Annotated in this window: 90 protein-coding genes and 2 pseudogenes; 48 read left to right on the forward strand and 44 right to left on the reverse strand. The window is 59.2% G+C overall.

Features of this window, described 5'->3' with window-relative positions; genetic code table 11:
- Positions 1-166: 166 nt before the first annotated feature.
- From P2081_RS17925 to P2081_RS17985, 13 genes and pseudogenes are all read right to left on the reverse strand, one after another.
- A complete protein-coding gene (locus P2081_RS17925) occupies positions 167-472 on the reverse strand; it encodes a hypothetical protein (protein WP_278924240.1) in 306 nt (101 codons plus the stop codon).
- A 13-nt stretch (positions 473-485) separates the two neighbouring features.
- The gene (locus P2081_RS17930; RefSeq protein WP_278924241.1) at positions 486-4,760 is read right to left on the reverse strand and encodes a strawberry notch-like NTP hydrolase domain-containing protein; all 4,275 of its coding nucleotides are present in this window, start codon (positions 4,758-4,760) and stop codon (positions 486-488) included.
- A 103-nt stretch (positions 4,761-4,863) separates the two neighbouring features.
- Positions 4,864-5,016: an antitoxin PaaA2 family protein gene (locus tag P2081_RS17935; RefSeq protein WP_278924242.1), complete on the reverse strand. Its 153-nt coding sequence runs from the start codon at positions 5,014-5,016 to the stop codon at positions 4,864-4,866.
- The gene (locus tag P2081_RS17940; RefSeq protein ID WP_278924243.1) at positions 5,006-5,170 is read right to left on the reverse strand and encodes a hypothetical protein; all 165 of its coding nucleotides are present in this window, start codon (positions 5,168-5,170) and stop codon (positions 5,006-5,008) included. Before P2081_RS17940 ends, P2081_RS17935 begins: the two co-directional genes overlap by 11 nt.
- A gap of 95 nt (positions 5,171-5,265) precedes the next feature.
- A complete protein-coding gene (locus tag P2081_RS17945; protein ID WP_278924244.1) occupies positions 5,266-5,784 on the reverse strand; it encodes a type II toxin-antitoxin system YhaV family toxin in 519 nt (172 codons plus the stop codon).
- Positions 5,781-6,107 (reverse strand): type II toxin-antitoxin system PrlF family antitoxin, encoded by a 327-nt coding sequence (locus P2081_RS17950; RefSeq protein ID WP_278924245.1) that lies wholly within the window; start codon positions 6,105-6,107, stop codon positions 5,781-5,783. Before P2081_RS17950 ends, P2081_RS17945 begins: the two co-directional genes overlap by 4 nt.
- Positions 6,108-6,231: 124 nt before the next feature.
- Positions 6,232-6,885 (reverse strand): DUF6927 domain-containing protein, encoded by a 654-nt coding sequence (locus P2081_RS17955; protein ID WP_278924246.1) that lies wholly within the window; start codon positions 6,883-6,885, stop codon positions 6,232-6,234.
- On the reverse strand, positions 6,885-7,478 hold the full coding sequence (locus P2081_RS17960; RefSeq protein WP_278924247.1) for a regulator: 594 nt from the start codon (positions 7,476-7,478) through the stop codon (positions 6,885-6,887). Before P2081_RS17960 ends, P2081_RS17955 begins: the two co-directional genes overlap by 1 nt.
- A 76-nt stretch (positions 7,479-7,554) precedes the next feature.
- Positions 7,555-9,537, reverse strand: coding sequence for a ParB/RepB/Spo0J family partition protein (locus P2081_RS17965; RefSeq protein ID WP_278924248.1), 1,983 nt, complete (start codon positions 9,535-9,537; stop codon positions 7,555-7,557).
- A 157-nt stretch (positions 9,538-9,694) separates the two neighbouring features.
- Positions 9,695-10,084, reverse strand: coding sequence for a DUF3768 domain-containing protein (locus tag P2081_RS17970; protein WP_278924249.1), 390 nt, complete (start codon positions 10,082-10,084; stop codon positions 9,695-9,697).
- Positions 10,085-10,174: 90 nt separating this feature from the next.
- Positions 10,175-10,381: pseudogene (locus tag P2081_RS17975) on the reverse strand (DUF6330 family protein); the annotation flags it as partial.
- Positions 10,382-10,404: 23 nt separating this feature from the next.
- Positions 10,405-11,343 carry an ArdC family protein gene (locus P2081_RS17980; protein ID WP_278924251.1) on the reverse strand — a complete coding sequence of 313 codons (939 nt, stop codon included), beginning with the start codon at positions 11,341-11,343 and terminating at the stop codon, positions 10,405-10,407.
- Between the two features lie 41 nt (positions 11,344-11,384).
- Positions 11,385-11,855 carry a hypothetical protein gene (locus tag P2081_RS17985; RefSeq protein WP_278924252.1) on the reverse strand — a complete coding sequence of 157 codons (471 nt, stop codon included), beginning with the start codon at positions 11,853-11,855 and terminating at the stop codon, positions 11,385-11,387.
- Between the two features lie 290 nt (positions 11,856-12,145).
- Between P2081_RS17985 and P2081_RS17990 the strand changes: the two genes are divergently transcribed.
- Positions 12,146-13,348 (forward strand): Fic family protein, encoded by a 1,203-nt coding sequence (locus tag P2081_RS17990; protein ID WP_278924253.1) that lies wholly within the window; start codon positions 12,146-12,148, stop codon positions 13,346-13,348.
- Positions 13,349-13,560: 212 nt separating this feature from the next.
- Here P2081_RS17990 and repC read toward each other — a convergent pair whose 3' ends face one another.
- The 4 genes from repC to P2081_RS18010 all read right to left on the reverse strand — a co-directional run bounded on the left by repC (position 13,561) and on the right by P2081_RS18010 (position 18,274).
- A complete protein-coding gene (gene repC / locus P2081_RS17995) occupies positions 13,561-14,616 on the reverse strand; it encodes a plasmid replication protein RepC (protein WP_278924254.1) in 1,056 nt (351 codons plus the stop codon).
- Between the two features lie 240 nt (positions 14,617-14,856).
- Complete coding sequence (gene repB, locus P2081_RS18000) at positions 14,857-15,825, reverse strand: plasmid partitioning protein RepB (RefSeq protein ID WP_278924255.1); 969 nt, start codon at positions 15,823-15,825, stop codon at positions 14,857-14,859.
- The gene (gene repA / locus P2081_RS18005; protein ID WP_278924256.1) at positions 15,825-17,024 is read right to left on the reverse strand and encodes a plasmid partitioning protein RepA; all 1,200 of its coding nucleotides are present in this window, start codon (positions 17,022-17,024) and stop codon (positions 15,825-15,827) included. Before repA ends, repB begins: the two co-directional genes overlap by 1 nt.
- A gap of 341 nt (positions 17,025-17,365) precedes the next feature.
- Positions 17,366-18,274 carry a recombinase family protein gene (locus P2081_RS18010; protein WP_278924257.1) on the reverse strand — a complete coding sequence of 303 codons (909 nt, stop codon included), beginning with the start codon at positions 18,272-18,274 and terminating at the stop codon, positions 17,366-17,368.
- Between the two features lie 226 nt (positions 18,275-18,500).
- On the opposite strand from P2081_RS18010, the gene P2081_RS18015 reads away from it, so the two are divergent.
- Complete coding sequence (locus tag P2081_RS18015) at positions 18,501-19,568, forward strand: hypothetical protein (RefSeq protein ID WP_416046487.1); 1,068 nt, start codon at positions 18,501-18,503, stop codon at positions 19,566-19,568.
- A gap of 69 nt (positions 19,569-19,637) precedes the next feature.
- On the opposite strand, the gene petA is transcribed toward P2081_RS18015, so the two are convergent.
- Complete coding sequence (petA, locus tag P2081_RS18020; protein ID WP_102888838.1) at positions 19,638-20,195, reverse strand: ubiquinol-cytochrome c reductase iron-sulfur subunit; 558 nt, start codon at positions 20,193-20,195, stop codon at positions 19,638-19,640.
- A gap of 105 nt (positions 20,196-20,300) precedes the next feature.
- Positions 20,301-20,825, reverse strand: coding sequence for a hypothetical protein (locus P2081_RS18025; protein WP_102888827.1), 525 nt, complete (start codon positions 20,823-20,825; stop codon positions 20,301-20,303).
- A gap of 75 nt (positions 20,826-20,900) precedes the next feature.
- On the opposite strand from P2081_RS18025, the gene P2081_RS18030 reads away from it, so the two are divergent.
- Positions 20,901-21,467, forward strand: a complete 567-nt coding sequence (locus tag P2081_RS18030) for a Crp/Fnr family transcriptional regulator (protein WP_102888826.1) — start codon at positions 20,901-20,903, stop codon at positions 21,465-21,467.
- Positions 21,468-21,472: 5 nt separating this feature from the next.
- Here P2081_RS18030 and P2081_RS18035 read toward each other — a convergent pair whose 3' ends face one another.
- The 7 genes from P2081_RS18035 to P2081_RS18065 all read right to left on the reverse strand — a co-directional run bounded on the left by P2081_RS18035 (position 21,473) and on the right by P2081_RS18065 (position 26,106).
- Positions 21,473-21,925, reverse strand: a complete 453-nt coding sequence (locus P2081_RS18035; RefSeq protein ID WP_102888825.1) for a DUF411 domain-containing protein — start codon at positions 21,923-21,925, stop codon at positions 21,473-21,475.
- Entirely contained in the window at positions 21,922-22,833 is a 912-nt protein-coding gene (locus P2081_RS18040; RefSeq protein ID WP_102888824.1) for a sterol desaturase family protein, read from the reverse strand. Before P2081_RS18040 ends, P2081_RS18035 begins: the two co-directional genes overlap by 4 nt.
- A gap of 6 nt (positions 22,834-22,839) precedes the next feature.
- A complete protein-coding gene (locus P2081_RS18045; protein WP_102888823.1) occupies positions 22,840-23,826 on the reverse strand; it encodes a cation diffusion facilitator family transporter in 987 nt (328 codons plus the stop codon).
- Position 23,827: 1 nt separating this feature from the next.
- A complete protein-coding gene (locus P2081_RS18050; protein ID WP_024099408.1) occupies positions 23,828-24,490 on the reverse strand; it encodes a TVP38/TMEM64 family protein in 663 nt (220 codons plus the stop codon).
- Between the two features lie 3 nt (positions 24,491-24,493).
- Complete coding sequence (locus P2081_RS18055) at positions 24,494-24,943, reverse strand: DUF6010 family protein (protein ID WP_024099407.1); 450 nt, start codon at positions 24,941-24,943, stop codon at positions 24,494-24,496.
- Between the two features lie 161 nt (positions 24,944-25,104).
- Complete coding sequence (locus tag P2081_RS18060; protein ID WP_040104431.1) at positions 25,105-25,542, reverse strand: ion channel; 438 nt, start codon at positions 25,540-25,542, stop codon at positions 25,105-25,107.
- Positions 25,543-25,632: 90 nt separating this feature from the next.
- A complete protein-coding gene (locus P2081_RS18065; protein WP_024099405.1) occupies positions 25,633-26,106 on the reverse strand; it encodes a rhodanese-like domain-containing protein in 474 nt (157 codons plus the stop codon).
- Positions 26,107-26,294: 188 nt separating this feature from the next.
- Between P2081_RS18065 and P2081_RS18070 the strand changes: the two genes are divergently transcribed.
- From P2081_RS18070 to ccmI, 7 genes are all read left to right on the forward strand, one after another.
- On the forward strand, positions 26,295-27,017 hold the full coding sequence (locus tag P2081_RS18070) for a response regulator (RefSeq protein WP_007803380.1): 723 nt from the start codon (positions 26,295-26,297) through the stop codon (positions 27,015-27,017).
- Positions 27,017-28,483, forward strand: coding sequence for an ATP-binding protein (locus P2081_RS18075; RefSeq protein ID WP_024099404.1), 1,467 nt, complete (start codon positions 27,017-27,019; stop codon positions 28,481-28,483). The genes P2081_RS18070 and P2081_RS18075 overlap by 1 nt, the downstream gene beginning before the upstream one ends.
- Positions 28,419-28,724 (forward strand): SHOCT domain-containing protein, encoded by a 306-nt coding sequence (locus tag P2081_RS18080; RefSeq protein ID WP_233486461.1) that lies wholly within the window; start codon positions 28,419-28,421, stop codon positions 28,722-28,724. Before P2081_RS18075 ends, P2081_RS18080 begins: the two co-directional genes overlap by 65 nt.
- A 65-nt stretch (positions 28,725-28,789) precedes the next feature.
- On the forward strand, positions 28,790-30,790 hold the full coding sequence (locus tag P2081_RS18085; RefSeq protein ID WP_024099402.1) for a heme lyase CcmF/NrfE family subunit: 2,001 nt from the start codon (positions 28,790-28,792) through the stop codon (positions 30,788-30,790).
- 8 nt (positions 30,791-30,798) lie between these two features.
- Positions 30,799-31,365 (forward strand): DsbE family thiol:disulfide interchange protein, encoded by a 567-nt coding sequence (locus P2081_RS18090; RefSeq protein ID WP_024099401.1) that lies wholly within the window; start codon positions 30,799-30,801, stop codon positions 31,363-31,365.
- Positions 31,362-31,835, forward strand: coding sequence for a cytochrome c-type biogenesis protein (locus P2081_RS18095; protein WP_024099400.1), 474 nt, complete (start codon positions 31,362-31,364; stop codon positions 31,833-31,835). Before P2081_RS18090 ends, P2081_RS18095 begins: the two co-directional genes overlap by 4 nt.
- Positions 31,832-32,983, forward strand: a complete 1,152-nt coding sequence (gene ccmI / locus P2081_RS18100; protein WP_024099399.1) for a c-type cytochrome biogenesis protein CcmI — start codon at positions 31,832-31,834, stop codon at positions 32,981-32,983. Before P2081_RS18095 ends, ccmI begins: the two co-directional genes overlap by 4 nt.
- Positions 32,984-33,011: 28 nt before the next feature.
- Here the strand turns inward: ccmI and P2081_RS18105 are convergent, their stop codons facing one another.
- Together P2081_RS18105 and P2081_RS18110 are read right to left on the reverse strand one after the other, a co-directional pair.
- A complete protein-coding gene (locus P2081_RS18105; protein WP_278924258.1) occupies positions 33,012-35,141 on the reverse strand; it encodes a protein-disulfide reductase DsbD family protein in 2,130 nt (709 codons plus the stop codon).
- A 284-nt stretch (positions 35,142-35,425) separates the two neighbouring features.
- On the reverse strand, positions 35,426-35,728 hold the full coding sequence (locus tag P2081_RS18110; protein ID WP_024099397.1) for a DUF2933 domain-containing protein: 303 nt from the start codon (positions 35,726-35,728) through the stop codon (positions 35,426-35,428).
- Between the two features lie 156 nt (positions 35,729-35,884).
- On the opposite strand from P2081_RS18110, the gene P2081_RS18115 reads away from it, so the two are divergent.
- The 7 genes from P2081_RS18115 (at position 35,885) to P2081_RS18145 (ending at position 41,468) form a co-directional block, all read left to right on the forward strand.
- Positions 35,885-36,445, forward strand: a complete 561-nt coding sequence (locus P2081_RS18115) for a L,D-transpeptidase (RefSeq protein ID WP_024099396.1) — start codon at positions 35,885-35,887, stop codon at positions 36,443-36,445.
- A gap of 28 nt (positions 36,446-36,473) precedes the next feature.
- Positions 36,474-36,932, forward strand: coding sequence for a c-type cytochrome (locus tag P2081_RS18120; RefSeq protein WP_024099395.1), 459 nt, complete (start codon positions 36,474-36,476; stop codon positions 36,930-36,932).
- Positions 36,933-37,304: 372 nt separating this feature from the next.
- Complete coding sequence (locus P2081_RS18125) at positions 37,305-37,898, forward strand: c-type cytochrome (protein ID WP_024099394.1); 594 nt, start codon at positions 37,305-37,307, stop codon at positions 37,896-37,898.
- A 2-nt stretch (positions 37,899-37,900) separates the two neighbouring features.
- A complete protein-coding gene (locus P2081_RS18130; protein ID WP_024099393.1) occupies positions 37,901-38,818 on the forward strand; it encodes a c-type cytochrome in 918 nt (305 codons plus the stop codon).
- A gap of 43 nt (positions 38,819-38,861) precedes the next feature.
- Positions 38,862-40,256 carry a multicopper oxidase family protein gene (locus P2081_RS18135; protein ID WP_024099392.1) on the forward strand — a complete coding sequence of 465 codons (1,395 nt, stop codon included), beginning with the start codon at positions 38,862-38,864 and terminating at the stop codon, positions 40,254-40,256.
- On the forward strand, positions 40,253-40,735 hold the full coding sequence (locus P2081_RS18140; protein ID WP_024099391.1) for a c-type cytochrome: 483 nt from the start codon (positions 40,253-40,255) through the stop codon (positions 40,733-40,735). Before P2081_RS18135 ends, P2081_RS18140 begins: the two co-directional genes overlap by 4 nt.
- 1 nt (position 40,736) lies before the next feature.
- A complete protein-coding gene (locus P2081_RS18145; protein WP_024099390.1) occupies positions 40,737-41,468 on the forward strand; it encodes a DsbA family protein in 732 nt (243 codons plus the stop codon).
- A gap of 42 nt (positions 41,469-41,510) precedes the next feature.
- Here the strand turns inward: P2081_RS18145 and P2081_RS18150 are convergent, their stop codons facing one another.
- Positions 41,511-41,711, reverse strand: coding sequence for a heavy-metal-associated domain-containing protein (locus P2081_RS18150; protein ID WP_024099389.1), 201 nt, complete (start codon positions 41,709-41,711; stop codon positions 41,511-41,513).
- Between the two features lie 152 nt (positions 41,712-41,863).
- On the opposite strand from P2081_RS18150, the gene P2081_RS18155 reads away from it, so the two are divergent.
- Together P2081_RS18155 and cueR are read left to right on the forward strand one after the other, a co-directional pair.
- On the forward strand, positions 41,864-44,374 hold the full coding sequence (locus P2081_RS18155; protein WP_024099388.1) for a heavy metal translocating P-type ATPase: 2,511 nt from the start codon (positions 41,864-41,866) through the stop codon (positions 44,372-44,374).
- Positions 44,375-44,386: 12 nt separating this feature from the next.
- Positions 44,387-44,785 carry a Cu(I)-responsive transcriptional regulator gene (cueR, locus tag P2081_RS18160; RefSeq protein WP_024099387.1) on the forward strand — a complete coding sequence of 133 codons (399 nt, stop codon included), beginning with the start codon at positions 44,387-44,389 and terminating at the stop codon, positions 44,783-44,785.
- Positions 44,786-44,806: 21 nt separating this feature from the next.
- Here the strand turns inward: cueR and P2081_RS18165 are convergent, their stop codons facing one another.
- Entirely contained in the window at positions 44,807-45,571 is a 765-nt protein-coding gene (locus P2081_RS18165; RefSeq protein WP_024099386.1) for a MauE/DoxX family redox-associated membrane protein, read from the reverse strand.
- 12 nt (positions 45,572-45,583) lie between these two features.
- Positions 45,584-46,420, reverse strand: coding sequence for a DUF305 domain-containing protein (locus P2081_RS18170; RefSeq protein WP_024099385.1), 837 nt, complete (start codon positions 46,418-46,420; stop codon positions 45,584-45,586).
- 179 nt (positions 46,421-46,599) lie between these two features.
- On the opposite strand from P2081_RS18170, the gene P2081_RS18175 reads away from it, so the two are divergent.
- From P2081_RS18175 to P2081_RS18190, 4 genes are all read left to right on the forward strand, one after another.
- Complete coding sequence (locus tag P2081_RS18175) at positions 46,600-47,181, forward strand: L,D-transpeptidase (protein ID WP_024099384.1); 582 nt, start codon at positions 46,600-46,602, stop codon at positions 47,179-47,181.
- Between the two features lie 125 nt (positions 47,182-47,306).
- Entirely contained in the window at positions 47,307-48,569 is a 1,263-nt protein-coding gene (locus P2081_RS18180) for a multicopper oxidase family protein (protein ID WP_040104429.1), read from the forward strand.
- Between the two features lie 113 nt (positions 48,570-48,682).
- Entirely contained in the window at positions 48,683-49,195 is a 513-nt protein-coding gene (locus P2081_RS18185; protein WP_024099382.1) for a disulfide bond formation protein B, read from the forward strand.
- A 42-nt stretch (positions 49,196-49,237) separates the two neighbouring features.
- Complete coding sequence (locus P2081_RS18190; RefSeq protein WP_278924259.1) at positions 49,238-49,903, forward strand: L,D-transpeptidase; 666 nt, start codon at positions 49,238-49,240, stop codon at positions 49,901-49,903.
- Between the two features lie 87 nt (positions 49,904-49,990).
- On the opposite strand, the gene P2081_RS18195 is transcribed toward P2081_RS18190, so the two are convergent.
- Positions 49,991-50,548 (reverse strand): hypothetical protein, encoded by a 558-nt coding sequence (locus P2081_RS18195; protein ID WP_233486466.1) that lies wholly within the window; start codon positions 50,546-50,548, stop codon positions 49,991-49,993.
- A gap of 397 nt (positions 50,549-50,945) precedes the next feature.
- On the opposite strand from P2081_RS18195, the gene P2081_RS18200 reads away from it, so the two are divergent.
- The 8 genes from P2081_RS18200 to P2081_RS18235 all read left to right on the forward strand — a co-directional run bounded on the left by P2081_RS18200 (position 50,946) and on the right by P2081_RS18235 (position 58,556).
- Positions 50,946-51,407 carry an EF-hand domain-containing protein gene (locus tag P2081_RS18200; RefSeq protein WP_024099379.1) on the forward strand — a complete coding sequence of 154 codons (462 nt, stop codon included), beginning with the start codon at positions 50,946-50,948 and terminating at the stop codon, positions 51,405-51,407.
- A gap of 132 nt (positions 51,408-51,539) precedes the next feature.
- Entirely contained in the window at positions 51,540-51,926 is a 387-nt protein-coding gene (locus tag P2081_RS18205) for a DUF302 domain-containing protein (protein WP_024099378.1), read from the forward strand.
- A 105-nt stretch (positions 51,927-52,031) separates the two neighbouring features.
- Positions 52,032-52,952, forward strand: coding sequence for a prolipoprotein diacylglyceryl transferase (gene lgt, locus P2081_RS18210; protein ID WP_024099377.1), 921 nt, complete (start codon positions 52,032-52,034; stop codon positions 52,950-52,952).
- A 78-nt stretch (positions 52,953-53,030) separates the two neighbouring features.
- Positions 53,031-55,376: a copper-transporting P-type ATPase gene (locus tag P2081_RS18215; protein ID WP_278924260.1), complete on the forward strand. Its 2,346-nt coding sequence runs from the start codon at positions 53,031-53,033 to the stop codon at positions 55,374-55,376.
- Between the two features lie 162 nt (positions 55,377-55,538).
- Positions 55,539-55,661, forward strand: a complete 123-nt coding sequence (locus P2081_RS18220) for a DUF2933 domain-containing protein (RefSeq protein ID WP_230802127.1) — start codon at positions 55,539-55,541, stop codon at positions 55,659-55,661.
- A complete protein-coding gene (locus P2081_RS18225; protein WP_024099374.1) occupies positions 55,661-56,314 on the forward strand; it encodes a methyltransferase family protein in 654 nt (217 codons plus the stop codon). Before P2081_RS18220 ends, P2081_RS18225 begins: the two co-directional genes overlap by 1 nt.
- A gap of 34 nt (positions 56,315-56,348) precedes the next feature.
- Positions 56,349-57,104, forward strand: a complete 756-nt coding sequence (locus tag P2081_RS18230; RefSeq protein ID WP_244462822.1) for a ferric reductase-like transmembrane domain-containing protein — start codon at positions 56,349-56,351, stop codon at positions 57,102-57,104.
- Between the two features lie 108 nt (positions 57,105-57,212).
- Positions 57,213-58,556, forward strand: a complete 1,344-nt coding sequence (locus P2081_RS18235) for an APC family permease (protein WP_008282879.1) — start codon at positions 57,213-57,215, stop codon at positions 58,554-58,556.
- Positions 58,557-58,567: 11 nt separating this feature from the next.
- Here the strand turns inward: P2081_RS18235 and P2081_RS18240 are convergent, their stop codons facing one another.
- Complete coding sequence (locus P2081_RS18240) at positions 58,568-59,272, reverse strand: hypothetical protein (protein ID WP_024099372.1); 705 nt, start codon at positions 59,270-59,272, stop codon at positions 58,568-58,570.
- Positions 59,273-59,559: 287 nt separating this feature from the next.
- Between P2081_RS18240 and P2081_RS18245 the strand changes: the two genes are divergently transcribed.
- From P2081_RS18245 to P2081_RS18280, 8 genes and pseudogenes are all read left to right on the forward strand, one after another.
- Positions 59,560-59,703 carry a hypothetical protein gene (locus tag P2081_RS18245; RefSeq protein WP_169731163.1) on the forward strand — a complete coding sequence of 48 codons (144 nt, stop codon included), beginning with the start codon at positions 59,560-59,562 and terminating at the stop codon, positions 59,701-59,703.
- 43 nt (positions 59,704-59,746) lie between these two features.
- Complete coding sequence (locus P2081_RS18250; RefSeq protein WP_244462821.1) at positions 59,747-60,304, forward strand: hypothetical protein; 558 nt, start codon at positions 59,747-59,749, stop codon at positions 60,302-60,304.
- Between the two features lie 73 nt (positions 60,305-60,377).
- Positions 60,378-60,599: a putative periplasmic lipoprotein gene (locus P2081_RS18255; protein WP_024099370.1), complete on the forward strand. Its 222-nt coding sequence runs from the start codon at positions 60,378-60,380 to the stop codon at positions 60,597-60,599.
- Complete coding sequence (locus P2081_RS18260; RefSeq protein WP_024099369.1) at positions 60,599-62,059, forward strand: TolC family protein; 1,461 nt, start codon at positions 60,599-60,601, stop codon at positions 62,057-62,059. Before P2081_RS18255 ends, P2081_RS18260 begins: the two co-directional genes overlap by 1 nt.
- Before the next feature lie 11 nt (positions 62,060-62,070).
- Positions 62,071-63,429: a multicopper oxidase family protein gene (locus P2081_RS18265; RefSeq protein ID WP_007120886.1), complete on the forward strand. Its 1,359-nt coding sequence runs from the start codon at positions 62,071-62,073 to the stop codon at positions 63,427-63,429.
- Between the two features lie 46 nt (positions 63,430-63,475).
- On the forward strand, positions 63,476-64,192 hold the full coding sequence (locus P2081_RS18270; protein WP_024099368.1) for a copper-binding protein: 717 nt from the start codon (positions 63,476-63,478) through the stop codon (positions 64,190-64,192).
- Positions 64,193-64,301: 109 nt separating this feature from the next.
- Positions 64,302-64,835 (forward strand): cupredoxin domain-containing protein, encoded by a 534-nt coding sequence (locus tag P2081_RS18275; protein ID WP_024099367.1) that lies wholly within the window; start codon positions 64,302-64,304, stop codon positions 64,833-64,835.
- 317 nt (positions 64,836-65,152) lie between these two features.
- Positions 65,153-65,641 (forward strand): annotated as a pseudogene (locus P2081_RS18280) (ABC transporter ATP-binding protein); the annotation flags it as partial.
- A gap of 210 nt (positions 65,642-65,851) precedes the next feature.
- Here P2081_RS18280 and lnt read toward each other — a convergent pair.
- From lnt to P2081_RS18330, 10 genes are all read right to left on the reverse strand, one after another.
- On the reverse strand, positions 65,852-67,675 hold the full coding sequence (gene lnt / locus P2081_RS18285; RefSeq protein WP_438826547.1) for an apolipoprotein N-acyltransferase: 1,824 nt from the start codon (positions 67,673-67,675) through the stop codon (positions 65,852-65,854).
- Between the two features lie 6 nt (positions 67,676-67,681).
- Positions 67,682-68,158, reverse strand: coding sequence for a signal peptidase II (lspA, locus tag P2081_RS18290; RefSeq protein ID WP_024099364.1), 477 nt, complete (start codon positions 68,156-68,158; stop codon positions 67,682-67,684).
- Positions 68,159-68,161: 3 nt separating this feature from the next.
- Entirely contained in the window at positions 68,162-68,887 is a 726-nt protein-coding gene (locus P2081_RS18295; protein WP_043939879.1) for a ZIP family metal transporter, read from the reverse strand.
- Between the two features lie 67 nt (positions 68,888-68,954).
- Entirely contained in the window at positions 68,955-69,407 is a 453-nt protein-coding gene (locus P2081_RS18300) for a DUF411 domain-containing protein (RefSeq protein WP_438826548.1), read from the reverse strand.
- A gap of 20 nt (positions 69,408-69,427) precedes the next feature.
- A complete protein-coding gene (locus P2081_RS18305) occupies positions 69,428-70,777 on the reverse strand; it encodes a M23 family metallopeptidase (RefSeq protein WP_024099361.1) in 1,350 nt (449 codons plus the stop codon).
- Positions 70,774-71,397 carry an SCO family protein gene (locus P2081_RS18310; protein ID WP_007120867.1) on the reverse strand — a complete coding sequence of 208 codons (624 nt, stop codon included), beginning with the start codon at positions 71,395-71,397 and terminating at the stop codon, positions 70,774-70,776. Before P2081_RS18310 ends, P2081_RS18305 begins: the two co-directional genes overlap by 4 nt.
- Positions 71,398-71,405: 8 nt before the next feature.
- Positions 71,406-71,837 carry a copper chaperone PCu(A)C gene (locus P2081_RS18315; RefSeq protein ID WP_043939878.1) on the reverse strand — a complete coding sequence of 144 codons (432 nt, stop codon included), beginning with the start codon at positions 71,835-71,837 and terminating at the stop codon, positions 71,406-71,408.
- 70 nt (positions 71,838-71,907) lie between these two features.
- The gene (locus P2081_RS18320) at positions 71,908-72,570 is read right to left on the reverse strand and encodes a DsbA family protein (protein ID WP_024099359.1); all 663 of its coding nucleotides are present in this window, start codon (positions 72,568-72,570) and stop codon (positions 71,908-71,910) included.
- Entirely contained in the window at positions 72,567-73,010 is a 444-nt protein-coding gene (locus tag P2081_RS18325; protein ID WP_024099358.1) for a disulfide bond formation protein B, read from the reverse strand. The genes P2081_RS18320 and P2081_RS18325 overlap by 4 nt, the downstream gene beginning before the upstream one ends.
- Positions 73,007-73,615 carry an SCO family protein gene (locus P2081_RS18330; RefSeq protein WP_024099357.1) on the reverse strand — a complete coding sequence of 203 codons (609 nt, stop codon included), beginning with the start codon at positions 73,613-73,615 and terminating at the stop codon, positions 73,007-73,009. The genes P2081_RS18325 and P2081_RS18330 overlap by 4 nt, the downstream gene beginning before the upstream one ends.
- 178 nt (positions 73,616-73,793) lie before the next feature.
- Between P2081_RS18330 and P2081_RS18335 the strand changes: the two genes are divergently transcribed.
- From P2081_RS18335 to P2081_RS18370, 8 genes are all read left to right on the forward strand, one after another.
- Entirely contained in the window at positions 73,794-74,222 is a 429-nt protein-coding gene (locus P2081_RS18335; RefSeq protein ID WP_024099356.1) for a MerR family transcriptional regulator, read from the forward strand.
- Positions 74,189-74,545, forward strand: a complete 357-nt coding sequence (locus tag P2081_RS18340) for a YnfA family protein (protein WP_024099355.1) — start codon at positions 74,189-74,191, stop codon at positions 74,543-74,545. The genes P2081_RS18335 and P2081_RS18340 overlap by 34 nt, the downstream gene beginning before the upstream one ends.
- A 113-nt stretch (positions 74,546-74,658) precedes the next feature.
- A complete protein-coding gene (locus P2081_RS18345) occupies positions 74,659-75,276 on the forward strand; it encodes a cation efflux transmembrane domain-containing protein (RefSeq protein ID WP_024099354.1) in 618 nt (205 codons plus the stop codon).
- Positions 75,277-75,362: 86 nt separating this feature from the next.
- Positions 75,363-76,133: a transglutaminase-like domain-containing protein gene (locus P2081_RS18350; RefSeq protein ID WP_024099353.1), complete on the forward strand. Its 771-nt coding sequence runs from the start codon at positions 75,363-75,365 to the stop codon at positions 76,131-76,133.
- On the forward strand, positions 76,123-77,031 hold the full coding sequence (locus P2081_RS18355; RefSeq protein WP_102888820.1) for a cation diffusion facilitator family transporter: 909 nt from the start codon (positions 76,123-76,125) through the stop codon (positions 77,029-77,031). Before P2081_RS18350 ends, P2081_RS18355 begins: the two co-directional genes overlap by 11 nt.
- Positions 77,024-77,581 (forward strand): methyltransferase family protein, encoded by a 558-nt coding sequence (locus P2081_RS18360; protein ID WP_024099351.1) that lies wholly within the window; start codon positions 77,024-77,026, stop codon positions 77,579-77,581. Before P2081_RS18355 ends, P2081_RS18360 begins: the two co-directional genes overlap by 8 nt.
- A 198-nt stretch (positions 77,582-77,779) precedes the next feature.
- On the forward strand, positions 77,780-78,280 hold the full coding sequence (locus P2081_RS18365; protein WP_244462819.1) for a L,D-transpeptidase: 501 nt from the start codon (positions 77,780-77,782) through the stop codon (positions 78,278-78,280).
- 17 nt (positions 78,281-78,297) lie between these two features.
- Entirely contained in the window at positions 78,298-78,567 is a 270-nt protein-coding gene (locus tag P2081_RS18370) for a hypothetical protein (RefSeq protein WP_024099349.1), read from the forward strand.
- Positions 78,568-78,647: 80 nt separating this feature from the next.
- Here P2081_RS18370 and P2081_RS18375 read toward each other — a convergent pair whose 3' ends face one another.
- Positions 78,648-79,313, reverse strand: coding sequence for a L,D-transpeptidase (locus P2081_RS18375; RefSeq protein WP_024099348.1), 666 nt, complete (start codon positions 79,311-79,313; stop codon positions 78,648-78,650).
- A gap of 280 nt (positions 79,314-79,593) precedes the next feature.
- On the opposite strand from P2081_RS18375, the gene P2081_RS18380 reads away from it, so the two are divergent.
- Complete coding sequence (locus P2081_RS18380) at positions 79,594-80,349, forward strand: hypothetical protein (RefSeq protein ID WP_244462818.1); 756 nt, start codon at positions 79,594-79,596, stop codon at positions 80,347-80,349.
- Positions 80,350-80,800 lie beyond the last annotated feature (451 nt).

An 80,800-nucleotide genomic window follows, 5' to 3' on the forward strand; every position in this document is an offset into this window, starting at 1 on the left:
GGCTGCAAAGAAAACAGGAAAGGAGACCGCAACATTGACCACATCATAAACTACAGCGCATAACTGAAGGTGGGTCAAATCTCGGTGAAAATACCGGGTCAGTTCTCAGTGACAATCAACAATCACAAACCAGAAAGCTCGCTTTCCTTTCTTCCCAACCTTCAGTTCAGCGCTGGCGCCTGAGAGACTGTGCCACCTCCCCGCCGAATGCTGAGCCCCTCCCCTGCCCGTCTGGTCTCAAATGGCTGTCCTGGGTATTCTCGTCGCCCTCCTCCGATTCCGCGATGAAGAACTCTGCCTCATCCCCGTTCAGCCGCAGCCCGCTCCGGTCGGTCAGTCCGATGGTGCTGCCGTTCGGCTCAAACGTGATCAGGTACTGGCCGAGTCTGTCCTTGTGCACGCGGTAGCCGGTGTTGGCCCAATGTACGGTCTGACCTGCATCGATGGCGGCTTTGATCTCTTCGAGTGTCATGATCGCCCCCTCGCTATTCTGCTGCCACTGAAGTTACGTCCCGCGTGGCGTCTGGTCCGGTTCCAACAATCCGGGAGAGGATGCCCAATGTGTCGACACCGTCCCCATGCGGCAGGAAAACACGAAGCTGGAAGGCGATGATCTCCGTGAAACACCCCATTGCTTTGAGGCCATCGATCATTCCCTTGTCCGCACCGCCCAGCTCGAGGCGCATTTCGCCCGCGACACGGCGGCGGGTCAGGGTCAGGCCGCGGCCCAGATCGACCTGGGCAGTGGTGCCTAGGGCGACGGTCAGCATTTCTTCTGGGGTTTTTGGGTTGGAAACGAGGAAGCGTGCGCGCAGCGCTGCCGCCCCTTCCTCGCTCAGCGTGCGACCGATCATGCTGGTTCCGCCGTCGGGCGTGACCCGGTAGATGCGTTCATTTGTGGTCGGGATATCCTTCCAGATCGGCAAGAGCAGCCCGGTCAGCAGGTAGAGCTTCGTCATGCTGGTTTTTGGCAGGGACGCGGCTTCGTCATCCCAGAGCCGGGTGAACTCTGCCCTCCCGATCTTTTCCCAGGCTGAAGCCTCAAACCGGGTCTCCTCGAGATAGCTGGACCCATTGGGCCGCACTGCCTTGCGCATCAGGGTGACAATGTCCTCGTCATACATCTGCATGGGCCGCGCCGAGATAAGCGCCGCGCGGCCGGAAGCACGGTTGACCATCGGTCGTTTGTCGGGATTGCGCGAAATGGCCTCTTCCGCGTCCAGCACATACACTGGGTCGGTCACCTCGAGCCCGATGATCCGCGTCACCGCGCCGGATTTCGGGCAGGTCCAGAGATCCTCGGTGGAGACCTGTTCGATCTTTTCGCCACGCAGGGTTTCCACGCCGAGATCGAGCGTGCCTGCCGCGCGCGCCCGTTCAGTCTGATCGGCAATCCGCCTCATGAACTCGGCAAAGAGCGCGTTCTGCATATGGATGGGTAGCGCCAGCACCCGGTTCAGAAACCGCTGGATCGGCGGAAGCTCCTCAAGGAGCACCCCGTCCTTGTCGATCAGCCGCAAGGCCGTCCAGTCGGTGAAGCTCTCGTAGCTCATCGCCTCAGCGCGCCCGGCGGCAAGATCGGCGAAATACCCACGCAGAGCCGCCCGCGCGATCGGGCTTTCGAGATTGTCCTCCTCGCGGAACATGCCCTGCGAGCCGGTCTCGCGCTGACCCTTGGTCAGGGCCCCCAGCTGGTCGAGGCGTTTGGCTATAGTCGAGGTGAAGCGCTTTTCGCCATGCACATCCGAGGTGCAGACCCGGAAGAAGGGCGCGCTGACCTGGGCAGAGCGATGCGTGCGGCCGAGCCCCTGGATGGCCGCATCCGCGCGCCAGCCTGGCTCCAAGAGGTAGTGCCGCCGCCGTTTCTGGTTCTTCGCCGTTTGCGCTGCGTGGTAGGACCGGCCCGTCCCACCCGCATCGGAGAAGATCAGGATATTCTTCTCGCCGTCCATGAAGGCTTGGGTCTCGGATGAATTGCTGCTGGCGGCGCGCTTCTCGATGAAGAGGTGGCCATCGTCCGCCTTCAGAGGTCGAATCGACCTTCCGGTCACTTCGGCCACGGCCTCGTCGCCAAAAGCCCAGAGGATCTGATCGAGCGCCGAGGGGATCGGCGCCAGCGTCATCAACCCCATCATGGCCGCATCGCGCAGGGCGAGCGCCTCGCGCGAGACAACCAGCGCCCCGGTCTCATCCCGCAAAGGTTCCGCCACCATATTGCCGTCGATCTCCACCAGCTTTTGCGCATGGATCGGGAAGGCCTGTTCGAGGTAGCCCAGAACATAGTCTCGCGGCGTCAAGGCACCCTCGACGAGTTCATCCTCCGGGTCCATCGCCTCAAGCCGACGCTTCAGCAGGCTCTCGCCTGTCGAGACCACCTGAATGACGCAGGCGTTGCCCGCCGCGAGGTCATCCTCGATGGCGCGGATGATGGTCGGGGCTTGCATGCCCATCAGGAGATGGTTGAAGAAGCGCTGCTTGGTGCTTTCAAACCGGGACTTGGCCGAGGCGCGTGCGGCCGAGGCATTGGTCTCGCCCGAGGCATTGTTGACACCGGTCGCCGTCAGCGCCGCCTCGAGATTATGGTGGATCGTTCGAAACGCACCCGCATAGGCGTCGTAGACCTCAACCTGGGCCGGGGTGAGCGCGTGTTCGAGCACGTCATACTCTACGCCGTCGAAGCTGAGGGCGCGGGCCGTGTAGAGGCCGAGCGTCTTGAGATCGCGGGCAACCACCTCCATGGCCGCGACACCGCCTGCCTCCATCGCCGAGACGAAACCCTCGCGGCTCGGGAAGGGGTAGTCGGGGCCTTGTCCCCAAAGACCGAGACGCGCGGCATAGGCCAGGTTATGCACGCTCGTGGCGCCCGTGGCCGAGATGTAGAAGACGCGGGAGCGGGGTGCTGCCAGTTGCAGCCGCAGGCCCGCAAGGCCCTGCTGCGAGGGTTTGACCCCCCTGCCCTGCTCAGACCCTGCCGCGTTCTGCATGGCATGGGCCTCATCGAAGGAAAGAACGCCGTCAAAGTCTTCACCCATCCAGGCTAGGATCTGGCCCAGTCGCGTGGTGCCGCATTTGCCCGCGGACCGCAGCGTGGCGTAGGTGACAAAAAGGATACCGTCGCCCATCGGGACGGGCTGGTCCGGTTTCCATTTGGAGAGCGGCTGGATGTCGGCGGGCGAGCCGCCGAGATCGGTCCAATCGCGGATCGCGTCCTCGATGAGCGTGGCGGATTTCGAGACCCAGATCGCCTTTCTGCGTCCGGCCAGCCAGTTCACAAGGATGAGCCCCGCGCATTCGCGCCCCTTGCCGCAACCGGTGCCATCTCCGAGGAAATAGCCGAGGCGATAGGCCCGTGCATCGGGGTCATCATCGGCGCGCGTCAGCTTGGTCTGGTCGTCATCGATAGCGAACCGACCGGACAGATCGCGCCCATGGGCATCATGTGCCATGACGATGGTCTCGAGCTGCGCCTCGGAGAGATGTCCCTCCTCGATCAGCCTGGCGGGCAAGCGCAAGTCATCACTGCCCGTGTTTGAGGGCACCGGCGGCGCGACAGAGGCCATGGCGATGCTTTCAACGAGCGGCGTGGGATGTTCCTGCGCACCCGCAATCTCGATCCGCTGCGGCCGGTAGCGCGCATAGATGTCCGAGATGGGCGTGTTGTCGCGCGGGGCCTCAAAGCTTGTGAAGCTGAGCGGGATGGCAGCATTGGCGCGGGGTTTGGAGGCAGCGAAAGGCGCACCGGCGGTCTTGCGTGGGGCAGCTACTGGACGAACCGGCCGCCCATGATGGATCGCCGCCGCCCTTTGGGCGGGGCGCATCTCAGGCCGGGTCGCGGCCACGGCGTCAACAAAAGGAAGGGCTTCCTCCAGATCCTGAACCGCGGCGCGGATGAGTTCGCCATCGTCCTGCACCTTGTCGAAGACCATCAGCTGGGTTTCCACAGAGGTGCCGAGCTTGCGATAGACCTGTCCCGGCATCGTCAGCGCCAAGCGCGGCGTCAGGAGACCGCAGGCGCGCGACCAATGCGCGCCATCACGTTCCGGGCTGAACCCCGGCGGCATGATCGCCACCAGCCGCCCGCCGGGCGCGAGACGCTTTGCAGCGCCGATGAGATGTTTTGCAGCGATGTGCTTGTCCCGGGAGCGGTCGACCGAGGAAGCGAAGGGCGGATTCATCACCACGACGTCGGGTAGAACCGGCGTCTGCTGCAGATCGTCGATATGCTCACCGTCATGGCCCGTCACCTCGCCACCGAAGAGGGCGCGCAGGAGGCGCTGGCGAAAAGGGTCGATCTCGTTGAGCAAAAGCGTGGCACCGGCTCGGGCGGCGAAAGCAGCCAGGGCACCGGTGCCAGCCGAGGGCTCCAGCACGGTCTCACCCTTGCGGATCGCCGCGGCCCGCAAGACCAACGCCGCGAATGGCAGCGGCGTGGAAAATTGCTGCAGCCGGATTTGCTGCTCTGACCGGCGGGTTTCCGTCAGCAGCCTTGAGGCAAGCAGCTTTGCAGCGGCGATGTCACCTGCCACGCCGTTCCCACGCAGCAGCACCTGGACAGCCGCGGCCTGCATCAGGTCATAGGCCATGCGCCAGTCCCAGGCACCTCCGGCATCGCTGCCATGAAACGTCTCGCGCATGATGCGCGCAAGCGCTGAACTGCGCAGAGGTAGATGGTCGATCTCCGCGCCGATTTGCGCGATGGCATTGGCGAGATCACTGTCGGAGATTGGGAAAGCCGGGTTTGCCGGTTTGGGCCTGGACATGGGGATTTTCCTTTGGATCAGGGTCTGAGTTCCAAAGGACAAAAAGCCCGCTTTCGCTTTTCAGGGTGACGGGGGTCAGACCGCGCTGACCTCCAAGGCTTGGTCAGGACTTGGGTTCGACCTCCCGTTTCGCATCAATCAATGCCTGTGCGGCCTGCATCACCTGAACCTGAGATATTCCCGTGCGTGCATCCTCCAGCGCGGCCTGTACCTGCGCGCAAAACCACTCGTCATACGAATTCGCTTCAGCGGCCACGGAAATGCTCCTCTAGGCCCCAGTCCAGAAGCTTGCCGAGGTCATCGGTCATGTCTGCAGCGCGCACCGCAAATTGGGAATGCTTCCATTTAATCCGAGACGCGCCTTGCTCATCGGTGCCGAGGTGCGGCTCTTCCTTACCCGTTGGGTCCATTGCGCTTTCTCCGACTATACTATGGGTCGATGCTACATCACCCAGCCTGGCGTCGTAAACGGCAATGCCGTAAGGTTCACAGCAAACTGGGCCACTTACCGATCTGGCGCCGCTTCAAGGGAAGTTTCGAACCGCTTGCCCGCCGCTGCAGCTTCTTTCAAGAGCGCATCGAAATTGTCAGGTGGATTGCCATCTTCCAACATCCCTTTGAACGTCGCATAGGCATCCGTCTTGCTGCCGTAGGCGCGCAGGGTCTTGTCGTCGTTCACCCAGGCCACCACGATGACCTTCGCATCGCTGTTGAACCGATAGAACAGCCGATACTGCTGGAAGAATTTCGCCCGGAACCAATGCTTGCGGTGATCGCCGAGTGTGCCGCCTTGCCGGAAGGCCGCGGCTCCCGGATCTGCCGGTATGGCCTCGGCGACCAGCTTTAAGATGGCGGCCAGCCGTTTCGTGGAATTTTTCTTGCGCCAAGTCTTGGGATCGCGTGCCTTACGCGCCTCGACCTCCACGGTCAGCCCTTCGAGCTGGTCCAGAAAGAGCGGATGCGCATAAATCGACCATCCGTTCACGACAAGGGGCGCTTGGGCGGGCACGCTATCGCCGCTCATTCATCCTCGATCGATAGCGGCGCATCGAGATCGACGTCAACGTCTCCGACCAGTGCGGCAAGACGGTCATGCAAAGCCCCATCGAACGCCCGAATGCGGTCCGGATGCGCCTTGATATCGGCCTCGACAAAATCGAGAAAGGCTCCGAGCACGGGATCTTCCTCGTCGCTGCGCACGGGCTCGATATAGACCCTGCCACTCGGCTCGGTGCAGTAACGAATCTGGTCGCCCTTGCCCAGCTTGAGCTGTTTGCGCACACCCGCCGGCACGGTCGTCTGATACCGATCCGTGAGTTTCGAGACATCTTGTGCGAGGGCTGTCATGGCAGTCTCCTGAAGAAAAGGTTCTTTGCTGCCCGCGATAGGTAATGCATTTGCATTGCCTTGTCAAGACAAGCCGCAGCATCTGCTGTCGCCGGGCAGGTCGATGAACCGTCCGGCGCAGGACCTAATTTCGCCCCGCCAGGAACTCCGCCAGCACCGGGCTAGCCGCACCTTTCGCGGAGCTGAGCAGCTTCGAGCCTGCAAGCGAGGCCTTCGACAGGCGCACGAGCCCACCGGTTTCCTCGATGCGGTAGCAGCGGCGCTTTTGCCGCCCGCGCCTGTAGTGGGTCGCGGTGACAATCTGGCAGGTACTGCCATCGGTGAGCGTCACAGGTGCTGCGAGCTTGATCTTGTCGCCTTCCTCGTAGTCCGGGATCGCAGCCCAGTCCTGGCAGCGCTGGCGCCAGGCATGAGCATAGCTGTCTGGGTCTTTCAGCTCGGACAGCAGGGCCAATAGGCTCAGTGGCGCGCGGGATTCGACCGGTCCCGCGCTTTCCTCCATGTCCTTGTAGCCCCAGCAGCCGTCATCATATCGGGTAAGGAATACGGCGGCGAAAGTGATGAAGCCATCCGCATCGGTGAGATAGGTCGTGTCTTCGACAGGGGTGCCGTCGATATTTGTGACCTTTGCCGCCGCATACCAGGTTGAGCCGACCTTGCAGGCCTTGACCAGTTCAGTTTTGCGCGTGTCGCCATGAGAGGTGCATAGCCGGGCGATTTCCGCTTTCTCATCCGCGTAGGTCTGGACGCGGCGATCGGTATAGAAGAGCCAACCCATCACGCCGCCCTCCGGTCATCGATTTCCATCAGCGCATCGAGCGGCACGCGGTAGGGCTGCATGGCGTCGAAATCCTCGCAATTGCCGCAGTTCTGCACGATCGCGAAGGTGTCGCAGGCATCCTTGAGAATGACCCGGAAGGTGCCGCCGAGGCCCGAGGGCACCTCGTAGGTCCCGCCGATGAGATAGTCCGAAGCCCGGTGCACGAAGACGCGGATGCTGTGGCCATCGGTGGCGAGCCGGATGGCCCCCCGCCCCCGGTCGATGAGCACCTGCACGTCATCCAGGATGTCGGTGTAGAACTGGCCGGTCAGATCACGAAACGCCATGCGGCGCTGCGCCATCCAGTCGGTATCCCGAAACGGGTTCATGCCATTGGCGAAAGCAAAGGAAGGATCGGCCTGTTCGGTGGTGACGATACGGGTGGTCGTGCCATCGATGCCATTTGAGCGCAGATGCACACCATTGCCGACGATGAGGATCAGGGCGGGCTTGTCCACGGGCCCGTTCCAGTTGGGCAGGAAGGTTTTGCAGGCGCGCGCATGTGCGATTTGCGCCGCAACAGCGGAAGCAGAGAACTTGAGAATAGCCATAGGGATGTCTTTCCGTTGGGTGTGGGAGGGTCGACCCGCGCGGGCGGCATGGTCCACGCGCGGGTCGCGTGATGGCTCAGGCCGCTTGCGCGACCTCGCCGTCAGACTCCGGGGTTTCCGCGATGGGCTCCGCCTCATCAAAGGCGATACCGGCGGTCTGCATCATCGGCGGGCACCAGGCGGCCACGGCAGTGCGCTGCGCGTCCGTGAGCGTGGCGAAGGGCTCGGCGAAGAGCTTGTCACAAAAGGCGACGATCTCCTTCTTGCTCGACGAGGCGAGCGTCACAGCCTCCTGGGCCAGGCCCAAATCCTCGCCGAGGATCTTCAGGAGCCAGGCCTTCTTGAAGCGGTTGAAGAGCGCCGCATTCGGCGTCCAATGCGCCCGGATGTCGGGCATGATCTCGATCTCGAAGTCATGCATCAGGCTGTCGCGCTGACGGTCCCGTGCGAAGCAGGACTGCGTCGTGCTGGCGGTCGCATAGGCCACGAGCTTGGCCTTCTCCCCTGCATCGAGCGCGCGAAACGCCGCGAACTGATCGGCGGGCGCGCGGGTGTCATCGAGCCAGGACAGATCAAGCGCATCATGCGCCGCCGCCACCTGCTCGAGCGAGGTCTCGTCGATCTCGTCCATCTTGGCGTGGCTGCGGTATTCTTTGCGGGCCTCGACCTTGATCGCCTGCGTCACGGCCATGCCGCTGGCCAGAACGTCACTGACCAGCTTGAAGAGCGTCAGATCCAGCGTGGCCTCCGGATGCAGCGCCATTGCGGCGCCAAGGGCCATGGCTCGTTCGGTCTTGAGGTCCTCAGCCAGTGAGGCCGGGTAGGTGATTTCGCCGGCGTCGGGGGCCTCCTCTCCCGTGGTGTTGGTCGAGGAACTGGGCGCGCCCTTCTCTTTCACGGTGTCCTCCGGGCGGACGAGGCCCACATGGAGCGTGATCTGCCCGTTCGACCAAGACGCAATCACGCCTGCACGGGCGAGATCCTCGGCGCTGTAGGCCTCCTGCAGATCGCGGGCTTCGTCTTCCAGAGCGTCCACGCGGTCGTAAAGCGCGTTGTAGGCACCGTCCTCGATCCCCTCATCCTCCATCTTGAGCTGCAATTTCTCAAGCTCGGCGGTGATCTCATCGATGCGCTTCCGGGCAGCCTCATCCGGCTCGATCGGGCCGGGATAGACGCGGCCATAGTCGGCCATGGTCGCGTAGTCATAGCGCACCATCGCATCGGCCCAGGCGAAGCCCAGCCTCATACAGGCCTCTTCGGCAGCGGCACCGAGCTTTTCGAGCAAGATGGTCTCGACCAGCGCCGCATCCTCAAGCACGGAATGCTCTTCGAGAAGGTCAGCCGCGACGGCGCCGCCACGCGCCTCGTAGTCCGCGCGCACGAAAGCCCCGATATCGTCACTGACCTGCACGCCGCGGGATTTGAGGGCCTGACGGACGGTATAGGCCTGCAGATAGCCGCCGTCCTTCGTGAGCGCCGCGAAGACCTCGCGCTGCGCCTCCTGGCTCGGGTGCTCGGCAAAGGCCTTCATCGTGTCGAGCGTGATCACCTTGCCCCGGGCCGCGGCGCGGATGTCGGGGTGGATCAGGCCATAGCGCAACCGGCCTTTCACGGCCGCCACCGTGGCGTCGAAGGTCTTTGCGATCGTCTCGGGCGTCTGGCCGTCGACCTCCATCATCCGGGCGAAGGCCTCGAACTCGTCGATGGCATTCATCGGTGCCTGGGTGATGTTCTCGGCGAGCGACAGTGCCGTGGTGACGTCGCAGTCTTCCGGCACGAGGCGGCAGTCCACCTTGGTCTTCGCCGTGAAGCCCTTGATGGCCTTGTCGGCGATCAGCTCCTTCAGCGCGGCATGGCGTCGGCCACCGGCGAGGACAGCATATTTGTCGTCAAGCTTCTGGACGAGAAGCGGCTGGAGCAGGCCCAGAATAGCGATGCTGGCCTTCAGATGCGCGATGTTCTCGGGGTCATAGGTTTCCGGCGAGTTGCTGCGCACATTGGCAGGATGCGGGACCAGATCGCCGATGGCGACGGTGAGAGGGGCAAAGCTTGTGGTCATGGGATATCCTTCCAGGTGGGTGAGGTGTGGCCCGCGCGCGCTTGCGCGTGACCAATCCCCGGCTTCAGGGATCACCACGACAAAAGGCCCACTCTCCCTTTGAGGGGTCAGTGGGCCTTCATCGCCTGGGGTGTCAGGAGGGGAGTCCCCTGCCCTTCTACCAGTCGCGTGCCAGCATGATGGTCAGCACACGCATGGTTGTGGCAGGATTGTCCGGGGTCTCAGCGCCGTAGCGGAAATCCGAGTCTGCTTCATAGAGATCGATCTTCCAGAACACGGTCTCTCCCCGGATCTCGACCGCTCCGAAATCGTGCCAGCCTTCCGGGTCATTTTCGGGCTCGAATGTATCGAACGCACCGGTGGCCTTCACCGCCTCGGCCATGAAGCCATCGTCGGCCTCCATAAGCGAGCGGGTGACATGCATCCGGCCCTGGATGGGCTGCGAGGGCGCCACTCCGAGGCACGCGAGCTTTCGAAACGCGTCGTTTTGCGCCGCGATCACGCTCGGATCCGGACGGTCTGGCTGGGGTTGAACGGTCATGGACATGGGGATCTCCTTTGAGAAGTTGAAACACCCTTCTCACAGCCCGCTTTTTCTTTTCCGCTTGGCGGATGAATCGAGGCCGAAGGCGCCCCACCCGAACAGCCCCTTGGGTCTGTAATTCGGGTTGGGGATAGTTTCGATCCAGCCGCCTTGTTCTTTGATGCTCTCGAGCGCTGCCGAGAACGGATAAGCGCCCTCGGACTGGCTCCACCAATAGGCACCTCGTTTGAAGGTGATGATCTTGCGGCGGCCGTCTTCGAAGCAGGCCACCCGCAGCGTCTTGGGTTCCTTGCGTGACATGCGAGTCTCCGTTCTCCGTGTGGTCAGGCGGCCTCGGCACTGCGCCCTGCCCTGCCCGTCTCCGATCTGGCAATCAGATAGTCGCAGGCGCGCTGCGCGTCCGCGGCGTGCTTGAAGATCGCACCCTTGTCCGACCGAAGGACGTGCAACCAGTTGTGGAGATAGGCGGCATTCATCTCGAGCGTATGCGCCGTGAAGCCGAGCGTCTGACCCAGGAACACCGAGGTCAATTCCGCGACGATCTCCTCGCGCGCATAGGACGTGTTGCCAAACTTCGAGAACCCGAAATCGCGGTTCAGTCGATGGGGAGCTTTCGTGGCATGGGCCAGCTCATGGGCCCAGACCCCGTAGAAATTGCGCGGGTCCTGGAACCGCGTGATGGACGGCATGTAGACCTTGTCCACGGGCGGCAAATAGTACGCCTCCGTGCCCGTGAAGACGGTTGTGATGTCGATGGCATCGAAAAACGCCTGCATGTGCGGGATGGGCTCGGACTGCGGATGCTCGGGCACGGGCTCCGGGTCAGGGTAGAAGCTGTCGGGCAGGCCCTCGATCTGGCAGGCATTGAACACACGGTAGGATTTCTGGAAGCGGAAGATACGGGCTTCCTCGGAGTGATCATCCCCGTCGCTGTGATCATGCTCATCGCCGGCGTCTCTCCGGCTTTGACCGTAATAAACGACGACAGAGGACTTTTCGCCCTTGCGGACCTTTGCGTCCAACGCATTGGCCTGCGGCAGCGTCATCCAGAAGGGAGAGCTGTGGCCCGCCATCACGGTCCGCATCGTCAGCAGGAAGTTGTTCACTCCCTGGTAGGGTTCCCCGCCCACGCGCAGGGGACGAGAGCTGCCACCTGCGGTCCATGGCTTGCGCCACGGCAAGACGCCGCGCTCGATGATGCGGATGATTTCGTTTGTGATGACCTCTGAGGCATCGAATTTGGGCGTACGGGATCGGGCCATGGCTGGCCTCCTTTTCGAGTTTTGGTGAGAGGGAGTGGTGACTAGGTTGACCGACAGGGGCGCGGATCGTTGGGGATCCTGGCACCGAGGGCTTCGACCATGTCGATGTAGGTGGTCAGCGACACGGACTTGCCGGGACCCGAAGAGTCAGGGTCGACCGATCTGTCCCGCGCCACCCGCGGCAGGTTCGCGAAGGCGATGACATCGGTGACGGGTCGGATATCGATGAACGGCGTGCCACGTGCGACCGCAAGAGTGGCCAAGGGAAAGCGCTCGATCGGCGCGAAACTCGACACGGTGGTCAAGCCGAGGTGGATGAATGTCCCGCCCTCTCCGCAGATCACATGCGCGTTTGCCAATAACGCCGCCTGCTTCAGATAGCCGAAATCACGCAGGACAGTCTCCCGCTCGCGCCGCTGTGCCTGCCTCGTCTGGCCGGTTCGGCGTGGTTTCTTGTGTCGCCACCACGAGGCAGCGGTCGCGCGCAACACGCGCAAAACACCTGTTTGCATGGGAATGTCCTTCATCAGGAACGGCAGACCGGAACCCGGCCCGGACCCATCTGAGGGACCCCAAAGGCCCTCATCCGTCAGTCACAAAACCCGAAGGACACTTTCTCTTTTCCCAGGCCCTTTCTGCACACAACAGAACTGAAACCCGGCCCATCTGCCGAAGCCATTGATTTCATGCAGCAATTCCAGATCGGCAGGCAAGATCGGCAACGCATATCGGCAAAACCTTGCTTGAAAGTACGAAATGTGTATATTTTTCAATTACTTTGGAAACATGGAAGATCGGCAAAATGCTGGAAACATCCGCCAGGATCGAACCCTGCTTGTTCGAGGAGCATATTCCTACAGAACTGGCAGACCTTTCGGTCGACATCCAGAGGGAAGTCACCGGGCTGGGACAAGGGTTGCATCCTGACAGCGCAGCCGAACTTGCCGATCTCGTCCGTGTGATGAACTGCTACTACTCCAACCTGATCGAAGGACACAACACGCGCCCCCGCGACATCGAAAGGGCGCTGGCTGGTGCCGAGCTTGAGGAAGAAACCCGTCCCCTCGCCCTTGAGGCCCGGGCGCACGTCATCGTTCAACGGGCCATCGACGAGATGCATCGCAAGGGCACCCTGCCCCGCCCCACATCCGTCGAATTCCTGACTTGGGTCCATAAGAGCTTCTACGACGAGATGCCGGATGAGTTTCGGGTCATCGAACATCCCGACGGCACACAAGAGCCCATCGTTCCGGGACGCATGCGCCAGGATGACGATCGGGAAGTTGCGGTCGGGCGCCACCTACCTCCTTCATCGTCGCGCGTCGCGGCATTCATGGACCATTTCGACAAACGGTTTCAGATTGCGGCGCGGTCTTCGAGCGGACGGATCATCGCGATCGCGTCTGCACATCACCGGCTCAACTACATCCACCCTTTCCCAGATGGTAATGGCCGCGTCAGCAGATTGATGTCTCATGCCATGGCCCTCACAGCGGGGATTGGTGGCCAAGGGCTCTGGTCCGTATCACGGGGGCTGGCCCGCGGGCTAACCGATCGGGGCGAGTACAAACGGATGATGGATCTGGCCGACAGTCCACGCCGCGGAGACCGCGACGGACGGGGGAACCTGTCAGAAGCGGCACTGAAGACGTTTAGTGAATGGTTCCTAAAGGTGACGCTCGATCAGATCAGCTTCTCAGCAAGATTGTTCGATCTCGGCGGACTGGACCAACGGTATCGTCGTCTTGTTGCAGATACCATCGATGACAAGCGAGCGCCGGAACTCATCTTGGCGGTTCTTCGGCATGGGGCACTGGAACGAGGCGATGCGCAGATTGTGCTCAAGACGTCCGAGCGTACTGCTCGCAACACGCTGAGTAAACTGACCGCCGCCGGATACCTGACGTCCGCCTCGCCGAAGACGCCAGTTCGGTTGGCGTTTCCGTTGGATTATCGAGAGCGGCTCTTTCCAAACCTCTTTGGAGATGGTGACCTCCCACAATAATTTTAGGGATTTAGGGTGTAATGCCTGGCCGCCGATTTCTTCCATGGGCTGCGAGATTTTCATCAAGGCTTGCTCGTGTGTCACTTGTCCACCGCGGTGGACATTTGCTGGTCTGAGATAAACTGAAGAACCACCACGCGCCGCTAGGTGCGTTTGGACAGTTTTGGTTGCCACAAGCTCCGCTTCTCGTTCGAAGTCCACCGCGGTGGACATTAGACAGTTCGCTCATTGGTTTCGGACAGTCGCTTGATCAAAGCTAATGGATCAAATTGGTTTTGCCTTTGACCCAGGGTGATACTGTGAAAATACGCCCCAAAATCCCTGATGCGTTTTCCAAGCTGTAGCATGATGAAGATCGCGCATGACGCTTTCTGAGCTCCTACAGCATTCTTGGCTTTCTCAAAAGTTTCTGGGTGAATGCCCATCATGGGAGCAAGTGTTCGAGCATGGTTTTCAATGTCAAACCAGTTTCTAAGTCTCTCTGTGGAGAACGATGTCGCCTGATCGCAGACTGAGGTCAGCAAGTCTGGTTTCAGGACCTCATCGCCTATGTTGCTATCTAAATCTTTTTTTTCTTCTTCAGACTTAGATTGATGCCGGACAGTTTGTCCGTCATTGGCGGGCAATTCCATAGTTTCAGGCGGGTTATCCGGGGTAGCCAAACTCTGGCATTCTGCATCTGTATTGGCGAGCAGAGCGTGGTATTCGGGGAGGCTCAGCTTCCTGCGTAGAGCTTTCCGTGCGTGGTTGATGAATGCGTTGCTGGGATCGTGCTCTTCCAAATGGGCGAGCTTCGTAAGGATCTGTTTGCGGACAAATATCCGATCTCGCCGGTTATTCTCCATCTCTTGCGCGATGGCTATAAGCTCGCTCGCACGTTGGAGCAGGGGGGTGAGAGACAATCCATAACTGATGCACTCCCCGCCGGATGAGCGAACGCGGTAGCGCTTTCGGTTCGAGCTGTCATTGCGCTTGATGAATCCGAGTTCAACGAAGCGGTTGATGTGCCTCCGGAGTGTCCGTTCGTCGATTCCGCCAACGCGCTGGCAAAGTGAATTGTTAGACGCAAAAACTGTTTCGCCATGGCCAGGTTTCAGAAAACTGAGCATTGCTTGAAGTGTCTGTATGTGGCCAGGACGTAGACCAAACACGCTGCGTGCATCTCTCAGGGCTCTGAAGATGGTCCAGACGTCGGTTTCAGATCGGGGAAATGAGCCGCGGGTTGCATCAGCACCTGCGGCTTCGATCGAGAGTTTTGTAAATGCCATGGCTTGTTCACGACGACCGTTCGGCCCACAACTTCCCCGTCTCTTTCCTCGAATTTTCGCGGAAAAAGGCAAAAAATATCAGTCCACCGAATCGGTGACTCTTGACCGGTATGCTGGAGGTTGCTACATCAAAGATGCTAATCAGATGATGAGGGCTCTCCAGGGGAAACTTTGGGGGGCTCTTTTCTTTCGGGTCTTCGCTTTTCTCCTCTGCTCGTGTTGCTCTGTGTGGCGCGGGGCTTAGGACCCAGAGCCTCTCTCATTCCGCCACTGTACGAAGAGTTGCAAAAGCGTAGCTTCCGCGTGCTCTTCGAGCCATTGGCCGAATTCTGGATTGTCCTTCTTGGTGACCTTGAGAGTGATCGCCTTCTCATTGATTGTCAGCGTGCCCAATGAACTGCCGTTCTCATCATTGATGACCGAAGTCAGCCCACGATTGGGCGGCTTCTTGTCGCGACGTGCTTTGCGCGAGCAAGCCAAATAGACCGCTTGGAACTTTTCGGAACTAGGAGTGTCGTCGGGCAGGGCGGCGAGCGCCTCTTTGGCGATGTCCACCAAATCTACCTTCACTGACAAGGCAGCTAGATCACCCCACTGCCGTCGTCCGATCCCATGTGCTGGCCCGATGAGTTGAACAAGACCGTCTGGCAGTTGTTCTATGACGACCCTGTGGTTGGATACGCCTTGCCGGGTCAGACCTAGAGCATCTTGAATGACACCGGGTTTGTACCCGGCTTCTTGCATCTCTTTGATAAAAAGAGACTTTTCTATAAAAGACGGATCAAGCCTGAGGTTGTTCTCCTGGCCTTGAGCGATCAGAGATGCGTCATCGTCCAAGGTTCGAACAATTGCCTTGACCGTTCCACCGACCTTACGGATCGCCGCAAGCCTGCGGCGGCCGTAGATGATGCGGTATCTGTCCGGTTGGGCTGATGGACGGACCATGATGGGCACTTGTTGGCCATGCTTGCGAATGCTCTCGGCCAACTCATCGATACTGGAATCTTCCAGCACCAACCGATCGCGCAGCCCATCCATGTCAATCTGATCGGGTTCAATGTCGCGAATCGAGTTTGCTGTGATCTCGCGCAAAGAGTCGCGCAATCCTCCAACAGATCCCGGCAGCTTTGCCGCTTTTGGCGGGGTAGGGGAGGGGGCTCCGCTCTCCGTCTCATTCCTTGGAGGCTGGTTGAAGATGTTTCGGGCCATCAGCGACGCCCCCATGCCATTTGGATCGTCTGCTCTAGCTCATCGCCAACGCCATTCACGCTGGTCAGGGCGCGATCAATTGTCTTTCTGATGAATTGGCTTGGATCGACTTCATAGACGGTCTGCTGGGTCATCCCCGCGTCGGAGATCGCCGTAGACTTCAGCATCGGCTCTGTCATGACCTGACCTGCCAGAATTGATCTCAGGTAGCCTGCCATTTGGGTCTGCGGACCGTCCGACGGTTCATATCTGGTAATCAGGAACTTGACAAAATCCCATGTGACACGCCGACCGATGGCTTCCTCCACGGCCTTGACCGTTTCTGAAGCAAGCTTCAGGAATTGGCTCATGGATGCGATGTCAAGCATGCCAGGTACCACGGTAACCAAAAGCCCCGTCGAGGCTGCCAGCGCAGTCAGGGTTAGAAACCCAAGCTGAGGCGGGCAGTCGATCAGGACGATGTCGTAGTTTGCCTCAACCTCTTCAAGCGCCAAGGCGAGGCGCTCTGCAAAGATGGGCTGTACGCGACGGGCGAGAGCGTTTGCGGTCTCGGTTTCGTACTCCGAGAGCATCAAACCGGCGGGCACCATGTCGAGCTTATGGAAGTAGGTCTTTTGGATGACGTTCGAGAGAGGAACTTGGTCCTCATATCTCAAAGCATCATAGATTGTGCCGCCATCGGCGAACTCAAGCTCGGGCCGAAAGCCGAAAAACGTGGTCAAACTTGCTTGCGGATCGAGGTCTAGGACCAGCACGCGGTAACCGCGCAAGGCATATCTTTGCGCAAGATGAATCGTTGCAGTAGTCTTTGATGAACCGCCTTTGAAGTTGACGACGGATATCACCTGGAGACGATCGCCATCACGTCGACCTGGGCGGTAGCTTTCTGCGTTCTTTCCAGTGCGTCCAAGAACATCGCGCAACTCATCAATCTCTTGGGCTGTGTAGAACCGGTGTCCGCGGTTGTCTGTATGCACTTCCGGGAAGCTGCCGTCCTTGTGCCGGTTGCGCAGGTTAGATGTGCTTACGCGCAGGAGGCCGGCGACTTCGGTGGAACTGAAGCGGCGTAGGGACTTTCGTTCTTCGGGTTCGAAAGCGATCTTCATCTGGCGATCCAAAGACTCAGCCAGATTGTCGGCAAATGCTCCGATATCGGAAGAGCCTATGCCTCGCGTGTATCCAATGTTACGATCATCCATGTCCTGCCGCCCACTCTCGGCCTCTGTTGAGGCTCTTAGTCATTCTGACGGTGTCCAGCGTATCTGACGCGTTTTGCCGTCAGAATGGGAATGCCACGATCCTTTGAGTCCGGCAAGAAGAATCTAAATGTAGTGTGAAAGTTATCCACAACACCTATAGGTGTTGCCGCGTAAAAAACTCAGCAAGTCATTGATATAGATATATTAAATGCAGATGCCCCCGAATCGAGCCGCTACTCTGTTGAGTTGGCACATTAGCAGCTAACCCCAAGCAACTAATGGCACTTTCTGCCTCCTGCGGAGTTTTCTTCCGGTGAAATTTTTTGGATTCGGGTCAGAAGCTACATCTGATCTTGGCTCGATTCGTACGGCATGAGGCCAAGTCGTTCCGCCCGCTCCAACAGCATTTTCACCGAAGACGGCTGCCATCTTGTTCGGCCACGAGGCGTGCGTTCGCGCATAGATTCCAACCGTTCACAGATCGCTTGAAGCGTGATGTCGGGATCTGCGCCCTTGATGCCAGCAATAATGGCGGGCAGGCGATCGTCCGTTTCGCGGCGCCCGGCGCGGGCCAGCACCTCGATAGGCAGGAAGCCGTCGCCGACATAGGCCTTCACAGCGCGCAAGAGACGGCTTTGGGTCCAGCGACGCGCCTCGGGCAAGGGGCCGTTGATGATGCGCACCACGTCTTCCCAGGCCAAGTCGGGTCGCAACCGGCGCACATGGGGCACCCAATCTTGTGCCGTCTCGTTTAGACGCTCCATGTAGCCGTCTCGTCGCGCCAGCCGTACTTTGCGAAGAGCAGCAGGGTCTTTGGCCCGCAGTCCAGGGTTCCCGCCGACCCGGCCCTTGGTACGGGCGCTCGCCAGCCCTGCTTTGGTACGTTCCCGGATCAGCGCCCGCTCGAACTCGGCCGCGGCGCCCAGAACCTGCAGCGTGAACTTGCCTTGCGGGGATCCGGTGTCGATCGGGTCCTGAATGGAACGAAAGAACGCCCCCTTGGCCTCCAACCGTTCGATCACCTCGAGAAGGTGCGACAGAGACCGTGCGAGCCGGTCGATCCGTACGACAACCAGCGTGTCGCCCTTGCTAATGCGCTCCAGCAAGCGGGCAAGCAACGGCCGGGCACGATTGCCGCCTGAGGCGTGCTCTTCGAAGATCTCGACGCATCCCGCAGTTTGCAGGGCCTCAGACTGGGGCAGGGGGGTCTGATCCTCTGTGGATACGCGCGCATAGCCTATCAGGGGCATGAAAATCGGCCGTTTGCAATTTCATATACCGTTACTAAACGACCATTTGTAAACGAATGCAAGGGCGTGCACTTTGGCGCTGTTCAGCAGGGAACCCTTAGCTTCCATACGCTGAACACGATCAGAGATCTCTCGCAGACCACCGCGCGCGCGTGCCATATAAGGAGTGTGGGCGCACCCAAATAAAACCCTTGGGTAAAATGCAAAAGTGCCATATTTTGCATATATGAAGCCTCAAGTCTCTATGAAAGATGAACGTTTTGACGATCCTCTAGTGGATACGGAGGGGCTTGAAGAGACGTCTGAAGACGACCTATGGTTCCTGCCTGGTCCGATGGAAGTGGAGCCCGATTATCTGCCTCCTGGTCCAAGGAGAAAGCCGCGTGAAACCGCAGTCCTCGACGATTGGCGGAAGGCAGAGGCGGGCAATGCCGCCCGTCTCGCCCGTGTGGCTGGCCGGATCGGCGCGCTAGACGACCGGCTGAAGCGTGGCCCGAAAGGATGGCGGCACAGACTGGCCCTGATCGAGGCGGCAGACCTCAGCTGGTTTGTGGGCGACCGGATTGGTCCAGATCGGTTGGCGCTCTGGATCTCCATGCGCCTTTCCGGAGTTCAGGACGACACCGCCGCACTCGCGCGTGTCGGTTGGGCGGTGCGCCGTCTGACAGGCGGTCCCGGCCCAGAGGTGGACCTGTCCGCCTTCCTCGATCGCCGTGACCCCGAAAACTTGGCTGATGAAGCCGAACCTTTTGCGGATCGCGCGGGCGGGTGGCTTGACCTGATGGCGCAAGCCGCCGACCTGCACCCGATCACGCGCGCCAGCATGGGATTTCACCTCTGGAGCCTCGCCGGCCTCGGGCAACAGGGCGACCGGATGGAAGCTGCGGTTACCGCCGCACGCGTTGCGGCCAGTGAGGGTAAGGGAGCAGTCTTTTCTCCGCTGGCAATGGGTGGTGTAGGAGGCCTGCGTTCTGGGGGGCCGCCTGCCAATAGGCTGGCGCGCTGGCTCGACGGGATGGAGAGCGCATGCTTGATCGCAATGCGACATCTGAATAACGTTGAGGACTGGACTGCACGAGCAAAAGCCGTGATGGTTTCGCTTTCAGGGAAAACGCCGCCGATTCTGCGAGCTGCGCTTACCGAATGGCCTCTCGTATCCGCTCCCATGGCTGAGGCTACGACCGGAGCCAGCCGCGCGGCCGTCCAACGCAACCTCGCTTGGATGGAAGCCCGAGATCTAATTCGCGAAGTAACTGGACAAGGACGATTTCGGATGTGGAGAATTGCAATCTAGGAGGATCGGTAGCCACTCTAATTCTGTTTTGATTTCAAGCGGTGAACTATGATCGACCTTTCGTGTGAGTCACCCTAGCGTCAGCACCATCTCGTCCGAGAGCGACAAGTCCGGAATATGCAGATTTTCAGGTGCCGGACCTTTGCGAATGCGCCCGGCCGCATCGTAATGCGAGCCATGACAAGGGCAGAACCAACCCCCGAAATCCCCCGCCCCATCGCCCAGAGGGACACAGCCCAGATGGGTACAGACACCGATCATCACCAGATAAGCCTCGTGACCCGCAATGGCTCGATTCTCATCGCTGGCAAGCGCATCGTCGGGCAGATTGGGGTTGCGCGCCTGGCTGTCTGGCAGGTCAGAGGCCGCCTCTGCCCGAGCCTGAGCCATTTCTGCCTCCGTGCGATGACGGATAAAGACAGGTTTTCCGCGCCAGTTGACGGTCAATTGCGTTCCGGGCGCAAGATCGGAGATGTCGACGGTGATCTGTGCCAGAGCGCGGACATCGGCGGAAGGGTTCATCTGGTTCACCAGTGGCCAGAGCGCAGCCCCTGTGGCCACGACCCCCGCCCCGGCCGTTGCGTAATACAGGAAATCCCTGCGCGCGGTATCCTCTGACGCTTCCATCATCGGGCATGTGTCCGTGTCTCCAGCGCTGGAAGGTCAACACGCGAGATGTAACGTTTTGTCAGCGACCTCTCTTCGGATCAACAAACAAGCTGCATCAGCGCGTCAATGGTGTGGGGCTGCGCCTTTTGCCATCATGAGGTGGTGCTCCTGGTGATGCGCCCCGATGGTCATCAGGCCAAAAAAGCCAAGTCCCTGAATCTGAGCGGCATCGCCATCGACACTGAGCGCCACGCCATCTTCGAGTTCCTCCGTGACAACGTCCCAGCCGGTTTCAGCCGCAAGAAAGGGCGCATGGGCGGGCACCATGGCGCGGATGGCCTCGAGAACACGGGGGGAACCCCGGATCTCGAACCGGGCCCCTTCCGGCCGCAGGGTGCGGGTGACCACGGCCTCCTGGGTTAGAAGGTCCATATCGACCAGATGGCGGCGCAATCCGTCGATATCGACCCGCTCCCAATCCGTCTCGGGATCGGCCTGCAGGATCGCTACGATCTCCGCCAGGGCGGCAAAGGCCGATTGCCCGGTTTCCTGCGGTCCACCCATGTCATGGCCAGTTGCGGAATGGGCGTGCTGAGCAGCCACGGGTGCGGCCATCACTATGGCAAGGACGAAGGGAATGAGACGCATGGACGGATCCTTCAATGGGGTGCTGTCATCTTTACGCTAGCAGGGGCGGATGCATCGCAATATGATTTCAATCATATGTTGCCAGACCCCTATGATCTTATCCCGAGCTCAGCCCTGCGCCCACTCTCCGGCGCGGTTGGCGATGTGGTGTTTCACCAAGGCGACCCCACCCACGGTCTCTATGTCGTGCAAACCGGACGCGTGCATCTCGAGCGGGTCGGCCCAAATGGCGAGCGGTTCATCATTCACCGTGCCCAAGCCGGTACAAGCTTTGCCGAAGCTTCGATGTTTTCAGAGGTCTATCATTGCGATGCGGTCTGTGTTGAGGCCGGAGCGCTGATCCGGATCGACAAGTCTGCCGTCTTGGCCGCCTTTGCCGACCCGGCATTTGCCCGCGCCTATGGCCGTCAGGCCGCTCAACAGATACAAGCGCAGCGACAGATGCTCGAGATTGTCGGCATTCGGCGCGCAGAGGACCGGGTCATGGCGGGGTTGGTCGCGGGCCTGCTCGACGGCTCCGTCGTCGAGTTCGCCGCCCGGTTACAGCTGAGCCATGAGGCGACTTACAGGGCGCTGCGAAAGCTTGTGCAGGACGGGCGGGTCACAAACCCGGCCCGCGGGAGCTATCACCTGCGCCCATGACCCGATCAGCTGTGGCTCGCGAAGACCGAGGTCACCCCGTCGGAGCCAACAAGCAGGGTATCAAAAGTGTCACCGGCCCCGGGACCGCCCATGCCGGGCGAACTCATCGGCATGCCGGGGACCGTCAACCCGCGCGCCACCGGTTGTTCTGCCAGCAGCTGCGTGATGTCCGCGGCAGGCACGTGACCCTCGATGAAATAGTCGCCTATCATCGCCGTGTGACAGCCAGCAAGTTCCGGTGCGATTTGCAGCCGATTTTTGAACGCATAAAGCACATCCTGATCGACGTCCTGCGCCTCGACGGTGAACCCAGCCTGGCGAACATGTTCGACCCAAGCGGTACAGCACCCGCAGGTGGGGGTTTTCAGGACTTTTATGACCGGTTCCGTGTTGGCCAGTGCTGGCAGGGGAAGTGTGGCGACCGCTCCGGCCAGCAAAAATGTGCGTCTTTTCATCATGTGTTCCTTTTCGAATTATTCGAAATCGTAGAACTGTGTGTTCGAGAGTCCGGAGGCTGTTCCTGCTCTGTCGGCGTGAGGGCGGATGTATCCAGGGCGTGCCCGCTTGCTGGCCCGCGAACGGGCTGGATCAACATCTTGTCGACCCAGAGGTCGCGCGTCGTGCGTAACTGCTCGATGCCGATCGTCATTCCCTCGTGGCCCTTCGCGGGCTGGGCAACGTAAGTACCCATGAGGCGGTCCCACCATGGCAGGTTGAAGCCGTAGTTTGAATTCGTTTCGCGCGGATCGACCGAATGATGCACGCGGTGCATGTCGGGTGTGACGACGATCCATCTGAGCCATCGGTCGACCAGCCGCGGCAGGTTGATGTTGGCATGATTGAAGAGTGCCATAGCGTTAAGGATGATCTCGAACAACAGAACCGCGACGGCGGGCGGACCAAGCGCCGCGACCAAGGCGAGCTTGATCGCCATCGAGATGAGGATCTCAATCGGATGAAAGCGTAAACCAGTCGTTGCGTCGAATTCGAGGTCCGCATGATGCATACGGTGCAGCCGCCATAAAGCTGGAACGGCATGGAACATGACATGCTGCAGGTAAATGGCGAAATCGAGAAGCAGCATGGAGAGGATCACAACCAGCCAGAAAGGAACCTCGATAGTGTTGAACAAGCCCCAGCCCCGCTCCTCGGCCATGACCGCCAGACCAACGGCCAGGATTGGAAAGGACAACCGGAGGATCGCCGTGTCGATCACGACAAGAGCCAGGTTGTTCGACCAACGGATGACACGCGGAATGTCACGTCGCCGACGCGGGGCGGCGAGTTCCCAAAGCGCCATGGCGGCCAGCACACTCAAAAACGCCGTCAGACGAATCTCCGGCTCTGCGGCTAGAATTATGTCCATCACAGTCTACGGCTCCTCTCTGTGAGAGCTTAGGGGCGGATGCGCATCTCGCACATCAGTCTTTTCTTGCGCGGTCGCGGCACCCGCTTTCTGGACGATATCGAGATCCCGCGCGTGGCGCTCGTCGAGACACTCGGTTTCGAGCTGCAGCGTGACCATGTGAAACCCATGCTGCTCCGTCAGCCGTCGATAGGCCCTGTTCAGCAAGTGCGCGGCCTCGGCGGGTGCCCTATGGCGGATATGGGCGGAAAACGCGTGTTTGCCGCTGGTCAGCGTCCAAGCATGCACGTGGTGAACATCCACAACCCCGTCCTGGTGGTTCAGATCCGCCATCACAGCGTCGAGATCCGTTCCCTCGGGCGTGCCTTCCATGAGAATGTGGACCGCTTCTTTGATTACGCCGACGGAGGCCCAGAGGAGAACCACCCCGAACGCCATGCCGAGGATCGGGTCGATCGCGAGAAAGCCGGTGAACTCGATCACGAGAGCGGTCACGATGATCAGGAGGCTGCCGACAAAGGTCTGGATGATGTGCCAGAGCGCGCCGCGGGCATTCAGATCGTCTTTGCTCGATTGCCACATCAGCCCCAGCGAGATGACCTCTGTGATCAGGCCACCGAAGGCGACCCAAAGCATTGGGCCCGTGGCCAGGTGAATCGGGTCTCCGAGCCGCATCGCGCCCATCCAGATCACCAGAATCGCCATGCCGAGAAGAAAGCCGCCATTCACCAGTGCCCCGATGATCTCGGCGCGGTACCAGCCGAAACTCCGCACCGAATCCGCTGGACGGCGGGCAATGCGCTGCGCGATGATGGCCACCAGAACGCCGCCAACCGCCGACAGGGTGTGAAACGCATCCGACAGGACGGCAATCGAGCCAGTCCAGAGCCCGACGGCCAGTTCGATCACGAAATAGACCCCGGTGAGCCAGGCAGAAATCACAAGGGCTTTGCCCGAGGTCGGCATGTGCCCGGCGTGGGAATGACTGGCCATATCAGCTCTCCTCCCGTTGCGCGCCGGTCTTTCGCGTGGCGGCCAAGAGAACCGACAGGCCGGTAAAGCCACCGAGCGCAAGCGCGGTCCATGTGGCGGTGCGGGAATCTCCGTTCATCGCCTGGCTGCCCATGTGAGCGAGCAAAAAACTTGCGGGAATAATCCCGGCCATCGTGGCCAGCGCGAACCTCCAAAGATGCAGCTTGCTCAGACCTGCGGCGTAACTGATCATATCGAAGGACAGAAACGGCAGAAGGCGACTGCCGAAGACCAGGAAGGTCAGAGTGTTCTGGGACCCGAACAGGCCCGCGTTAATCTTCTGACCGAGATGACGCTCAACGAAGGGACGACCCAGGCCGCGGGCCAGACCAAAGGCGGCAAGCGCACCGAGTTCCGCACCTAGAACGACGAAGAGCGTCCCGTACGTGTGTCCATAAGCCGCTCCGGCGGCGAGTGCGATCGGCGCCGAGGGCAGGGGGCTTGCGACAATAGCGATTGTCATAAGGGCCACGATGACAATTGGTCCGGCAAGACCTGCCGCCTCGATCCAGCGGTCAATTTCCGCACGATCCGGCAGGCGAATGTCGACGCCAAGGACGTCGGGGAAGGCCAATGCGACGACTCCCATCAGGAACACCGCAATAAGAAGAACGCGCATCATCATGGATCAAAACACGGCATAGAGCAGAACGAAGAACGTCGCTGCCAAAAGGTCAAAGGCCACGCAGAATGGAATATACCAGTTCGGAATCCGGGCGAGACGATAAGAATTGTGGTGTGACATGTCCCAAAGGGCGTGCAGGGCCAAGCCCAAGGGGAGGAAGGCCCAATGCCATATCAGCCCCAGGAAGGCTGCCGAGCCGAACAAAAGGGCCACGGCGAGCTCTGCCCAGAACACGCGCGCTCTGCCGTCCGCGGCGCCAAAGCCGATATAGGCACCGCCAATCAAAGCAAGCGTGATCGAAGCAAGAGCTATCGAGCTCTTTTCATCCAAAAACAAGTGAGCCGGCATTGAGAGCAAGACAATCAACACGCCAACCCATACGGGAAATTTCAAGATATCCCCGTGTCGATGGTGCGATAAGTGATCGCCTGTCTTTTTGAAAATCTGTGCCATGGCTTGGTACCTAGGGATTCCAGCAACTGGAAGGTCAAGGGTTATTCATCCACGCGCGCAACGCGGCGCTCACTCAACCGTTCCACGGGGAGGTCAAAGGACCGATATCAGGACGCATTTGACGCTGACGCCCGGTTCATGTCCGACGCGCGTGGCGATTTTCAGTCATCTTTCGCCTTCTGCCAGACTTGCTGGCAGGCTGAGTAAAGAAACGTCGCTGACCAGGTCAGCAACATGAAGCCCAAAAGCGATTGCAGCATCAGCAACAGTCGAAAGGGCCCGACCACCTCTATGGACGAATAGCCAAGGGTCGAGAACGAGATGCCCGTAACATAGAGAACATCCTGAAACATCGGCGGGCTGTTGCTGAACGATTGCGGCAGAACGCTTGCCACCACCATCGTGTTGAACACGGCGAGCGTCACAAGTTCCAATACGTGCAGCAACAGCAACGCGGAAAACGTCAGGATGATCCGAAAGCCGGAGCCATCCGACCGCTGCGGGGAAAACTTCAGAATGCCCGACAACGCATAATGATGGACAATTCCCATCAGGATCGCCGCGCATATTCCGACAAACATGGCCATCAACTCGGTCATACCCCCCAAACCCGTCTTCCTATTCAAACAGGTCAATCTGACCATACATCAGGCTTTTTAGCACAACTGGACCGATTGATTCTTCACAGGTCAGGCCAACGCGGGGGGCAACCCGTTCAGGGCGACATCCACCGGAACGGTCGGCAAGTTCGATGCAATCCAGCCAGGCCCTTCGCCTGATCCCAACATCCCTTCCGAGATATCGGCGTAGCCCGAATAACCAGCTTGTCTTAACGCTCGAAGCAGCGATGCGGAGCGTCCGCCAGTGGCGCAGATCAGTCCAACGGTGCGATCACCGCTCAGTTCCTTCGCCCTGAACAATCGGTCCGGAAAACCGGACGCGTGCATGCTTATCGGCCATACACCAGCACCTACGCCGGTTTCTTGCCACTCTTCGCGCGTTCTGACATCGATGATCCGCGCCGTATCCGATAGAAGCGCGTCAAAGGCATTCTCTGCCGACCAGACAGATCGGCTCTGCGCCAGCAGCGGTGACGCCGTGACGGTCAGCACCGTCATATGAGCACCCAGAATGAAACGGCGCCGGTTCAAATCAAGAGCCATATTCGAAAACCTCATCCTTTGATCGGTTGCGATCCCAAAGGTCACATAACATGCCAGCAACGCTACCCGGGAGCACGACACGGTGCAGGCACAGATTTGTATCCATCTGTAGCAAGGGACTGACCTGATACAAATGGCTACAATTCTGCCCATGAAACACGATGCAACGATGATTTAGGAAAGACACCATGGGACCGCCACCTCATATCCTTATCGTGGATGACCACGCACAGATACGTGAAAGCGTCGCGCGCTTTCTGGAGAAGAACGGAATGCGCACGACCGTCGCCAGGGATGCCGTGGAGATGGATGCCAAGCTGGCCACCGGTCACTTCGACCTGCTCGTGCTCGATGTCATGATGCCGGGCGAGGACGGTTTGTCGGTTTGCCGCAGACTTGCGCCAGAAGGTGATCTTCCGATCATCATGCTGACGGCGCTTGGTGAGGAAACGGATCGGATCGTGGGGCTGGAAATCGGTGCGGACGATTATCTCGCCAAGCCATTCAATCCACGAGAACTGCTCGCCCGCATCAAGTCGGTTCTTCGGAGAAGCAACCGCGACGAACCCGTGGCCGGAAGCCTCGCTGGGAGGAAAGTCTCTTTTGCGCACTGGATACTGGATACCGACCGGCAGGTGCTGATTGACGAGTCCACCACCGAGACGCCATTGACGACCTCCGAGTTCAAATTGCTGGCGGTCCTGCTGGAACGCGCCCGGATGGTGCTCAGCCGTGACCAGTTGCTTGACCTGACCGCTGGTCGGACGGCAGGCCCGATGGATCGCACCATCGACAATCAGATCAGCCGCCTCCGTCGCAAAATCGAGCCGGATGTATTGCGACCGAGTGTCATCAAGACTGTGCGGAACGGCGGATACTGCCTGGCTGCCGATGTCGAGGATGCGCCGTGATGCGCCGTGCGATGAGATCTCTGAGCGGCCAGTTGATCCTGCTTGTGGTCGCGGCACTTGTCGTGGCCCAGGCGATCAGCCTGTTCCTGTTCGCTGACGAGCGCAGCCTGGCCATCCGTGCTGCTTTGGGGTTCGAGGCTGCTGGACGCGCAGCGAATGTGGCGCGGTTGATCGAAGAGGCCCCGTTGGACCTGCAGAATTCCATCCTTCGCGCAGCAAATTCACCACTTATCCGGTTTGATCTGTCAGACGCTCCGAGTGTGGAACACACCAGTCATTCGCATGGCGACCTTGTTGAAGGGCGTATCCGTGCGCTAATGGACGATAGCTACAGCCGCGATATTCGCGTTGAACTGCACGAGATCGAGGGCGAATTGAGGCCCTTGCCCAATCTTTCTGACGAAATGACGGAAATGCATCTCGCGATGATGCGCGGAGAGTTGACAGCGGTTGAAATGAACCTGTCGATCGCCATTAAGGGAGCGCGTTGGCTGAATGTCGGAACGCGGTTCGAGCGTCCACCAATCCAATGGCCTTTCTATTCGATGCTGACCTTTGGAATTTCCGCCGGACTGCTTTTGGTGGCGATTTTCTGGTTTGTCATGACGCGCCTGACGCGTCCTTTGCGGCACCTGTCGAAGGCCTCGGACCATCTTGGCCGGGGCGAGGATGTGCCTGAATTGACCGTCGCAGGGCCGACCGAGGTCAGGGATCTGACCGTCGCCTTCAACCGCATGCAACGACGGCTGACCCGGTTTGTCAGTGATCGGACACGGATGCTCGCAGCGCTTGGTCACGATTTACGCTCGCCGTTGACTGCTATGCGTGTCCGCGCGGAGCTGGTTGACGAAGAAGAGACGCGGGACAGCCTCATCGCATCGGTCGAAGAGATGCAGAGTATGGTCGAAGCGACGCTCACCTTTGCACGGGGCCTTACCGGATCAGAAGGCTCCGAAGTGGTCGATCTGCGCAATTTTCTGGACAGCTTGTGCAGCGATATGGCGGCACACTGCACCTTTGCCCCGAGTGATGATGTTGCCGTGCGGCTTCGACCCAACGCGTTCCGAAGGGCACTGAGGAACTTGCTTGAGAACGCCGTTCGCTACGGTGGTGCCGCAAAAGTCAGCTGGGCGACCCACGGTTCGAACCTCGTACTCAACATCGATGACAATGGGCCCGGCATTCCCGTCGACCAGTTGGAAAAGGTCTTCGATCCCTTCTATCGCCTCGAGCAATCGAGGTCTCTGGAAACGGGCGGTTATGGGCTTGGGCTCTCAATCGCGAGGACAATCGTCCAATCCCATGGCGGCGATATCCAGCTGGTCAACCATAACAGCGCGGGTTTGCGCGCTGTTGTCACCATCCCACTGGATGAAAGCGAACTAATCGAAGGAGAAACAGATGAAACTGAAAACGCTCATTCCAACGTTGCTGGCCAGCTTGCCCGCCAGCATGGCGCGAGCTGATGGTCCAGGCTCCTGGACAGGTCACATATGGGGCGGAGGCTATGGCTTTATGGGCGGCTTCATGATGCTCGCCTTCTGGGGCGCCGTGATCGCATTGATCGTGTTTCTGGTACTCAGGCTGCGGGACAATGGCACCCGTCCCCCGGACTCGGACGCGCAGGAAGCGCTCCGGCGCCGCTTTGCGAATGGGGAAATCGACGAAGAAGAGTTCCGTCACCGCAAAGCAACGCTCGACGAATAGACCCCGCCGCGGACGCCAAAGCCGTCCGACGCGACGCCCACCAACACTGGATAGGAAAGAACGCCATGTTCCCGGAAATTGGTCACTTCGCACTGGCCCTCGCGCTGGCGCTTGCGCTCGTTCAAAGCGTTCTGCCGATTGCAGGTGCATCGCGTGGAAACGCCGTCTGGATGAAATCCGCCCAGGCGACGGCAATAGGACAAGTGCTGTTTGTGGCCATAGCCTTCGCAGCGCTGATGCAGGCCTTCATCGCCAGCGACTTCACCGTCAGGAACGTCGTCGAGAATTCCCATTCGCTCAAGCCGATGCTCTACAAGGTGGCCGGGACCTGGGGCAGCCATGAGGGTTCGCTGCTGCTCTGGATCCTGATACTCGCGGTGTTCGGCGCGGGCGTCGCCTGGTTCGGATCGAACATCCCCGCCGAGACCAAGGCGCGCACCTTGTCGGTGCAGGCGTGGATCAGCGTCGGCTTCCTGTCCTTCCTGCTGCTGACGTCGAACCCCTTCGAGCGGGTGTTTCCGCCGCCGCTCGACGGCAATGACCTCAACCCGTTGCTTCAGGACATGGGTCTCGCCATGCACCCGCCGCTTTTGTATTTCGGGTATGTCGGCTTCTCCATCGTATTTTCCTTTGCCGTTGCGGCTCTTCTGGAAGGGCGCGTCGATCCAGCCTGGGCCAGATGGGTCCGCCCGTGGACATTGGCCGCGTGGGTCAGCCTTACGGCAGGTATCGCTCTTGGATCTTGGTGGGCCTATTATGAACTGGGCTGGGGCGGCTGGTGGTTCTGGGACCCGGTCGAGAACGTGAGCTTCATGCCCTGGCTTCTGGGCACGGCGCTGCTGCATTCCGCCATCGTCACCGAAAAGCGCGACGCGTTCAAAAGCTGGACCATCCTGCTTGCCATCCTGACTTTCTCGCTTTCACTTCTCGGCACGTTCATCGTCCGATCCGGCCTGCTTACCTCCGTGCATGCCTTCGCCGTCGATCCAGAGCGCGGGCTTTACATTCTGGGTCTGCTGGCCGTGTCCATCGGTGGGTCGCTGGCGCTCTACGCCTGGCGGGCGCCCGAAATGGAGCCGGGTGGTCTGTTTCGCCCGATCAGCCGCGAAACCGGGCTGCTCGTGAACAACCTCATTCTGGCCGCCGCTACGGGAACGGTCCTGTTCGGGACGCTTTATCCGCTGATCCTCGAAGCTGTCACCGGGGACAAGATCTCGGTGGGTCCACCTTTCTTCAACGCGGCCTTCATTCCGATGATGCTGGCGCTGGTCGTGTTCATGGGTCTTGGTCCATTCCTGCCGTGGAAGCGGGCTGATATCGCCGGTTTGCTCGATCGCATTCGGTTCGTGGCCGTGCTGGCGGTCATTGCAGCCTCGGCCGCATGGTATCTTCTGAACGGTGGGCCGATCATGGCCTATCTTGCCATCCTTGGCGCAGCGTGGCTGCTTTTTGCGACCCTACGGGAATGGGCGCTACGCATCCGTCTGTTCGAGGTTTCCCTTGCGGAGAGCGCGAGACGCGCGCGCAACCTGCCACGCGCCTCTCACGGTATGACGCTTGCCCATGCCGGCGTCGCTGTGTTGATGATGGGGATGATCGGCTCGACCGGATGGAAAAGTGAGGAGATCGTCTTTGCCGGCCCCGGGACCGAAGTCACGATCGCCGGGTTCGACATCACCTTCGAAGGGGCCGCAAAGGTTCAAGGGCCGAACTACATCGCGGATCGCGGCACCCTTGTGGTGCGTCGGGATGGCGAACTGGTCACGACACTATTCCCGGAACGGCGGTATTACCCGGTCGCGGAAAGTCAGACGACGGAGTCGGCCATCCGGTCCACATTGGCGGGTGATCTCTATACGTCGATTGCAACGCCGGCCTCCGATCAAGTGAACAACGCCGGAGCCTGGACCCTTCGGATCCTCTATGAACCGCTCGTCAACCTGATCTGGATCGGCTCGATCTTGCTGGTGATCGGTGGCTGTTTGTCCTTGTCGGATCGCCGTTTGAGGGTCGGGGCGCCGCGCCGCGCCAAACAGCCAGCCAGCGATGCTGTTCCTGCGGAGTAGGAGAGAAGATGAAACGTCTCACTGCCGGGCTGCCGTTTATTGCGGCGGTCATATTCGGGGGGTTTTTTCTCTGGGGGCTCAATCCCGACCGGGATCCCAATGAGATCCCTTCCGTCCTGATCTCGCAACCGGCCCCGGCGTTCGATCTCGATCCCGTGCCGGGGTTGGAGACACCCGGCCTGGCCCGAAGCGATCTTGTCGGCAACGAACGACCGGTCGTGGTCAATGTCTTTGCGTCCTGGTGCGTGCCCTGCCGCGCGGAACATGCCGTGTTGACACGCTTTGTCGAACGCGGGGGCATGCGGTTGTTCGGCATCAACTACAAAGACAAACCAGAGGATGCCGTGAAGTGGCTCAATGACCTCGGCAATCCCTACGAGCGGATCGGGTCCGACCTGTCGGGCCGCACCGGGATCGAATGGGGCCTGTCAGGCGTGCCGGAAACCTTCATCGTCGATGGCGGTGGTACCGTTTTGTTTCGCTATGTCGGGCCGGTCGTCGGTCCGGACGCCGTCGAACGGTTCACGCAAGCCCTGAAGCAAGCAGGCGCACTGCCAAATGGAGCAGCATTATGAGACAGTTGATTTTCGCGTTTTGCATCGGGCTCTTTCCCTTTGCCGCCAATGCGGTCGAACCGGACGAAATGCTGAGCGACCCGGTATTGGAACAGCGTGCGCGGGAGATTTCCAAGGATCTACGATGCGTCGTCTGTCAAAACCAGGACATCGACAGCTCGAACGCGGGTGTGGCGCGGGACTTGCGTCTGCTCGTACGCGAGCGACTGGTCACCGGAGACGCTGACACCGAGGTGATCGAATACATTCGGGCGCGGTACGGGGATTACGTGCTGCTGAAGCCGCCTCTGGAGCCTGCGACCTACGCGCTTTGGTTTGCGCCGATCGCTTTCGTCCTCATCGGGGTTTTCGTTGGTGGTGGGGTACTGATGAGTCGGCGAAAGCAAGAGGCATTTGAAGATTTGGGCTCGGAGGATGAAAACACCGTGTCCGAAATTCTCAGACGAAACGAAGCGGGGGATGCGTCATGATCTGGGGTATTTTCGGTCTTCTGACGCTGCTCGCAGTCGGAATTGTCCTCTACCCGCTGCTGCTGTCCAAATCGAACACTCTCACCAGAGGAGATGCGGTACCGGCGATCCTTGCCGATCAGATGCGGGAAATTCAACGAGACATGGACCGCGGTTTGATTTCTGAACAGGAAGCTCAAGCAGCCAGACTCGAGATCAAAAAACGGATCCTCGCGACGACCCGCAATTCGGGAGAAAAAACCGGATCATCCCGCAATGGCGGCAGAGTCACTCTCGTTGTCGCGGCGGTCCTCGCGCCGGTTATTGCCGCGGGCTACTATCTGACAATGGGATCGCCTGAGGTGCCTTCAATGGCCTTCGCTGCCCGTGCAGAGGAGCGCGCACAGACTGATGAAGTGACGGCGCTTGCAATACAACTTCGCGAAAGGCTTGTATCCGATCCGACCGGCGGCCCCAGCGAAGGGTGGATGCTGTTGGGCCAGACCTATCAGCGCATGGGCAGAACAGTTGATGCTGTCGAAGCATTTGAAGTTGTCGCCAAACGGGAGGATGCCACCTCCGCGACATTCTCTATGCTGGCGGAGGCTGTCGCGGTTGCCAATGATGGCGTTGTTATTCCACGGGCGAAATTGGCCATTGATCGCGCTTTGGAACTTGACCCATCCAATCCTGCGGCAACCTATTTCGAGTCTCTCTACCATCTTCAAAAAGAAGAGACGCGTAAGGCCTACGATCTGCTCGTTTCCCGGCTGAACCAGGAAAAGACGTTCGTGCCCTGGATGGAAACATACGTTTTGCAGATCAACCGGATTGCAGCGGCCGCCGACCTCCCGGTCGTCGATCTACCCAGCGGGCCGACATCACAACCCGGCCCGAGTGCGGCAGATGTTGCGGCGGCGTCAGAGATGAATGACGCGGACCGCGCGGAGTTCATCCGCTCGATGGTCTCGCGGCTGGCTGGGCGTCTTGAGGATGAACCGGAAGATCTGGATGGTTGGATGCGGCTGGCAAACGCCTATACCGTCCTTCAGGAGCAGGATCGCGCCATTGAGGCCTACCGTAAGGCTGAAGCGCTGTTGGAGCAGCAGCCCGCCAATGATCCTCGGCGTGCGGCGGTCCGCGCTGCGCTCGAGCGGCTCGGCGGCTGACTGCTGGTCGGTGTCCCGCCCGGGCAGATCACTCCTGTCCGGCAACCTTTGCGGAAACATCTCGACCGCTGGCTTGCGCCAAGGCGTCCATCACGTCTTCGGTCGTAAGCAATTCGGACAGCACAATGCCGTTTGGTGCCGACGGTCCATAGACGGCATTGAAAGGGATGCCATATCTGCCGAAACTCTCAAGGTAACGGGAAATGCGCGCGTCCGGGCGTGTCCAATCTGCCTGCATCGGCGTGACGCCTGGCCCGTCCAGCGTACTGCGGACCGGCTCCCGGTCGATAACAAGTGTCTTGTTCGCTTTGCAAGTCAGGCACCAGTCAGCTGTTACATCGACAAAGACGACCTCTCCTGCGGACACGCGTTTCGCTATGTCCGAACGTTCAAATGCGACCCAAGCCAACGCCGATTGCGACCCTGCACGGGCAGGCGCTGATTGCTGCAGGAGAGGACCCGCGGCAAGAGCCAGAACAAGACTGGCCGTGGCAATAGACCATCTGAATTGGGACTGCACATTCGGGAGGGACAAGATCAGAACGGCGAGACCGGAAGACGCCGCGACCGCGATGACGGAGGCCAGCCCGGCGACACCGTCGAGCACCCAGAACAGCCAAACGGCGGTTGCAAGCAGCAAGATCCCCATCAAGCTCTTGACGATCAGCATCCACCGGCCAGGTTTGGGCATGAACGCGACCAGACGCGGGAACGCGGCGATGACGAGATAGGGCAGGGCGAGGCCGAGCCCGAGGCTCGTAAAGACGATGAGAATGTCCACGCCACGCCCGGCCAAAGCAAAGGCCACCGCGGTGCCGAGGAACGGTGCCGAACAAGGCGTCGCCATGACGGCACCGAACATGCCGGTGAAAAAGTCGGCGGAATATCCGCTCCGCCCTCCGGTATCTGCAAGCCTTGTCTGCATGCCTTGTGGAAGGGCGAACTCGAACGCTCCGAACAGATTTGCCGAAAAGACGAGCAGGGCTGCGATCATCACCGCAAGAAATAGCGGACTTTGAAATTGCAGCCCCCACCCGACGCTGAGCCCTGCCGTCTGGAGCGCCCAAAGGATGAGCGCCAGACCCCACATGAACGTCATGATGCCAGCGGCGGCTGCGACGAAACCGAACCGGACACGGGTTGTGTCGTGATCTGTGTGTTTGAGCACAGACGACACCTTGATGGACAGCACCGGCAGCACGCAGGGCATCACGTTCAGGATCAATCCACCCAGCAGCGCGATCACGGCAATCCAGAGCAGTTCCATCATGTCCGGTGTCGTGGCGGCCAGTTCGAAGGGCGGTGCCGTACGTCGCGCCACGCGATCCGCAATCACGGTGAAGGCCCGGTTCTCGCCATCGGTGACGGTAATCGACGGCGCCACCGTCACATCCGTATTCGACGAGAGGATCGGCAAGCGCGCCCAAAGCAAATGATCCTCTTCTCCCAAACGTATATCGGGTTTGCCAAGCGCAACACCGATACCCAGTTCGGGAAACACATCCGGCGACTGGAGTGGTTCATCGACGCGCAGATTGACGATCAACTCCGTGAGGTCTTCGTCGATGAAGGCATTTGCCTCGCTGACGCCACCCGCCTCGGCTCCTTCGGGGACGCGCTCGGAAAACGTGCCAATCAGCCCAGCCGCAGTGCTGTCGATGCCGTTGCCGCGTCCGAGGCGAAGTGACAGGTCGAACTCTTCCGGGACACAGACATTGGAGCACACCAGCAGTTTGACTTGCGCGGAAAGAGTCACAGGTGCGCCGGGATCTTTGAGCGTTATGCGCAGCGGAAAGACGACTTCACCCGCATAACCAAAATTTTCGATGCCGAAGGCGGTGAAGCGTGTCGGGGAAGGCCACATGAATTCGACATCTGCGACGTTTTCGGAACCGCTCCATTCGACCGAAGGCGGTATTCCCACCTCTCCTGGCGACCGCCAATAGGTCTTCCAGTTTTCGTTCAGTTGGAGATGAAGTCCGGCGGAAAGAGTCTGCGTGTTCTTGGAAACACCGTCCTGTGCCGTGATGAGATGCGCCTTCAGCGGAGAGCTTTGATACGCGGCTGATGTCTCCGCCGAGCCACTGCCAGAGGAAAGCGCCAGGATCAGTGCGGGCAAAATCAGAACCCGGCGCAGTGTCGACAGGGTTTTCGCCAAGGATCCGCTTCCTTCCCTTAAAGCCGGCTCGGGTTGAATCTGCACCCGGAACTTTGTCTCAAAGACCGCCGACGGCAAAGCCTTGTCGACCATCAGAACAAACAACACGCGCTACGTCGGCAGAGGACGAGGATATCAACCGACACCCGTCGGGGAGGATGATCGATGCCTGCTTGGTGGAAACGATGACCTCCCGCTCGGGACAGTCTTCAAGACTTGCGGCGCATCCGCCAAGCGTTGTAATCGTCAGCAACCATGCGCTTGCTCGCATTTTCCCGCGCAAATTATCGCCTGTTGCGTGCAACCACGGGAATCGCAGAAGGCACGGACACGGGTGTTTCTTCGATACTGCCTTTCTCTTCGTTCGAATGGCACGACTTTCCCATAAATTTGTGCATCACGAGATGCGCCCCAACGCAAAGCAGCAGTGGCGCGAAAGCGGCTGCATTGCTCCACATACCCGCGAGTGTGCCGCCAGCAAGAAAAAAACCGGCGACAGGTAAGAGCATCACAATGCAACACGCCATCATTCCGTAATGCATGAGCCTGTCTGCGGTTGGCTTGTTCTTATGGTTCTGGTGGTCCATGTCGCCCTCTTGGCTGCTTATCTGCCGCCATTTGCGACCCTCCAGGGGGGCAAGGTCAAGGATACAAATGGATACACTTCTCGCGGCCTTGTCAGGTTGCCAGATGCCGGGTCTCGCGTAAAAGACGTGTGACAAAACCGAGGCTAGGAGTGTGTCATGACGTCTTTGCGGAATAACAAGATTAACCGACGACGCCTATTGGGTTTGGCGGCGGTTGCTTTGGCCGCCCCAAGCGTGGTTCGGGCCGAAGTCATTCGCCGCAATATCTCTTCTTTCCGAGTTCACGAGTGGCAAGACCATTTCGATACGCTTGGAAAGGGTATCATTATCTCGGACACGGAAACACGGGCTCTGCAGCATTGGACAGCAGATGGGTCAATGCGGATCTATCCGACATCCGTTCCTCTGACCGCTGAACTCACAAAACGCGGTTATACCGAAGTCGTGGAAAAGCGCAAAAACCCCAGCTGGGCGCCGACGCCCTCCATGCGGGAACGCAATCCAGAATGGCCGGCACGTGTCGAGGGAGGCGATCCTGCCAACCCTCTGGGTACCCGCGCATTGTATCTGTCCTGGCAATACTACCGTATCCACGGAACACAGGACACGCGAAAGATCGGTCGTCGGTCGTCAAATGGCTGCATCGGTTTGTTCAACGAACAGGTTGAAGAGCTTTACGAGCGGGTGCCCGTCGGCACTCAAGTCAAACTCATCTGACCCAAGAGACAAGGCGGAAGATACAGGCATGGACAAATTGACTGCGCTGATTGGTGCCGTTTTTGTTATCGGCGGGAGCGTTGCCGCTTGGCAGTTCATTGGTACGCAGGACACAGCAGTAGGCCACTCGATGACCCCACCTGACACGAGTGAGATCGCGCAAGGCGACCCCATCGTCCAGGTCAAGCTGCCTTCCGAGCTCTCAACGCAAGCAGCGATCGGCAAAAACATATTCGAGACCAAGTGTTCTGAGTGTCACGGCGAAAACGCTGCTGGACGCAACGATATTGCGCCGCCTTTGGTGCACAAGATTTACGAACCCGGCCACCATTCCGATATGGCCTTTGTTCTGGCCGCTCAGAACGGCGTGCGTGCGCATCATTGGAAATTCGGTAATATGCCCAAGATCGAGTGGCTGACCCAAGGAGACGTCAAGATGGTGGCTGCCTATGTCAGAGAACTACAGCGGGCCAACGGGATCAACTGATGCGTTGGTCGAAGACGAACAGATGGATCCTGTCGATCGTTTTTGGCCTGTTCCTTGTGGTTCTCGGTGTCCCTGAGGCACCAGCGTTCCATGGTGAATCGTCTTTGGCGCAAGAATCACACAGTCATGAAAATGTGGGGCCATCTACGAGCGAGGCCTCTGGTCACTGTCATCCGGGACTCGACTGTTCTGTTCCGGCAGCGTTGTTGTTCCCAGCAACGGTGGTTTACGAGCCTCATTTTATGAACGCCGTCATGCAAGACGGCGCGACCCAACGAACCGAAGTGCGCCCCGACAGCGATCCTCCACCCCCACGGAAGTGGGTCTGATTTCACACCCCTCTTAGAGCAGACCCATTAAAGGATCGAAGACATGAAAAAGACGACTATCGCAGCGGCAGTGTTGATTGCAGGAACCGCGGTTGCGGCATTTGCGCATAGCGGTGCCACGGGCATCGTAAAGGAACGCATGGATGCCATGGCCGCCATGGGAAAGGCAGTCAAAACCGTAGCCCCGATGATGCGGGGTGAAACGGCCTATGACGCAGAAACAGTGGGCGATGCAGCGCGCCTGTTCCAGCAGCACGCCGGCGAGAGCATGACAAAGCTGTTCCCGGAGGGCACGGGGGGCATGCCCTCGGAAGCCAAAGACGAGGTGTGGACCGATTGGGACCGCTTCGCAGCATTGGCAAGTCAGCTGGAGGAATACTCTGAGGGCCTGGAACGCGCAGCCGACAATGGATTGGGCGGCATGGGTGGCAATACCTCCACGGATGGCGCCTCGATGATGGGCGGCGGATCCATGATGGGAAGCGATACAACCATGATGGGCGGGAGCGCGATGATGGGCAGAGGCGGCATGATGGATGCCGCCGCCATTTCCGAAATGCCCGCCGACGCGGCATTCGCGATGACGACCCAGGTCTGTTCCGCATGCCATGAACGCTTCCGGGCGGAAGAAGACTAACCATGCGCCGGTTTTTGACACTCGTCAGCGGGGTCGCCGTGCTTGGCACGGCCGGCCTCGGCGCTGTTATTGCATGGCCTGTCGGCAGTGCAGTGACTCCGATTGCAACAGAGGGCAATGTCGACCGGGGCGCATATTTGGCGCGCGCCAGTGGGTGCATTGCCTGTCATACCAATTTTGAAGCGGGCGGCGCACCACTTGCCGGAGGGGCGCCGCTCGAAACCCCGTTCGGAACGTTCTATCCGCCCAACCTGACGACAGACCCCGAACATGGCATGGGCGAATGGACGGCAGAACAGTTCGCAAAAGCCGTGCGGCAGGGTATCGGCCCCGATGGAACGCCCTACTATCCGTCTTTCCCGTATACCTTCTATGCGGATTTTTCCGACCAGGATATCGCTGACCTATGGGCAGCATTTCAAACCGTGCCACCCGTAGACGAGCCCGCGCCGGTGAACGATGTCGAATTCCCATTCGACCAACGGTGGGGGCTGAAGCTCTGGCGAGCGGCGTTCTTCTACGATCCGGATACCGAACCGGTTGAAGGGCGAAGCGGCCCATGGAATCGCGGACGGGAATTGGTGCGCGGTGCGGCACATTGCGGAGCCTGCCATACGCCGCGCAATCTTGCGGGAGGCCGCGATATCGGTGCTTCCTTTGCAGGCAACGCCCAGCTTCCCGGTGGCAGCAAGGCACCCGCGATACGGCCAAAAGACCTGGCCAAAAATGACTGGACGGTTTCAAACCTCGCTTATGCGCTCCAGACCGGCATCACCCCTTCGGGCGATGCTTTCGGCGGCAGCATGGCGGAAGTCGTTCGCGAGGGAACTCAGTTTCTGACACCTGCCGATCGCGAAGCGATGGCGCTTTTCCTGCTGAACAAGGACACGGTCGAGGCGGAGAACTCCGCTTCGAACTAACATCACGCGGGGGCGACACGCCCTCGCTTTCTCGAGGATCGAAATGAAACAAACACGTCGGGATTTCTTGCGCCATACAACACTGGCGGCCTGCGCCGTGGCCATCCCACGGTCGGCTTATCCCGCAACCCCGTTCGAGGACGTGGTTGCCAAGGTTGCACGTCGACAGCTTCTTCCGGACACCTACCCGCAAACAGAGATCTGGGGCTATGACGGCCTTGTTCCGGCCCCGGAAATCCGGGTTGCACAAGGTGATCGGGTGCGTCGCAGGTTCCGCAACGAGGTTCCGGACCCCAGTTCGGTTCACTGGCACGGAATCCGGATCGACAACGCGATGGATGGCGTTTCAGGGCTGACCCAGAAGGCCGTGGCGACGGGGGCAACCTTTGACTACGACTTCGTCGTACCGGACGCCGGCACTTATTGGTACCACGCGCATAATCGCTCATACGAGCAAGTCGCGCGTGGTCTGCGCGGTGCCTTGATCGTCGAAGAGGTCGATGGACCGGACATCGACCGCGAGGAAGTCATCGTTCTGGAGGACTGGTTGCTCGACCCTGAGAGCGGGCAGCTGTTCGACAATTTCGAACAGCCCATGATGATGAGCCACGGTGGACGCATCGGCAACTTTATCACGACCAATGGGCGCTATGACCTGACCTTGCCTGCGAAGCGCAACGAACGCATTCGCTTGCGGATCATCAACGCAGCAAGCGCGCGAATTTTCCCGCTGACGCTCTCGGGGTTGAGTGGCTGGACGGTGGCCGTCGATGGAATGCCGATCGGCCAACCCCAGCAGATTGACGGCGAGTTGATCCTCAGCCCGGCACAGCGCGTCGACTTAATTGTCGATGTGACCGAAGACGAAGGCGGCGTGGCCCAATTGCTTCGCATCGGCGATGATGATCAACTGACCCCGCTCGTGAGTTTTCCTGTCGACGGCACAGCCAGTTCAGTACCAAGAGGCAAGCCACTGCCGTTGCCGCCGAACCCTGGGGCACACGCCCCGGACCTTGCCGATGCGCGTGATTTGCGGCTGGTCATGTCCGGCGGTGCGATGGGGCGGATGCAGTCTGCGCTGCTCGGCAGGGAACGTCTTGGATTCCGTCAGCTTGCCCAAGCGGGCAAGTTCTGGGCCCTGAATGATGTCGCCGATATGACCGACACGCCACTGGCCGATCTATCCCTGAACGAGCCGGTGCGCTTGAAGATCGAGAACCAGACCGTGTTCCCACATGCGATGCACCTGCACGGGATGCATTTCCGCGAGCTGCGTCCCGACGGCGCGTTCGGGCCGATGCGGGACACAATCCTATTGGCTGGCAACGTGTCCCGGGAGATCGCCTTTACGGCAGACAATCCCGGAAAGTGGCTGTTCCATTGCCACATGCTCAGCCACGCCGCGTCCGGCATGACAACCTGGATACGGGTCACATGAGGTATCTTGTTTGGTCCGTTCCGATCACTGTCGTCGCAGCCGCCTTCACGTATTGGCTCTCGACCAGTGCATCCTCGGATGTCGGCAGCGCGTCCAAGGCGGAGAGCTACGACATCGAAGAAGGCGCGTTGCTCTACGCAGACAACTGCGCGTCTTGTCATGGCGCGGATCTGGAAGGCCAGCCGGAATGGCGAACTTCCGGCGCGGATGGGCGCCTGCCAGCGCCACCGCATGATGAGACGGGTCACACCTGGCATCATCCTGACAGCCTGCTCTTCGATTACACAAAACTGGGGGGTGCGGCGCTGCTGGCGCGTCAGGGCGTCGAATACGACAGCGGAATGCCGGGTTTCGCAGACATTCTGACCGACCAGGAAATCCACAACATCCTGGCCTACATCCGGTCCACCTGGCCAGACCGCGTTCGCGAAGTCCAGGCCGCGCGAACAGAAGCCGACGAACAACGGGGAGAGAACTAAAATGCGTTTCAGACAAGCCTTCACGACGGTCGCGATAGCTGCCTTGCTTCCGCTACCGGTACTCGCCGACGAACTGTCAGAGTCCCGGGTCAAGGAAATTGTGCTCGAAGCAATCCGCGAGAACCCGGAGATTGTCATGGAGGCCGTCGCCATCCTTGAACAAAGGCAGGCGCAAGCGCAGGAGCTCAGTCAGGCCGAAGTTCTGAATGACCAGCGCGATCTGATCGAGAACGATCCGAATGCACCGGTTCTTGGCAACGCCGAAGGGGACGTCACCATCGTGGAATTCTTTGACTACAATTGTCCCTATTGTCGGCGGGTCAAACCCGAGATTCTTGCCTTGATGGACGCCGATCCCGACATTCGGCTGGTTTATCGCGAATGGCCCATTCTCGGAGACGGATCGGTCTTTGCCGCAAAAGCGGCCTTGGCAGCGCGCAAACAGGACAAGTATGAAGAGTTCCACTGGGCCATGATGGGCCTGCAAGGCCGCGCCGAAGAGGACTCCGTGCTGCGCGTGGCCAGGGAGATCGGCCTGGATATCGCGCAGTTGCGCAAGGACATGGAGGCCCCCGAGGTCGAAGAGCACATTGCGACCTCCATGCAACTGACTCAAGCTCTGGGAGTCAACGGCACGCCGTCTTTCGTGATCGGGGATGCGCTGGTCCCGGGCTTCGTCGAAAAGGCGCAGCTTGCCGACCTGGTCGAGGAAGCCCGCAAAGACGAAGACTGAAAGTTCCTGCCCGGACCGCCCCTGGGTGGTCCGGGCACTGCATCAAGCGGCCGCAGGTTCCACGTCATAGCCCGCATCCCGAATGATCGCTTGGACCTGATCGGCTGGTAACACGCTGTCGACACGCACTTGTCGGGCAGAAAGGTCACATTCTACGCCTGCATTCGGATCTGCGGTTTTCACTGCGCTTTCGATTGCTGCGGTGCAATGCCCACAGCTCATGTCCGGAACGCTGAACTTCATCGGAACCACTCCTTGATCTGATTTCTGCCGGTGACATGGGGCTTCCCCGCGCTGGAAGGTCAAGAGAAGAAATTTATTTGGCGCCCTCCCATTGACCCTCCAGTTACTGGAAGCCCTACATTCCACCTCGAATGGAAAAACAGGTGAAACATATGCCCGAACCCAAACAGATCAGCCTGCCGATCGAAGGCATGTCATGCGCGTCCTGTGTCGGCAGGGTCGATCGCGCATTGAATGCAATCGACGGCGTAGAGGATGTGTCGGTGAATCTTGCATCCGAAACCGCGCGTATGAGCGTGGACGCGCTCAAGCGCGTTCCGGAAGTCATCGAAACTCTCCGCGAGCTGGGCTACCCTGCGCGGACGGTCAGGGCCGAACTCACGATTGCGGCCATGTCCTGTGCCTCTTGTGTCGGGCGGGTCGGCAAGGCGCTTGCCGCGGTGCCCGGGGTGGTCGAGGTGAACGTCAACCTCGCCTCCGAGACGGCGACGGTGGTTTACGTCGAAGGTCTTGTCACGACATCCGATCTGATCGATGCAAGCGGCGCGGCAGGGTATCCGGCCACCGTGGCAACGGCCCAAGCCGGTGACGACAGGGTTGCGCGCAAGGAGGAAGAGGCTCTGGCGCTTGCCAAACGGGTCACCTTTGCAGCCATCCTCGCCTTGCCGGTCTTTTTGATCGAGATGGGTGGCCACGTCATTCCGGCCGTTCATATGCTTATCGAGACCACGATTGGTCAGCAGACGAGTTGGCTTCTTCAATTCGTTCTCACGACAATCGTTCTCTTCGGCCCGGGCCGGACGTTTTACACCAAGGGTTTCCCGGCCCTATTCCGGGGCGCGCCCGACATGAACAGCCTCGTCGCGGTCGGCACCGGGGCGGCTTACTTCTATTCCGTAGTTGCGACATTCGTACCATCGGCCTTGCCTGACACGCTGCGCTCTGTCTACTTCGAGGCGGCAGCGGTCATCGTCGTCCTCATCTTGCTGGGGCGTTTTCTTGAAGCGCGCGCTAAGGGGAGAACGGGCGCGGCCATCCAGAAGCTGCTGGGGCTTCAGGCGCGGACCGCACGCGTGATGCGGGACGGTGAAAGCATAGAGATCGAGATCGATGCGCTAGTTCAGGGTGACATCGTCATCGTGCGCCCTGGTGAACGCATCGCGGTTGATGGCGAGGTCATCGAGGGGACCAGCCGCGTCGACGAAAGCATGCTGACAGGCGAGCCGATTCCCGCTGAAAAAAGTGCCGGAGATCCGGTGACCGGCGGGACGGTCAATGGTGCCGGAAGTCTGCAATTCCGCGCCACGCGGGTCGGCGCCGACACAACCCTGGCGCAAATTATTCGCATGGTCGAAGAGGCCCAGGGCGCCAAGCTGCCGATCCAGGGATTGGTCGACCGGATCACGCTTTGGTTCGTACCTGCCGTCATGGCGATCGCGGCGGCGACCGTGCTGGTCTGGCTGGTTTTCGGGCCTGATCCGGCCCTGACAATGGCGCTGATCGCCGGTGTGTCGGTGCTGATCATCGCGTGCCCCTGCGCGATGGGGCTTGCGACGCCGACCTCGATCATGGTCGGGACGGGACGTGCTGCGGAAATGGGTGTCCTGTTCCGCAAGGGCGACGCCTTGCAGCAACTTGATTCCGTTGATGTGGTCGCCCTCGACAAAACAGGCACGGTGACCGAGGGGCGACCCGCACTGACTGACCTGGTGCTGGCCGAAGGGTTCGATCGTTCAACAACGCTCTCGAAGATCACCGCCGTGGAGTCGCTCTCCGAGCATCCTGTCGCGGACGCCATCGTCCGTGCCGCGCGGGCCGAGGGCGCACCTCTTGCGGGGGCCGAAGGCTTTCAATCGGTCACAGGTTACGGCGTGCGCGCCGTGGTCGAAGACGTGGAGGTGTTGGTTGGGGCCGACCGCTACATGGCGCGCGAAGGCATTGACGTCTCGGCATTGACTCCAGAGGAAACGAAGATCGCAAGCAAGGGTCGCACGGCGCTTTACGCTGCCATAGATGGACGTGTCGCCGCCGTGATCGGCGTCGCCGATCCGGTCAAACCGGCAAGCCGCGCAGCCATCGCAGCGCTGCACGAGAAGGGTCTTGCGGTTGCGATGATCACAGGGGACAAACGCGAAACCGCCGAAGCCATCGCCCGCGAAACCGGCATCGACCATGTCGTTGCCGGCGTTCTGCCAGACGGCAAGGTCGCGGCGCTTGACGGTTTGCGCGAAGGGAACAAGCGCATCGCCTTTGTCGGCGACGGGATCAATGACGCCCCGGCGCTGGCGCATGCCGATGTGGGTATCGCCATTGGCACCGGCACTGATGTGGCCATCGAGTCCGCGGATGTCGTCCTGATGTCCGGCGATTTGCGCGGCGTGGTGAATGCCTTCGAAGTGTCGCGGCGAACCATGCGAAACATCCGGCAGAACCTGTTCTGGGCCTTTGCTTACAATGTCGCGCTGATTCCGGTCGCCGCCGGGGTGCTTTATCCGGCCTTTGGGCTGCTCCTGTCACCAATTCTCGCGGCGGGCGCGATGGCGTTGTCGTCGGTGTTCGTTCTAACCAATGCCCTGCGCCTGCGAGGTATCGCGCCGGCGATGGACGAGCAGCGCGCAATCCCGGCAGAGCTGGCAGCTGTCACTCCTGCTCCAGCAGAATAACGGAGGTTCGACATGAACATCGGAGACGTTTCCCGACAATCGGGTGTGCCCCCAAAAACAATCCGCTACTACGAGGAAATCGGGCTGATCCGCCCGAACCGAAGTGAGAACGGCTATCGCGCATTCACCGAGAACCACGTTCACAAGCTGGCGTTTCTCGGTCGAGCACGGGCCTTGGGGTTCACCATCGAAGATTGCAGGACGCTTCTGGCTCTCTACGAGGATGAAAACCGCGAAAGCATGCAGGTGAAGGCGGTGGCGGAAGAGCATCTTCGCCAGATTGAGGAGAAGATAGAGAAGCTGCAATCCATGAGAACGACGCTTACCGATCTTGTGGAGAAATGTGCCGGGGATCATCGTCCGGATTGCCCGATCCTCGCAGATCTCTCACCTGTACAATTGTCCGAATAAACGGGGCCGGTTCGGCGCGTTTCAGAACCAGATTGCGCGGACCGGCATCCAGATACCCATGAAGATCATCATCAGGTTTTCGGTCAGCGAGATGAATCCCAGCGGCACGGAACTGTCCCCGCCGACGCAGGCGCATTTCAACTCTCGTTTTTCAATGTAGACAGCCTTGAACACGCTGACAGCGCCGACCGTGCCGATGAACAAGGCGACAGGCGCCGAGAGCCACAGCAGCGCACCGGCAGTCATCAGGATACCTGCCCACGCTTCGCCGAACGGGTAGACCTTGCCGTAACGCACCCATTTGCGCGCCAGCAGATCGTAGTTGAGGAACATCGTCGAAAACCCTTCGACATCCTGCAATTTCTGGATCGCGAGAATGGTCATGGACAGCGAAATGAACCATTCGAACCCGCGCAAGGTAAAGACCGACCCGTACTGGTGCCAAGACAGGCCCAGTGCCAATAGCGCGGCGACGGAAAAGATCGCGATGACCGGCTGGTAGGTCGTGTCGCTTTGCTCTTCCTTGGGCGGGTCAATGTCGAAAAACACCCTGAGATCATCGTAGCCGCCGATCCGTTCGCCGCCGATGAAGGTCTGCGGCGTCGTCTCGACGCCATGCTTCTTCATGAAGGCATCGTTGTCTTCGCGGCTCTCAAGCGGATGGTCTTCCACCTCGAAGCCCTGCCGTTCCAGCAGGTCTTTCGATTTCAGACCGTAGGGGCAGACATGGCCCGGCATGACCATGCGATAAAGCTGCGCGGATTTACTGTCTGTGTCCCGGGGCATATGCTTTCCTCCTTATCCGGCGCAGGTGAATTGACCACGGAACCCGGCTTCGTAGTCGGGTTCCGCGCTGACGATCAGATCGGTCAGGTCACCGTCTGTCTCTACGATCTCGGCCGATAGCGGGCCTTGAGAAAACGCATTTTCGCCCTGCGCATCCAGGCGCACCAGGTCACCGCTGATCTTCATCGCGGCCCCAGTCCCTTCGCCGGTCTCACCGGTCACCAGCACGGCTGGACTGTCCGAGGTGTAGGCAAATCGGCAGTCTCCACCATTCGGGAACACCGCTGCGATTTCGTCTTCCGTCAGAAACTCGGGATCGATTTTTGACACGACCTCCGTTTGAAGCGCCTGTTGCGCATCCACGACCTGTACCGGCGTTCCGGTCGGCGTGGCCGATGCCTCACCGTTTGCGCCAATGTCAGCAATGAGGTAGCGCATTTCGGCGATTTCTTTATCTTGGGCATAGATGATGTCGTCTGCCAGCCCCCGGACGCGCGGGTCGGTGATCTCGGCACGAGTCGACGTCATGATGGCGATCGAGTGGTGCGGGATCATGGCGCGCATGTAGGACCTGTCCTGCACCGTAAATTGCCCGCGTACCAGCCAGAGGCTTGCCGCAAAGACAAGTATGGCGCCCCCGAAGATCGCGATGTTGACCTTGGTGTTCTGATACATGGACAACATGTAAGCCAACATGATCACGGCCATGGTCGCCCCCATCAGGATGGCCATGTAAAGGCGTGTCTCCGAAAAGAAGATATGGCCCCAAAGATAGGTGTTCAGGTACATCAGAACGAACATGACCACGGTCGATGTTCCGATCATCATAAAGAATCGTGAGTAGTGCATTTCCAGTCACCTTCTTGCAGTTCTCTGTAAAACAACAACATTCCAGCGCTGGAGAGTTCCAAAAGCGCGAATTTTCGTAGTTTCAAGGCAACAAAGGCGCGTCGTTTGCCCCGGTTCACGGCTTCTTTTCTTTGCCCCTGACGCGCACTGAATTTTCATGGGTCCGAGGAGATCGCGCCATGCAGAATTTCACGAGACGAGAATTGATTTGTGCCGGAGCGTTGGGTTGCTTGCTGCCGACAACTGGCTGGGCCCACAAAGTCAAATTGCCCGAACGGTTCGAACCGCAATTGATAAACACCCGTCGTGATGACTGGATGAACGGGGACATCCACGTCGTTCCCGACGATTTTTTCCTCTATTTCATGCTCGAGGACGGGATGGCGATCCGCTACGGGGTCGGGGTAGGGCGCAAAGGTTTGTACGAACCCGGAGAGTTCACGGTAGCGCGCAAGGCCAAATGGCCATGGTGGCGGCCAACGAACGCCATGATCCGGCGCGAGCCACATAAGTACGCGAAGTACAAGGATGGGCTGAAAGGCGGGCCAAACAACCCGCTTGGGGCCCGCGCGCTCTATCTCCATGATGATGAGGGACGCGATACCTATCTTCGCATTCACGGAACGAACGTCCCCGAGACAATTGGGTCGGCCGTGTCGAATGGATGCGCGCGATTGACGAATGAGCATGTGAAGGATCTGTACGATCGCGTTGAAATCGGCGCTCGCGTCTTTCTCTATCCCAAAGTGACAACGGCGTGAGGAGCGCTCTGTCGCCTTGAAGCTCCTCCACCGGAAATGGCACAAGCACAGCAGTTGGCGGAAGCCAGTCCATCATTCATGAGGTGACGGAATTGTCTTTGAGCCGGAGGTCTTTCCTTGGCGGTATGACCGCTGCGCTGGCTGGTACCCGCTTGCCGGCGGCGACATCCGAGTTGATCCTCGCACCCCAATCGATCAAGGTGCGCCTTGCTGGGTACAACGTGTCGATGTTGGGCTTCAACGGTGGTCTTCCGGGTCCTGAAATCAGAGTGCGACAGGGACAAACCGCCCGCATTACCCTCGACAACCGATTGGAGGAGGGCGCTCTTGTTCACTGGCATGGGTTGCGGGTTCCAAATCGGATGGATGGTGTCAACGTTCTCACTCAGGATGTGGTCATTCCGGGCGACTCGTTTCGTTATCAATTCGGCGTCCCGGATGCCGGCACGTTTTGGTATCACTCGCATTACCTGTCTTACGATCAGGTCAGCCGCGGCCTTTTCGGCGCCTTCATCGTCGAGGAGCAAAATGCGCCGGCTGTCGACCATGACATTGTTGTTCAGTTCTTCGATGTCTTGTTGGATCAGTCCGGACAGTACGACGAAGGGTTCAACCCGGCTCATTTCGCGACCGAGGGCCGTATCGGCAATACGGTCACGGCGCTTGTTTCCAATGGAACCAGCAAGAATGTGAGACAAGGCGACCGCCTGCGTTTGCGCCTGATAAATCCCTCTATCGACAGGGTTTACCGTGTCGGGCTGGACGGTCTGGCAGGCAAGATCGTTGCACTGGATGGTATGCCCCTGGCGCAGCCACAGACACTCGAACCCATCCTCCTAGCTCCGGGGCAAAGATGCGATGTGATTGGTGATGCGACCGGGCCTATTAGATTCGACGACAGCTTTGGAGAGCGGACGTTGAGCCTTGGCGAAATCGCTGTTTCCGGCTCTCGTGACCCTGCGAAAGTGCCCATCACCGCGTTGCCCGCCAACCGAATGCCCGCCCCGCAAGACCCCGGCCAAACCGCGGAGCTGGTGCTCCAGGGAGGTGCGGGAAGCGCGTCCCATAACGGCACTGGAACATGGGCGCTCAATGACGTATCTGGACTGCCTCGAACCCCTTTCCTATCCGTCGCGCAGGGGACGACCGTGCGCATTTCAATCCGCAACGAAACCGGGTTTCCACACGTCATGCATCTGCATGGCCACCATTTCTGGGAACTCGATGCGGCGGGGGAAGCCGGTCCATACCGGGACTCGACCTTACTGGATATCGGCGAGACGCGGGATATTCTCGTCGTCCTGGACAATCCGGGATCCTGGATGCTGCATTGCCACATGTTGAGCCACCAAGCCGACGGTATGGCAACGTGGATCAGAGTCGGCTGAGGGTCGAGACGGATACATACCGTTACAAATCTCTGAATGATAACAGGCCTTTTGCCGTCTACGTAACCTGACAAGCGAGAAACAGGTCCATCGATTGCCAACGGGAGCGTTCATTGACCCTGACACCAAAATCTCTCGGCATGACTGCGGCGGCAGGATCAGCCGCCTTGCTGTTAGGGGCCTTCGTTTTCCAGGCTCTTGGGTACGCGCCGTGCGCAATGTGCATCTGGCAACGCTACCCACACGCAATCGCCATTGGAATGGGCGCTCTGTTGCTCTTTGCTCTGCCGATTTTGCCAATCCTGATAATCGGTGCCCTGTCGGCACTCAGCACATCCGCGTTGGGAATGTTTCATACCGGTGTCGAGCGCGGCTGGTGGGAGGGACCGACTTCTTGCACGGGATCCGGCCTCGATGTTTCCCAAATGTCGGTATCGGAATTGCTGCCCTCTGCGAGTTCAAATGCGTCCACTCTTGTTCTGTGCAATGAGGTTGTCTGGGAATTTCTGACGTTGTCCATGGCCAGTTGGAACGCGATCCTAAGCGGTGTCCTTGCTTGCCTCTGGTTGGTCGCGATCGCAAGACATCAAAAGGGTCGATGGCATGGGGTCGCGGACGTTTCTTGAATCGTCTCGCATTCATCGAAAACAAACAAAGGGCTTCGCTTCATGGTTACAAGACGACACTTCCTTGCACTTTCCGGCTCGCTGTTTTCAGCTTCTCTGAGTTCGCCAGCATTCGCTAAGACCTGGCCGACAACAGCCGAAAAAGCAGCTTGGGATGCGCAGGTCACGCCCGCCAACTATGACCCGGCAACAACCAACCCATGGGGGCTGCATCCCAGGCTGCTGCCGCAACGCGTTTTGGCGAATGACGGTTTGCGCCCGGGTGACATTCACGTCGATGCGATCGCGCGCTATCTGTACCATATCGAGGAAGATGGCACCGCGATGCGCTACGGGGTCGCGATTGCCAAGGGCGATCTCTATGAACCCGGCACCTATACGATCCGCCGAAAGGTCGAATGGCCGCACTGGACGCCAACACAGTCAATGATCGAACGCGATCCGGAGGCTTACGAGCGGTGTGCCGACGGTATGGAGCCCGGCCCCAACAATGCCTTGGGCAGCAGGGCTTTGTATCTATTCGTCGGAGATCGGGATACGTACCTTCGAATTCACGGAACGCCGAGCCCTCGCAGCATTGGCGGCCGGGCCAGTTCGGGATGCGTGCGCATGGTGATGGCCCATATCAATGATCTCTATCCGAATGTCGCTGTCGGATCGACGGCGTTCCTTTACTCGGCCGAAGACAGCGTTACCGCTCGAAGCTGACCTATTCGTAGGACAGAGAATCTTTGGCTCACACGCCGAGTACCGCGTCGTGCAGGGACAACTTGCAACGAATTGTTGGACGAACACTCAAGGCCGCGTCGCAAGTGAATTTTCGAACTGTGCGATCGCTACGGATTTGTCGTCCTCATCGTTCTCGAACAGCTTTGTGGTTCGCACGCCCGGCAACTTGCCAAAATCCGCCATCAGGCGCTTTGGAAAAAATGTGCGTCCAATGGATTCAAATCCTGGTAATTGCCTTAGGATCGCAGAAGTACTGACGCTACAAAAGCCTGAAGCAGCCGGACCGTTTGCCAATGCAAGTTGCAAGGCGCGCTCCGCGACTTCGGGGGACACATCGATCTCTTGTATGACGACATGGTAGGTCTCCCGTGCATGAGCCCGTGCGTAAAAATCGGCCACTTGTGGAGTAATGCCATAAAGCACATCTCCCCGTTCCGGTACCGCGCTCAGCCGGACCGTTCCTGCCGGATCGAAGATAACGCGCTGCGACCCATTGATCATGACGCTGGTATGCGCACCCGCTCCGGACCTGTTATTGATCATAGTGTACAGCGTCAACGCGGCCGGTCCGTCGTGACTGTAGGATGCACTACTGATGACTTCGGCTGAAGCATCAGGGCGCATGTCGTTTCCTGCACCGCACCCCGCCAAAATCACCAAGGCAAGCACCAAGAAAATGCGGTTCAAAAAGAGCAACTTGCAGCCTCCTGCCATGGGTTGAATGACTGAATTTTCGGGAACATCAGGGCCTCTGCCACTCTCGACACCAACTCTTCCGAATTTCACTTCCACCGAAACATGGTTTCGGTGTCAGTTGGTACACGACTCCTCGACAGGTTTTTCTCTGGATATCGCATGTCTTAGATGAAGAGGAGCGTTCGCCCCGAATTGATTTGTCGCAGTTTGTAACAGACCCCGCCTTTGTGACCTCGCGATACAAAACACCGGCTCGCGTGGTATTCCGCATCTGCAGGTGCATCCCATATAGTGGGTATCGCAACACTGACACGAGGTGATCGAAATGAAACGCAACACTTTACTCGCTGCAATGACCCTGGCTGCAACCGCCTTTGGTGGCGCGGCCTTCGCGGATGCCAACCATGGGCACGGTGGGCAGCTTGGTGCCCAAGGTGGGGCAGGCATGATGCAAATGTTCGACACTGATGGAGACGGCACAACCACGCCGGAAGAAATGCGCACGCGGCTTCAGGCCAAGCTTTCCGAGTTTGACAGCGATGGGGATGGAAACCTCTCGATTACCGAGTTTGAAGCTCTCCACAGCGCAATGATCCGCGAAATGATGGTGGATCGTTTTCAGCACCTCGATGCCGATGGCGACGGCGCGGTGACGCCGGAAGAGATGGCCGCTCCGGCCGATAGGATGGAACGGATGCAGATGATGCGCTCGAACATGGCAGATGCGCCTGCGAGGCCCGGCAACGGTCAGGGCATGGGCAACGGCTCCATGATGGAGGACAACTGAGCCAATGAGTGCCGGATTTTCCGGCACCCGACGCCAAAACCGTTCTCGGCCGGGACATTGAACCGGACCGCGACCTGAACCGTTTAGCCTCGATATGCCAAAAAAAATAGAGACACGGAAAGGAAAATCCCCATGGCCTATACCTATGATCGCGTCCTGAAAGACACCAATATCGATGACGCAGAATTGCGTGTTCGGGATGCCCTGGCAGACAAGGGCTTCGGCGTTCTGACTGAGATTGACGTCAAAGCGACGATGAAAAAGAAACTTGATGCGGACATGCCGCCTTACCGCATCCTGGGGGCCTGTAATCCGGGCATGGCGCACAAAGCCATCGAGATTGAGCCTCGCATCGGTGCGATGCTTCCCTGCAATGTCATCTTGCGGCAAGTGGACGGCGACACCGAGGTCAGCGCGGTCGATCCTGTCGCTTCGATGCAGGCGGTGCAGAACCAAGACCTGGATGCGGTCGCCGGCGAAGTCCGCGATCTCCTGCGGGACGCCCTCGACACCGCGTGATTGCGGGATGGGCGTTGGATGCCCTGTCGCAGATCGAGCGCGTTTAGCGGTGCTCGATCAATGCCATCTAATCCCCACGTAAATTGCTTATGAGGAACTCACCCAGTGCTGCCAGCGGGATTGCCATTTCCGGATATTGGAACCGACCTCTTCTCCTTCGACATCGGGGGGGTCACATTCGCACTCCGCTGGTACGCGCTAGCCTATATCTTCGGTATCCTGATTGGCTGGCGCATTTGTTTGAGTGCCATAAGCCGTCCCGCGCTCTGGACGTCAGCTGGACCGCCGCTTGACCGAACGCAGATCGAAGATCTTCTGACGTGGATCATCATCGGTGTGATTGCTGGTGGTCGCCTGGGCTTTGTACTGTTCTACCAGCCCGCATATTATCTCGCCAATCCCTTGGAAATTCTGATGGTCTGGCAAGGCGGCATGTCTTTCCACGGGGGGTTCGCGGGCGTTGTAATCGCGGCCTTGCTGTTCTGCCTTAGACAGAACGCGTCATTGCTCAGCACTGGCGACTTGCTGGCTTTGGCAACACCACCAGGCTTGTTTCTTGGGAGGCTGGCGAACTTCACCAACAATGAGTTGTGGGGGCGTCCAACGGACGTTCCCTGGGCGGTGATCTTTCCCGGCGAAGTCGCGCAGGCCTGCCCAGGGGTTAGCGGCCTCTGCGCCCGACACCCGTCCCAGCTGTACGAGGCGGTATTGGAGGGGCTCATTCTTGGAATGCTGCTCATTTATCTCGCTTGGGGCCGGGGCTGGCTGAAAATGCCCGGTGCCTTGGCTGGCGTGTTTCTGACCGGCTATGGTCTTGCCCGGAATTTCGTCGAGATGTTCCGGCAACCGGACCAACAGTTTGTGACGGCGGACAACCCGATTGGCCATGCGCTCCATTTTGGTGAGTGGGGTTTGACGATGGGCCAGTTGCTCTCCATGCCGATGGTGTTGGTCGGGCTGGCGTTGATCGTGCTCGCCCGACGGGAACGGGGCCGGACAGCGCCACCCCGCAGATCCGCAATGTAATCACCATACTGATCTCTCTTGACCCTCCTGTGGATGGAAGCCTTAGGCAAGAGAAGCATTCTCGGAAAGGACCGCAAAATGAGCACCCCCGACAGTTCTGAAACCACAGCAGCTTCTTCGGTATTCGTTTGCCCAATGCACCCTGAGGTGCGGCAGGTTGAGCCCGGCAATTGTCCGAAATGCGGGATGCATCTCGTGCCGGAATCGGAGCTCGAGGCCCATTCAGCACATGATCATCACGACCACCAAGCAGGTGCCGCGCCGGCGGATGGACGATATGATCTGGTTCCCCAAGGGCATGATGGTCCCATTTACACTTGCCCGATGCACCCTCAGGTGCGGCAGCCTGATCCGGGCGCGTGCCCGATCTGTGGCATGGGGTTGGAACTGGAATCCGGTGTGCCGGGCGATGAAGGTCCAAATCCCGAACTGGTGGATTTCACACGGCGGTTCTGGGTCGGCACAGTCCTGACGATCCCGCTCCTTGTCCTCACGATGGGGCCATTCGTCGGTTTCCCCGCAGTCCGGACTTTTTTTGGCGAAGGCACCACACAATGGATCGAATTGATCCTGGCAACGCCAGTGGTCTTGTGGTGCGGCTGGCCGTTTCTGGAACGCGGATGGATTTCGTTCCGCACATTGAACCTCAACATGTTCTCCCTGATCGGCATGGGCGTTCTTGCCGCCTGGCTCTTCAGCGTCGTTGCCGTTCTCGCACCGGACATATTCCCTGATGGGTTCCGAGACTCCGAAGGCCATGTCGGCGTCTACTTCGAGGCGGCGGCGGTGATCGTGACGCTCGTGCTGCTCGGTCAGGTGATGGAATTGCGCGCACGTGAAGGAACCGGCAAGGCGATCCGTGCGCTACTCGATATGGCCGCCAAGACCGCGCGGGTCATGCGGGACGATGGCTCCGAAGAGGAGATCCCGCTGGAGGACGTACAGGTCGGCGACCGGCTGCGCGTACGGCCCGGTGACAAGGTGCCTGTCGATGGCGTGGTTCTGGACGGCCGGTCCTCGATCGACGAAAGCATGATCTCCGGTGAACCTGTGCCGGTCGAGAAGACCGAAGGCGACCCGGTAACTGGTGCGACGATCAACGGCACTGGCAGTCTGGTGATGGAGGCGACGCGTGTCGGGTCCGACACGATGCTCGCGCAGATCGTCGAGATGGTGTCGAACGCGCAACGCTCGCGCGCACCGATCCAGAAGTATGCCGACAAGGTGGCGGGATATTTCGTTCCGGCCGTGATCGGTATCGCGGTCCTGTCCTTCATCGCGTGGGCGGTCTGGGGGCCATCCCCGGCGCTGTCCTACGCATTGATCTCGGCTGTCGCCGTGTTGATCATCGCCTGTCCCTGTGCGCTCGGCCTCGCCACGCCGATGTCGATCATGACGGCAACGGGGCGGGGGGCCCAGGCCGGGGTGCTGATCAAGAACGCCGAGGCGCTGGAGCGGTTCGAGAAGGTCGATACCCTGATCGTCGACAAGACCGGCACGTTGACGATGGGCAAGCCGCAGCTTGTCGCCGTCCTGCCGCAACCCGGTCACGACGAGGCCGAGGTCCTGCGTCTCGCCGCATCGCTGGAGCGCGGATCGGAACACCCCCTCGCTGAGGCCATCGTGCGCGGCGCGGAAGAGCGCGATGTGAAGATGGCGGACGCGGACGACTTCGAGGCGGTCACAGGAAAGGGCGTGAAGGGCGTCGTGGGCGGCAAGGCGGTCGCATTGGGCAACCTGGCGATGATCCGGGACCTTGGCCTTGAGGCCGGCGACCTGACCGCCAAGGCAAATGCCCGTCGCGACGAGGGCGAGACGGTGATGTTCGTGGTGCTGGATGGCGAGATCGCGGGTCTCGTCGCTGTCGCCGATCCGGTGAAGGAGACCACGCCCGCCGCCATCAAGGACCTGCATGCACTGGGATTCCGCGTCATCATGGCCACCGGTGACAACGAGCGCACGGCCAAGGCGATCGGCGCACGTCTCGGCATTGACGAGATCCGGGCCGACGTGCTGCCCGAGGACAAGGCGCGGATCATCAAGGAGTTGCAGCAGGAGGGCCGCAAGGTGGCGATGGCCGGCGATGGCGTCAACGACGCGCCGGCCCTGGCCCAGGCCGATGTCGGCATCGCCATGGGCACCGGGGCCGATGTGGCCATCGAAAGCGCGGGCATCACGCTGGTCAAGGGCAACCTCGACGGTATCGTGCGCGCACGGCGGCTCGCACGGGCCACCATGCGTAATATCCGGCAGAACCTGTTCTTCGCACTGATCTACAACGCCTCTGGCGTGCCTGTCGCGGCGGGGGTGCTGTTTCCGTTCTTCGGCATCCTCATCAGCCCGATGTTTGCCGCCTTCGCCATGAGCGCCTCGTCGATATCGGTGGTGCTCAATTCGCTGCGCCTTCGCGGCGCAAAGATCTAGAAAGGAAGCCACAACGTGACCCATCAACCTGATCCATCACATGTTAATCAAAGTCAATCGGAGCATGCCCCCCGCCCGCCCTCATTCTGGCGATCACGCGCCGGCATCTATCTGATCGTTGCGCTGGCAGTTGGCGTCCTTCTCCTGGGTTACGAGCACCGGGTGCACATCCTGAGCAGCGGATTGCTGATCTGGCTGCCATTGCTGCTTTGCGTCGGAATGCACTTCTTCATGCACGGCGGTCATGGAGGCCACGGCGGGCACGGAAAGGGAGACGACCAGTAATGACCGATGCAGGTGCTTCCTATGGACTCTGGCTGCTAGTATTTATCAATTCGGCGGTGTTCATCATTTTCGCCTTCAGTTTCTTCAAGCCGCAGACAAAACGCGACTGGCGCAGTTTTGGAGCGTTCAGCGCCTTTGTCGTAGCTCTCTTCACCGAGATGTACGGGTTCCCGTTGACCATCTTCTTTCTTTCCGGCTGGCTGCAATCGACCTGGCCGGAGGTAGACTGGTTTGCCCACGACAGCGGACATCTCCCCGAAATGATGTTCGGCTGGCAATCGAACCCGCATTTCGGGCCGTTCCACCTCCTGAGCTTCGTCTTTATCGGCGGCGGCTTCTGGCTCATATCCGTGGCATGGCACCATCTGTGGAATGCGCAGCGTCAGGGGTTGCTTGCGACGACAGGCCCCTATGCCCGCATTCGTCATCCCCAGTATGTGGGGTTCGTGCTGATCATGCTGGGCTTTCTCGTGCAATGGCCGACCCTCCTGACGCTCGCGATGTTCCCGGTGCTGGTCTGGATGTACGCACGGCTGGCCCGCGGCGAGGAGGGGGACAGTCGCGCCCGTTTTGGCGAAAGCTGGGACAGGTATTCTAGCCGGGTTCCGGCTTTCATACCAAACGTTAACACTTTGCAGAATGTTGAACGCTGATTGGAAGCGAAAGCCGATCTGATGTGTTACTTGCGTGCCTAAAACATCTTTGGAAGACTGCAAACATACGGTATCTGAAACCATGATGAAAAAACCCGCCCTTCTGCGGCACGTACTAATCATAGGAACGTCCGTGCTGACGGGATACCTGCTGCTTGCTTCGCGTGCCGAGTGGTCGGAGATGCACCGCTACAACCGAGCGCTGGGGGATCTTTCACTGCTGCTCATCGTTGCCGCAATGGCGATTGGGCCGCTCGCACGCTTGTCGTCTGCGCCCTTTTTACGGAAGCTCATGCCGTACCGACGCGAGCTCGGTATTTATGCGGTTCTGGCGGCGACGGTGCATACCATCATCATACTGATCGGCTGGGTCGAGCTTGATTTTGCACGGCTGTTCGGTTTTGAGTTTCACCCCCAGCTGCAACGCTACGTGATGCTTCAGCACGGGTTTGCGCTGGCCAATGTGGTTGGGATCGCGGCACTGCTCTACGGCTTTGTGCTTGCCGGTACGTCGAATAATTTCAGCCAAAGGGTACTTGGCACGTCCGTGTGGAAATACATCCAGCAGGGCGCTTATGTTCTGTGGTGGCTGGCAGTGCTGCACACAGCCTATTTCTTGTTCTTTCATTTTCTTGATTTTCACCGCCAAATGCCTGAGCCGAACTGGGCGCGATGGCCGTTCGTTGCACTTGTGGCGTCAGTTATCGCTCTGCAAGGGGCCGCCGTTGTAGTCACATGGCGTTCGCAAACTTCCCGGCGGATCTACGGCGCACCCTCGCAACGGGAGTAGTCGCGATTTCATCAGACGCCCAGGGTCGGGACTTCTGGCGGCCTGAAACCTATCGGGTGGGCATGCGCAGAGGCGTAACGACCTAAAAAGCAACCAAGGCAGATCGAAATGCAGAAACACAATAAAAACCACGATGGGAACGACGGCTACCGTGAAGGCTCGATCAGCCTTGGCGGAGCTGTTGCCATGGGCACGGGCGTGATGATCGGTGCGGGCATCTTTGCCCTGACCGGACAAATCGCCCAGCTGGCTGGACCACTATTTCCACTCGCGTTCATCGCTGGTGCCATCGTGACCAGCTTCAGCGCTTACAGCTACATCAAGATGTCGAACGCCTGGCCCTCGGCAGGGGGCATCGCGATGATCCTTCAGAAATGCTATGGATCGGGGGCGGTCGCGGCGGGAGCGGCGCTTTTGATGGCGCTCAGCATGGTGATCGCGGAAAGCCTCGTCGCACGGACATTCGCCACTTATGTCTTGCGGCCTTTCGATATCACAGGCGGGCCACTTGTGCCCGTTCTGGCGGTTGCCGTGATCGTGTTCGCATTCTTGGTCAACATCGCAGGAAACCGCTCCGTCGGGCTATTCTCTCTAATCATGGCGGCGATCAAGATCGGGGGCATCGCGCTGTTCGGTATCGCAGCACTCTGGTCAAGCGGGTTTCAGTTCGCAGCCGCGTCAGAAACGGCCGAGACCTTTGGAGTGACAGGCTTCATCGCGTCCGTTGCGCTGGCGATCCTTGCCTTCAAGGGCTTTACCACGATCACCAACAGCGGCGGCGAAATCACCGATCCCCACCGCAATGTGGGCCGCACTATCATGCTGTCCATCGCGATCTGCGTGGTGGTCTACCTGCTTGTGGCCTTTGGCGTGGGCGCGAGCCTGACAATCGACGAAATCATCGCCGCGCGCGACTATTCGCTGGCCCAGGCGGCTGAGCCCGCACTCGGGCAGGTCGGCTTTTACTTGACGGTCGTGTTGGCGGCCGTGGCCACGGCATCCGGCGTGCTGGCCAGCGTTTTCGCAGTGTCCCGGATGCTGACCATGCTGACGGAGATGAAAATGATCCCGCACAGCCATTTTGGCATGTCCGGGGCTGTCCAGCGGCATATGCTGGTCTATACAGTCGTTATCGCCTCGACGCTGGCCGTGCTCTTTGATTTGGGACGGATCGCATCCCTTGGTGCCTTCTTTTACCTCGTCATGGACATGATCATACATTGGGGCGTGTTCCGCTATCGTCGAACCGAAGTTGGCGCCTCCAGTATCGTGCTTTTGTCTGCGCTCTCTCTCGATGCAATTGTATTGGCAGCTTTCACCGTAATGAAGCTTCAAAGTGATCCAATGATCGTTCTGTATGCGGCTGTCGGAATGATCGCTGTCTTCGCTTTCGAGCGCGTTTACTTGTCGCGATGGTTGGCACCTCAGGCCGCGCATTCCCACGGTGAATAGCCAGCCATCATCTAGCCCTGAAGGAATGCGATGCCTTGTGCACCGATTGCGATCAATCCGACCGACAGGGCAAACGCAAACAAGGCGAGCAGCATCAAGCCCGCTTTTATTGGCAAGCGACGAACGGTCGGTCCAAGAAATTCCGACTGCCCGAAAGCTGAAACATATAGCGGCAGCGCGCTGATCATTGTCGCATAAAGATAAACTCCGGAGATGTTCTCAAAAAACGCCGAACGCGCAAGGGTTGGGGCAACGACCGACAACGCGGTTGCACGACTGCCCCCGAATGACTCGAACCAGTCGGCAGACAAAACGTAGATCAGTGCGTGGAGGCTTGGAAAGAGAATGGCTCTGAGCAAGATATCCACCAGCACGAAAAACGCCGTATCTCGGCGGGCGACCTTTGGTTTCTGTATCACCGCGAAAAGAAAAAAACTGACATAGTTTATGGCAAAAACTACGGGCAGACCGTTGGTCGTAACTTGCCTCAGAAAGCGGGCCAGCGATGGCCCGCCGGCGGCAAGAGCCGCTGCAAAGCCGGGCGAAAGCAAGATATAAAGGCAGAGGACCGGCAGTAACGCTGCGAGGCTGAATGCCAAGACAATGCTCACAAACTGAACACCGGGCATGTCGACGGAGAAAAACCTCTGCATGTTAGAACGTTGGCACATATACGGCTTGAGATCGAGGATGTTGAACCTGCGTTTGGGAACCAAGCATTCGCTCCAGGTCTTTGGGACGAATGAAATTTAAGTTTCGAAATCTCCTGAACCGCGTTCCATGTCTCGACTGCAGGCCGAGCGACATAACAAATGGTAGGTTACTGCCGGACCTAGTTGCGGAAATGTTGATAGCATTGGAAAGTAGCTTTTCTGCATGTCTTACGCTGGCGGTAATTTTCAGAACGGAATATTCCTATCCGAGTGGGCGGACTCCTTTCAGGGTCTATTGCAATCTGCGCGGAGATCGCGGCCATCGTGCCGCTTCCATGCAAAAGCCCATCATGGCTGCCGACCCAGATGCAAAAGTTTCGTGCGATCTGACTGCACCTATCGTCGGCGTCGACAGCACTCTGGATGAAACTGCATTGGCCGCAACGATCAGCGATGCGGGCTACGGGTCAGAGAAGCTGGCTGAAGTTCGGTAGCACAAGACGCGTCAGCAACGCTCCGCTGAGCGGGAGCGAGGCTTTGGCCCTTTACATGTTTCCGATATGCAACATTTTTAACAGCAGCGACCGTATTTCGCCTGTTTCACAAAAAAGCGGCAAACCTTCCTGCGCTGGACGGATTGACGACATGGTTCCGGTATCCGATATCTTGCTCATGAACTTGCGAGTTGTCATATCAAGCTGGTCACGGGCGTTTACGTGCATTGCGTTTGCGCTGGCATTTGTATTGTCACCACCTTCTGCCGCTCACGCGGCGTCCGGCATGCATGACGAACATCAAGCCAAGCCTGTTAGTATCGTTGGTGCTGCCGAGACCCATGACACTGGAAGCGATGCGCATCACGCGCATGAGAAGCTTAAGGTCGCAAGCGACATCGACATCGCAGCGTCAGACAAGGATGGCAAAGAGCAACAATCCCAAGAGTGTTGCAACGGCATCTGTATTTCTGTCGTCTTCATCGAAGACACCAAGATCAGAGCAGAGCCGGTTGGTACAAGTGAATATGTCATTCTGGACGGTCAAACGTATTCGGTAGAAACAGCAGGGTTTCTTCGGCCCCCTCGATTCCTGATCTGAACCGGCGCCCAAATCGGGTGTGAGCCTTGCGCAGATTCTGCGTGAGATAACGTTCACCAATCAGGTTACTTTCATGAAAATTCATCTACTTATGGGGGCTTCGGCCCTCGGGCTTGGCGCATGCGCCTATGAGCCCACCCCGTTGCCGTCCGTCGCGACCCAACAGGCCGTCGTCAACGCGGCAGTTTCGTCACCGATCAGCTATCAGGACCCCTTGGCAGGCTACACCTATCGCGGCCCTACAGGTCCCCGCGACTGGCGTTCCGTCAATCAAGAACAGACGGAGGGCAACTGATGCGGGTATCGAAATTTCCGCTGGTTTTCGGCTTTCCGCTAATCTTGGGTGCCTGTGCTACAGCAGTGCCGGGCATCTACACGGAACCAAAAGCTGGCTTCGCCAATATTTCCAGCCAGGTCACACCAGCCATCGGCAAACGGACAGCCTTCGCCGAAACCCAGGCCGAAAACGAGGCATTGAAGAAGCAGGTGCACGCAATGGTGCACCGCAAGACCATTTCGGCGGACACCGCCGTTCAGGTTGCGCTTCTGAACAACAAGGGGTTGCAGGCGTCTTATGCGAATGTCGGCCTATCCGCCGCTGAGGCCTGGCAGCAATCGACCCCGGAAAACCCGATCGTTTCGATTGGTGTATTGGGCATCGGTGCGCCCGAACTGGGTGCCTACAGAGCGATCGAAGGACTGATACGGTCGAACGTACTCGATGCCACCACCCGTAAACAACGTGTGGCCATTGCTGACGCAAGCTTCCGGCAGGCACAGCTCAACGCGGTGAACGACACACTCGCGCTGGCCAATCAGACGCGGAAGGCATGGGTCGATGCCGTAGCCGCCTTCGAGGCCGTGAGCTATCTGCGCCGTGCGAAAGCGACCTCTGACGCCGGATCGGAATTGGCGATGAGGCTGGGTGAGACCGGCGCGCTCAACACAGCCGGGCAGGCCCGTGAACAGGCATTCAATGCCGAACTCGCCGGACAACTTGCCCAGGCACGCTTGAATGCTACCCGGTCCAAAGAGCAGCTGACCAGGCTCATGGGGCTGTGGGGCACCGAAGTCGACTATTATGTGCCCGATGCCCTTCCTGCGCTGCCGCGTTCCGTCGGCCGTGTGACTGACATCGAAGCGAAAGCATTGCGAAATCGGGTTGATCTGCGCGTTGCCAAACTTGGCCTGGAAGCACAGGCCAAGGCGTTTGGTCTGACTGATCAGACTCGCATTATCAGCGATCTCGAATTCATTGCCGGGTTCGAAGCGGAGCGGGAAATTGAGGGCGGAGAAACGGAGACCGTGACCACCCCTCAGGTGGAGGTGGAGTTCGCAATCCCTATCTACGACACCGGGAAGGCACGGATGCGCAAGGCGGAATTGTCGTACCTGCAAGCAGCCAACGTGCTGGCAGAAAGAGCCGTCAACGTCCGGTCCGAAGCGCGTGGTGCTGAAGCCTCTTATCATGCGTCATATAAGATCGCCCGCCACTACCGCGACGTTCTGGTGCCGCTACGCACGACCGTCGAAGAAGAGGGTCTGCTGTCCTATAACGGCATGATCACCAACACTTTCGAGCTGCTGACAGACGTGCGCGAGAAACTTGGCGCATCACTGGAAGCGGCAAACGCAAAACGCGAATTCTACATGGCTCAGGCTGACCTGACCGCTGCGATCTATGGCGGCGGAGATGGCGGCGGTGCTGGTGGAGAAGGCGCAACACTTGCCGCCGGTGGCGGCGCAGGACACTGAAAGGAACTGACATGCTAAATAGACGTCAATTACTCGGAGCCGGCGCGGCAGGTGCAACGCTGGTCTCTTCGAAAGCCTGGGGTCAAACCCTGAACATGGGCCTGCCCGAAGCTGCCCAAATGGATAGCGCAGCAACGGCGATCACGGCGCGTCCCAATTCCGGGCCGGACTACACACCTGTGGTCACATTGAACGGGTGGACCCTGCCGCACCGGATGAACAACGGGGTGAAAGAATTTCACCTCGTGGCCGAACCGGTAGAACGCGAGCTTGCCGACGGCATGATCGCGCATTTGTGGGGCTACAACGGCCAATCCACCGGCCCGACGATCGAAGCTGTCGAAGGTGACCGGGTGCGCATCTACGTCACCAATAAGCTGCCGGAAGGCACAACGGTGCACTGGCACGGGCTCATTCTTCCCTCAGGCATGGATGGGGTCTCCGGGTTGAGCCATCCAAGCATCCCGCCGGGCAAAACCTTCGTCTACGAATTCGACTTGGTGAAGTCCGGAACGTTCATGTACCACCCCCACGGCGATGAAATGACCCAGATGGCGATGGGGATGATGGGCATGTTCGTGGTCCACCCCAAGGATCCCACATTCATGCCGGTGGATCGTGATTTCCTGATCATGCTGAATGCTTTCGACATCGATCCGGGGACCTATGTGCCCCGCATCATGACGATGACGGATTTCAACCTTTGGACCTGGAACAGCCGGATCTTCCCCGACATCGATCCGCTGGTCGTGAACAAGGGCGACCGGGTGCGAGTACGGGTTGGGAACCTTACGATGACGAACCACCCGATCCATATGCACGGCTATGACTTCAAGGTCACCTGCACGGATGGCGGCTGGGTGCCGCCTGAAGCACAGTGGCCGGAGGTCAGCATCGACATTCCCGTAGGTGCGATGCGCGCCTACGAATTCGTCGCCGATCATCTGGGAGATTGGGCGATCCATTGCCACAAATCGCACCATACGATGAACGCCATGGGCCATGACGTGCCGACGTTCATCGGGGTGAACAAGAAGCCGCTGACCCAGAAGATCCGTCAATTCCAGCCGGAATACATGCCGATGGGCATGTCCGGCATGGGGGACATGGCAAAAATGGAAATGCCGCTACCCGACAATACCATCCCGATGATGACGGGTTGGGGCCCGTATGGACCCATCGAGATGGGCGGCATGTTTTCGGTCGTGAAGGTGCGGGACGGCATCGACGCGGACGATTACTCCGATCCCGGCTGGTACGAGAACCCTCCGGGCGAGATGGCCTACGAATGGACCGGCGAATTACCCGAATTTGCCTCCAACAACAGCCCCAAGACCATTCTCACACCGAAACCAACCTCGAAGGGCTGAGCGGCCCTTCGTCATCTCCAACCGAACCAACCTACAGGACAATAAAATGAGAAATCTTCTTTTGACGACAAGCTTCGCGATCGCGCTATCAGCACCGGCCTTTGCTGCAGGTACACACGACGGCGGACATGGGGAGACCAAGCCAGCCGCAATGATGGTCGGCATGCCGGGTGACGCCGCCAAGGTTGACCGCACAATCGACGTCACTTTGCTCGAAAACGATGAGGGCCAGATGCTGATCGAGAGTGAGCCGATGAATATCAAGGAGGGCGAAACCATCCGCTTCAAAATCACCAACAAGGGTGAGCTGGAGCATGAATTCGTCCTCGACACGGTAGAGCGGAATGCCGAGCACAAGATCGAAATGGCCAAGATGGATATGGAACACGACGATCCGAACCGTATCCGTCTCGATGCGGGCGCGTCGGGTGAGGTTGTCTGGACTTTCGCAAATTCTGGTACGTTCGAAGCGGCGTGCCTGATCCCTGGCCACTACGAATCCGGCATGCACCGTGAGGTCGCAGTCGGTGACCAGATGGCCCAAGCTGACGTGGAATACACGAGCGGGACCATCAAGAAAATCGACGCCAAGGCCGGCAAGGTCACAATCATCCACGGCCCTCTGGTCAACCTCGATATGCCCGCGATGACCATGGTGTTTCGCGCCGACGAAGCAATGATGGCCAAGATGGCGGAAGGTCAGGGCATCGAATTCGTCGCTGACCGGGTCAAGGGTAAACTGACCGTCACTCAGATGAAGTAACTACAAACAATGGGGTCGGTGGTAAACACTCCGGCCTCATCGCCTTGATCGCTTGGCCCAAGAAAACAAGAAGATCCCATAAAATCAAGCGCTACGGAGGTAGCCGAGCATGAAGAATTTCCTGAGAACCTGCACCATCGCCCTTGCGCTCGTCCTTCCGGCTTTTTCAGTGGGCGCTTCCAGTGGGAAGGGCCAGCAGCCTCACGCCCGAGCCTTTGAAATGCCTGGCCATGATCCGATCGGGAAACCCGGTCATGGCTCCTCGATCGACAGGACGATTAAAATATCCATACGGGAGACGGAAAGCGGCTACATGCTTTTCGAGCCAGACGCGATCCAGATTGAAAGGGGGTCGGTCATCCGGTTTTCGATCGGCAATGCCGGCAGACTGGATCACGAGTTCTTTCTTGGCTCCTTTGACGAGGTTGCAGAACACCAGCAGTGGATGCGCGAACATCCCGATATGCAACATGACAACGCCAATTCAGTTTCTATCCCTAGTGGACAAAATGCCGAGTTGATCTGGGAGTTCTCCGATATGACCAACCTGGAGTTCGTATGCTTGATCCCCGGCCACCGGGAAGCGGGCATGTGGGGCGTCATCATCGTGCACGATCACCTTGCGCCGAAATCCAAGGGCTAGACTTTTCCATGTCACTCTTGGATAGATATCACGTGTTTGTACATAACGTATCTGCCGCGTTCGGATACGACTACAACGATGCCACGCCAGACTGGGTTCACCCGTTCATTCATCTCATACTGGTCTTGGCGCCTGCGCTGCTGATCAGTGTTGGCTTATATCTTGCAATTCGCGGCGTTCTGAAGCTTTGGAAGGACCGCAGCACGCCTGCGTTCCACGCAGAGCCCATACGAGGGCTCGAAGGAAGTCTTTTCAGCACCGTCTTGCGCTATTCGAGAAGGCAGCAGGCGTTGATGATCGTGGTTAGCCTCATCGCGATGCCTATTCTCTATCTGACCCTGGAACTGCCAAAACAGATCGTGAACAACGCTCTGGATTCCGACCGTTTCACGATCGTCGTTCTGGGACGAGACCTCGATCAGGTCGTTTTCCTCATACTTCTTTGCGGTCTCTATCTTCTGGCGATCATCCTGAATGGGTTAAACAAATATGGCCTAAACGTCTTCAAAGGGTATGTCGCGGAGCGTTTTCTGCGGCGCTTCCGCCTGCTGGTCTATCGGCAATGGCGCAGCGATCCAGACTCCGGAAACCAAAGCGAGATCGTCCCTATTCTCGCACAGGAAGTCGAGCCCATCGGTGGCTTCGCGGCGGACGTCCTTACGCTGCCAATCCTGCAAGGCGGTACGCTTTTGACGATCCTGTTTTTCATGTTCGTTCAGGACCCTGTCTTGGGTGCCGCAGCACTGACCGTACTGCCAATTCAGCTTGTGCTGCTGCCCAAGCTGCAACGCCGGGTCAACGCGCTTTCGCGCACCAGGATCAAGGAAGTCCGACAGCTTGGCAGGCAGCTCAGCGATCAATTGCGCCAACGGCAGGTCAATTCGGCCGGGCTGCTGCCAGTGAGTGCAAGTTTTAGAGAGCTTGAGCACGTGCGCAGGAAGATTTTCCGTCTGAAGTTCTTCATCAAGGCCCTCAATAATTTTCTGACCGCGCTAACACCGTTCTTGTTCTATTCTCTAGGCGGATACTTCGTCATCGAAGGTCGCATTACACTCGGCGCGCTGGTGGCCGTCCTGGCAGCACACAAGGACTTCTCGGCACCGCTGAAAGAGCTCTTCAGTTACTATCAGACGCTGGAAGACACGCGGATCCGGTACCAGGAAATCACCACCTTTTTCACTGGATCGATTCAGCGATCGGAGAAAGCTCAGGCAGACAACCCCACGCTGGAAGAGGTCAGCCAATTCGAGGAAGCCACACTGAGATACCCGGCTTTGTCTTTGAAGAGACCGGGGGGTGATCGCAACATCATGAAGGACTCTGTTAGAATGAGATGGGCAGCGATATTTTTTGCTCTGGTCGCCGTTGCTGCGACGGGATGGTATTTCAAGCAGCAGACCGACTCCCAAACGGGTACCCGGATTGAGGAGGGCATCCAGCACGCCGGTCTCATCGAGCCCGAGGCGGGCGACGATCCGGCCGTACCCATCGATAACTGCTGAAATGCCCGTGTTGGCCGCGCGAACCAAAGGCAGCCCCTCTTCGACCGCGCGCATCCTGGCAGAGGCCAGATGTTGCCGGGGACCGAGAGACGCACCGAACCAAGCGTCATTGGTGGCGTTGAATATCCAGTCCGGACGCGAAGCGGCGTCTACGACACGTCCCGGAAAAATGGCCTCGTAGCAGATCGAAAGGCCGACCGGAGATAAACCGGGTAGCTCAACGGTCTGGGGGCCGGTACCGGGCGTGAAGTCCCCAAGCCCTGCGGTCAATCGCTGGATCGGAAGAAAACTCCGCAGGGGAACGTATTCCCCGAACGGCACGAGGTGATGCTTGGCGTATCGCGTGACGATCTGTCCGGTCTGATCGACCGCGAGGATCGAATTTCTGTAGCGTGTGCCAGTGCCGTCCGACTCGCGCGTCTGTGCACCGGTCAGAAGAACGCGGCCCTCAGGCAGACGTTCGGCAATTCGACCCAACATTTCAGGATTCTCATCAAGATAACCGGGAAATGCACTTTCAGGCCAGAGAAGGACGTCGAAGCTGCCAGACTGCGCAGACAGGTCCAGATAGCGGGATATGTTCCGTTCGCGGAAGGCGGGGTCCCATTTCTCCGTCTGAGGAATGTTTACCTGAACGATCCTGACGGTTGTGTCTGTTGGCGGTGTGGTGGCCATAAGGCGAACCGTGCCGATGGATCCGGCACTCGCCACGACCGACATGAAAACAAATGCGGCGAACGTATTGTGCCGACGGTTCCGCATGAGGAGCGTTACGGGCAGGACCGACAGCAGAACTGTGAGGAGGCCAAGTCCGTAGCTGCCAACCCATGCCGCCGTCTGGCGCGGAACATCGTAGTCGGCCCATGCATAGGCGATCAGGTTCCAGGGAAAGCCTGTCAGCACGGTGCCGCGCAGCCATTCCGAAACCGACCAGCAGACCGCGAAGATCAATGCGCCGGAGACACCTTTCGTCCTGCTCCATGCGAACGCTGCCATTGCCGCCGCCGGGAACAGCGCAAGGCCGGCGGCCAGTCCAGCCACCGCAGGAACGGCCATCCAGGCGAACCGCTCCGCGTCGACGAAAAAGCTCTCCGCGATCCAGGACAATCCGAACAGGAAGTAGCCAACGCCGAACGCCCATCCGGCAAGTCCGGCCCGCATGCGGCTCTCTCCGAACGTGAGGAGATACAGCGCGCCAAACGCGACGGGCAAAAGCACCGGCATCGAGAATGGTGGCAGAGCGAGAACCGCCAAAGCGCCGAGGCCGAATGCACAGAATGTGAGGATGATACCTGACATTCCGGAAATGCGGAGAACAGTGATGCCGATTGAAATCACCGAGATCTATCTTGAGGTTGCGGACGCAGCGACCTTTTCGCGCCCCGAGAAGATCAGCAAAATCCCGACGCCGCAGACCACGAAGACATCCGCGAGGTTGAACGCTGGCCAATGCGCCGTTCCGAGATAGAAATCCAGGAAGTCGGTCACACCGCCAAAGCGAAAACGATCCACGACATTCCCAAGAGCGCCGCCGATCACCATGCCGTAGGCAACCGCCTCGGCTGCCCGCGTTGCCCGGATTAGCGATACGGCAAGAAACAGGACGATGGTGGTGGCGACCAATGCAAGGAGCCACCACGGCACATTCTGAAAGAACCCGAAGGTCACGCCGTAGTTGCGGTGGAAGATCAGGTTGAAGCCGGGGAACACAGCGACGCCGGGGGCGAGCGTTTCCGCATTCGCGAGCACGAACGCCTTCGATGCCTGATCGGCGGCGAGCGCCGCGACAGCTGTGCAAATGCCAAGGGAGCGAATTGCCATGAATCACCCCAACCAGACATCTAGGAACAGCATGACGACGAGGCCGATCGCGAGCCCGGTCGTCGCCTGCTTCTGGTGGCCGCTGCGATGGGTTTCCGGGATGATCTCGTGGCTGATGACATAGAGCATCGCGCCCGCCGCAAAAGCCAGACCCCAGGGCAAGAGAGGCTGCGCCACGACGATCACCGCGGCACCAAGAAAGCCCGTGACGGGTTCGACCAAACCAGTCAGTGCTGCGATGCCGAACGCACGGCCCGCCGAGTATCGCTCGCCCAGTAGGGCGACTGCAACAGCCAGCCCTTCAGGCGCGTTCTGCAATCCGATCCCGAGAGCGACGGGAAATCCGCCTGTAAAACCGTCGGCACCGAACGCGACGCCGACGGCCAGACCCTCTGGCGCATTGTGGATAGTGATGGCAATGATGAAGAGCCACACACGTCGTAGCGAGACGGCCTCCGGGCCCTCACGACCGCTGCTGAAATGCTCGTGCGGTATCATTTCGTTCATCAGGGCGACCGCACCCATGCCCATCAGGATCGCGATGCAGACGATCAGTGCAGGTATCGCACCGTCTCCGTATCGCCCCTCTGCCGCGTCGAGGGCGGGGATGATGAGCGAGAAGAACGATGCGGCAAGCATGACCCCGGCAGCAAAACCGAGCGAGATATCGCGCCATTTGCGCGAGGGGGTCTTGCCCAAAAGGACGGGCGTCGCTCCGACGGCGGTCATCAGACCGGCGGCGAGACTGCCCAGAAAGCCGAGTGCGACAGGCGAAAGTGTTGCGACCTGCTCCACTTCAGCTCGCCGGATAGGACGAGAAGACTTCGGTAGTGCCGTCCGGTTTCACCAGAAAGACGTCGTAGGCTTCGGCATCGTCGCCGAAATCCATGCCGGGCGAGCCGATGGGCATGCCGGGCACGGCAAGACCGATGGCGTCGGGACGTTCCTCAAGCAGCCGGGCGATGTCGGCTGGCGGAACGTGGCCTTCGATGGTGTAGCCTTCGACAGTCGCCGTGTGGCACGAGAACATGTCGACAGGGATACCCCTATCCATCTTCAGACGGATCAGCGCGCCGCCCAAATTCTCACCTTCAGGAGCGAACCCGGCCTCGGACAGCTTTTCCATCCAGGAAAGGCAACAACCGCAGCCGCGCGTCTTTCCGACGTGGATAGCGGTCTGCGCGGTCACGGCCGTCGCGGTTACGATCATAAGGGTTGTGGCGGCCAAGGTTTGAAACCTGTTTTTCATCGGAATTCCTTTCAAATCAGTCATGTGTCTTCGCGAAGAAAGGTCGCGAACCGTGTGCGCGTCTCTTCAAGGATTTCAGTGGCATCCGCAGTGTCGAAATTTTCCGCAGAGGCGAGCAATTCCTCCCCGAGCGGATCGATAGGTCGGCCGTCCACGCGCACTTCGTAGTGAAGGTTCGGAGCTGTCGCCGTGCCTGTCTCACCGACCTGGCCAATCGTTTCGCCCGCGACCGCGCGGTTTCCGACGGCCAGACCCTCCGGCACAGCGCTGAGGTGCGCATAGCGGGTCATTGTGTCTGACCCGTGCGCGATCTCGACCACCCGGCCATATCCGCTCCGCCATCCGATGAAGGAGACCCGTCCGGGTGCGGTCGCTGCAATCGGTGTCCCCGCAGCGGCGGCATAATCGACACCTGTGTGCATCCGCATACTGCCATAGATCGGATGCTTGCGCTGCCCGAAGACCGACGACAGTCGTGCGCCTTCCACCGGCGGCGCGACCGTCCGCAGGATTTCACCATTCAAATAGACCGTTGCCCGCCCGCTGTCTTCGGCTGACCAGAGGATTTCGAAGCGGTCGTCGGCCAGATCGAGGGCCGCATAGGAGATTGACGGTTGACCGACCTCTGAACCATCGCGAAGGACGGTCTGACCCCAAAGGATATTCAGGGTCTCTCCGCCTTGAAGATCCCTGCGAAAGTCGACCGTTTCCCCGAGGATTTGTGCGAGATCGACGGCAAAACGGGCCGGGACGCCTGCTCGATCCAGCGAAGCGTAGATCGACCCGTTCACCAGCAACTGGCTCGCACGCTCGACTGTCAACGCGCTCGGCGTTACCGTCCGACTCGCAATGGTGTCGTCCAGGGTGACTTCGATCCGCACGCCGTCATCGACAGCCAACGTCACAACGGATGGCGTGCCGTCCGGGCGAAAGTCGACGCTGAGACGATGGCCCGGTCGAAGGCGGCGCAGGTCGTATTCAACCGTCAGTGCCAGTGCGACTTCGGTCCGTGTTTGCGCATCCATGTCCGCGAGAGAGAGAAGCACGTCCAATGTGTCACCCGCCTCGACCGTCGCCTCCCAAGGCGGCGTGGCGAGGGCCTGAACAAGCGCCATCAGATTATCTGGCTCGGCCCGTTCGAGTGCGGGAAACTCAGGCGGCTGAAAAGCGGCCGGAAGCATATTCGGCATCGTCTCGCCAGATGCGTTGACGCCTGGTCCATCGAGAGGTTCGGGTGGACTGTCCAAGGCTTCCGGAGCCTCGGAAAAGATGTACTCGGGCGGCGCCTCCAGGATCAAAGCCCGGCTCGCTATCGTGCTGACCGCTGCCGCGGCCATTGTCGTTCCCAGAACGATATGTCTCAGTTTCAAGATTCTGCCCTCTCGGTTCTGTTCTGCATCGCGCGCCTTATCTTCGGCACGGCGAATTCGCGTGGTTCGTGATAGTCGATGGTGGTGACGAAGCGACCTGTCGCATCGAACAGGAAAACACCCGCCGTGTGGTTCATCGTATATTCGCCGTTTTCCCCCTCAACCTTCTCATAGGTGGCACGGAAACCATCGGCGATGGCCGCGATCTGGTCTGGCAAGCCCGTCCATCCTTGTATCTGCGGATGGAAATACGAGACATACTCGGCCATGGTCTCGACCGTGTCGCGGTCCGGATCTACGGTGATGAAAACGGTATTCAGGTCTTCGGCGTCCGGCCCAATCTCGTCGAGCCATCCGGAAATGTCCGAGAGGGTCGTCGGGCAAACGTCGGGGCAGTAGGTGAATCCGAAGAAGACCAGACTCGGCTCGCCGATGAGGGTTTCCGGGCCGACATCCCGACCATCCTGATCCGTCAGGCTGAATTCCATAGCAGTCAGCGGTAGAGACCGCTTGCCCGGCGCGGAGTCAGCGCCAGGCCCATCTACCTGCCACCAGCCGACAAACAGGGCGGCAAAGACCGCCGCCGCTCCGATCGCTGCGATTTTGGCCACCCTCATCATCAGCCGGATCAGCCTTCGGGGCCGCGTGCGCCGATGCCAAGGACCGGGACGGTGATTTCAAGCTCTGTTCCATCGGAAAAGAGCAGGGTCAGCGGAAAGGTCTCCCCCTCGACGAGCGGAGATTGCAGTTGCATCAGCATGGCGTGATATCCGCCGGGTTCAAGGGCGAACATACCCCCGGGCGGGATCACGATATCGTCCGCCGGAGCCATGCTGCTGACGCCGTCAGAATTGGTTCTGGTTTCGTGGATCGAAGCCATGCCGGAGATCTCCGCGCGAAGACCGATAAGGGAGATCTGATCGCTGCCCTCGTTCCGAACGGTCAGATAGGCCCCGCCGGGCCGCGACATTCCAAGGCTCGCGCGCGCCCAGGGGCTCTCGACCACAATCGATGCGTTCTCTGACAACTGCTGCGCTGAGGATGCCATTGGCAAGCCCATCAGAAGAGCGACAGACAGGCTCTGGATTGCCTTTGCGAAGGTTTTGAACACGTTGGGTCTCCTGTTCGTTCTAGTTTGTTGCCGCAGCCTCGACTTCGGCTTGGACGAGCGACAAGAGCTGCTCCGCACCGAACTCTGGCAAAGGCTTACCGTTGACGAAGAACGTCGGTGTGCCTTGGATTCCGACAGCTTCGACGTCTGCCCGGTCTTGATTGAGGACGCCGACGATGCTGGGTGACATGATCTGATTTGCGGCGGCGTCTGTGTCCAAGCCCGCCGCTCCGGCGATCTCCATGATGCGCTCAGCTGCCGGAGCGCCGTGAGAGGCCCAGGCGGGCTGATTTTCAAGCAGCGCTTCCAGCACGGGAACAAAAACGTCCTGCAACCGGGCCGCTTCCAGCACCTTGATTGCCAGCTCGGACCCCTCGCCGTGGAACGGAGTGTAGCGCATGACGACGCGCACATCGTCGGGGTATTGCGTCAGTATCTGCTTCACGATGGGATGGAAGGCGCGGCAGGCCTCGCAGGCCGGGTCGAAGAACTCCACGATGGTCACTGGCGCATCCTCACGCCCGAGTATGGGAGAATAGGACCGAACAAGACGATCCTGTTGTTCCAGCGGAGCGGCTGTCGCCACCGGGGTCGGATCGGGGCGCGATACGAACCAGGCACCAGCCACGAAAACGGCCAGTACCAGAGTGAGTATCGCGAGCAGAAGTGTCTTTCGGTTCATATTGATATCCGTCGAAGTTGAATGAGAAGGACAAGGATTGCCCCGAACGTCAGCAGGGAGAGCAGAGGGATTGGCAGGCCAAGGATCAGCATCGCGTCATCGGTGCAGGATGGCCCGGACGCCGTGCAGGGGACGATCGGCGCCGGCACGATCCCTGCGTAAAGCAGGGAATGGTAAAGGGCGACGGCACCACCCAGAACCGCGAGCGGCGCGGCATAGCGCCAGATCGAGAGGTCGGCGCGCCACGCCGCCACCCCGAGGATGATCGCGAGCGGAAACATGAAGGCACGCTGGAACCAGCACAGATTGCAGGGGGTCTGCCCCAGAACCTCTCCGATGAAGAGCACGGCAAGCGACGCGGACAAGGCGACGAACCATGCCGCGAAGAGGAAAGCTACCGGTCTCGCGGCGCGTGGCGTTGCGTCTGGGCCAGCTGTCACGCGCCGATCCTTTCGCGAAGATCAGTAACGATCAGTCTGGGTTCCTCGTCGTATTCGTAGATGCGGACAAATTCGCCTTCCGGATCGAAGAGAAGGAAGGACGACGTATGCCCCATCGTATAGCCGTCGGGCGCCGAGGCTTCCTCGATCTTCTGGTAGTAGATCTTGAAGGTCTCGGCAGTGCGTTCGATTTGGTCCGGCGGTCCGCTCAACCCAAGGATTCCCTGACCAAACTGGGGAACGTAGTTGGCCAGAGCGCTTGGCGTATCCCTTTCAGGGTCGACCGTGATGAACAGGGGCTGGACGGCGGAACCTTGGGTGCCGAGCTCGTCCATGACCTCCGCGATGGTTGCGAGCCCCATGGGACACACGTCGGGGCAGTTCGCAAATCCGAAAAAGACGAGCATCCAGCGCCCTCGGAAATCCTCGTCGGTCTGCACCATACCGGTATGGTCCGTCAGCTCAAAATCCGCAGTGAAACTCTCGGCCTCAGGATCAACACGCGCGGCGACCGGTCCCTGATTGCGTTCAGTCATCCAAAGCGTGGCTGACACCGCCGCAGCGACAACCACTGCCGACCAGAGAACTATCCGGACCTTCTTCATTGCTTGCGCTACCCACCTGTTCAGTTTGTTTGTGCGCAGGATACAAGCTACAGCAGATAGAGGTTCAAGCGAAAAGTTACTTTTTGTTGTCCGAAGTCACGCCAAAGTGAAACCTTTGTCTTTTCAATGGAGTTGTCTCTTCAGTAAGCTACAGTCTTTGTAGATTGAAGGATCGCACATGCTGGCAATCGGAACACTCTCGCGGAGAACCGGAACCAAGGTTCAGACGATCCGCTACTACGAAGAAATCGGTTTGATGAACGAGGCCGGAAGGACCGCAGGCGGCCAGCGCCGTTACTTTGAAAAGGACCTCGACCGGCTGGCTTTCATCCGGCACTCACGCCAGCTCGGATTTTCGCTCGACTCCATCCGGGAGCTGCTGGACCTCTCGGACAACCCGTCCCAATCCTGCGCGGAGGCGGATTCGATCGCGCGTCGGCAACTCCACCAAGTCGAACAGCGGATCAAGCGTCTGCAAGCGCTTAAGAAGGAATTGAAACGCATGGTCGCCGAGTGCGACGGTGACAGCGTTGCGGAGTGCAAGGTTCTGGAGGTCCTTCGAGACCATGCGGAATGTCTCACCGAGCACGACGAGATTGGGGCTTGAACGCCGCAATTGCCTATCTGCTGGCTGCTGTCGCGGAGATCAGCGGGTGTTTCGCCATCTGGGCGTGGTGGCGTCTTGGGGCATCACCGCTCTGGCTCGCACCCGGCATAATCGCGCTCGCGCTTTTCGGCTGGTTGCTGGCGCAGGTCGAAACCAGCGCAGCGGGCCGCGCTTTCGCAGCCTATGGCGGCATCTACATCGGGGCCTCCATGCTCTGGATGTGGTTCGTCGAGGGCGAGCGACCTGACAGATGGGACTTCATAGGGACGTCCATCTGTTTGATCGGTGCCGCGATTATTCTTTCGGTGCCCAGAGGGACGTAAATAAGCTATTTTGGATCTACAGTCGCTAGAGGTTCTATATATCTTATTGACAGCTGCATCCGAAGAGGGCGTTTCTGCCCCCTTTCTTAGAAATCGAAAGGTTTGCCAGTTCGATGGTCGAAAGCGAATTCAGCGGGAAGAATGAAAAAGAGCGCCAGACGCTCTGGATTGTTCTCGGTCTCAATCTCGCAATCGCTGCGGGGTTCTTCGCCACGGGAGCTATCGGCGATTCCAGCGCCCTGATCGCCAATGGTCTCGACAACACATCCGACAGCCTCGTCTATGGCATCAGCCTTCTGGCCTTGTCCCGGTCGTCGAAGTGGAAGCGGGGTGCCGCGAACGTATCCGGCGGATTGCTTCTGATCTTTGCGGTTGGCATTCTGATTGACGCTTGGCGGCGCTATGTCGGCGGTTCCGAACCGCTCGGAACTCTGATGATCGCAATGTCGCTGATCGCTGCGGTCGTCAACCTCGCCTGCATCTGGCTGCTCGGGCGACTGAAGGAACCGGACGTGAACATCCGGGCCGCCAACACCTTCAGCCTCAACGATTTCGCATCGAACGGCGGCATCCTGATCGCGGGCGGTCTCGTTTGGTGGTTGGGCAGCAACTGGCCCGACCTCGTTGTCGGGGTCGCGGTGGCTGGCATCGCGGCGTGGGGCGGCATAGGCATCCTGCGGGACGCGCATGACGAGCATCACAAGGCAGTTCACAATCACCAACCAGAATAGTCTCTCGCGTCGCGACAAGATAAAGGTTGAAGCTACAGTTACTGTAGAAACCATCATCTCTGTATAGTTGATTCTAGGAAACGCTCATGACCCCTGTTGACCCGCTGCTTTCGTCGACGCCACTCTTGGATGTCAGGCATCCTTCACTTGCCGCTCTGATCGCCGACCGGGGGTGGGGAACCTTGCCGTTGCATGATCGAATTGGTGCAATCTACGACTTCGTGCGAAACGAGATCGACTTTGGCTATAACCGCGCCGACGACATTCCTGCCTCTGAAGTACTCGACGACAGGTATGGACAATGCAACACGAAGGGAACGCTGCTGATGGCGCTTCTACGCGCTGTCGGCGTAAGATGCCGCTTGCACGGCTTCACAATCCACAAAGCGTTGCAACGGGGCGTCGTGCCTGAACTGATCTATCCGATCGCACCCGCAGAAATCCTCCACTCATGGATCGAGGTCGAGACCGAGGCAGGATGGGTCGATCTTGAGGGCTTCATCCTCGACACACCCTTCCTGTTGGCCCTGCAGCGGTCGTTTCCCGAGACACGGTCCCTATGCGGCTACGGTGCCGGGACCGACTGCTTGAGCGCACCGCCAGTCGGATGGACGGGGGAGAGTACATATATCCAGAAGACCGGCATCGCCCGCGATTTTGGAACATTCGATAATCCTGACATGTTTTATGAGCACCATCGTCAGGCGTTTGGCCCCCTGCGCGACTGGATCTATCGGCACCTCATTCGCCATTGGATGAATGCCCGCGTCAGGGCGATCCGCGCTGGTCGTTTGCCAAGCGTTCCAGGGCTCAGCCGGCCAAACCACGGCCATGAGGAGGCTTCTCGTGCCGCATGATCATGCCCATATGGAGCCTAAAGAAGGCGACCGGCGGGTTGCCATTGCCATCTGGGCAAACGGCCTCCTGACGGTCGCGCAGATTGTCGGCGGGATACTATCCGGCAGCCTCGCGCTGATCGCGGATGCCATCCACAACTTCTCCGACATGGCGTCGCTCGTCATCGCATTCGGCGCGCGCAAGATCGCGCGCCGCACGGCCGATGCGAAAATGACCTTCGGATATGGCAGGGTCGAGATCGTCGCCGCGCTTATCAATTATACCTCGCTGATCATCATCGGCCTTTATCTGGTCTATGAGGGCGCGATGCGGTTTGTTGATCCGCCCGAAGTCGCGGGTTGGACCGTGGTCATCCTGGGCAGTGTGGCGCTGTTCATCGATACCCTCACCGCGTGGCTGACCTATTCGATGCAGAAAGGCAGCGTGAACATCCGGGCGCTGTTCCTCCACAACCTCAGCGATGCGCTGGCGTCTGTGGCCGTGATCGTCGGTGGCGTTCTCATCCTTCTCTACGATGTCCGCTGGGTTGATCCGGCGATCACCATCGGGATTGCCGCCTATATCCTCTGGCTCGCCTTCAGCGAGATCGGTGGCCCGATCCGCACCCTGATGTTGGGAAGCCCGCCCGATATCGACACGGACAAGGTTATCGCGGCCGTGGAGGACGTGGACGGAGTCGAGGAAGTTCATCACGCACATTTCTGGCAGATGCAGGAGCATCGTGCGGCGCTCGATACCCACGTCGTAATCGCCGAGGACCGCTGGGATGACCTCGAAAACATCAAGACGGCAATCAAGACCCGCCTCGACGAGGAATTCGGGATCGACCACTCAACGCTGGAGTTTGAACGCTCAGCGACCAAACATCGGGACGCAGACAGGTATGGTCATGGGTGACCTCAAAACCGTGGTTCTCGTGCTGGGTTGTGCGGCCAATCTGTTGCTGGTCGCGGGTATACTCTGGTCCATGTTCCAACCGGAGCGACGAGTCTGGCCGCCGATTCACTCTACAGGAGCCCACAAGATTGTCGTCTGGGGACTTACGTGCGTCGGCTTCGGATCTGCCATCGTTTTGGCTCTGCTAGAATGGGGTGAGCTCGACTTCCCATGGATCATACGTTGGGGTTTAGGGCTTTGTCTGATCGTTCTGGGCAATGCCGTTGTCTGGTCCGGTGTGATGCAACTTGGGATGGCGGCGACGAGTGGTGATGAAGGCGTTCTGCGGACCCGTGGCCTTTACCGGTTCTCCCGCAATCCTCAGTATGTGGCTGACATGGCGATCCTCATCGGGATCGGACTGCTCTCCGCCTCGATCCTCGCGTGGCCAGTGATTATCACCGGCGTTACTGCATTGGCACTCGCGCCCTTCGCTGAAGAGCGCTGGTTGATTGATCGCTACGGGGACGCTTACCGAGCCTACCTCCAAAAAACCCGCAGATTTCTTTGATGCCATGACCGAGTTCAATCTCACGGGTTTGTGAGCAGAAGCATATTGAAGCTCTAGCGGGTGTAGGTCTTAGAACCGGGAAAAATAACGAGACCAGAGGTTTTCTTGATGAGACGAGCTAACGACAGACCGTTCACACGCCGGACCGCACTCTTTGGTGCAGCAGCAAGTGGGTTGGTTCTCGCGACCAGTAGGGCCATGGCACAGACAAGCGATGGTCTGGCGGCACCGGCGGTGCGGAGCAATATTTCCGGGTTCAGGGTTGCATCTTGGCAAGACCATTTCGACGATCTGAGAAACGGCGCAATCCTCTGCGACATCGACTCCCGCGCGGTCCAATTCTGGTCGGAAGACGAAAGCATCTACAAGCTCTATCCGTCCAGCGTACCGCTCACAGAGGAATTGACTCGGCGCGGATATAACACGGTGGTTCGCAAGGTAGATGGCCCGAGCTGGCGACCCACACCTTCGATGAAGGAGCGCAATCCCGAATGGCCGGATTTCGTTGGCCCTGGCCCCGACAACCCCCTTGGAACAAACGCCCTTTATCTGTCATGGCAGTACTACCGCGTTCACGGCACCGGTGACACGCGCAAGATCGGTCGGCAATCGTCGAACGGCTGCATCGGTCTCTACAACGAACATATCGAAGAATTGTTTGGATTGGCAGAGGTCGGTACTCAGGTTAAGTTGTTCTAAAGGCGGAAATTTTTAATATGCGTATTCATCTTGGCTTACTCGTCCCAGCAGCGTTTTTGCTGGGAGCGTGTTCGGCTTCATTCACTGAAACACCCGAAACCGCACGGAGCGGACAATTGCCAGAGGCGGTCGTCGCCATGGCGGCGACGGGGCAGGATCTTCAGTCGGCAAGACTTTTGCCGGAAGACGGCTGCTATTGGTATCTGCACAACGGCCCCGTGGAAGCGACGTTGCTGCCGCTGCGAACTCCCCGTGGAAACCCGATTTGCACGGCGCCTGCCGCATAATCGGGTTCAGGTAATCGAAGTCACCCCGAATCATTAAACTTTGCACAAGCTTTGCACCGATGGCGCGTCGGTAGACGACCTCAGCTTTCTGCCGTGACGCTTTCCTCGGCCGAGTAGAGGAAAGCCGTCGAACCAATGTCAACGTTGGGATAAAGATCGTTTATGTGCGCCATGACCATTCTGACGCAGCCGGAACTCGCACGACCGCCGATGCTTCTCGGCTGTGGCGTACCGTGAATGCGGAGATAAGTATCCCGGTCGCCGAGAAAGAGATAGAGAGCTCGCGACCCAAGCGCATTCTTAGGTCCGGGCTCCATACCGTCGGCGATATCAGCGTAGAGTTCTGGGTCGCGGTCGATCATGTTCTGCGTCGGCTGCCAATGGGGCCATCTGACTTTGCGCTTGATCGTGTATGTACCTGGTTCGTACAGATCACCACGAGCAATGGCGACGCCATAGCGCATGGCAGTCCCGCCCTCCTCGATGTGATAAAGGTAGCGCGCAACCGCATCGACATGAATGTCGCCCGGTGTCAGCCCGTCTTTCGCGGCCACCCGGGTCGGGAGAAACCGCGGATGTAAGCCCCAGGGGTTCGAGGTTGCCGGGTCAAAGCCGGGCGGCGTCACCTGTGCGTCCCAGGCAACCTTCTGCGCTTCGGTCGGCCAGGTATTTGCCAGCACCGGGCTGGCAACCGGGGCAGAAAAGAGGGCGGCGGTGGTCATCACGAAATGTCGTCTAGTCAGCATACTATACTCTTCCAGCTTTGTCTGGCGAATGCCGTGACACGAGAAACGGCGTTTGATGTACGATAAAACCTCTACCAACTAGAGCTTCAAGGAGTTTCTTTTGACACAGATTGATTGCTCGGCTTCTACATCTTGTCGCGTGGTCGATGGCGATTATTCGAACACTTAATGTAAATTTACAGTCGTATTTTACATAACCTTGATTATGCGCGTAATACACTTTGCGTTGCAATAGTATATTATTGGAGGTAAGGTGGCTCCCGACAAAGGGTCCCCTACCATGCGCTTTCAACTTAGACGACTGTCTCTATGCCTAACCGCTGTAACCGCTTTGGTAACCGGTGTGCTGCCGAGCACCACAAAAGCACAAACCTATCCAATCGACTGCGCAATCCTTCTCTGCCTGTCCGGCGGTTGGCCCGCTTCCGTGCCCTGCAGCCGTGCCCGTGCCGAGTTTATCCGTCGCATCACGCCTTGGCCTGTGGAGCCACCACTGCAGATTTGGCGCTGTCCCATGGGCGCATCTTATGAGACCGAACGGCATCCGAGCAATGTAAACCGAATCTTCGAAGCCTTTCTTCAAGGCGAGGACTATTCGCCCCGCCAATCGTTTCCAGGCGATGATGTTGCCGTCCAAGCAAGATCAAAAAATGCCGTTTGGCCCTCTTCAGAAACCGGAACGGATGCCATTCCGGCAGACTTCGTGCTTCGCCTCGTCGAGGATCGGGCGGACATCGATATCAGCGGTCCGGAGTTCAATTTTGTCCGATCCATTCGCGTCTTTGATGTACGGTATGCGCGACAGCACGAGTCCGGGCGCGATGGGGACTGTAACCGAAGCGCGACCGTGGTCCTCGGCACTTACGGGACCCAAGGCGATTTCACTTGGCAGAGGTCTTCCGTCACTGCCCTTCCTTCGGCTCACGTAGGCCTTGAACGCTGGGGCGAGCATTGCCCTGGCATTTATCACCGATCCGTCTTCGTCGATTGGCGTGACTATGAGGGTAACTACGGGTTCGAGCAGGTGAACTACTGACCTGCCGCCACGTAGATTTGTCTCGGAAGACGGCTTCTTTGACGTGTACGGCCGCACCGCGTACGCGTCGCGGTCCACATGCTGTTTGGCGTTTCGGCAAATACCGCAGGTTTGCACTCCTCAACCGCCGTCGCCACTTCGCATCCGCGTGAGTGCATCGAAGTCGATTTCGCGCTTCTCCGCGTCCTTCAAATCAGGCTGACATTGTCCAACCCGTTGCGGGCCGTTGACATCCCACATCACCGCCAACGCGCCCGTATTCCAACGATATACCCAACCGACGACACTACGCTCATCTGCCCCGATCAAATTCGCAATCGCGACGCCTTCTGACCTGAGCCCCAAGTTTCCTCCACCTAGCGGAGAGTCCTTGGGGTTGGTTTGATGGCCCTACGCGGCCAGTTTGTCCATCGTTCTTTTCTCAGCAAATTCTCTGGGCGTCAGGTTTCCG

Origin of the sequence: Pseudophaeobacter profundi (assembly GCF_029697505.1) — a bacterium.
Taxonomy (GTDB): Bacteria; Pseudomonadota; Alphaproteobacteria; order Rhodobacterales; family Rhodobacteraceae; genus Pseudophaeobacter; species Pseudophaeobacter profundi.

Excerpts from the sequence above, each read along its gene's own strand:
- P2081_RS17925 (WP_278924240.1), bottom strand. The coding sequence starts at position 472 with ATGACACTCGAAGAGATCAAAGCCGCCATCGATGCAGGTCAGACCGTA.
- P2081_RS17930 (WP_278924241.1), bottom strand. The coding sequence starts at position 4,760 with ATGTCCAGGCCCAAACCGGCAAACCCGGCTTTCCCAATCTCCGACAGT.
- P2081_RS17940 (WP_278924243.1), bottom strand. The coding sequence starts at position 5,170 with ATGGACCCAACGGGTAAGGAAGAGCCGCACCTCGGCACCGATGAGCAA.
- P2081_RS17945 (WP_278924244.1), bottom strand. The coding sequence starts at position 5,784 with ATGAGCGGCGATAGCGTGCCCGCCCAAGCGCCCCTTGTCGTGAACGGA.
- P2081_RS17950 (WP_278924245.1), bottom strand. The coding sequence starts at position 6,107 with ATGACAGCCCTCGCACAAGATGTCTCGAAACTCACGGATCGGTATCAG.
- P2081_RS17955 (WP_278924246.1), bottom strand. The coding sequence starts at position 6,885 with ATGGGTTGGCTCTTCTATACCGATCGCCGCGTCCAGACCTACGCGGAT.
- P2081_RS17960 (WP_278924247.1), bottom strand. The coding sequence starts at position 7,478 with ATGGCTATTCTCAAGTTCTCTGCTTCCGCTGTTGCGGCGCAAATCGCA.
- P2081_RS17965 (WP_278924248.1), bottom strand. The coding sequence starts at position 9,537 with ATGACCACAAGCTTTGCCCCTCTCACCGTCGCCATCGGCGATCTGGTC.
- P2081_RS17970 (WP_278924249.1), bottom strand. The coding sequence starts at position 10,084 with ATGTCCATGACCGTTCAACCCCAGCCAGACCGTCCGGATCCGAGCGTG.
- P2081_RS17980 (WP_278924251.1), bottom strand. The coding sequence starts at position 11,343 with ATGGCCCGATCCCGTACGCCCAAATTCGATGCCTCAGAGGTCATCACA.
- P2081_RS17985 (WP_278924252.1), bottom strand. The coding sequence starts at position 11,855 with ATGCAAACAGGTGTTTTGCGCGTGTTGCGCGCGACCGCTGCCTCGTGG.
- P2081_RS17990 (WP_278924253.1), top strand. The coding sequence starts at position 12,146 with ATGCTGGAAACATCCGCCAGGATCGAACCCTGCTTGTTCGAGGAGCAT.
- repC (WP_278924254.1), bottom strand. The coding sequence starts at position 14,616 with ATGGCATTTACAAAACTCTCGATCGAAGCCGCAGGTGCTGATGCAACC.
- repB (WP_278924255.1), bottom strand. The coding sequence starts at position 15,825 with ATGGCCCGAAACATCTTCAACCAGCCTCCAAGGAATGAGACGGAGAGC.
- repA (WP_278924256.1), bottom strand. The coding sequence starts at position 17,024 with ATGGATGATCGTAACATTGGATACACGCGAGGCATAGGCTCTTCCGAT.
- P2081_RS18010 (WP_278924257.1), bottom strand. The coding sequence starts at position 18,274 with ATGCCCCTGATAGGCTATGCGCGCGTATCCACAGAGGATCAGACCCCC.
- P2081_RS18015 (WP_416046487.1), top strand. The coding sequence starts at position 18,501 with ATGAAGCCTCAAGTCTCTATGAAAGATGAACGTTTTGACGATCCTCTA.
- petA (WP_102888838.1), bottom strand. The coding sequence starts at position 20,195 with ATGGAAGCGTCAGAGGATACCGCGCGCAGGGATTTCCTGTATTACGCA.
- P2081_RS18025 (WP_102888827.1), bottom strand. The coding sequence starts at position 20,825 with ATGCGTCTCATTCCCTTCGTCCTTGCCATAGTGATGGCCGCACCCGTG.
- P2081_RS18030 (WP_102888826.1), top strand. The coding sequence starts at position 20,901 with ATGTTGCCAGACCCCTATGATCTTATCCCGAGCTCAGCCCTGCGCCCA.
- P2081_RS18035 (WP_102888825.1), bottom strand. The coding sequence starts at position 21,925 with ATGATGAAAAGACGCACATTTTTGCTGGCCGGAGCGGTCGCCACACTT.
- P2081_RS18040 (WP_102888824.1), bottom strand. The coding sequence starts at position 22,833 with ATGGACATAATTCTAGCCGCAGAGCCGGAGATTCGTCTGACGGCGTTT.
- P2081_RS18045 (WP_102888823.1), bottom strand. The coding sequence starts at position 23,826 with ATGGCCAGTCATTCCCACGCCGGGCACATGCCGACCTCGGGCAAAGCC.
- P2081_RS18050 (WP_024099408.1), bottom strand. The coding sequence starts at position 24,490 with ATGATGATGCGCGTTCTTCTTATTGCGGTGTTCCTGATGGGAGTCGTC.
- P2081_RS18055 (WP_024099407.1), bottom strand. The coding sequence starts at position 24,943 with ATGGCACAGATTTTCAAAAAGACAGGCGATCACTTATCGCACCATCGA.
- P2081_RS18060 (WP_040104431.1), bottom strand. The coding sequence starts at position 25,542 with ATGACCGAGTTGATGGCCATGTTTGTCGGAATATGCGCGGCGATCCTG.
- P2081_RS18065 (WP_024099405.1), bottom strand. The coding sequence starts at position 26,106 with ATGGCTCTTGATTTGAACCGGCGCCGTTTCATTCTGGGTGCTCATATG.
- P2081_RS18070 (WP_007803380.1), top strand. The coding sequence starts at position 26,295 with ATGGGACCGCCACCTCATATCCTTATCGTGGATGACCACGCACAGATA.
- P2081_RS18075 (WP_024099404.1), top strand. The coding sequence starts at position 27,017 with ATGCGCCGTGCGATGAGATCTCTGAGCGGCCAGTTGATCCTGCTTGTG.
- P2081_RS18080 (WP_233486461.1), top strand. The coding sequence starts at position 28,419 with ATGAAACTGAAAACGCTCATTCCAACGTTGCTGGCCAGCTTGCCCGCC.
- P2081_RS18085 (WP_024099402.1), top strand. The coding sequence starts at position 28,790 with ATGTTCCCGGAAATTGGTCACTTCGCACTGGCCCTCGCGCTGGCGCTT.
- P2081_RS18090 (WP_024099401.1), top strand. The coding sequence starts at position 30,799 with ATGAAACGTCTCACTGCCGGGCTGCCGTTTATTGCGGCGGTCATATTC.
- P2081_RS18095 (WP_024099400.1), top strand. The coding sequence starts at position 31,362 with ATGAGACAGTTGATTTTCGCGTTTTGCATCGGGCTCTTTCCCTTTGCC.
- ccmI (WP_024099399.1), top strand. The coding sequence starts at position 31,832 with ATGATCTGGGGTATTTTCGGTCTTCTGACGCTGCTCGCAGTCGGAATT.
- P2081_RS18110 (WP_024099397.1), bottom strand. The coding sequence starts at position 35,728 with ATGGACCACCAGAACCATAAGAACAAGCCAACCGCAGACAGGCTCATG.
- P2081_RS18115 (WP_024099396.1), top strand. The coding sequence starts at position 35,885 with ATGACGTCTTTGCGGAATAACAAGATTAACCGACGACGCCTATTGGGT.
- P2081_RS18120 (WP_024099395.1), top strand. The coding sequence starts at position 36,474 with ATGGACAAATTGACTGCGCTGATTGGTGCCGTTTTTGTTATCGGCGGG.
- P2081_RS18125 (WP_024099394.1), top strand. The coding sequence starts at position 37,305 with ATGAAAAAGACGACTATCGCAGCGGCAGTGTTGATTGCAGGAACCGCG.
- P2081_RS18130 (WP_024099393.1), top strand. The coding sequence starts at position 37,901 with ATGCGCCGGTTTTTGACACTCGTCAGCGGGGTCGCCGTGCTTGGCACG.
- P2081_RS18135 (WP_024099392.1), top strand. The coding sequence starts at position 38,862 with ATGAAACAAACACGTCGGGATTTCTTGCGCCATACAACACTGGCGGCC.
- P2081_RS18140 (WP_024099391.1), top strand. The coding sequence starts at position 40,253 with ATGAGGTATCTTGTTTGGTCCGTTCCGATCACTGTCGTCGCAGCCGCC.
- P2081_RS18145 (WP_024099390.1), top strand. The coding sequence starts at position 40,737 with ATGCGTTTCAGACAAGCCTTCACGACGGTCGCGATAGCTGCCTTGCTT.
- P2081_RS18150 (WP_024099389.1), bottom strand. The coding sequence starts at position 41,711 with ATGAAGTTCAGCGTTCCGGACATGAGCTGTGGGCATTGCACCGCAGCA.
- P2081_RS18155 (WP_024099388.1), top strand. The coding sequence starts at position 41,864 with ATGCCCGAACCCAAACAGATCAGCCTGCCGATCGAAGGCATGTCATGC.
- cueR (WP_024099387.1), top strand. The coding sequence starts at position 44,387 with ATGAACATCGGAGACGTTTCCCGACAATCGGGTGTGCCCCCAAAAACA.
- P2081_RS18165 (WP_024099386.1), bottom strand. The coding sequence starts at position 45,571 with ATGCCCCGGGACACAGACAGTAAATCCGCGCAGCTTTATCGCATGGTC.
- P2081_RS18170 (WP_024099385.1), bottom strand. The coding sequence starts at position 46,420 with ATGCACTACTCACGATTCTTTATGATGATCGGAACATCGACCGTGGTC.
- P2081_RS18175 (WP_024099384.1), top strand. The coding sequence starts at position 46,600 with ATGCAGAATTTCACGAGACGAGAATTGATTTGTGCCGGAGCGTTGGGT.
- P2081_RS18180 (WP_040104429.1), top strand. The coding sequence starts at position 47,307 with ATGACCGCTGCGCTGGCTGGTACCCGCTTGCCGGCGGCGACATCCGAG.
- P2081_RS18190 (WP_278924259.1), top strand. The coding sequence starts at position 49,238 with ATGGTTACAAGACGACACTTCCTTGCACTTTCCGGCTCGCTGTTTTCA.
- P2081_RS18195 (WP_233486466.1), bottom strand. The coding sequence starts at position 50,548 with ATGCGCCCTGATGCTTCAGCCGAAGTCATCAGTAGTGCATCCTACAGT.
- P2081_RS18200 (WP_024099379.1), top strand. The coding sequence starts at position 50,946 with ATGAAACGCAACACTTTACTCGCTGCAATGACCCTGGCTGCAACCGCC.
- P2081_RS18205 (WP_024099378.1), top strand. The coding sequence starts at position 51,540 with ATGGCCTATACCTATGATCGCGTCCTGAAAGACACCAATATCGATGAC.
- P2081_RS18215 (WP_278924260.1), top strand. The coding sequence starts at position 53,031 with ATGAGCACCCCCGACAGTTCTGAAACCACAGCAGCTTCTTCGGTATTC.
- P2081_RS18225 (WP_024099374.1), top strand. The coding sequence starts at position 55,661 with ATGACCGATGCAGGTGCTTCCTATGGACTCTGGCTGCTAGTATTTATC.
- P2081_RS18235 (WP_008282879.1), top strand. The coding sequence starts at position 57,213 with ATGCAGAAACACAATAAAAACCACGATGGGAACGACGGCTACCGTGAA.
- P2081_RS18245 (WP_169731163.1), top strand. The coding sequence starts at position 59,560 with ATGGCTGCCGACCCAGATGCAAAAGTTTCGTGCGATCTGACTGCACCT.
- P2081_RS18255 (WP_024099370.1), top strand. The coding sequence starts at position 60,378 with ATGAAAATTCATCTACTTATGGGGGCTTCGGCCCTCGGGCTTGGCGCA.
- P2081_RS18260 (WP_024099369.1), top strand. The coding sequence starts at position 60,599 with ATGCGGGTATCGAAATTTCCGCTGGTTTTCGGCTTTCCGCTAATCTTG.
- P2081_RS18265 (WP_007120886.1), top strand. The coding sequence starts at position 62,071 with ATGCTAAATAGACGTCAATTACTCGGAGCCGGCGCGGCAGGTGCAACG.
- P2081_RS18270 (WP_024099368.1), top strand. The coding sequence starts at position 63,476 with ATGAGAAATCTTCTTTTGACGACAAGCTTCGCGATCGCGCTATCAGCA.
- P2081_RS18275 (WP_024099367.1), top strand. The coding sequence starts at position 64,302 with ATGAAGAATTTCCTGAGAACCTGCACCATCGCCCTTGCGCTCGTCCTT.
- lspA (WP_024099364.1), bottom strand. The coding sequence starts at position 68,158 with ATGGCAATTCGCTCCCTTGGCATTTGCACAGCTGTCGCGGCGCTCGCC.
- P2081_RS18295 (WP_043939879.1), bottom strand. The coding sequence starts at position 68,887 with ATGACCGCCGTCGGAGCGACGCCCGTCCTTTTGGGCAAGACCCCCTCG.
- P2081_RS18300 (WP_438826548.1), bottom strand. The coding sequence starts at position 69,407 with ATGAAAAACAGGTTTCAAACCTTGGCCGCCACAACCCTTATGATCGTA.
- P2081_RS18310 (WP_007120867.1), bottom strand. The coding sequence starts at position 71,397 with ATGATGAGGGTGGCCAAAATCGCAGCGATCGGAGCGGCGGCGGTCTTT.
- P2081_RS18315 (WP_043939878.1), bottom strand. The coding sequence starts at position 71,837 with ATGGGCTTGCCAATGGCATCCTCAGCGCAGCAGTTGTCAGAGAACGCA.
- P2081_RS18320 (WP_024099359.1), bottom strand. The coding sequence starts at position 72,570 with ATGAACCGAAAGACACTTCTGCTCGCGATACTCACTCTGGTACTGGCC.
- P2081_RS18330 (WP_024099357.1), bottom strand. The coding sequence starts at position 73,615 with ATGAAGAAGGTCCGGATAGTTCTCTGGTCGGCAGTGGTTGTCGCTGCG.
- P2081_RS18335 (WP_024099356.1), top strand. The coding sequence starts at position 73,794 with ATGCTGGCAATCGGAACACTCTCGCGGAGAACCGGAACCAAGGTTCAG.
- P2081_RS18340 (WP_024099355.1), top strand. The coding sequence starts at position 74,189 with ATGTCTCACCGAGCACGACGAGATTGGGGCTTGAACGCCGCAATTGCC.
- P2081_RS18345 (WP_024099354.1), top strand. The coding sequence starts at position 74,659 with ATGGTCGAAAGCGAATTCAGCGGGAAGAATGAAAAAGAGCGCCAGACG.
- P2081_RS18350 (WP_024099353.1), top strand. The coding sequence starts at position 75,363 with ATGACCCCTGTTGACCCGCTGCTTTCGTCGACGCCACTCTTGGATGTC.
- P2081_RS18360 (WP_024099351.1), top strand. The coding sequence starts at position 77,024 with ATGGGTGACCTCAAAACCGTGGTTCTCGTGCTGGGTTGTGCGGCCAAT.
- P2081_RS18365 (WP_244462819.1), top strand. The coding sequence starts at position 77,780 with ATGGCACAGACAAGCGATGGTCTGGCGGCACCGGCGGTGCGGAGCAAT.
- P2081_RS18370 (WP_024099349.1), top strand. The coding sequence starts at position 78,298 with ATGCGTATTCATCTTGGCTTACTCGTCCCAGCAGCGTTTTTGCTGGGA.
- P2081_RS18375 (WP_024099348.1), bottom strand. The coding sequence starts at position 79,313 with ATGCTGACTAGACGACATTTCGTGATGACCACCGCCGCCCTCTTTTCT.
- P2081_RS18380 (WP_244462818.1), top strand. The coding sequence starts at position 79,594 with ATGCGCTTTCAACTTAGACGACTGTCTCTATGCCTAACCGCTGTAACC.